At 58.4% G+C, this 115343-nt stretch carries 112 protein-coding genes, 2 pseudogenes and 2 riboswitches (2 of these 116 running past the window's edge); of the genes and pseudogenes, 24 read left to right on the top strand and 90 right to left on the bottom strand.

The features are described 5' to 3' along the window. From V9G17_17695 to V9G17_17680, 4 genes are all read right to left on the bottom strand, one after another. On the bottom strand, positions 1-226 hold the 5' end (the start) of the coding sequence (locus V9G17_17695; protein MEI2754429.1) for a hypothetical protein. Its footprint begins 578 nt before the window's first position; the window shows 226 of its 804 coding nt (coding positions 1-226); its start codon is at positions 224-226; the stop codon falls past the left edge of the window. 37 nt (positions 227-263) lie between these two features. Then, the gene (gene radA, locus V9G17_17690) at positions 264-1625 is read right to left on the bottom strand and encodes a DNA repair protein RadA (protein ID MEI2754428.1); all 1362 of its coding nucleotides are present in this window, start codon (positions 1623-1625) and stop codon (positions 264-266) included. Between the two features lie 1069 nt (positions 1626-2694). After that, positions 2695-3537 carry an RNA methyltransferase gene (locus V9G17_17685; protein MEI2754427.1) on the bottom strand — a complete coding sequence of 281 codons (843 nt, stop codon included), beginning with the start codon at positions 3535-3537 and terminating at the stop codon, positions 2695-2697. 45 nt (positions 3538-3582) lie between these two features. Then, positions 3583-3924 (bottom strand): hypothetical protein, encoded by a 342-nt coding sequence (locus tag V9G17_17680; protein ID MEI2754426.1) that lies wholly within the window; start codon positions 3922-3924, stop codon positions 3583-3585. 175 nt (positions 3925-4099) lie between these two features. Here V9G17_17680 and V9G17_17675 point away from each other — a divergent pair, with 175 nt between their 5' ends. Then, entirely contained in the window at positions 4100-4570 is a 471-nt protein-coding gene (locus V9G17_17675; GenBank protein ID MEI2754425.1) for a helix-turn-helix transcriptional regulator, read from the top strand. Positions 4571-4604: 34 nt separating this feature from the next. Here the strand turns inward: V9G17_17675 and V9G17_17670 are convergent, their stop codons facing one another. Continuing rightward, positions 4605-6614 (bottom strand): oligopeptide transporter, OPT family, encoded by a 2010-nt coding sequence (locus tag V9G17_17670; GenBank protein MEI2754424.1) that lies wholly within the window; start codon positions 6612-6614, stop codon positions 4605-4607. A gap of 4 nt (positions 6615-6618) precedes the next feature. After that, the gene (locus V9G17_17665; protein MEI2754423.1) at positions 6619-7815 is read right to left on the bottom strand and encodes a class I SAM-dependent rRNA methyltransferase; all 1197 of its coding nucleotides are present in this window, start codon (positions 7813-7815) and stop codon (positions 6619-6621) included. A gap of 223 nt (positions 7816-8038) precedes the next feature. Here V9G17_17665 and V9G17_17660 point away from each other — a divergent pair, with 223 nt between their 5' ends. From V9G17_17660 to V9G17_17640, 5 genes are all read left to right on the top strand, one after another. Next, positions 8039-9691, top strand: coding sequence for a thiamine pyrophosphate-binding protein (locus V9G17_17660; GenBank protein MEI2754422.1), 1653 nt, complete (start codon positions 8039-8041; stop codon positions 9689-9691). Positions 9692-9882: 191 nt separating this feature from the next. Beyond that, positions 9883-10845, top strand: coding sequence for a hypothetical protein (locus V9G17_17655; protein MEI2754421.1), 963 nt, complete (start codon positions 9883-9885; stop codon positions 10843-10845). Further along, positions 10802-12097, top strand: a complete 1296-nt coding sequence (locus tag V9G17_17650) for a hypothetical protein (protein ID MEI2754420.1) — start codon at positions 10802-10804, stop codon at positions 12095-12097. The genes V9G17_17655 and V9G17_17650 overlap by 44 nt, the downstream gene beginning before the upstream one ends. 127 nt (positions 12098-12224) lie before the next feature. Continuing rightward, on the top strand, positions 12225-13457 hold the full coding sequence (locus tag V9G17_17645) for a glycosyl transferase (protein MEI2754419.1): 1233 nt from the start codon (positions 12225-12227) through the stop codon (positions 13455-13457). 382 nt (positions 13458-13839) lie between these two features. Further along, positions 13840-14184 carry a hypothetical protein gene (locus V9G17_17640; GenBank protein MEI2754418.1) on the top strand — a complete coding sequence of 115 codons (345 nt, stop codon included), beginning with the start codon at positions 13840-13842 and terminating at the stop codon, positions 14182-14184. Between the two features lie 208 nt (positions 14185-14392). Here the strand turns inward: V9G17_17640 and V9G17_17635 are convergent, their stop codons facing one another. Both V9G17_17635 and V9G17_17630 read right to left on the bottom strand, forming a co-directional pair. Then, positions 14393-15217 carry an SDR family oxidoreductase gene (locus tag V9G17_17635; GenBank protein MEI2754417.1) on the bottom strand — a complete coding sequence of 275 codons (825 nt, stop codon included), beginning with the start codon at positions 15215-15217 and terminating at the stop codon, positions 14393-14395. Between the two features lie 29 nt (positions 15218-15246). Continuing rightward, positions 15247-15645, bottom strand: a complete 399-nt coding sequence (locus tag V9G17_17630; GenBank protein MEI2754416.1) for a cupin domain-containing protein — start codon at positions 15643-15645, stop codon at positions 15247-15249. 373 nt (positions 15646-16018) lie between these two features. Between V9G17_17630 and V9G17_17625 the strand changes: the two genes are divergently transcribed. Then, positions 16019-16507 (top strand): Rrf2 family transcriptional regulator, encoded by a 489-nt coding sequence (locus V9G17_17625; protein MEI2754415.1) that lies wholly within the window; start codon positions 16019-16021, stop codon positions 16505-16507. A 138-nt stretch (positions 16508-16645) separates the two neighbouring features. Here the strand turns inward: V9G17_17625 and V9G17_17620 are convergent. The 4 genes and pseudogenes from V9G17_17620 to proC form a co-directional block, all read right to left on the bottom strand. Beyond that, positions 16646-17091, bottom strand: a pseudogene (locus tag V9G17_17620) (IS3 family transposase). Positions 17092-17298: 207 nt separating this feature from the next. After that, positions 17299-18021 (bottom strand): outer membrane beta-barrel protein, encoded by a 723-nt coding sequence (locus V9G17_17615; GenBank protein MEI2754414.1) that lies wholly within the window; start codon positions 18019-18021, stop codon positions 17299-17301. Positions 18022-18924: 903 nt separating this feature from the next. Next, complete coding sequence (locus tag V9G17_17610; GenBank protein MEI2754413.1) at positions 18925-19119, bottom strand: hypothetical protein; 195 nt, start codon at positions 19117-19119, stop codon at positions 18925-18927. A gap of 15 nt (positions 19120-19134) precedes the next feature. After that, on the bottom strand, positions 19135-19965 hold the full coding sequence (proC, locus tag V9G17_17605; protein ID MEI2754412.1) for a pyrroline-5-carboxylate reductase: 831 nt from the start codon (positions 19963-19965) through the stop codon (positions 19135-19137). A 113-nt stretch (positions 19966-20078) separates the two neighbouring features. Here proC and V9G17_17600 point away from each other — a divergent pair, with 113 nt between their 5' ends. Both V9G17_17600 and V9G17_17595 read left to right on the top strand, forming a co-directional pair. Continuing rightward, positions 20079-21155: a HEAT repeat domain-containing protein gene (locus V9G17_17600; protein ID MEI2754411.1), complete on the top strand. Its 1077-nt coding sequence runs from the start codon at positions 20079-20081 to the stop codon at positions 21153-21155. Positions 21156-21193: 38 nt separating this feature from the next. Continuing rightward, positions 21194-21712: a hypothetical protein gene (locus V9G17_17595; protein MEI2754410.1), complete on the top strand. Its 519-nt coding sequence runs from the start codon at positions 21194-21196 to the stop codon at positions 21710-21712. Between the two features lie 261 nt (positions 21713-21973). Here V9G17_17595 and V9G17_17590 read toward each other — a convergent pair whose 3' ends face one another. From V9G17_17590 to V9G17_17565, 6 genes are all read right to left on the bottom strand, one after another. Beyond that, a complete protein-coding gene (locus V9G17_17590) occupies positions 21974-22417 on the bottom strand; it encodes a type II toxin-antitoxin system VapC family toxin (GenBank protein MEI2754409.1) in 444 nt (147 codons plus the stop codon). 1 nt (position 22418) lies between these two features. Next, positions 22419-22667, bottom strand: a complete 249-nt coding sequence (locus tag V9G17_17585; protein MEI2754408.1) for a hypothetical protein — start codon at positions 22665-22667, stop codon at positions 22419-22421. A gap of 34 nt (positions 22668-22701) precedes the next feature. Next, the gene (locus V9G17_17580; GenBank protein MEI2754407.1) at positions 22702-23820 is read right to left on the bottom strand and encodes an LPP20 family lipoprotein; all 1119 of its coding nucleotides are present in this window, start codon (positions 23818-23820) and stop codon (positions 22702-22704) included. An 8-nt stretch (positions 23821-23828) separates the two neighbouring features. After that, entirely contained in the window at positions 23829-25244 is a 1416-nt protein-coding gene (locus tag V9G17_17575; GenBank protein ID MEI2754406.1) for a hypothetical protein, read from the bottom strand. 95 nt (positions 25245-25339) lie between these two features. Continuing rightward, positions 25340-25969 carry a penicillin-binding protein activator LpoB gene (locus V9G17_17570; GenBank protein MEI2754405.1) on the bottom strand — a complete coding sequence of 210 codons (630 nt, stop codon included), beginning with the start codon at positions 25967-25969 and terminating at the stop codon, positions 25340-25342. Between the two features lie 40 nt (positions 25970-26009). Further along, on the bottom strand, positions 26010-26576 hold the full coding sequence (locus tag V9G17_17565; protein MEI2754404.1) for a hypothetical protein: 567 nt from the start codon (positions 26574-26576) through the stop codon (positions 26010-26012). 231 nt (positions 26577-26807) lie between these two features. On the opposite strand from V9G17_17565, the gene V9G17_17560 reads away from it, so the two are divergent. Continuing rightward, complete coding sequence (locus V9G17_17560; GenBank protein ID MEI2754403.1) at positions 26808-26978, top strand: hypothetical protein; 171 nt, start codon at positions 26808-26810, stop codon at positions 26976-26978. A gap of 151 nt (positions 26979-27129) precedes the next feature. On the opposite strand, the gene V9G17_17555 is transcribed toward V9G17_17560, so the two are convergent. After that, positions 27130-28515, bottom strand: coding sequence for a tetratricopeptide repeat protein (locus V9G17_17555; GenBank protein ID MEI2754402.1), 1386 nt, complete (start codon positions 28513-28515; stop codon positions 27130-27132). A 225-nt stretch (positions 28516-28740) separates the two neighbouring features. Between V9G17_17555 and acs the strand changes: the two genes are divergently transcribed. After that, positions 28741-30630 carry an acetate--CoA ligase gene (acs, locus tag V9G17_17550; GenBank protein MEI2754401.1) on the top strand — a complete coding sequence of 630 codons (1890 nt, stop codon included), beginning with the start codon at positions 28741-28743 and terminating at the stop codon, positions 30628-30630. 51 nt (positions 30631-30681) lie between these two features. After that, the gene (locus tag V9G17_17545; protein MEI2754400.1) at positions 30682-31194 is read left to right on the top strand and encodes an IPT/TIG domain-containing protein; all 513 of its coding nucleotides are present in this window, start codon (positions 30682-30684) and stop codon (positions 31192-31194) included. A 360-nt stretch (positions 31195-31554) separates the two neighbouring features. On the opposite strand, the pseudogene V9G17_17540 reads toward V9G17_17545, so the two are convergent. From V9G17_17540 to V9G17_17500, 9 genes and pseudogenes are all read right to left on the bottom strand, one after another. Next, positions 31555-31797, bottom strand: a pseudogene (locus tag V9G17_17540) (transposase). 234 nt (positions 31798-32031) lie between these two features. Further along, complete coding sequence (locus V9G17_17535) at positions 32032-33339, bottom strand: SGNH/GDSL hydrolase family protein (GenBank protein ID MEI2754399.1); 1308 nt, start codon at positions 33337-33339, stop codon at positions 32032-32034. A gap of 237 nt (positions 33340-33576) precedes the next feature. Continuing rightward, on the bottom strand, positions 33577-33756 hold the full coding sequence (locus V9G17_17530; protein ID MEI2754398.1) for a DUF5989 family protein: 180 nt from the start codon (positions 33754-33756) through the stop codon (positions 33577-33579). A gap of 56 nt (positions 33757-33812) precedes the next feature. Continuing rightward, positions 33813-35090, bottom strand: coding sequence for a 4Fe-4S dicluster domain-containing protein (locus V9G17_17525; protein ID MEI2754397.1), 1278 nt, complete (start codon positions 35088-35090; stop codon positions 33813-33815). 560 nt (positions 35091-35650) lie between these two features. Beyond that, complete coding sequence (locus V9G17_17520; protein MEI2754396.1) at positions 35651-36895, bottom strand: transaldolase family protein; 1245 nt, start codon at positions 36893-36895, stop codon at positions 35651-35653. Between the two features lie 223 nt (positions 36896-37118). Further along, on the bottom strand, positions 37119-37688 hold the full coding sequence (locus tag V9G17_17515) for a cobalamin B12-binding domain-containing protein (protein ID MEI2754395.1): 570 nt from the start codon (positions 37686-37688) through the stop codon (positions 37119-37121). Continuing rightward, positions 37685-37807: a hypothetical protein gene (locus V9G17_17510; protein ID MEI2754394.1), complete on the bottom strand. Its 123-nt coding sequence runs from the start codon at positions 37805-37807 to the stop codon at positions 37685-37687. The genes V9G17_17515 and V9G17_17510 overlap by 4 nt, the downstream gene beginning before the upstream one ends. A 909-nt stretch (positions 37808-38716) precedes the next feature. Continuing rightward, positions 38717-41266: an alpha-glucan family phosphorylase gene (gene glgP / locus V9G17_17505; GenBank protein MEI2754393.1), complete on the bottom strand. Its 2550-nt coding sequence runs from the start codon at positions 41264-41266 to the stop codon at positions 38717-38719. 639 nt (positions 41267-41905) lie between these two features. Further along, on the bottom strand, positions 41906-42157 hold the full coding sequence (locus tag V9G17_17500; protein MEI2754392.1) for a hypothetical protein: 252 nt from the start codon (positions 42155-42157) through the stop codon (positions 41906-41908). A gap of 199 nt (positions 42158-42356) precedes the next feature. On the opposite strand from V9G17_17500, the gene V9G17_17495 reads away from it, so the two are divergent. Further along, positions 42357-42566, top strand: a complete 210-nt coding sequence (locus V9G17_17495) for a hypothetical protein (protein ID MEI2754391.1) — start codon at positions 42357-42359, stop codon at positions 42564-42566. 234 nt (positions 42567-42800) lie between these two features. Here V9G17_17495 and V9G17_17490 read toward each other — a convergent pair whose 3' ends face one another. Further along, positions 42801-43235 (bottom strand): hypothetical protein, encoded by a 435-nt coding sequence (locus V9G17_17490; protein ID MEI2754390.1) that lies wholly within the window; start codon positions 43233-43235, stop codon positions 42801-42803. A 257-nt stretch (positions 43236-43492) separates the two neighbouring features. Here V9G17_17490 and V9G17_17485 point away from each other — a divergent pair, with 257 nt between their 5' ends. Beyond that, the gene (locus V9G17_17485) at positions 43493-43816 is read left to right on the top strand and encodes a hypothetical protein (GenBank protein ID MEI2754389.1); all 324 of its coding nucleotides are present in this window, start codon (positions 43493-43495) and stop codon (positions 43814-43816) included. Positions 43817-43868: 52 nt separating this feature from the next. Here the strand turns inward: V9G17_17485 and V9G17_17480 are convergent, their stop codons facing one another. From V9G17_17480 to V9G17_17405, 16 genes are all read right to left on the bottom strand, one after another. Next, a complete protein-coding gene (locus tag V9G17_17480) occupies positions 43869-44705 on the bottom strand; it encodes a transposase (GenBank protein MEI2754388.1) in 837 nt (278 codons plus the stop codon). 96 nt (positions 44706-44801) lie between these two features. After that, positions 44802-46193: a GTPase HflX gene (gene hflX / locus V9G17_17475; protein ID MEI2754387.1), complete on the bottom strand. Its 1392-nt coding sequence runs from the start codon at positions 46191-46193 to the stop codon at positions 44802-44804. Positions 46194-46287: 94 nt separating this feature from the next. Further along, positions 46288-46686: a YkvA family protein gene (locus tag V9G17_17470; protein ID MEI2754386.1), complete on the bottom strand. Its 399-nt coding sequence runs from the start codon at positions 46684-46686 to the stop codon at positions 46288-46290. Positions 46687-47115: 429 nt separating this feature from the next. Next, the gene (locus tag V9G17_17465; protein MEI2754385.1) at positions 47116-47328 is read right to left on the bottom strand and encodes a hypothetical protein; all 213 of its coding nucleotides are present in this window, start codon (positions 47326-47328) and stop codon (positions 47116-47118) included. Beyond that, positions 47313-47624: a DUF4258 domain-containing protein gene (locus V9G17_17460; protein ID MEI2754384.1), complete on the bottom strand. Its 312-nt coding sequence runs from the start codon at positions 47622-47624 to the stop codon at positions 47313-47315. Before V9G17_17460 ends, V9G17_17465 begins: the two co-directional genes overlap by 16 nt. Before the next feature lie 279 nt (positions 47625-47903). Then, the gene (locus V9G17_17455; protein MEI2754383.1) at positions 47904-48809 is read right to left on the bottom strand and encodes an HNH endonuclease; all 906 of its coding nucleotides are present in this window, start codon (positions 48807-48809) and stop codon (positions 47904-47906) included. Positions 48810-49779: 970 nt separating this feature from the next. Beyond that, the gene (locus V9G17_17450; protein MEI2754382.1) at positions 49780-49995 is read right to left on the bottom strand and encodes a hypothetical protein; all 216 of its coding nucleotides are present in this window, start codon (positions 49993-49995) and stop codon (positions 49780-49782) included. 183 nt (positions 49996-50178) lie between these two features. Continuing rightward, positions 50179-51234, bottom strand: coding sequence for a DUF4917 family protein (locus V9G17_17445; protein MEI2754381.1), 1056 nt, complete (start codon positions 51232-51234; stop codon positions 50179-50181). Positions 51235-51248: 14 nt separating this feature from the next. Next, positions 51249-52946, bottom strand: a complete 1698-nt coding sequence (locus V9G17_17440) for a restriction endonuclease subunit S (GenBank protein MEI2754380.1) — start codon at positions 52944-52946, stop codon at positions 51249-51251. Continuing rightward, the gene (locus V9G17_17435) at positions 52943-54391 is read right to left on the bottom strand and encodes a class I SAM-dependent DNA methyltransferase (protein ID MEI2754379.1); all 1449 of its coding nucleotides are present in this window, start codon (positions 54389-54391) and stop codon (positions 52943-52945) included. Before V9G17_17435 ends, V9G17_17440 begins: the two co-directional genes overlap by 4 nt. Before the next feature lie 3 nt (positions 54392-54394). Then, complete coding sequence (locus V9G17_17430) at positions 54395-56863, bottom strand: DEAD/DEAH box helicase family protein (GenBank protein MEI2754378.1); 2469 nt, start codon at positions 56861-56863, stop codon at positions 54395-54397. Positions 56864-57148: 285 nt separating this feature from the next. Further along, positions 57149-57529: a hypothetical protein gene (locus V9G17_17425; protein MEI2754377.1), complete on the bottom strand. Its 381-nt coding sequence runs from the start codon at positions 57527-57529 to the stop codon at positions 57149-57151. Between the two features lie 355 nt (positions 57530-57884). Then, on the bottom strand, positions 57885-58283 hold the full coding sequence (locus tag V9G17_17420; GenBank protein MEI2754376.1) for a HEPN domain-containing protein: 399 nt from the start codon (positions 58281-58283) through the stop codon (positions 57885-57887). After that, positions 58270-58590 (bottom strand): nucleotidyltransferase domain-containing protein, encoded by a 321-nt coding sequence (locus V9G17_17415; GenBank protein ID MEI2754375.1) that lies wholly within the window; start codon positions 58588-58590, stop codon positions 58270-58272. The genes V9G17_17420 and V9G17_17415 overlap by 14 nt, the downstream gene beginning before the upstream one ends. 299 nt (positions 58591-58889) lie before the next feature. Then, complete coding sequence (locus tag V9G17_17410) at positions 58890-59201, bottom strand: XRE family transcriptional regulator (GenBank protein MEI2754374.1); 312 nt, start codon at positions 59199-59201, stop codon at positions 58890-58892. Continuing rightward, positions 59188-59520, bottom strand: coding sequence for a type II toxin-antitoxin system RelE/ParE family toxin (locus tag V9G17_17405; protein MEI2754373.1), 333 nt, complete (start codon positions 59518-59520; stop codon positions 59188-59190). The genes V9G17_17410 and V9G17_17405 overlap by 14 nt, the downstream gene beginning before the upstream one ends. Positions 59521-59705: 185 nt before the next feature. Between V9G17_17405 and V9G17_17400 the strand changes: the two genes are divergently transcribed. Continuing rightward, positions 59706-59870 carry a hypothetical protein gene (locus V9G17_17400; protein ID MEI2754372.1) on the top strand — a complete coding sequence of 55 codons (165 nt, stop codon included), beginning with the start codon at positions 59706-59708 and terminating at the stop codon, positions 59868-59870. A 22-nt stretch (positions 59871-59892) separates the two neighbouring features. Here V9G17_17400 and V9G17_17395 read toward each other — a convergent pair whose 3' ends face one another. The 5 genes from V9G17_17395 to V9G17_17375 form a co-directional block, all read right to left on the bottom strand. Beyond that, a complete protein-coding gene (locus tag V9G17_17395; GenBank protein ID MEI2754371.1) occupies positions 59893-60174 on the bottom strand; it encodes a DUF2442 domain-containing protein in 282 nt (93 codons plus the stop codon). A 4-nt stretch (positions 60175-60178) separates the two neighbouring features. Then, positions 60179-60400: a DUF4160 domain-containing protein gene (locus V9G17_17390; GenBank protein MEI2754370.1), complete on the bottom strand. Its 222-nt coding sequence runs from the start codon at positions 60398-60400 to the stop codon at positions 60179-60181. A gap of 140 nt (positions 60401-60540) precedes the next feature. Beyond that, on the bottom strand, positions 60541-60801 hold the full coding sequence (locus V9G17_17385) for a BrnA antitoxin family protein (GenBank protein MEI2754369.1): 261 nt from the start codon (positions 60799-60801) through the stop codon (positions 60541-60543). Between the two features lie 195 nt (positions 60802-60996). Then, entirely contained in the window at positions 60997-61230 is a 234-nt protein-coding gene (locus V9G17_17380) for a hypothetical protein (protein ID MEI2754368.1), read from the bottom strand. A gap of 70 nt (positions 61231-61300) precedes the next feature. Then, positions 61301-62290, bottom strand: coding sequence for a transcriptional regulator (locus V9G17_17375; GenBank protein MEI2754367.1), 990 nt, complete (start codon positions 62288-62290; stop codon positions 61301-61303). Positions 62291-62597: 307 nt separating this feature from the next. On the opposite strand from V9G17_17375, the gene V9G17_17370 reads away from it, so the two are divergent. Beyond that, positions 62598-63599, top strand: a complete 1002-nt coding sequence (locus V9G17_17370) for a zinc-dependent peptidase (protein ID MEI2754366.1) — start codon at positions 62598-62600, stop codon at positions 63597-63599. Between the two features lie 81 nt (positions 63600-63680). On the opposite strand, the gene V9G17_17365 is transcribed toward V9G17_17370, so the two are convergent. The 3 genes from V9G17_17365 to V9G17_17355 form a co-directional block, all read right to left on the bottom strand. Continuing rightward, positions 63681-63959 carry a hypothetical protein gene (locus V9G17_17365; protein ID MEI2754365.1) on the bottom strand — a complete coding sequence of 93 codons (279 nt, stop codon included), beginning with the start codon at positions 63957-63959 and terminating at the stop codon, positions 63681-63683. Positions 63960-64066: 107 nt separating this feature from the next. Continuing rightward, positions 64067-64309 carry a hypothetical protein gene (locus V9G17_17360; protein MEI2754364.1) on the bottom strand — a complete coding sequence of 81 codons (243 nt, stop codon included), beginning with the start codon at positions 64307-64309 and terminating at the stop codon, positions 64067-64069. Continuing rightward, positions 64306-67146: an FAD-binding and (Fe-S)-binding domain-containing protein gene (locus tag V9G17_17355; GenBank protein MEI2754363.1), complete on the bottom strand. Its 2841-nt coding sequence runs from the start codon at positions 67144-67146 to the stop codon at positions 64306-64308. Before V9G17_17355 ends, V9G17_17360 begins: the two co-directional genes overlap by 4 nt. 107 nt (positions 67147-67253) lie before the next feature. Between V9G17_17355 and V9G17_17350 the strand changes: the two genes are divergently transcribed. Further along, positions 67254-68234 (top strand): D-glycerate dehydrogenase, encoded by a 981-nt coding sequence (locus tag V9G17_17350; protein MEI2754362.1) that lies wholly within the window; start codon positions 67254-67256, stop codon positions 68232-68234. A gap of 105 nt (positions 68235-68339) precedes the next feature. Here V9G17_17350 and V9G17_17345 read toward each other — a convergent pair whose 3' ends face one another. Continuing rightward, positions 68340-70256 (bottom strand): tetratricopeptide repeat protein, encoded by a 1917-nt coding sequence (locus tag V9G17_17345; GenBank protein ID MEI2754361.1) that lies wholly within the window; start codon positions 70254-70256, stop codon positions 68340-68342. Between the two features lie 176 nt (positions 70257-70432). Continuing rightward, complete coding sequence (locus V9G17_17340; protein MEI2754360.1) at positions 70433-70651, bottom strand: cold shock domain-containing protein; 219 nt, start codon at positions 70649-70651, stop codon at positions 70433-70435. Positions 70652-70961: 310 nt separating this feature from the next. Here V9G17_17340 and V9G17_17335 point away from each other — a divergent pair, with 310 nt between their 5' ends. The 5 genes from V9G17_17335 to lpxD all read left to right on the top strand — a co-directional run bounded on the left by V9G17_17335 (position 70962) and on the right by lpxD (position 76086). Continuing rightward, positions 70962-72047, top strand: a complete 1086-nt coding sequence (locus V9G17_17335) for an LptF/LptG family permease (GenBank protein MEI2754359.1) — start codon at positions 70962-70964, stop codon at positions 72045-72047. A gap of 4 nt (positions 72048-72051) precedes the next feature. Continuing rightward, positions 72052-73143, top strand: coding sequence for an LPS export ABC transporter permease LptG (gene lptG / locus V9G17_17330; GenBank protein MEI2754358.1), 1092 nt, complete (start codon positions 72052-72054; stop codon positions 73141-73143). Positions 73144-73337: 194 nt separating this feature from the next. Beyond that, positions 73338-74594 carry a beta-ketoacyl-ACP synthase II gene (gene fabF, locus V9G17_17325; protein MEI2754357.1) on the top strand — a complete coding sequence of 419 codons (1257 nt, stop codon included), beginning with the start codon at positions 73338-73340 and terminating at the stop codon, positions 74592-74594. 63 nt (positions 74595-74657) lie between these two features. Further along, complete coding sequence (locus V9G17_17320) at positions 74658-74999, top strand: phosphopantetheine-binding protein (GenBank protein ID MEI2754356.1); 342 nt, start codon at positions 74658-74660, stop codon at positions 74997-74999. A 4-nt stretch (positions 75000-75003) separates the two neighbouring features. Next, complete coding sequence (gene lpxD, locus V9G17_17315; protein MEI2754355.1) at positions 75004-76086, top strand: UDP-3-O-(3-hydroxymyristoyl)glucosamine N-acyltransferase; 1083 nt, start codon at positions 75004-75006, stop codon at positions 76084-76086. A 17-nt stretch (positions 76087-76103) separates the two neighbouring features. On the opposite strand, the gene V9G17_17310 is transcribed toward lpxD, so the two are convergent. From V9G17_17310 to V9G17_17180, 27 genes are all read right to left on the bottom strand, one after another. Continuing rightward, a complete protein-coding gene (locus V9G17_17310) occupies positions 76104-76628 on the bottom strand; it encodes a hypothetical protein (GenBank protein ID MEI2754354.1) in 525 nt (174 codons plus the stop codon). 472 nt (positions 76629-77100) lie between these two features. Beyond that, complete coding sequence (locus tag V9G17_17305; protein MEI2754353.1) at positions 77101-79170, bottom strand: HD domain-containing phosphohydrolase; 2070 nt, start codon at positions 79168-79170, stop codon at positions 77101-77103. A 200-nt stretch (positions 79171-79370) separates the two neighbouring features. Next, positions 79371-80312, bottom strand: coding sequence for a hypothetical protein (locus V9G17_17300; GenBank protein MEI2754352.1), 942 nt, complete (start codon positions 80310-80312; stop codon positions 79371-79373). A 60-nt stretch (positions 80313-80372) separates the two neighbouring features. Next, positions 80373-81839: a response regulator gene (locus tag V9G17_17295; protein MEI2754351.1), complete on the bottom strand. Its 1467-nt coding sequence runs from the start codon at positions 81837-81839 to the stop codon at positions 80373-80375. Between the two features lie 28 nt (positions 81840-81867). Beyond that, the gene (locus V9G17_17290) at positions 81868-82272 is read right to left on the bottom strand and encodes a chemotaxis protein CheW (GenBank protein MEI2754350.1); all 405 of its coding nucleotides are present in this window, start codon (positions 82270-82272) and stop codon (positions 81868-81870) included. 88 nt (positions 82273-82360) lie between these two features. Then, the gene (locus tag V9G17_17285) at positions 82361-82933 is read right to left on the bottom strand and encodes a hypothetical protein (GenBank protein ID MEI2754349.1); all 573 of its coding nucleotides are present in this window, start codon (positions 82931-82933) and stop codon (positions 82361-82363) included. Between the two features lie 46 nt (positions 82934-82979). Beyond that, complete coding sequence (locus V9G17_17280) at positions 82980-86363, bottom strand: Hpt domain-containing protein (protein MEI2754348.1); 3384 nt, start codon at positions 86361-86363, stop codon at positions 82980-82982. Between the two features lie 52 nt (positions 86364-86415). Next, a complete protein-coding gene (locus V9G17_17275; protein ID MEI2754347.1) occupies positions 86416-88290 on the bottom strand; it encodes a methyl-accepting chemotaxis protein in 1875 nt (624 codons plus the stop codon). Positions 88291-88387: 97 nt separating this feature from the next. Next, the gene (locus V9G17_17270) at positions 88388-88825 is read right to left on the bottom strand and encodes a chemotaxis protein CheW (protein ID MEI2754346.1); all 438 of its coding nucleotides are present in this window, start codon (positions 88823-88825) and stop codon (positions 88388-88390) included. A 111-nt stretch (positions 88826-88936) separates the two neighbouring features. After that, positions 88937-89299, bottom strand: coding sequence for a response regulator (locus tag V9G17_17265; protein ID MEI2754345.1), 363 nt, complete (start codon positions 89297-89299; stop codon positions 88937-88939). A 67-nt stretch (positions 89300-89366) separates the two neighbouring features. Next, positions 89367-90098 (bottom strand): DUF3365 domain-containing protein, encoded by a 732-nt coding sequence (locus V9G17_17260; protein ID MEI2754344.1) that lies wholly within the window; start codon positions 90096-90098, stop codon positions 89367-89369. A gap of 393 nt (positions 90099-90491) precedes the next feature. Next, positions 90492-92063: a cobyric acid synthase gene (locus tag V9G17_17255; protein ID MEI2754343.1), complete on the bottom strand. Its 1572-nt coding sequence runs from the start codon at positions 92061-92063 to the stop codon at positions 90492-90494. A gap of 16 nt (positions 92064-92079) precedes the next feature. Further along, positions 92080-92811, bottom strand: coding sequence for an adenosylcobinamide amidohydrolase (locus V9G17_17250; protein MEI2754342.1), 732 nt, complete (start codon positions 92809-92811; stop codon positions 92080-92082). Then, positions 92808-93917: a threonine-phosphate decarboxylase CobD gene (gene cobD / locus V9G17_17245; protein ID MEI2754341.1), complete on the bottom strand. Its 1110-nt coding sequence runs from the start codon at positions 93915-93917 to the stop codon at positions 92808-92810. Before cobD ends, V9G17_17250 begins: the two co-directional genes overlap by 4 nt. Then, positions 93914-94870 carry an adenosylcobinamide-phosphate synthase CbiB gene (cbiB, locus tag V9G17_17240; GenBank protein ID MEI2754340.1) on the bottom strand — a complete coding sequence of 319 codons (957 nt, stop codon included), beginning with the start codon at positions 94868-94870 and terminating at the stop codon, positions 93914-93916. Before cbiB ends, cobD begins: the two co-directional genes overlap by 4 nt. Continuing rightward, positions 94867-95640, bottom strand: coding sequence for an adenosylcobinamide-GDP ribazoletransferase (cobS, locus tag V9G17_17235; protein ID MEI2754339.1), 774 nt, complete (start codon positions 95638-95640; stop codon positions 94867-94869). The genes cbiB and cobS overlap by 4 nt, the downstream gene beginning before the upstream one ends. Further along, positions 95633-96685 carry a nicotinate-nucleotide--dimethylbenzimidazole phosphoribosyltransferase gene (cobT, locus tag V9G17_17230; GenBank protein ID MEI2754338.1) on the bottom strand — a complete coding sequence of 351 codons (1053 nt, stop codon included), beginning with the start codon at positions 96683-96685 and terminating at the stop codon, positions 95633-95635. Before cobT ends, cobS begins: the two co-directional genes overlap by 8 nt. A 16-nt stretch (positions 96686-96701) precedes the next feature. After that, positions 96702-97238, bottom strand: a complete 537-nt coding sequence (gene cobU, locus V9G17_17225) for a bifunctional adenosylcobinamide kinase/adenosylcobinamide-phosphate guanylyltransferase (protein ID MEI2754337.1) — start codon at positions 97236-97238, stop codon at positions 96702-96704. A 4-nt stretch (positions 97239-97242) separates the two neighbouring features. Continuing rightward, positions 97243-97839 (bottom strand): cob(I)yrinic acid a,c-diamide adenosyltransferase, encoded by a 597-nt coding sequence (locus tag V9G17_17220; GenBank protein MEI2754336.1) that lies wholly within the window; start codon positions 97837-97839, stop codon positions 97243-97245. After that, on the bottom strand, positions 97785-98561 hold the full coding sequence (bluB, locus tag V9G17_17215; GenBank protein MEI2754335.1) for a 5,6-dimethylbenzimidazole synthase: 777 nt from the start codon (positions 98559-98561) through the stop codon (positions 97785-97787). The genes V9G17_17220 and bluB overlap by 55 nt, the downstream gene beginning before the upstream one ends. A gap of 201 nt (positions 98562-98762) precedes the next feature. Continuing rightward, entirely contained in the window at positions 98763-99362 is a 600-nt protein-coding gene (gene cobO, locus V9G17_17210; GenBank protein MEI2754334.1) for a cob(I)yrinic acid a,c-diamide adenosyltransferase, read from the bottom strand. Between the two features lies 1 nt (position 99363). After that, complete coding sequence (locus V9G17_17205; GenBank protein MEI2754333.1) at positions 99364-100761, bottom strand: cobyrinate a,c-diamide synthase; 1398 nt, start codon at positions 100759-100761, stop codon at positions 99364-99366. Positions 100762-100785: 24 nt separating this feature from the next. Next, positions 100786-102717, bottom strand: a complete 1932-nt coding sequence (locus V9G17_17200; protein MEI2754332.1) for a TonB-dependent receptor — start codon at positions 102715-102717, stop codon at positions 100786-100788. 80 nt (positions 102718-102797) lie between these two features. Continuing rightward, positions 102798-103061, bottom strand: a riboswitch (cobalamin riboswitch). Positions 103062-103124: 63 nt separating this feature from the next. After that, complete coding sequence (locus V9G17_17195; GenBank protein MEI2754331.1) at positions 103125-104021, bottom strand: ABC transporter ATP-binding protein; 897 nt, start codon at positions 104019-104021, stop codon at positions 103125-103127. After that, a complete protein-coding gene (locus V9G17_17190) occupies positions 104018-105178 on the bottom strand; it encodes an iron ABC transporter permease (GenBank protein ID MEI2754330.1) in 1161 nt (386 codons plus the stop codon). The genes V9G17_17195 and V9G17_17190 overlap by 4 nt, the downstream gene beginning before the upstream one ends. Then, positions 105175-106317 (bottom strand): cobalamin-binding protein, encoded by a 1143-nt coding sequence (locus V9G17_17185; protein MEI2754329.1) that lies wholly within the window; start codon positions 106315-106317, stop codon positions 105175-105177. The genes V9G17_17190 and V9G17_17185 overlap by 4 nt, the downstream gene beginning before the upstream one ends. Further along, a riboswitch (cobalamin riboswitch) is annotated at positions 106281-106546 on the bottom strand. Its footprint overlaps the gene before it by 37 nt. A gap of 100 nt (positions 106547-106646) precedes the next feature. Continuing rightward, positions 106647-106904, bottom strand: coding sequence for a SemiSWEET transporter (locus V9G17_17180; GenBank protein ID MEI2754328.1), 258 nt, complete (start codon positions 106902-106904; stop codon positions 106647-106649). A gap of 158 nt (positions 106905-107062) precedes the next feature. Here V9G17_17180 and rpmB point away from each other — a divergent pair, with 158 nt between their 5' ends. Both rpmB and pyk read left to right on the top strand, forming a co-directional pair. Then, on the top strand, positions 107063-107254 hold the full coding sequence (gene rpmB, locus V9G17_17175; GenBank protein ID MEI2754327.1) for a 50S ribosomal protein L28: 192 nt from the start codon (positions 107063-107065) through the stop codon (positions 107252-107254). Between the two features lie 522 nt (positions 107255-107776). After that, positions 107777-109216, top strand: a complete 1440-nt coding sequence (gene pyk / locus V9G17_17170; protein ID MEI2754326.1) for a pyruvate kinase — start codon at positions 107777-107779, stop codon at positions 109214-109216. 282 nt (positions 109217-109498) lie between these two features. Here the strand turns inward: pyk and V9G17_17165 are convergent, their stop codons facing one another. The 8 genes from V9G17_17165 to V9G17_17130 form a co-directional block, all read right to left on the bottom strand. After that, entirely contained in the window at positions 109499-109957 is a 459-nt protein-coding gene (locus V9G17_17165; protein MEI2754325.1) for a HEAT repeat domain-containing protein, read from the bottom strand. 15 nt (positions 109958-109972) lie between these two features. Then, entirely contained in the window at positions 109973-110416 is a 444-nt protein-coding gene (locus tag V9G17_17160; protein ID MEI2754324.1) for a matrixin family metalloprotease, read from the bottom strand. A 1232-nt stretch (positions 110417-111648) separates the two neighbouring features. After that, entirely contained in the window at positions 111649-112728 is a 1080-nt protein-coding gene (locus V9G17_17155) for a radical SAM protein (protein MEI2754323.1), read from the bottom strand. Between the two features lie 157 nt (positions 112729-112885). After that, the gene (locus V9G17_17150; protein ID MEI2754322.1) at positions 112886-113119 is read right to left on the bottom strand and encodes a hypothetical protein; all 234 of its coding nucleotides are present in this window, start codon (positions 113117-113119) and stop codon (positions 112886-112888) included. 652 nt (positions 113120-113771) lie between these two features. Continuing rightward, the gene (locus tag V9G17_17145) at positions 113772-114326 is read right to left on the bottom strand and encodes a dihydrofolate reductase family protein (protein ID MEI2754321.1); all 555 of its coding nucleotides are present in this window, start codon (positions 114324-114326) and stop codon (positions 113772-113774) included. A 116-nt stretch (positions 114327-114442) separates the two neighbouring features. Further along, positions 114443-114691 (bottom strand): DUF1353 domain-containing protein, encoded by a 249-nt coding sequence (locus tag V9G17_17140; GenBank protein ID MEI2754320.1) that lies wholly within the window; start codon positions 114689-114691, stop codon positions 114443-114445. 29 nt (positions 114692-114720) lie between these two features. Beyond that, positions 114721-115098 (bottom strand): hypothetical protein, encoded by a 378-nt coding sequence (locus V9G17_17135; protein MEI2754319.1) that lies wholly within the window; start codon positions 115096-115098, stop codon positions 114721-114723. 230 nt (positions 115099-115328) lie between these two features. Then, on the bottom strand, positions 115329-115343 hold the 3' end of the coding sequence (locus V9G17_17130) for a DUF3365 domain-containing protein (protein ID MEI2754318.1). It continues 582 nt past the right edge of the window; 15 of the gene's 597 nt are visible here — the last part of the coding sequence; its start codon lies beyond the right edge, outside the window; its stop codon occupies positions 115329-115331.

Raw genomic sequence — 115343 nt, 5'->3', positions numbered from 1 at the left:
GCAGCCGGATGGCGTTGGGACGTTGGTAGAACACGGTGCCTTGGATGCGCTGGCCGATCGGCAGGATGCCGCCGGTGATCTTCGCGCTGAACAACCCCTTGATCGTGCGAACTTCTCCCGCCTGTTCCTGCAGACGCGCCGTCAGTTGCTCCGCCGTCGCCTGCAAAAGCGGCACGGTATCGGAGGGGCTGAACAGGGCGCAGCCGGGCACCATCGCACATGTCATGGCACAGAGAACCAGGGCACCCGCATCCCTGCGGACGTTACGCCAGGACCACATCCAACGCATCTCCCACTTCATGAATGCCGATCAATTCAATCCCGGCGATCGGTTCCAGTTTTGCAACGTTCCGTTCCGGCAACAGACAGCGTTTGAATCCCATTTTTGCAGCCTCGCGAATCCGTAGTTCGGCCTGGCTGATCGCCCGCACCTCACCGCCTAACCCGACTTCACCCATCACGAGCGTCGTAAAATCGATCGGACTCTCTCGCAAACTCGACGTGACCGCGGCCACAATACCCAGATCGATGGCCGGCTCGTCGATATGAATCCCGCCAACCACATTCACATACACATCCTGCCCTGAGAGGTGCATGCCTAGTCGTTTTTCCATCACGGCCAGCAGCAGCGACAAACGATTCGGCTCCACACCGTTCGCCATGCGTTTCGGCATGGGGTAGTTGGTGCTAGATACCAGCGCCTGCAGTTCTACGAGAATGGGCCGCGTGCCCTCCAGGCTGGACACCACCACCGAGCCGGTGGTGCGCTGCGGTCGCTCGGCGAGAAACAACTCGGAGGGGTTGCTGACTTCCTCCAAGCCACCGTCCTTCATCTCGAATACGCCGATTTCGTTCGTTGAGCCGAACCGATTTTTGACGGCCCGCAAAATCCTGAAACTGTGGCTCTTATCCCCTTCGAAATACAACACCGTATCGACGATGTGTTCCAACAAGCGCGGGCCGGCGATGGCGCCCTCCTTCGTGACATGCCCGATGATAAACACCGGCACATTGCTGCGCTTGGCGAACCACATGAGCTGCCCGGCGACTTCCTGCACCTGACTGATACTGCCCGGCGCCGAGGTGAGTTGTTCTGTATAGACGGTCTGAATCGAATCCACGACTACGGCCGCCGGCTGGATTTCCTGGATGGCTTTGAGAATCTGTTCGAGACTCGTTTCCCCGAGGATCAGCAGATGTTTCCCGTCGATGCCGAGACGCTGCCCCCGCATCTTGATCTGCCGGGGCGACTCTTCTCCTGACACGTACAGCACCTGCTCCCCCGGTGCCGCAAGCAGCGGCAAGGCTTGTAACAGCAGCGTGGTCTTGCCGATGCCGGGATCACCGCCGACCAACATCACAGAACCGGGCACTACCCCGCCGCCCAACACACGGTCAAACTCCCCCATCCCCGTGCTATGCCTGGGCTCACCCACGATTTCGATGTCGGAGATCGGCGTCGCCACCGCCATGGCTGTTTTAGGCATGCCTTGGCGACCTTTGGGAGCGGCCGGCAAGCGCTCTTCCTTGAGCGTGTTCCAGCCTCCACAATCAGGGCAACGCCCGAGCCATCGCAACGCTTGATGGCCGCACGCCTGGCAATGAAACGTCGTCTTCGCCTTCATCCGTCCTCGCCTCACATCGCAGCGAAATTTTCAGATGCATCGTAAAGGAAACAGGAGAGAAAAAGGAAGAAGGCGCAGGGTCGGGAAGGTCAGCCTAGCCCATCGCCGACGACGCGCATACTCGCACTCTCGGGAAGGGGTTCAGGATGCTATCAGCGCATGGCGGACGGCAGATGGGTCACAGTGATAGGCACTAGACAACTCAGGCTTGCCTGCCCCTGATCCCTTTCTTCGAAACGAGTACACCGTCAGGGATGGGCACAGGAAGGAAAACGAATAGCAGGCACCATGCTGGTATCTGGCTCACCCGGAAACACATGGGGGGCCGATGTGACGTCTACGTTCAATGACGCCAGCCGATCTGGTCTCTCACACCATCAATTGAGGCAAGAGGCGCATGCGCCTATTCTCTTCAGAGGATGAGTCCTAACATCCAACTCGTTTCCCGTGATTCAAACGCTCAGGAAAGAGGACGGCTGGTAGCGATAGCGTTTCCGGCCTACTACACAATTCTAATAGGCCTCCCTAACGTGTGACGTTCAGCATCCATTCCCGCATGAGTCGCAGAGGTGGCGACCTTTCGAATGCCCCAGCTCAGTGGCTCGGGATCAGGGTAGTGATCAACGCGAGGATAAGGGAGACGGCTGTGGTGTGCGGTGATATCTTGTACTACTTCGGAACGATCGGGGCCGTGATACCACTCCTTCTTTCCCACACGTATCGATGCGTGAACAAGATACCGGTCCGGCACTGTTGACCGCCTGCTCTGCCTCCCGAAGTGCACCCCGAACTCCACCCATCTGCCCAAGCGTACCCACATGAATTGATCCCTCTGGTTTGGTGCACGTCGCTGCTCATCATGCCCGACTTTAATCTTATTTTCAGATTCTGGATAGCCCCACGTACGATTGCGCAGGCACGCTCCGGTTCCGTGAGTCCTACGATATCGTGCAAGGACTCAACTGGAGACATTTATCGCTCACACAACAATCGCGCAAGACAAGCCCCCTGAGTCCAGACATGAGTTTTCAAGGAAGTCGCTGAGGTGCACGAAGCCGAAGAACCGACGTTACGCTGCCGGTGAGTCCACCGGCAATCCGGACAACTGGAACAGGGCGATGGAAGCGGCGGCGGCGGCATTGAGGGACTCGACACCCGGTTTCAGCGGGATAGTGAAACGGACTGTCGCCACGTCGAGAACCGGCTCTGAGAGGCCCCGACTTTCGCTGCCGATGGCCAACACCGTACGCGCGGGAATGCTCCGAATCGCCCGGATCGGTACGCACCCCTCACTGGTTCCGGCGTCAGCCGCAAAGATGGCGCAGTCCAAGTTCTGCAGTTCTTCGAGACTGGTCTGAGGAAAGATGGGCAACTGGAAGAGCGCGCCGGCGGTGGCCCGCACGACTTTCGGGTTGAACACATCGACGGAATGGGGCGCCAACCACAGAGCACTCACGTTGAGTCCAGCCGCCGTTCGAATAATCGTCCCCATATTCGTCGGGTCCTGCAGCATGTCCCCGTAGAGACCGAATATCTTCGGTTGCGCGAGGATCGCAGACTGGTTCCAACTGGGTTGATGGACGATGGCCAGTACCCCGGTCGATGTCTCGACATCGGACAATTGCGCCAGCGTATGCTCGGGACAACTGTGAACGGTACAGCCACTGTCCAACACCTGCTGGCTGACTTCCGGCGGTTGCCGGTCGAGAAAACTGGGGGTGACGATGAGGCAGACAATGCGCTGCGGCGCCGACTGCACTAATTCAAGAATGGGTTTTGTGCCTTCCAACACGAACACGCCCTCGCGGTCACGCGTACGCTTCGTCTTGACGACATCTCGTATGTGCGAGAGAAAGTTGCGGGAGACGGTGCGAGGTGAGAAGGTCAACAGATATCCAAGGGTCGGCAACACTTCAGGGAGGCCCTCCTGACTTAGCAGGGCCTCCCCAAGATATTCCTATTTGCGTTTCTTGCCGGAAGCCGCTTCGGCGGCGCGGATGCGTTGCGCCCGCACCTTGGCCCGCTTGAGAGCCGACAGCTTGCCGCGCGTGCGATCACGCTCGGCCTTCAATCGCTCCAGCTGGGCACGCAGGTGCACACGCTCTTCCTTGTAAATATTGGCACATTCAGCGGGTGACAGGTTCGTCCAGTCTCCCGTTCCACGCGCCCGCTTGATTCGCGCTTCCAGCGATTCACGCAGCAGCTTCTCGCGCATCGACATCAAAGACTGCAAGGCTTCCTGCCGCCGCTGGACTTCTTCCTCTTCGGCCATAATGCCGCGAATGTCGGTACCTAACATCGGCTGATCCTCCTCGCTCGAGACAACAATTAGAACGCCTCATTCTACCCGATTTGGCGGCCTTTGTTCTACCTAGGAGAATGGCTCATAACACATTGATGTTACAGGCAACTATTGAACGACCCCCGTAAACAGGACGTTGCAGGGCTCGAAAGAGATGCAGTATTATCGGGCCATGTCACACATCGGTTCATTGGTTCGTGCCTGGCGAGTCTCACAAAAATGTTCCGAGTCGGCGCTCGCCGAACGGGCCGGCATCGCAACGTCTCTGCTGGAAGCGCTCGAGGCGGAACAGGCCGATCCCAACGCCTCAACATTGGAAGCGCTGGCCGGCGCACTCAAGATTCCTCTCCCCTGGCTCTTTATCCACCCCACTGATTTGGACCTGCTGTGTAAAGACGATGACGATGAGCCGGCTCCCCTGTCCACTTTAACCGGGAGCGACCCCGTCCTTGAGAGAATTCTCGTGGCGGCCGGACATGACCGGTCGCTGTACGTCCTCCTGACGGCACTCATGCAAAGTGGCGAGCCCAAACTGCTGCGCGCCGCAGAGGTGAGCCTGCGAAGCCTCGTCAAACAATCCAAGCAGGCCACGGTCCCCTGGCAATCGCGCCCGCCGGGACATTTTGAGCCGCCCAGCGATTAGACGGCCTCTCCACTTCGCGCGACGTCTGACCTCGTCAGCATCGATCACTCGTCCTTCCAATCTCAACACCCGTCCCGTTCGATTGCCCCGCCCGCACAAGCAACAGACCCACGAGTGCTAACGCGACCAGCCCAGGCCAGCCGCCCAGCGGCGGATCGGCAAACAGCTGAAAGGGATCTCCCGATAAACCAGCCCAAATCGAACTGAGGGCAATGGGCAGCGCCAGCAAAATCCCAACCAATGCTTCACCGGTCACCAACCCGGCCGCACACAACAGCCCGTGATCTTCAGCCGGAACCTCTGCCGCGCCCCGGCTCCTGCGCACAGACTCAGCCAGCAGACCGCCGAACATGATCGTTGCTGAAAGTTTCAGCGGCAAGTACATGCCAAGCGCCACCGCCAGGACAGGGAAACGAAGGGCAGCACCGCGTCGTGCCTGCCGCCTGTCGAGATGAATCACGACGACACCCAGCACCATTCCGACTCCGACCAGATGCCAGGGTAAGGAGCCGCCGAAGACGCCGTTGGCAAGGTTGGCCATGAGCGTGGCCTGGGGAGCCGAGAGTGGATGAGGATGGGCAGCCGTCACCTCACCGATCCCATATTTCGCCTGTAGCAGAGACAGCACCGGGACAATCACGACCGCGCCCGTCGCCACGCCGATCACCTGCATCACCTGCTGCTTCCAGGGGGTCGCGCCGACCACATGCCCGGTTTTCAAATCCTGCAAATTGTCGCCGCCCATCGCCGCAGCGCAACACACGACCGCCCCCACCAATAGCGCCGCAGCCGGACCGGCCGGATTGCCCTTCCCCAAGATGCCCAGCAGCAACAGCGAGGCGAGCATGATAGTGGCGATGGTCACACCGGAAACCGGATTGCTCGAGCTGCCCACGAGGCCGGCCATATACCCCGCCACGGCAGAAAACAAAAACGCCGTCACGACCATGAGCAGGGTCAGGCCGACGCCACCGAGCAGGTTGTGCCCCAACAGATCTTGATACAAGAAAACCATCGGAACCAGCGCGGCCACCGTCAGTCCGATCAACCAAGCCACACCTGCATCGCGCTCCGTGCGCGGCAGTTTCGATTCCTCACCAGTGTGGTGACGATCGGCGTACAACGTCATGAGTTGACGTAGACTGTCGAAGATCGCGCCGCGCACTTGCACCAGGGTCCATACACCACCCACCAGCATCGCGCCGATGCCGATGTAGCGAATCTGCCCGCTCCAGGTCGCCTTTGCCGCCGCCACACCAGTCAACCCCTCCGGCGACGCAACGATCGCCTGATACAGCGGCAACAGGACCAGCCAGCCGATCGCTCCGCCGAAGAAGACAACGACCGCCGTGTTGAGCCCGATGATGTACCCGACTGCCACCAACGCCGGTGACAGGTTCAGCCCGCCATACAGCGTCGACCGCCCGAGCTGAAACGCCCCTTCCAGCGACTCGCTCCAGAGCTTCAATCCTCCCTCGGCAAACTTGAATCCACCACCCAGCGCCGCAGCGCCCAGCAAAAGACGAATCCTGCCGCCGGCACCGGCATCCGACGAAGCGCCGACCTTCAAGACTTCCGCCGTCGCGAGTCCTTCGGGAAAACGCAGTCGAGCGTGAATAATCAGAGCGCGACGCAGAGGAATAGTAAACAACACCCCGAGCACCCCACCGACCAGCGAGACCGTGAATGTTTGCCAGTAGTCGAAGGTGGTCCAATAGCCGATGAGGAGCAGCCCTGGAATGGTGAAGATCACGCCGGCCGCCAACGCCTCACCTGACGAGGCGGCGGTTTGGACGATATTGTTTTCGAGAATATTCGACTGACGGAAGAGACGCAGCACCGCCATCGAGACGACGGCGGCTGGAATGGAGGCAGACACCGTCATGCCGGCAAACAAACCCAGATAGGCGTTGGCTCCGGCTAGCACTGCAGCCAGCACAATCGACAAGACGACCGCTTTCAGCGTGATTTCCGGAAGCGTCACCGTGGCGGGAACAAGCGGCACATCCACCGGCTCCGTTGGCGCGTCCTGCTTGCGCATCATGCCCTCAGAGCACCTGCACGATATAACATTTCAGATACCGCGTTTCCGGCATGCCGGCGAGCACCGGATGGTCCGGGCCCTGTCCGCGTTGTTCAAGCAATCTGATCTGCCGGCGCGCATCCCGTGCCGCAGCCTGCAGCATCTTCCAGAAATCGTCGTCCGTGATCGGTTGCGAACAGGAACAGGTGACCAGCACGCCTCCAGGCTGAAGGAGTCGAAGTCCGCGCAAATTGACTTCCTTATACCCGGCAATGGCATGAGGCACGGCCTTCTTGCTGCGCGCGAACGCCGGTGGATCGAGAATGACGAGGTCGTACCGTTGATTGTTCCGCTCGAGCACACGCAACTCTTCAAACGCATCGGCCTGGCGATACTGACACCGAGCAGCCACCTGATTCTGCTCCGCATGCGCCTGAGCCAACGCCACGGCGGAGGCGCTCACATCCAACCCCTCCACCGATTGCGCGCCCGCCAGCGCGGCCTGGATCCCGAACCCGCCGGTGTGACAAAAGGCGTCCAACACTGTGTTCCCTTTTGCGAAGAGGGCCGCGGCGATCCGATTTTCGCGTTGATCGCAGAACCAGCCGGTCTTCTGCCCCTCAGCAATATCCACCGTAAACTGAGCCTTCCCCTCATGAATGTTCACGGTCGTGGCGCCATCACCACGCAGAAATCCTTTCACCAACGGCAGGCCCTCCAACGTGCGACTCTTGGCATCATTCCGCAAGTAGACCGTCTTGACCCCAGCTTCCTGCACCAACAGGTCGCCTAAGAGTTCTTTTCGCAGGTCCATGCCGTACCCCAGGGTCTGCATCACGGCCACATCGGCAAACCGGTCTACGACCAGCCCCGGCAAGAGATCACTCTCCCCATGCACAAGACGGCAAGCCGTGGCATGGGACGCCACCGTTCGACGGAGTGCCACGGCAGCCCGGAGACGCGCGGCAAAAAAATCGTCGTTGATCGGCTCGTCCTGAAACGTGAGCATGCGGATGCGGATCTTGGAATGGGGATTAAAGAGGCCGCGCCCGAAGAACCGTTTCTGGTGGGTGTAGACATCGACGAGGTCGCCGGGGGCCGGTGTGCCCAGCACCTCGGCCACGTTGCTATCAAAGACCCAGAGGTGGCCATAATACCGTGGGGTTTCGCGTTCAGGTGTCAGTCGGACTCTCGCCAGGGAACCAGTCGCAGGCTGTGTCATGGTTGTTCGTACGTCCAGTGTCAGGGTGATGCAGTCACTGTTGAAGGTGGTGCGGTAAATGGTTCACGAGGGTGCCTGAAATCATCCCACGAAGCAACCGGAGAGAATGCCGATGTGACGATCGTTCGTCTGCTTGACCTTCCCTACTACCTATGGTTTGCTGCAGGAAGACGGACGTACTCTCCGCCTACTTAACGACCTCTCACCCGACCGCCGAGGCACCATGACCACACCAACCATCGGAACGGCAGTCCTAGATCGGCTCTACCGGCTCGGGGTGCGTCACATGTTCGGCATTCCCGGCGATTACGTACTCGGCCTCTACAAATTGATGGAATCCTCGCCGATCCAGCACGTGGCCACCACGCGCGAAGATTGTGCGGGCTTTGCGGCCGACGCCTACGCACGCATCAACGGCATCGGCGCCCTCTGTGTCACCTATTGTGTCGGCGGATTGAATACCGTCAACGCCATCGCCTGTGCTTATGCGGAACGCTCGCCCGTCGTGTTGCTGACCGGCTCTCCCGGATTGTCCGAGCGCGCCCGCAACCCCTATCTCCACCACATGGTCCGCGAATTTTCCACCCAGCGGGAAGTGTTCGAAAAAATGACCGTGGCCGCCGTCAGCCTGGAAGATCCCGTGACGGCTGAGCGCGAAATGGATCGCGCCTTCGCGGCCTTGTTGCGCTACCGCCGACCGATCTATCTCGAAATCCCACGCGACATGGTGCATGTCCCGTTGGTCAACACCTCGCACATCAGCTACAGCCAGCCTGAACCAACCGACCGTGCCGCCTTGACCGAGGCCCTAGCCGAGGTGCGCATCATGTTGGAATCGGCCAAACGCCCGGTGATTCTCGCGGGTGCTGAAGTCGGCCGGTTCGGGCTCCATGACGAATTGACAAGCCTGGTGGAACGGCTGAACGTGCCGATTGCCTCGACGCTCCTCGGCAAGTCCATCATTCGTGAAGACCATCCCCTTTATATCGGCGTCTACAGCGGCCTGGTGGCTCGTGATGAGGTGAAGGACTTCGTCAACCAGACGGATTGCCTGCTCATCCTGGGTTCAATCTTGTCCGACGTGGAGGACTTGGATGCACATAGCGCCCTCTTTTCCGACGGCCACACCATCCATGCCACGGCGGATCGCGTGGCGATCAAGCATCATCGGTATGACTCCATTCTGTTCGAGGATTTCGTCAAGGGACTAGCCGGCGCGCCGCTCCCCTCTTTTCCCACGCCGCACCTGCCCACGCCGGTGAAACCCGACGATCCGATGCCCCCGGCAGAAGCCTCCGTCAGTCTTCAAGGAGTGTTCCGCCACCTCGATACGGTGCTCGCGGAGAAAACCCTGGTCATCGCCGATGTAGGCGAATCCCTCTTCGCCTCCGTGGATCTTCACGTGCACCGCCGCTTTGAATTTCTCTCACCCGCCTACTACACATCGATGGGATTCGCCGTACCAGCCGCCATCGGCGCCGGTTTTGCCGACCCGTCCCTGCGACCGATCGTGCTGGTGGGAGACGGGGCCTTTCAAATGACCGGATCGGAACTGTCGACCGCCGTGCGCTACAACCAAGCACCGGTCGTCATCGTCCTGAACAACCACGGCTATTCAACCGAGCGTGAGATTCTGGAAGGCCCCTTCAACGACATCCACGAGTGGCGGTACGAACGAATCTGTGACCTGATCGGCGGTGGACAGGGATTCCGGGTCGCCACGCATGGCGAGTTCGTCCAGACCCTGGCCAAAGCGCTCGCGGATCCCAGCCAGCCCTATGTCATTAATGTGCTGCTCGATCCGGCCGACCGCTCGCCGGCCATGATGCGCCTGGCAAAACGGCTGGCCAAACGACTCTCGACCGACCACCCGTAACCCCTCTACCTGCCACGACTTTTCGCGGCATGGCTCTCCGATGGGCGGCCCTATCGCGCCCCTCTCCGACACCTGCTCCATCCTGATACAGTGCGGAGTTACCGCCTTTCGTGCCATTGACCCTTCGTAGACAAATGTGGTCTTCTAGCAGCGGACTTGTCGAATTGTTATTTGACGGGGAATTGGCCACTATGTCGACTAAGCTGTCCGACGGAAAAACCATGCGAGATGGTCACATCTTCTCTGCACGATTGAACAATGTCGTTACCACAGAGCGAGAGTTCGACGAGCTGGTTGCGAAATCGTTGCCGGAATTGTTGGACCGCGCCACAGGTCAAACCAAGCGATTTCTTCGTGAAACCAATCAGTGGGGCGACGACATTACGCATGAAAAACTGGCGCTCCGCTGGGGGTATGAGTTGGTGGAGCGGTTCGTGGTCCTCGGTCGCACCGAAGTCCCCTGCCGCCCCTTCTTCCTGCTGGATAGCCTGATCGCGAAATCGTTCAGCCTGCCGGACCCGCTCTGTTATCACAAGGAGCTGTTGACGCCGGTCGGACGGTTTCTCGACGGGCTGGCCTCACGAGCCGTGGTCAGCCGCGACGCCCTGATCGCCCTGTTCTATCACTTCTATGGGTTCAGTCAGGCTCATGTGGTGAAGCTCTTAGGGTTCGGACAGGCCGAAAGCCAGCGAGTCTATAAAAACTTCGAGCGGTGGCGCCAAACAGGGTGGCAGCGCACGATGAACGAAACCGGATTAAGCGGGTCTGAAATCGAGGTGTTAGACCAGGAGTTACGCACCAGGCCCGACCATCTGAACCACGAAGTCGACCGGTTGATGCCGGTCTTGCAGTCACATTATCGAAAGAGCGAACCGGAACATTATCCCTGCCTGTCCGAACAGAAGTGGGGCCAACTATTTCACGATGACTACGGCCACGACTACCGCGTCTGGCACTTGGCCTTTTGCCGCGACTGCTTCTTGGAAGTCGCGGATCGCCGGCAAGCCGAGGTCAGCAACGGGTTCAAGCCGCAAGTCAATCTCCATATACATCCGCTGAAAAAGGGAGGCGTCTTGGCTCTCTTTGGAGGGGATCGGGGGGGACGGAACCATGGAAACACCAGAACTCAACGATTATCGCGCACATCTGCTTGACGCGCTGGACGATCAGCCGCGACGCGCGACTGAGGAACGTCCTGGATTTCTCCAAGTCTTCGTCAACCACGAGCGCGTCGGAACGTTGAATTGCGCCCACACGGACCCGACCTTCTCCTTCACGATCCACGAGCGGAGTGTGCAGCACCTCGAACTCCGAAATGAATCCGGTGTGCTGATCGGAGGGTGCGTCGCCCCTGAAGCCGGCCCCAAAACGGTTCGCCTCCCTGCCGGCAAAGGTCACCTCGTCATTCACGTTCAAAACCATTTCGACGGCGGTTCACTGCGCGTGCAGTACGAGGTCGCCCCTGCCTGGTGGTCCCACGTGGCGTCCACGATCGGACTGACGACCGGCGCACGGGTACCGGCGGCCGCCGGAACACCCGTCTGGACCATGACGATGGCCTTCGCCCAGATCGTACTGGCCGTGGGAGTCGTGGCGCTGCTGGCTGAACGCATTCCAAACTGGATCGGCGCGGAAGATCGAGCGCACCAGATGGAAGAAGAACTGGCGGCGCGGCAGTCCACCCAAGAACAGATCGATCGTGTGCATCAACAACTTGCACAACTCGTGGAGGCGCAGGCGTCAGCCGTCGCGGTGTCCCGATCCGAGCAGGACCGGATCGCGCAGCTGCATACCCTCATCGACACCGTCACCCATGCTCAACAGAAACTCAACACACAGGTCGTCACGGTGCAGGACGATCTCAAGACGGTCAAGGCCGATGTCGTACAGGAAGTGCAGACCGGCATGCGCGTCGCCGTCAACGCCGTGGAAGCCGATCGAGAATTGGTGCGCCAGGATCTGAAATCGATCAAGTCCGTGAACGAGACCCTGGTCAAGCAAGTCGCGCTGTTGGAAAGCCGCAATCGGGAATTACACGCCCGCCTGGCGCTCACGTCGCTGGAAGTGGCCAAAGCCAGCGCGGCACCCAAACCAGCCGTGGTCGCGAAGTCAGACATGCCGAAAGAAACGCCCATGGCCACCCCGGTGGCAGATGGACTTCGCGAAGTCGACCGTCAGGCCTTTATGTTCTGGGTCGCCTTCCAAGACGGCACGACCGAAAAAAGTATCGAGGATCTGGTCCAGGAAATTAACGGCATTAAGAAGGGGCCGATGAAGTCGGGTTGGTATTCCGTTGAAGTGAGCCTGCCGCATCCGGAACCTCCGGACCGCTTCCTGGAGTCTGTGAAGCGAGCCAAGATCGTGAAGTCGGTCGTGACCAGCAAGGCCATGCCTCCGGCGCAGTAGGAACGATCTCCCCTCAGCAGATACAGCCGCCCGGCATGGTCGGTATTCGCGTCTCCCAGAGAAGCGCCCCCGGCCGCAGCGGTCATTTGTTCTGATCATCCCTTGCGGACTCGGCACAGGAGGGCACATGTCGGATTTCCATCAGAACGGGCTCGTCACGGTTCTACACCGTCTCGGCGCATCGAACCTTGAGCAACTGGAAAAAGAGCTGGAACGCCATGCGGCGACCAACCCGATCGCCCTCGTCCTCCCCTCGCTGTATTCCGAGCTCGAGAACCCCGCACTAAAACACATCGTGCAGGTCTTGAAAGACATTCGCTATGTCAACGAGATCGTCATTTCCTTAGACCGCGCGTCGGCCTTGGAGTTCCGACTGGCCAAACAATTCTTCTCGGTACTGCCGCAGCGGGTCCGGATCGTCTGGAACGACGGAACCGGCATTCAGGATATCCTCAAGCTACTGGCCCACACTGAAATCGACACCGGACTACAGGGAAAGGGTCGAGGCTGTTGGATGGCCTTCGGCTACGTGTTGGCCCGTGGACAAAGCAATGTCATCGCCCTCCACGACTGCGACATTCTCAGCTACAATCGGGAATATCTCGCGAGACTCTGCTACCCGATCGTCAACACCAATTTAGGCTACGAATTTTGCAAGGGCTACTACAGCCGGGTCACCAATCGCCTGCATGGCCGCGTCACCCGCTTGTACCTCACGCCGTTGATCCGTAGCCTTCAGCAGGTGGCCGGGGCACATCCGCTGCTGACCTTTCTGGATAGCTTTCGTTACCCGCTGGCCGGTGAGTTCGCCATGGTGCGGGACCTGGCCTGGATCAACCGGGTGCCGGGCGACTGGGGTCTGGAAGTCGGAGTGCTCTCCGAAATCTATCGCAACTGCGCGCTCCGACGGATCTGCCAGGCCGATATTGCCGACGCCTACGAACACAAACACCAGGGTCTATCGGCCGATAACGCCGAACAAGGGCTGCAGAAAATGTGCGTGGATATCACGAAATCCCTCTTCAGAAACCTCGCGAGTGAAGGCGTGGTGCTCTCGCAGGCCATGCTCAAAACCCTGCGGGCCACATATCTACAGACCGCGCAGGAAGCGATCACCCGCTATCAAAATGACGCCGCCATCAACAGCCTGCAATTCGACCGGCATGAAGAACGGATGGCCGTGGAAGTGTTTCTCAAAGGTATGAAAATCGCGACAGAGGCGTTTCTGGAGGATCCGCTCGGCGTGCCGATGATTTCGAACTGGAGCCGCGTCACAGGCGCCATTCCGGATATCTTCGAGCGCTTGATCGGCGCGGTCGAACGCGACCACGAGTGGGATCCCGTCGGCGACCGAGTCTAGCGGGTGCCGGAAGGCACGAGGAGGTCTCCATGCGACTGACAGATGGATCCTGGATCTGCACCACGTGCAGAGTGCTGTGCTCGCTCAAAGGATATGAGCAAGGTCCCTTGGCATCAATGCGGGAGATCTGCAGCAATTGCAACGTGCGCACTGACGCAAGCTGGCTCACTGCGATCGGAGATAAACGACGACTGCCTCAAACATCCTAGAAGGACTCACCTGGCCACACACCTCGATAGCCTGTGTTCCTGGCACATCTACAAATCATCGCCTATGAGTGTCTTGCCGCCATCCCGCCGTTTGGCGTAGGATTCCGACACAGCTTGAATGACAGACCGTCGACGAAAGAAGCCTCGATGAGAAAAGAAAAGGACGAGCAACGATGACAGACGATTACGCGCGGAGGAAGGTGCAAGTCATCCGTGAATTCTTGGCGGCCGCATATCCTGCCCCCTATACCGTAGAGCCAGTGATCTCCAGACGCGATCCGTTGGCCGACACGAAGTTTAAGATCATCCTCAACAACCAGGTAGAACGCACCCTCGCGGTCTGCGCCGCCGTCGTGCTGGACAGCCTTCCCACTCCGGATCAACTCAAGCAACTGCTGATATCGCAGAGCATTTTAGAACAGGTCAAAGCAGCGACCGACTCCCGGATTTGCCATGAGGCCCTGGGCACCGACGAAGAATCGCACCTGCGACCGATGAGATCGGTGCGTGGGACCTAACACCACAGGGGCGTCGAAGCAGAAGTCGTGATCGGCATGTTTCACCGAAGTGATCCAACCTGGCGGTCCGCGATCTCCTTCCACTTCGGACCTCACACTTTCGGAGCGGAACTGGGGGAATAGGAGCAAGCAGAACTCATCCCCCCCATTCCAGTTCACAAGCATGGACTTTCTGCCGGATCTTCACGACCCATGCTCGCCATCCCTGCTAGGAACGTACCCCCACAACCGCTTCCGAAGCCCCTGCTTTGCTAGTCGACTGATTGACCCAGGATTGAAATCGGGTGGAACCCAGGAGTGCCTCGCCGGCAGGGACTAGACTTTTCTCATCTAACATTCCTCCGAAATAGCTCGCGCCGGGATCTTCAACCACCTGACGATGGTCCCCGTGAGCCGTGAGCACTTGCTTGATGATGGCTTCAAAGCGAAACGCCTCCGGCCCGGCGATGGCAATCGTACGATTGGTCGGCAGCGCCACTGCAATCTGAGCCAGGCCGAGCGCTACATCCGCCGCAGCAATGGGCTGAATCAAGGCTGGTGGCACGCGAACAACCGTGCCCTGTGTGGCGACATCCGCAATCGCTCCGAGAAATTCGAAGAACTGGGTGGCTTGAACGATGGTGTACGGAATTTTCGAGCCCTCGATCAGGACTTCCTGCGCGCGCTTCGCACGGAAGTATCCCGATGAAGGAACACGTTCAGTTCCTACGACCGACAGGGCGATATGGTGCCCAACCCCCGACTTGGCCTCCTCCGCGAGCACATTCTTGGTGGACGTCTCGAAAAAATTCAGGACGGCACGATCTTCGAACGACGGCGCATTCGTGACATCCACTACGACAGCAGCACCCGCGAGAGCATGGCCTAATCCCTCGCCGGTGAGGCTATTCACGCCCGTTGAGGGAGCGGCTGCGATTACTTCGTGCCCCTCCTGCTTGAGTTGCCGAACGAGCTGAGTGCCAATAAGTCCTGTTCCCCCAATAATGACAATTTTCATTTCATCCCACACTTTCTTGTCCTCTATGGACGCCACAACCACAGGCTCATATTGTTAAGGGAGCGTTACTTGACGGGAACCACCGCAGGGGCTCCGTCCGACTTCACCATGAACACCACGAATTTCGCAGGCAGGGTCGTACTGGCGTTGCGACTGACCAGGTGGATGTCGGCGGGAGCCTCATAGAACGTCTGCCCAGCCCTCAATGTCACCGGTGGCCCATCTTTCACCTGCATCTCCACAGCACCCTCCAGCACGTACACAAACACATGCGCATTGTGCCGATGGACAGGTGTTGCGCCACCGGGAGGATACGAGACGGTGAGCATCAATCCCTCTTTCCCGGGGAGGTCTGTGAGCGCCTGCGTAAGGAGGGTACTCACCTCCCCTGCATACGCGCGCCCCCCGCCACCAAATGTCACGATCTGCACAAGCAGTAACGAGAGCACCAAAATGTAGTTCATGATCGGCCTCCTTCTGTTGGGTTAATGAACATTTCCGAACCGTGCCATCTAGCTCCGCCGAAACGCTGAACGGCACCAATTATGGATATTATATATCCTTAAGGATGTTATATATCCTCAATTAAGGCTAGGTCAATCCCTCTTTTCGATTCTCCCCTCACGTAACCGATGGTCATCTAGGTAGACGGTGGAAGGGAGTCGCAGGCAGTACGCTTCTGCAAGACATGATTAAGTGAAGCCCACGAACGGCCCTACCTCAAACCTCTTCGCCTCATCCATTCTCACTCTTTAAGGATGTATGCTATCCTTAAACGCGAACGTGAGAAGCAGATGGACTCACGGCTCCTGAAAGATTCGACAATGGAGAATCGGGATGTATCTAAAGAACCAAGTTGAATGGGCGTTACATTGCTGTGCCATGCTTGCCGGGCTGCCACCAGAACGATATCTGGCAACAAAAGCCCTGGCTGAATTTCACAGCGTGCCCAAAGAGTACCTATCCAAGGCGTTGCAAAGTCTCTCTCAAGCATCGCTCGTTGAAAGTACCCTGGGACCTACAGGTGGGTATCGGCTGGCAAAACCTCCGGATCAGATCACCTTTCTTGATATTGTGGAGGCCGTTGAGGGCAAAACATCGACGTTTAATTGCACGGAAATACGCAGGAACAACCCCTGTCGACAAGGAGAGCCTCGACCGTCAAAGCCCTGTGCCATCGCGCGCATTATGTGGGAGGCAGACGAGGCGTGGAGAAACAAGTTGCAGAGCGTCAGGCTCTCGGACTTGATCACACTCTTGGGTGATGACGTTTCGCCCAAGCTATGGTCTAAAAGTTTTAAGTGGCTCTTGGCGAAGACATCTTAACCTGCAACAATGATCGCTGTTGCGGTTGCCTCCGTGTAAGCCTTCAACAGAGGCGGCCCCGGTTGGTTGGACAGCATGTTGGACACGCCGCCACGCCAACACCCGACGACTCGCCCAATCGAGCACCGCGAACAGCTAGACGAAGCCCCGCGCCATCGGAATGTAGGTGATATCGGCGGCCTACACGTGATGGGGGCGTGAGATCGTGAGGTCGCGCAGGAGAGAGGGGTAGACCTGATGGGCTGGATGCCGGTGGCTCAGGCGCGGCTTACAATACACCGCCTCAATACTCATGCGTCGCATAAGCGTGGCCACATGTCGTCTTCCAATGGCGTGGCCCTCTTGCTGCAAGAGATCGCGCAGCATGCGGGCGCCGTCTCTGATACCGACGTGTCGGCCGTTGGGTTGGTGCCGCCAAACACATCAGCGGCCCGCGCCAGCAATTGCTACTTCCATTCGGTGATCTGGGTGGGATGAACCCGGAACTGCTCGGCCAACTCCGCCAGCGTTTTATCGCCTTTGACCGCGGCCAAGGCCACCTGGGCCTTGAAGGTCGCTCCGTGATTGCGGTTCGTTCTCTTCATCGCCTCACTCCTCTGGTTCGCCATCAGCTGGTGGCATGAGTGAAGCAAGACGACCACTTAGCACATTGTCCGAATTTTCCTAGCCCCCTCTCAATGACGGAGCATCGTTCCCTCTCACCCGTAACGGATAGTGGGCGGTGACGGGGAGACCGTTATTGCAGCAGGGAGGACGTGAGGGAAAAGAAGCGAGAGGATGCGACCACACGACTACTTGAACTGATATCCAATGCCCACAAGAAGCATATGTGCCTGATAATGCACGTCGATGTTGCTGAAGCTCCGAACCTGATCGAAATTGGCCGTCGTCGACATATATTTCCACTCGCCAAATAACACGACGGAAGAGTCTGTGACATAGCGCAATCCGGCCTGGCTCGTCCAACCGAATGAGGTGCTGGAGGTATCGACCGAAGGGCCTGGACAGGTGTTATTGCACGACAACCCGGTACCGCTGGCATGCCCCCAGAAGATAGCAGGTCCAATCCCGGCATAAGGCTGCCAATGATCCCCAGGGTAGCGAGCCAACAGGCTAAAGGCCCAGGTGGTAAATCGGAGATGGACTCCGCTCTGCGCCTCCCGGAAGGTCCCAACCGTTGATGATTTGGTATCAATCGCGATCGTTCCCGACATCACATGCGGTGTAGTGGTAAACACATCTGTTTCAACTCCCAGCCACGGGAGCGAGCCAAAATAGTGCCCCAGCTTCACCCCATATGCCACAGACTCTTTGAGCCCGATGGTAGTATTCGATCCGCGAAATAACTGGCCCGAACCGGGCGGGTTCGGATAATTGATGTTCTCATCCGCCTCGACAGATGCAGGAAGCGCCAGGGTCCCGCCGATCGCACCGGCGATGTAAGTCTCAGCCCACGACTGAGACAGAACACCGAACGACATGAAGGCCACCGCGAGAAGAACACGCATGTTCATGACGTAGCTGAACCCTTCCTCATATTGAACTGCCCGATGGTGTGGGGACAGGCGCCGGGTGATTTGATACGGATGGTGCATCGCTCATGGATTGAACCAGAAGTAGTTCAGTCCAATAGTAGAGATGAAGCTGAACAATTCTTGGTATAACGCACTTGTCATGAACCGTCATGAAAAACGGGAGTTTCTACACTCATAACCACCTACTTCGAGAACTACTTATTTACTTACGTATACCAATTTAGGTTGTGCTTCCCATCTCAACGTGAGCCCTGCACACTCCACACAAAGCCAGACTTCGTACATCACGTCGTGGTCCGTATATCAGAGCCGCAGCCGCGCTCGTTCGATGTGATAGAACTCACAGAGTCGTTCCTTCGTATGCTCAGGACACAACCAGGCCTTCCGCGCTCGATCGCAGGTGGCCGCTTCCCTGCCGCAACAGGCCGGTTCAAGCAGACTTGGCAGCTTGAGGCCGCATCGATCCTGGACTTATTGGGTGATAAGGAGCACCGCCGTGGCAAGAAAAGATGGAAAGGATAGAGGGATGACCCAGCAGAAAGGCTGGGAATGACGGAATGGATCGAACTACCGGATCTGGAGGCGGCAGCCGCTGGGCAAGCTGCGTCTGAAATCCTCTTTCCTGGCAACCTTGGCGAAACCAGGCTGGAGCCCAGTTATATGGCCCCAAATTGGTTGCGGCACAAACTGCCGACTCATCGCGAGTGGCGAGAACTTAAAATACGTCCAAGAGCAACTGAGCCATGCGTCGATTACCAGCACCTGTGACACCTATGGGCATCCGATCCCAGGCGGGAATCCACAAGCGGTTGATACGCCGGATTCGTTTAAAATCAGTATTGGAACCGTGGCCAAAACCGTGACCAACGCTTCTGAAAATTCTTACGCCTTTGATTTATTGGCGAACACTGTCGCATCACAGGCGATGTACTTAATCTGTTTCATGGGAACGATGATCACTTCCTTCGCCGAATCGACTTCCAGCACCTCCATGTCTTCGCTGATCGTGTGACGAATCGCATCCTTCACCAGTAGTTCCTGATTGTCGGCAAACACGACTTTCACCCAATATTGCACAAGACACGCTCCTTGTTAGAGGTGATGGCCTTCTTCTTGCCCCAACTCTTGCGATCGCTGCGCCGCGGCTGTCACGGCCGACATCAAGGTCGCGCGCAGCCGCCCCTGCTCCAGACGGGACAGTCCCGCAATCGTGGTGCCGCCCGGCGAGGCTACGCGATCTTTCAACACAGCCGGATGTGTCCCTTGTTCGAGCACCATACGCGCCGCTCCGGCCAACGTCTGCGCCGCCAGAACTTGCGCAGTGGCCCGTGACAATCCCATCAAGACACCGCCGTCTGCCAACGCTTCGATCATGGCGAACACATAGGCCGGTCCGCTTCCGCTCAAGCCAGTCACGGCATCCATCAACCGCTCTTCCACCACGACGACTTTGCCGACCGATTCGAACAGGCATCGCGCCCGATCCTGATCCTGAGACGACAACCCCGGAACAAGGCTCAACGCCGTGACCCCTTCTCCGATAGTCGAGGGCGTGTTCGGCATAGCACGGACCAGTCTGGTTGCTGTCTTGAGCTGTTTTTGCAGGCGGGAAAGTGGGTATCCGGCAGCGACGGAAATGAGGAGGAGGTTGGACGTGAGAATCGACGACAGGTCGGCCAACACCGAATCGAGCACCTGCGGTTCGACGCAGAGCACGATGAGATCCGCCCCTTGCGCCGCTGCCCGGTTGTCGGCATGGACTGCAATTCCGAAGCGCCTCGCCAGCCACTCACGACGCTGGGAGTGCGGGTCGCTGACAGTGAGGCGCTCAGCTGAGGTCACGCCCTTCCGCAACAGACCAGCCAGCAGAGACTCGGCCATATTGCCGCCGCCGATGAACGCGATTCGTGTCCCCGTCAACATGCGCGATTATACGGACGGCTTTCCCAGAGGCGCAACTTGCAACAGCCGGAAGGGGTTGTATACAGTGACGACAGGGTTCGTGGTCATCGTCTTTTCAGCAAAATGGAGCAGACATGAGATGCATCCTTTCGCTCGTCACCCTGGGGACATTGTTACTCTTGGGCGACCACAGCTGGGCACGCCGTGACGCCTTAACCGCCGAGCAAAAGAGTCAACTGGAACGAATCGACCGCGTCTTCGTCGATGTCATTGCACTATCGGACAAGGGCAGTATCGATCCCACACCATTGGTCGAGGTAGTGGCCGGTCGCATGAAAGAGTTCGACTACACGACCGTGACCGATCCGGCCCAGCCGCACGATGTGGAACTGAGGATCAAGTGCGAGCAGCGAAAAACCTGGGAAGGCAGCACGACAATGGGCAGCGATGCCGACCTTCCCGATGCTCCATCACGAATCTGGAAAGGGCCGGCCTGCCAGCTCGGCTATCTCCTCAACGGAAAGAAAATGGCCTGGCGCAAAGAGGTCCGGACGGAGTTCGACGACGCCCAAGCTGCGGCGACAATCGCCAAGGCCGGCGATCCCACCGCGTTCGCGATGGCCAAATTACAAGCCCGCCTGGAAGAGTACGATTTTCCGGCGCTCATCACCGCTGAGTGGGGACAGGAAGCACGGTTGTTTCGCCTCTACGACGATCCAAAGACTCCGGTCGCACGTAAGGTGAAGCTGGTGGCCCTGTTCGGCGAGCTCTTCTCCGTGAAGGCGATTCCCCGCCTCCTGGATGGACTGAACGGTGCGGATCGCAGCATCGCCAAAGCCTCGGCGCTGGCACTGGGCAATATCGGACAGAAAGACACCATCCCGGTGCTGATCAAAACGATGAAGTCCGGCACCCCGGATTTGCGCGCGCCGGCCGCCAAAGCCCTGGGCATCGTCGGCGCCTTGCACGGAGACTTCACGATCGTGGATCCCCTGCTCGAGACGCTGAACACCGAGGATGTCGCCGTGAAAACCGAGGTCGCCTGGGCGCTCGGAAAGTTGCCGGACATGCGGGCGTATGAGCCGCTGTTCACGCTCCAAAAGTCTCTCTACCGCGTCCACGAGAACGACGCCGATCCCAACCTGGTCAAATTGAAGGAAGCCGTCAATTGGAGCATCAAACAGATCGACACCTGGGAACACGTCCAGTAACAAGCGCTGCCGTCCTTCTTCCCTTCGGCAGGTCGGTCATGGGGCGGGCGACTGTTGCATGGGCCATCCTGGCGGTGGTGCTCATCGTCTGCATCGCAGCCAACGGACAGGCTCAAGTAATGGGGGAAGAGGCGGAACTCGACCGCCTCCGGGCAAAGGCGGAAGATGCGATGGGCAATGACGATGCAGAAACTGCGGCGATGAGTATGGGCCGCGCAGCATTGATGGCCGCGCAACTAGCCAAACGGCAAACTGAGTCGGCCACACGACAGACCTTCAACGCGACAGAACACCTCTACCGGTCGCAAGAACATGGCTATCGGGCCGTCGCCCTGTTTCGTCGAGCCGGCGGGGAACTCCCCGCTTCAGCCGGCGTATGCGGGAGTCTCCAACTTGCACAACTCGAACTGCGCCATGCGCAGGAAGCTCTCAGCGGGCCGGATGTTAGAGAAGAGAAGGGCACCGCCTCCCCTCGAAGGAAGGCGGCGCAGCAGGGTATGGAAGACTGGTCTATCGTGCTGGATTCGATTCAGGGGGAATTTCGCTGTCCCGCCTAGCAGGCCGTTGAAAAAGCCCGCCAGCTTCGTTCTCGCATCGCTCCGAGGCTCAACGTACCGCACACGGGAAAAGAGCTTGTCTCGGCAAGCTCGGGTGGGCGGGTAAGAACCATATGGCTTCGTCTCCTCGCATTGCTGCGGCCTCGCTGAACGGCCTTTTTGAACGGCCTGCAGGAAGTACGCTCGGAACATACGATTGCAGCCGGCTCCGCATAACGCCGATGCTGACTCTCCGTCAGCAATCTGCATAGCTCTTACGCGCTAGTCGTCTTCCGGATTGATGATATGGAGTCCCGCCGGACGACAGGCCGCCAACAGCTGCTTGTCCGCGCTCACGACGGTCAGCCGAAGCGGCTTGAGTTCCAAGGCCAGCGCCAGGTGCAGCAGCTGCGGCGAGCGCAGTGCCGGATAGTCCAGGATCAGTTCCTTCGCCGCCAGGTACGTATCCATCGTCGGGGAGATGAACTGAAACAGTCCCTGCGAGGCCTCCATCTCAAACTTGTACAACACCGAGTAGCAGTCGTCCCGCGTGATCTCGCCCTGCTGGGATCGAATGGAGAGGGCCGAGTAAAAATCCGTGACGCTCCACATGGGCAGAATGGCGACCTTGCCACGTTTCACCATGAGCTTGTTCACCACCCGCGTGCCGCGTTCCATACTGTACCGTTTCACCAACGCCGTGGAGTCGAAATAGTAGTACGGCATCCTAGACCCTCCCCTTTAAGAGACTGTCCACCAACGGCGACTGGAGTTTGGAGAGGCGATCTTGCAATTCATCCAACGGCAATTCCTCGTAGTAGCCCTGCTTGCGAAAAATACTCACGATGTTGCTCTTCAACACCTGCTGCGTATCCGCCGCCAACCGTTCACGCAGCCGTTTCTTCATCGTCTGACTCGACAAACGACGCCCGCCGCTGTCTTGCTCACCCGCTTTCCGGGTCCCTATCTTACGCATCCCTGCTCCTCTCTCCTGTGGTTGACTCACCGCGTTAACGAGTGACCGGCGGTTGCGCCGCCTCTTTCAGACAACCGGACGGCGCGGCAGCCGATTCCGGCAAATCCATTTCCCCATACACATGCGCGGCCACGGATCTGGCCAGATCCGATGCAAACTCCTGCTGCATCACCCGCACCGCTTTAGCCGCGGCCTCACGCTCTGTGACATGCCCTTCTTTGCCGCCTTTCGACACGGCCCCGACCACGCGATGGGTCGCGACCTCCTCGATCACGGACTCCGCACACCAGCGCACATATCGAAAATGAGGATCGTTCACCTCGATCGGCCAGAGACGCACCGACCCCTTCATGAGCAGCTCCGGTGGCACGGTACTGGCCCCGGCGCCCCGTCCCACCACCGTGAACCCCTCCTGCGTAAGACCGTCCACGAGCGCCCGTTCTAACGGTTCGGCCTGATCGCCGGATAGATCAACCGCCATGACGAGGTTCTTCGAGAGATACTGTTCCAATTCAGCGATCAATTCAGCCACGCGATACGTCGAGGAGTTGCCCTGGCCGTTCGGGCGCACGACACGCAAGTCGGCGTTGTACGCCTCGCGCAGCACCAGATTCTTGGCTGCACGCTTAAGATTCCGCACATGGGAGAGTTTATCCTGCGTCTGATGGGCTTCAGTCACTTCTGTCTGGATCGTACGATCCAGTTCCGTGAGGCGTTCCACCATCGCCGATTCGGCTTGCGCTCGGTTCATGCCTGCCAGAGCATAGTACTGTCGCGTCGTTTGGTCAAACCAAGTATCCAACACGTGCACGTTTTCCAGCACCTTGTCGGTGGTCACGCGGGTCACAGTGTCGAGCGTGAGGCGACGTTCTGTGTGCGTTTGCCCGCGGGACTCTACCACCAAATACGATTCCCAATCTTTCGCCTGTGCCGTAATCTCGGCTTTGAAAATTCTCGAGACGGCGGCATACGCCTGCTCAGTCGCCTGCGGGCGCGAATCAGCCTGGCCCACTCCCGTCAAATACTGGGCGGAAGGAAACTGGGGACTGCCGCCATCGATCCAGGACGGACGAGTCGCCCCCCCAAACCATCCGCAGCCGGCGATGATCCCCAACATGAACGCCAAGAGGACGGCCTGTCTCCCGCGACCCATGACGATTCTCATAACACCACCCGTTCGATCAGGAAGACTGTTTGCCCGGCGCGAAGCACCAGCGGCCGGGACACACCGGCTTGCGGCGCTCCGCCGTTTCGGACGACCGGCTGAATGCGGCTCTCGTATTCGCCTGCCGGCACCCACAAACGGGAGATCTGAATTTCATCGGGCAAAGTGCGCCAGCTCCTTGTATCGGCGACTTCGGACGCCACCGCCAGGCCGTGGGCCAGCAGGCCCACCAACAACCCGACCCACTGCGCATCCCCCTTGTTGACGGCATGTTGGGTGCCACGCGTCGCCGCTTCGGCCGCAGCAAACTTCACGGCGGCCCGCGCCAGCGCCTTCGTCGTGATTCCGGGCATGCGGTCGGAAAGAGATTTCTCCGCCAATGCGGTGCCGTTATAGACCAGCTGCGATTGTCCGGTGATCGGCGTTCCCGTCCGAGGCACCAAGGTGACCGATTCGTACGAGACCTGTGTTTTTTGCGGCACCAATCGAGGCAAGGCCACCCGCACGACGCGGCCGTTCAGGCCATACAACACGCTGTCGGCCACACGCCGCTCCTGGCGGTTGGACGCGTGAATCACGCCTCGATTCAGCAGGACCAATTGCAGCGCGCTCAGACTGACCGGAAGGTCGAGATTCATCTCCTCCTTGCGCGGCGCGCGGCCATTATAACCGATCACTACCACCTGAGCGAGATCAGGATTCCCCTGCAGCGACACCCATGCCGTGTCAGGGAACTGCCGACGATACTCTTCAAACTCAGTCGTCATATGCAGCGCATCAGTGGTTCTGAGCAGGTCCGCGCGCAACATCGGCGGCATGGGCGTGCGGGCCCACCCGCGCGTCGATTCATAAATGTCATAGGCCTTGCGGTACGCGATGAAGGCATCGTTGAGCTCCCCCGTCGCCTCGTACAACACACCGCTCAGATAACGCGCAAAGGCATCTTCGCGATACCCGTCTTTTTCTTTGGTGCTGTCGGAGAGCACGTTTAATCGATGGTCGATCTGCCGCGCCTCCACCACCGCCTCCGTCAGTTGTCCCATGGCGGCATAATTGAGGGCCTTGATCACATTGATCATCACGTGTTCGTAGGGATCTCCCTCATAGGGCAACATGTTGTCGTTGGTGAGAAAGGCCGCCGTCTCGGTGCGGATCGTCCGGGTGTACAACCGGTCCACTTCGAGGGAGGCCTGTTCGAGGAGACTGTTGCTCTGAACGTAGTCGCCGGCGAGATGGAGTGTCATCCCGCGATCCATGCTGTACAGCAGGCGATTGCGCCCGCCGTATTCGGACTCGGCCTGCGCCATGATGGCATCCGCCCGCCGGGGGTCATTCGCCAGCAAACTCTGATCGATGAGGAGATAGTGATTGGTGGAGAGCCCGCACCCCGAGAGGGCCCATAACAGTGCCACGAAAACAACGGGCATCCAGGGGAGAGAAATGAAACGGCCTCCCCGAGGGGAGGCCGTGGTCGATGGGAAGTGGCGTTTCAACAGAATACGTCGGGCTAAAAAATCGTTCGTTTCTTTTCGACGACTTTCTTGATCTTCTTCTGCCCGAACCACGCCTTCACATTATTTTCCATATCCACCATTTCCAGATCGATCTGATAGAAGACTGCTTTGGCCCCATCCTGTTCATCTAAAATCGTGGAGATGCTGCCGCGCATCATGTAATCCGCACCGATTTCTTTGCCGGGCGCTTTCTGCGTGTCCTCACGGGCATGCACAGCCTGCTCGCGCCGCTCCTCCCGCACCTCTTCACGCTCGCCCTTGCCCGCGACGAAGGTCACTTTTTGCGAGTTCGTGAGCTCCCGCTCCAGATCATTCACAAACGTCTGCACATTGATATGTTCATGGCTCTTATTGAGGACGGTCCCGACGATGACGACCGGCTGACGAGTCTTGCCCTTGGTGAAATTACCGAGCCAGGGATTGGCCAAGGCTTCTTTCACCATGGCTTCGGCCACCATTTGTGAGTCCGTGTCGTTCCAACGCCCGCTGAGGTCCGTGACGACACCCGTGTCAACACGCGTGACCTTTGTTTCGTGGCCACATCCGCTGGCGATCGCCGCCGCCCCCACCAGCACCATCGTCGCGAAGGTTCGCCCGACTGAACAATCCCGCCACTCGATCATGCTCTCTCCTCCCGGCCGGCACACGCCGGCACGGCCGCAGTTATTTCGTGTCTCGCTTGTCTTCTTCTTTTTCCAGACGATCGAACAACCGGTCCGCATTCTTCCGCACAAAATCACGGACCTGACTATTCAGTTCCTTCGCCTGTTCCAGATTGTTCTTCATATCTTCGAGACTGAGCTTGGTCAACACGTAGTAGATGCCGGATTTTTCGTCTTTGTAGCGATCCATCGGCTTCACACCGTTCAACGTCACAGCAGAGAACGTCTTCACGGCCCGCTCGATGTTCTGTTCTTCACTGTTACGCGAAAAATCGCCGGCGGTCGTGGAAGCCGCATAGTCCCGCATAAGATAGGCGGTATAGGTTTCGAAGGTTTTGGCGATTTCCGCGCGGCTGCGGTTCTCCGCCGTGTCCCAGGCTAACGGTTCGTTGCGCACACCGACCACCGAGCCGACACCATAAAAGGACTTGTCGCTTTTCTCGTTGAATGCACCGGATCCTTTTTTGACCCAGTTCGGAGGCCCGCCGCAGGCAGTCAGCCCAATGAGGAGTACAAGCGCCAGTGCGCTCCCGGTGAACTTAGACAAAGCTCCCTCTACTCTGCTCATACGATTCCTCCTTGGTGTGACACAGATGACCGATGACGGCGTAGTTGTGCGCGGAAAGATGATGGGAGCGACACGTGTGTGGTTCACTGTCACCAGGCACAGTTGGGCGAAAAAAGCAGATTTTATGCTAACATGCACCCCTAACACTGTCAACGCGCAACGACTGTTCCGGTTGACGAGAGAGCCGATTCATCACCCCACGACACCGGTTGTTCATGAGGAGACACACACATGGCTGACGTTCAGATTGAAGACGGCATCATTAAAGTGGTGCAACTCGATATCCAGGATCCCAAGGCGGCCGCCGTATTGGCGGAGTATCCTCAGGTCCGTTGGCCGGAAATTACGCGTCGGGCGTTGAAGATTGGGCTGGGGTATCTGAAAGGCGGAGGAAAAGACTAGCAGGCTGCGTAAAAAGGCTGCCAGCAGCGTTCTCACATCACTCAGAGGCTCACCTTACGGCCCGAGTCCGATTCGCCTCTTCGCTCGCTGCGGCCTTGCTGGACAGCCTTTTTAAGCAGCCTGCGACCGACTCTGACATCGACACAGCCTGCTAGGGGGCAGGTTTATCAGCCGGAGAAGCGCTGGATTGGACGGCACGGATCGCCCGTTCACTCTGTCCGCCCAACTCCAAATACCGGCGAAACGCGTCGACGGACTTTTGCGGTTCGTTCAAATGGTCGGCATAGAGCGCGCCGAGCGAAAAATAGACATCCCCATAGGCCGGATTCACCACTAACGCCTGCTGCATGGCCTGCTCAGCGTCCTGGTACTGCCCATTTTTCTCCAGCGCGAGCGCCAGGGAGTAATGGGAGTCGGGATTCTGCGGCGCATGTTGTACGGCTGCGCGCGCGGCCAACAACGACTCCTCAAGGTTAGGCAATACTTCCAGACGAATATAACTCTTCAGCACATAGGCATCCCCGAAGGACGGATCGTAGCCGATCGCGCGGTTGAGCCGCTCCAAGGCCTCTTCGGCTGACTCCTGCCGCTGCAGCAATGTAAAGGCTTGTTCATATTGGATGCGGGCCTCCCTCATGCGGTCCGCCTCACTCGTCGGTTCCTTCCCGGCTTGGAAGGCGCCTTTTTGACCTTCAATGAGGATCACATCCCCGTCACCCTCCAACTGCACGAACTGCGGATGCTGCGCCCCCTTGGTCGCACCCTCCACATCCCGCTTGACCTGGGCGGCAAGTTCACTGGCCATGATCCACCCGTTCTTATTGAGATCGGCGGCACCGCTGAGACCCGCGACCAATGCCGTCACAAATGCACTCTGGCCCGGCACGTGGCCGACCGTCTCTTCTTTTTCAGCCGCGGTCAGGACTTGGATGGCTCGTTTCTCCATCTCATCCTCCTGCGACGAGCGACCTTCGAGCGACAACGGCTGCGGCGCGGTCACCTCCCATCCGTGGATGTTCGCGTCGAACAACATCAACATGTGTTTAGAGGCGGACCGCCGGCTGAATTCTTTGAGCTGATCGAACGTGATGGCTTTGGCCGAATTGTTCAGCTGCGCATCCCACGGCACCAGGTACCCCAGTTCCTTGGATTGCGCATCCTGGGTGATTCCCGCGTGCCCCGCAAAAAAGAACAGCACACGGTCCTGCCGCCCCACTTTGCGCGGCAAATAGTCGTTGAGGATCTGGAGCAGATGCCTGGAACTCGCCTCTTTGTCCTGGAGCTCGATCACTTCATCGAAGCCGAGCCCCCGTAGCGCCGTCGCCACCGCATGGGCACTCTCCACGGCACCGGGCACCTTCGGCGCCACGAGATAGTTCTCGATACCAACCACAACCGCCCACGACTTGTAATAGAGTCCCTCCGGCTTGCCGACCTGCGCGTGGACCATGGTGACACTGCCACAGGTGCCGGCCGCACACAATGCCACCAGACCGACAAACATTCGACGCACACGGGGATATATAGACGAGTTCATGTAGGGAGTAATCCAGTGAAATGCAACGGGATCAGCGTACCCTCGTCTCCTCCTGACTGTCAAGAAAGGTAGAGCCCTCCAGCCTTGCGCCACGCGGCCTTTGCTGCATCTGGAACAGGCTCACGGAGGCGTGGAGGGTTGCAGTTCTATGCCCCCGTCCGCATAATGCCAGGATGATTAAACCGCGCGCCGTATAGGCCCGCGATTTCTGGAGGCATGGTACCGATGGACGAGAAGATCGATACGCTCACGAAAGAAGGACGTGTCATTCAACCAACCGCCAAGACCAAGGCGGCCGCTCATATTCAGGATTACGACCAGGCGTACAAGGCGTCCATCGCCGATCCGGATGCGTTCTGGGGTGGTGTGGCCAAGGAGCTGGAGTGGTTTTCGCCCTGGAGCAAAGTGCTCGACTGGAACTACCCCTGGGCAAAATGGTTCGTCGGCGCGACCTGCAACATCGCCTACAACTGTTTGGATCGCCACGCGAACACCTGGCGGCGCAATAAAGTCGCCATCATCTGGGTCGGTGAGAACGGCGAAGAGCGCATCTTCACCTATGGAGAATTGCTACGCCAGGTTAACCGCTGTGCCAATGCCCTCAAAGCGCTTGGCCTGCAGCAGGGCGACCGCGTCACGATCTATCTTCCGAAAATTCCGGAGCAAGTCGTCGCGATGCTGGCCTGCGCCCGTATCGGCGTCATCCACAGCGTCGTGTATTCCGGCTTCAGCGCTCCGGCCTTGGCCAGTCGTATTCAGGATGCCGAAGCGCGCGTGGTCATTACGGCGGATGTCGGCTACGATCGCGGAAAATCCATCACTCTCAAAGGCGTCGTCGACGATGCCGTGAGAACCTGCCCGTCCGTCGAAAAGGTCGTGGTCGTGCGACGCGAATCCTCGCACGCTCCCCTTGCGGCGCCGAAAGAACTCGATTGGGTCGAGTGGCTGAAAGAACAGCCCGCTGTCTGCCGGGCGGAACCGCTCGATGCGGAAACTCCGCTCTACATTCTCTACACCTCGGGTACCACCGGCAAACCCAAAGGCGTCGTGCATGTGCACGGCGGCTATATGGTCGGCACCTACATCACCACGAAATATGTGTTCGACCTCAAGGAAGAAGACGTCTACTTCTGCGTGGCCGATCCGGGCTGGGTCACCGGCCACAGTTACATCGTCTATGGCCCGCTATTGAACGGCGCAACCATCCTCATGGCCGAAGGCAAACCCGACTACCCGAACCCCGGCCGCTGGTGGGATCTCATCGCCCACTACGGCGTCTCGATTTTCTATACCACACCCACGGCGGTCCGGCTCCTGATGAAATACGGCGAGGACTGGCCTAAGAAATACGACCTCTCCACGTTGCGAATCCTCGGCAGCGTCGGCGAGCCGATCAACCCGGAAGCCTGGGAATGGTTTTACCGCGTCACCGGCAGCGACAAACCCATCATGGATACCTGGTGGCAGACCGAAACCGGCTCCATCCTGGTGACCCCCCTGCCCTCCGTCCCACTGAAACCAGGGTCGGCCACCCGACCGTTCCTCGGCATCGAGGCCGACGTGGTCGACAAGGAAGGCAACAGCCTGCCGAACAATGCCGGCGGATTTGCCGTCATCAAGAAGCCTTGGCCGTCGATGATGCGGACGATCTACAAAGACCCCGATCGCTACAAGGTCTACTGGAATACGATCCCCAATTGTTATACGGCGGGCGACGTCTGCCGGAAAGACAACGACGGATACATGTGGTTTATGGGCCGCGCCGACGACGTCATTAAAGTCGCCGGCAACCGCATCGGCACGGCGGAAGTCGAAAGCGCCTTGGTGAGTCACGAAGCGGTGGCTGAAGCGGCGGTCATCGGCAAACCACATCGCACCGCGGGTGAAGCGATCAAGGCGTTTGTCATTTTGAAACAGGGCTACCAGGACTCGAAAGAGTTGGTGCAATCGCTCAAAGACCATGTGCTGAAGGAGTTGGGGAAAATCGCGGTACCGAAAGAAATCGATATCGTGCCGTCATTGCCGAAGACCAGGTCCGGAAAAATCATGCGGCGGGTGCTCAAGGCCAAGGAACTGGGACAAGACGTGGGCGATATTTCGACGATCGAAGACTGAGACGATTCGTCGTCAGCCCGCATCACCTTTTAGTGTACATGGAGGCCGGTCATGCCAAGCGAGAAACAGACAGTTGTGTGGTCGACGGTCATGGGATTCATGTTGTTGGGGGGAGTCATCCCCGTCACGGCGGCTGAAGACACCAAGAAGCCGACTGAACAGGCCGCACCGGCGGCCAAGAAGGCCCCTGAAAAAAAGGCCGCCGCGAAGAGCGGGGGCCAGAAGTCCACGCCGGCGCCGCTCGCCAAGGGCTCGGCGCCCAAGTATGCCTCGGCGGAAACAGCCGCCAAAGCACCCGCCTGTTTCGGGGAAGCACCCAAGATTCAATCCGTGCTTCCGGATGAAGCCAAAGCGGGTGAGAAGGTGACGATTTCCGGCAGAGGGTTCGGTCCCGTCGCTTGCTTACGCTCACTGTCCTTCGGTCCTGGGTATCCCGCCGCATTCACATTCGTCAGCGATACCAAGATCACCGCAACCGTGCCGACCGGCAGACGCAAAGGCATGGCCATGATGACCGTCACCACCGCGTCCGGTGAAGATTCGAAGGCGTTTCTGGTGAAGTGAGAAGGGACGGCTACCGCTCAACATTCAACGACACGATAGACTCATCGGTGTGCACGCTGAAGGCCAACGGGCCGGCCCGTGCTTGATACCGCACCATTCGGCAGCTGGAGATCATGGAGGGCTTTCCACGAATGGTTGACGTGAGACGAGTTTGATAGACTCTAACCCCTCTATCGGCTATTGCTTAGGCCCGTCAGAAGCGAGGTCGCAGCATCAACAGCCAGAGGCAGGCGTGGCTGTGTTCGTGAGATGTAGCCCTTAATCGGGGGCAGCAACTGTCTTGATAATCAAGCCAGCTGACTGAGCGCCATCCACCGCATTCGTTTCCCTTGGGCACTACCAGGTTTTTTCGTTGGCAGCCTTCAGCGCCTGAATGTCTCGTGATTGCTTCACCATCAGCTGTTTTAGCCGACGGTTTTCGCCTTCCAGATGGCGGAGCTTCTTCATCTCGTTGACATCGAGCCCGGCATATTTCGTTCGCCACTTATAAAAAGTGGCATCCGAGATGCCGTGTTTCCGGCAGAGCTCCTAAATTCCAATGCCCGCTTGGGCATCCTTCAGTACCGCTATCATCTCCTCCTCCGTGTAACGCTTCCGTGTCATGATCTCCTCCCGTGGGCCTCGTCTCAGCATAGTCGGACTTCCGAGCCAATGGTCTAGGGTTCAGGGGAAGGTCACCTACGATATCGGACACTTTACGGACAAGCTCTGTCACCTCACTATTCTGGGAAGGGCCGAATCACGCCTGTTCCTCGCCAAGAGACATACGTCCGCCACGAACACCTCTTTTTATGGAAGCGCCCCGCCGGCATCATGCATCGCGCCGATCGGCCTCTGTCACCGTACACTTCCTCCCATTGTAAGCAGGCTATAAGAATCACTATCCGGCGGTTGGCGTGGCATGCCCCACGCAACGTGCACTCGCTCAGCCATGCTGGCGGCAAGGAGACGATGCGCCAGTTCATTGGGGTGTGAATCGAGTCTATTCACGACGAGGTGTTCGTAGGCATGACCTGCAAAAACCTCCTGCCCGGCAGGCCAGATCGGCAACCCGTGTGTCACGGCTGCCTTTATAAAGCGATGATAGTGGCGGCTGGCGGCCGGACTTGCCGCCACTCCGATATTGAATGGAGCAATCGCCACCACGCGACTCGAGGTCGAGGCGAGCGACACGAAACGAGCCAAGTCACGAAAGTGTTCCTCCAACAGCACCTCGTTCTCATACGGATCATTCCCCTCGGACGAAGGGTTGTAGGTCACGAGCCTGAGACGAACATACAGTTCCTGAAATAAAAACGAGTTCAGAAATAGAATGCGAACGGGATTCATCCGCGCAAGAAGCGACCTTGCATGCTCGCTTTGGCCGTCACGAGGGGTCACTTGGGCGAGGTAGTCGATGTCATTAAATGCATACAGGAGAAGAGTAACTTCCGGCTGATATGCTTGCATGACCTTCAGAAACTCGATGTGGGTCAATGTGTGCGTGTCACCTCTGCTGGCATTCAGCACAGTCCAAGCAGTCCCCGTCCGGTTGGTCAATTGCCGGGCAAGCTGCTCTCCAAAGCGATCCTCCAATCGGTTCAGCCCCCACCCGAATGCCAGCGAGTCGCCCACGATCAACAGTGCCGGATTCTCACCCGCACGCGGACGGGAATGGTCCACATCGCGAAACCCTGCCTTACTTAAGGCCACGAACTTACGCGACCATAACGCCGTCTGGTAGGTGGGATACCCTTGTGATTCAGGCGCCACAATCGCGAAGACGCGAATGCCGCCTTCGATGACCAGCAGGACAATGGCTGTGACCCAGATCGCCAGAACGATCGCACCCACTCTCGAAGTACGCCCATGAGGCACCACCGTCCCGGCTAGGCCCAGTGTGGCCACCAACAACGCTCCCCATAACAACAGTGCCGCAAGGGGATTCGATGAGCCGACGAAGTTCAAGTCGGCTATCTGCCCCCAGTTCCGTGATGCATCCAGGCCATTGAGGAAGAATCCAGCCCCCCACATCAGCCACGCCACTTCCGAACACACAGTCGAAATAGACAGGTGATACGTATCGCGATCTACCTGCCGGAAACGAGTCCAGGCATGCGCAACAGCCGCCACAACCATGGTGCTCGCAACGACGACGATTGCCATATGAGGCCAGGACCATAGGCCGAGGACCTCTCGATTCTGAGAGCGATATGCCAGCGCGCTCAGGAGAAAGACTCCGAGGCCAAAGACTCTCCCCAGATGAACATGCATCAATACCTTCGGCTTCAAATCTTCGGACTCTCCTGACCGGGCCGCCTGAAGATATACATCCGGACCGCCGCACCCTGGTGCCATTTCAGGTCCGTTGTTCGTGGTGAATCATGCTCCTGCGCCACCGACCTAAAACACGGAGTAGATCGCAGGCGCGAGCACACTTCCCTCGAGGAAAAACGCCAGGGCGCTGAATGCCAACAGGACAAAAATAACGGGTGCCAGCCAATAGGATTTCTTCTCCCTCAGATACAACAACAATTCCGAGACCAGGGCATAATACTCGTGAACCTTCGTAAATGAATTCATTCGCTCCTCCTTGTGACCCGCGGGGGGCTATGACCTTGTTTCAGACGCACGATCGCCTACGGCTGAACGATGGAATGGGGCGCCTTCTCCTTACCTGTTGCCGACCATCTCTTCGCGTACAGGCAGCATTCTCGAAACACAATGAATGAGAGAATTGCCCCCGGGTAAAACCAAAATCCTCCGAAGCGAGACGTGATGCCGCCACATATCAACGCGACGATCATGGATGCGAAATCAGTCACCGGACCAAGTGGCTCGAACAGCTGCATGTGTTTCGCATTCGTCAGCAGACCATCTTTCCGAACCAGTTCCTGCTGCCAAGGGCGTTTCTCATAAGGCTTCAGCCTGTCTGTCTGGGGCACGCCTGGTGCTGCGGTGTCTTGCAGAACATGGTCGTCGCAGGCATCGATACACGCGTAGCATTTAATGCATTCGGTATTAATGACCTTTCCATTGAAATGGAAAATCTCTCGACTCACGTCGATGCCCTGTGGACAGGCATGACTGCAGTCGCGGCAACCGGTGCACTGCGCCACACGCGTGATTTTCTTCTGCACCGGCGAGATGTTCATGAGGGGGACCATCAGCGGCGCGTACGGACAGAGGATCCGGCAAAATGCGCCCTGCCCATAACGCAGGTTCAGCACGATGCTCATTGTGAATTGAATGAACAACGCCAAACCGAATGCCAGGAGGTAATCACTCCACGTCGGGTTGATGACCATATTGAAGAACGCGGTCTTCGCGAACGCCTTGCCCTCATAACCAGGCAAATCTGCAATCGGCACCGGGGCCATCACATTGACTTTGGGAACGAACCCGACGTTGTGAATGAGAATAATGACCGGCAACAGCAATACAAACAGCGCCCCTATCCTCAGGAGCCAGCGATGGGGCGTGTTGATGAGCACGTTTTTGTCACGCAATGTGACGTAGCGCCACACCTTGAGTTTCCGCAGGATCCAGTCGGCACATTCGATGGCTCCACGCATGTGACAGACCCAACCGCAGAACCCGCGACCCCAGATCAAGATCGATCCTAAAATAAGAATCACCATGATCGCCGCCGCGTTGACGGTCCCTTTGGCAAGAGAGGGCACTCCCATCATCGCCGTCTTGCCCCAGATCTCAATGCCGAAAACGTGCCAGGAAATCAGATGGACCGCGATATAGGCATGCACCGATGCCAAGACGATCATGCGATAGGTGTGGCGTGTTGTCGGAACCAGGTTGGCGGAGGGGTGAACCTTGCAGGAGCTGTGAGAATCGACCGGGCGACGATCGATCGTGATGAGCTGGAATTGCGGAGTCGGTGGAGCAGCGATAGGACTCATATATAGCTCCCTCCAGGTGGGAATGTATGTCCACCTGATCCTGATATGTACTGCGGAATATCCCTCGTGAGGAGTGGGAGGGATCGGCGGATGGCGCGATGCGTACACCGGCGAAGGAACGCAGGATACACATCTTGCCTCCTTGAATCGGCTACTACCGTTTCGTCCATCGAGAGGAAGTTGCGAATTGAGAACTGATGGAATCTATGTCGCCACATTCAGTCCGCATGGATCTCCATTGGACAGATCACGCGAGCCGAGAAAACTGCAAATCGTAGGCCATCTGCCAGGAACCAGACGCTCTTGTTCGATGCTCAATAGATGGGGTTCAAACGACGGTGGGAGGCGGTCTCGCTGGAGCTTCACGATTTCATTGCAGCGCATCCGAGCATTTCCGCACTGTGACACGTGCGCGGAAATGCTCAAAGAATTCGCACGCGTGAATTCCATTCTTAGGTACGAGTACGACGTCTTGCTGAAGCGATACTTGACGGCATGAGAGGCTAAGGACCTACGCGCTCCGGCAGGAACAGGTCTGGCCGTGGCGATGGTCGTCGGCTTCATCGGGCCACTTTCGAGGAAAAACAAGTCGCGGCCTTTTCTCTCTCGCGTACGAAGCGCGAGGAATAGCCCGGAAGTCCGTTCGGCTGAACAGGCTCGTCCACATTAGATTGACGCTCGACTGCGACCAAGAGTTGATCGAACGCCTTCTTGAGTCCCCGCAACTCCTCCTCCATCAATCGGTCGGTGATCTCCGAGAGCGACGCCCCGGTTTGGGCGAAGGCGCGCAAGACCACCTTCGCATGCTCGACAGCATCGCTGAGTTGGTGGGCAGGACGCTCGCGATCGCGAAACGCCTCGAAGATCGACGGAGGAACCGCAGTCACCGTGTCAGGGCCGATAAGGGCCTCCGCACATTTCATGTCACGATAGGTGAACTCTGTCGTGCCCGTACTGGCCCAGAGCACTCGCTGGCGCATCGCTCCACGTTGAACCAGTGCGTCCCAGCGTGGGCCGGAGAAGAGTGTCTGATACGTGTGATAGATCAACGTGGCGCTCGCGAGGGCGATGTTCCCTCGAAGACTCTTGAACAGGGCCCACTCCGCCGCCTGTATCGAGCTCGCAAGATAGACGGATATCGCCGTATCTGCCGCCGCATCGAGAGAGCTGACGAATACGCTGGCCACACTCGCCACGCTTTCTATGGTGCGCCCTCGTGCCGCCAGTTGCTCCAGCCCCAAAAGATAGGCTTCAGCCACACGGGCATAGGTCTCCTGCGAGAAGATCAGGGTCACGTTGACATTGATCCCCTTGCTGAGCAGGCGTGTAATCACCGGGATTCCTTCCGGCGTGGCCGGCACCGTAATCATGAGATTGTCCCGCCCGACGGCGTTCCAGAGATATCGCGCCTCATCGAACATGCCCCTGGTATCGTGCGCCAGGTCAGGCGGAACCTCGAAACTGACGTAGCCATCTCGCCGTTTCGTTCGCGCATAGACCGGCTGCAGGCAATCGGCCACGGTTTGAATATCCTCGATGACCAGTCGTTGGTAACGGGGCTTCGCGTCCAAGCCAGGCTTTTGCCCGAGTGCCGCCAGCGCCTCAGCGGAGTCCACACTGCTCGTGAGGGCTTTCGCAAGGATGGAATGCGTACACGTCACGCCACACAATCCCTCATCGAAAATCAACCGTCTGAGTGCACCACTGTGCAGGAAATCCCGCTCGATGGAATCCAGCCAGATGGCTTGGTCGAACAGACGACGCGCCGGGATCTGATTCATGGCCTGGTTGTACAAGACGCTCATGCAGTCACCTCCGTGAGAAAGATCCATATTTCCAGCAAGCGGGCCCGTTCGGCCTCGGCCTACACGGGCCCCTCTTGGAACGGCGTCCACAATGGGACTCGCCCCACGACCGGCCTCTTGCCAGATACTGCGCCATGCCCCGATACTCAGCGGCAATCGGGACAGGCTGCGCTTATTCTGAAACCTCTGCATTCTCCACACCGAGCTCAGCGAATCTCGCTCGTCACGCCATCCGTCCCATCCTTGTGTCGTCCACGAACCGTTCCGTCGCCTCATCAAGTCGGCGTCTTTGCCGGCCACGAGCCGGATGGATATACAACAGCGCCGGGCTGACGGGTTGCGTTCGGGCACGACAGGGATCCAACACCCCGATAAAATATTTGCGCCGATGCCGGAGCAGGTCGCGGGCAGGCCCCGGACCGTCCAGCGTCCCGACAAACTGTGGCGGCGGCCCTTCACCGGCTCGCGTCACACAACCCGGCAGAGTCGACACCGCGTGAGGGTCGTGCTCGAAGGCCTCCAGCAACCTGGCCACAATACCTTCACCCTCTCCTTTGACGACACAATCAATGGCCCCCTGACTGTGTTCAAGTATTTCGTGAGCCACGAATGAAGCACTGTGGCCTCCCACAAACACAGCGCTGTGAGGGAATCGCGCTTTCGTATGTTTGGCCAAGTCGATGACCTCTGGCACGTTGGGCAAGTAGTTGCAGAAGAAGCCAATCACATCAGGCCTCCACTCCTCGATCCGTCGCACATAATCCTGATGCGTCTCCGCCTGCAGATCGATCATCCGCACGTCATGCCGGCCGTGCGAATGGCCTGCGCGACCAGTTCCAGCCCCAATGGTTCAAGCCGCAAATAGATCTTGGTATACATCAGAGGACCCGGATGCACCGCCAGTACTTTCATGCGATCACACGTTCCTTTCCAGGCAACGTTCCGGCTGATCTCCGGAGCAGACCACTCCCTCTGCTGCCCTTATCTGATGACAGGCACAGGCCATCGTGCAGTCTCGTCGGACGTCGTCAGCTCACAGCACACCCCTGCCTCAGTCGGCGTCCTCCGTCGTGTCTCTGCCTACTGCGCCAGCTTCGCGTTTCTCGCAACTACGAATTCATGCACTAGATCGTCTCTAAGCAAACTAGATGCCAGTTAGGGTCACCACCCGCCGTCGACGAGAATGCGCGGGAATATCAAGAATTCTCGCCTGATGAGCAGCCGATTGGGGCGCGTAAGCCTGCCGTCAAGCCTCGCCGACCGTGACGGCGTCGCGAGAAATCGCGACGCCGTCGTCGCCTATCGTGACCAGCCGTAGAAGACCGACGCTGAGAAAAGGAGTGTCAATGGCGGGAGGGTACGATCCGGCTGGCCACACGTGAGCACCTCACTGAAAGTCGCCTGATCGATGGCGCAGGTCAACTCGGAAACCCCAATAGTTCATGTGTGTGGAACATCAAGAGCAGAGCCTGAGCTTCGCGTGGCGCTCGCCAATCACAGGACAGCGCATACGATTCTGCAACAGATTCTAGTCTGCGGTTGGTCGACTGCACGGCACAAGAAGGATCAGGACTACCCTACGTACTGAGTATCAAAGCCAGCATTGTTGCAGTCAGCGCTTACGCTTTCAGTGACACGCTTCGTTGATCATCCGGGGTTGAGGAAAGACGCCGCGTGTTCTTATCGATGTGTGGGAGCCGTGGCCTCAGATAGCGGCCCGGACAAATCTTTGCTGGTGACAGAGTTGCGGTGGCGTTCTCTATTTGAAGAGAAGCCCTTCAGAAACGTCCAAGCTGCACCCTTCTCCCGTTCGAGCTGGGTTCATCGCTGCCAGAGGATGAGATCAACTTCCAGGGGTATCGACACACCGGCATAGTGGGGAATGATGCGGGCGGTATAGTCCGTTGCGAAACGGGCGGCCGAGACCGATGCGCGATACATCGCCCCATGTGATTCGCCAGCCAGCCGACAAGTCCATGTCATCTCTTCCCGGATCGGAGGGCTATCATTGATCCCATCGGCATAGAGCTCGACTCGTACGGCGCTCGGATCGAGGTCATTGAAATACACTTCCACCTCGAAGATATGCTGGGCTGCACTTGTGTGTATCTTTACCTCTCCGAAGCGTAACGTGGCCCATTTCTCTCGTAATGTCCGTTCCCAATCGACGATATGTTTGCCCCTGGCGCCATTATCTGCCGTGCGTTCACGGAAAGCGGCTGCAATCGGAAGATACTGTTGATCGGTATATTCACGCACCACGCGGTTCGCAGAAAACCGGGGGGTCAACCGCGCCATGCTCTCTCGAATGCGTGTGATCCACGCGGTGGGAATGCCGTGTTCGTCGCGGCGATAAAATTCCGGGATCACTTCGCGCTCGAGCAAATCGTACAGCGCATCCGCTTCGATCGCATCCCATGCGGGATCGTCGCCATGGTCTCGGCCATCACCTAATGCCCAACCGACGTCGGGAGCATAGGCTTCGGCCCACCACCCATCCAATTCCGACAGATTAAGGCCACCATTGACCAGGACTTTCATGCCGCTCGTGCCACTGGCCTCCCACGGTCGCCGTGGCGTATTAATCCACACATCCACCCCTTGCACCAAGCGCTCGGCCAAGAGCATGTCGTAATCACCGAGAAAGATCACCTGTAGGCGCACGTCAGATTGCCGAATAAACTGTATCCATTCCTGAATCAACGCTTGCCCCGCCCGGTCTGCGGGATGGGCTTTGCCAGCGAGGATCAGCTGCACAGGGCGCTCCGAATGCGTCAACAAGCGGCGCAGCCGCTCCGGCTGGTGCAGCAAGAGGAGATTGGGACGCTTATAGGTCGCAAATCGACGAGCAAAGCCCAGCGTCAATGCGTGAGGGTCAAAAATCTGCTTGCTCTTCTCCAAGTCCTCAGGCGACGCTCCCGAGACCGCCAATTCACGATACAATCGTTCGCGGGCATACGCGACAAGCGCCGTGCGAACGGTGGTGCGAAATTGCCACAATTTGGCGTCCGAGATCTCTCGAATATTCCTCTCCAGGCATTCCGTCGCTCCCAACCAGCGGCTTTTTCCACAGGACTCCGTCCATAGATCATCGGCCTGGGCCGAATCCCAACTCGGCACATGAACTCCATTGGTCACATGTCGAACAGGCACGTCATCTTCAGGCCAGCGTTGAAACAGCGGCCGAAATAGCTGACGGCTCACCTGTCCATGCACACGACTCACGCCATTGACCGCCCCACTCCCTCTGAGCGCCAGATAGGCCATGTTGAAGTATTCTAACGAGTCGGTCGCATTCTTCCGGCCCAGTGCCAGCAAGTCGCGCAGGGAAATGGCGAGCTGATTCTTGGCATATCCCCCGAGGTATTGTTCGATGAGAGCCGGAGAGAACCGGTCAAAACCAGCGTCCACCGCCGTATGCGTCGTGAAGAGGGTTCCTGCTCGCGTGACGGCCAATGCCACATCGAAGGGTTGTCCGCTTGCCTCCATGAAGCTGCGTGCACGCTCCAACACGGCGAAGGCCGCATGCCCTTCATTCAGGTGACAGACTTCCGGTTGCATGCCAAGTGCACCAAACAGTCGCCATCCGCCGATCCCGAGAAGCAGTTCTTGTTTGAGTCGAAGTTCCGGCCCGCCGCCATACAGCTCGCTGGTAATTCCTCGATGCGTGGGAACATTCGCCGCGTCATTGCTGTCCAACAGGTACAGCTTCACTCGGCCGACCTGGACTTGCCACACACGCAACCAGACCGAGTAACCAGGCAAGGCGATCTTTAATCGCAACCATTCCCCGTTTGCATGACGCAACGGCGTGATCGGCAACTGCCCTGGGTCGTTATACGGGAAGAGAGCCTCTTGCGCACCGTCCTTGCCGATCACCTGGCGAAAGTAGCCTTGCTGGTACAGCAGTCCTACGGCGACCACGGGTACGCCCAGATCGCCGGCGGCTTTGAGTTGATCGCCGGCGACATTGCCCAACCCGCCCGAGTAGATAGGCAGGGCTTCGCTCAACATAAATTCCATGCTGAAATAGGCGACACAGGTCAACGGAGATTCCGGGTGGGTATCCTGAAACCACGCAGGCGCCTCAACCGCTTTCCGTCGAGTCTGCACCAAGCGATCGACAGTCTGGCGATACCCGGGATCGGCCAATACGCGCTCAATGTGGTCTCGCGGAGCCGTCTGCAGGACAACCCACGGATTGCGGGTGATGGCCCATAGCACCGGATCCAACTGCCGCCACACCTCGTCGGTCACATGATTCCACGACCAGCGCAGATCAAGAGCCAACTCGGCCAGGGCATCGAACCCTTCGACTTCCATGAATGGAAGGCCGTATGTCGGATGGCTGGCACGAGTGCGAGGGCTCATTGTTTCTCCTTCAATGTCGGTTCGGATCGATTCCCTGGCGCTGGGCGGGCGTTGTCAACGCATTGCCGACAATCCTCGGAGTCTTCTCCAGGACCCAGCGCACATGATCCGTTCCCAGACCAAGCGGACCCACGCCTACCCCGGCATTCACGCCGCGAATCGCCTCCCTATCCAGCACGCTGCAGAAAGCGCTGAGAGAAGCAGTGAGAACGTCATACCGGTAAATGATCGTACCGCGCAGAGCCTTCTCGGGAAACACTTTTCACACGTCCTGCATGTCTAGAATGGTGCTCTCATCCAACACCCTCGTCTTGACTTTGATCCCTCGCTATTTGTTATTTGAGGTCAGGTCTTACAATCAAACACGTACATCCTCCGCCCGCTTCAAACGGCAGCTCACCTCGGCGGCAAGTACCTCCAAATGGTCCGCAAGCTCGGCCAATCTCCGCACTGCCGATAGGCTTGAGGATCACCTGAGTCGGATCACTCGCCTGCTGAAACCGGCTTTGCCATCGACGGCCGCTGGGCCTGCGTCTGCCGGCGAGGAATATCGCGGATCACCCGATTCGGTTGATGCTGCGACACAAATTGCTCCGCCCCAGGTAGATCTGCCCGGTGAGGTGCGCCCACGGCACGGGGTCACCCCGCCTCTCCGCCACAACCGTGCGATAGCGCTCCTGCCCCGGGCCGACTCGTTGCCAGGACTGATGAATAATCGGGGTGCGGAACCATCTTCGCGCACACGGGCTTCAGCACCACATAACGACAGAGCTCGAGTAATTGGGCATCTTTCTCCACCAGGATGGCTTTAAACCGCCCCTGAAACAGATGCCCCACTCGCGCATGCCGTCGGTTGTTGTCCTGCGTATAGCGGCCGTTCAGCTGCCGCATGCCAAGCGAGAGATTCGCCTGCGGCGTTTCGACGAGGGGACGATCGTGCTTGTACCATCAGGCAGTAGGCACGGCACCGGGCACCTCAATGTGAAGTGAACGAGCCATGGGCGGGATGTAACTTGCGAGACTGTTCGATTACAGGACCTGCCCCTCCCGTGCAGACAGGTACAACTTCCTCACTCAGAGCCGGGCCGTCATGATTGAGGGCTTGTATCAACAGAGGACGACCACGCTGGGGCTGCTCCGCCGTCAGGCCGAGCAGCCCGGCCGCACCCACCTTGGTCTGCCGACCGATCTCCTCACCTCGAATGTCTACTCAGACGATCGTGGCCTGTTCCGGGAGGAAATGTTGATAGGGAAAGTCGGTGCGAGCGTCAATAGGGTCTCGCAACTCATCATGGCATAGTATCCGGCGATCAAACCGAGCAATCCGATCATGCCGACATCAAACCGATTGTCGTACTCGATGAATTCTTTGCCGCGCATCGCGTGAAGGATCAGCGCCTACAGCTGGCCCGCCAGTTCAATCAATTACGCCGCCGCGTCCAGGCGGCAGATGCGTGACATCTGCCGCCTCATGCACACGACATTCAGCCGCGTGCTCGACTCAATCTGACACTCGACCATGCGTGATCGCCGATCACACTTTCGTGTGAACAGTCCGGCTGACCGTGCCGCCGAATTTTCGAGCGGCGAACGGCTCGATGGATTCGCCGTTCAGTTCCGCACGTCGCGCCTGCAGCCAGGGCTCCGGCTCCCCGAAGCTCAGACGCTGGACCGCAACAGGCGACAATTTCAGATGCGGCTGCCCGCTGAACGGGTCCTTCGCATACCAGGTGTGCTGGTTGGCTGAATTGGACCGGTGGCTGTAATGGATTGGTTTGACTACAAGACGCGATCTTATTGTGCTGTCTGACACAGGCGGTCGATCAGCCGGATTGAGTGTCAAGACAGTTGCTGGGCTCCTTACACAACGCCGGATCACATCTGACGACGTGCTGAGCGGCCGGGTGATGATTGCAATAAAGGAGAGAGTGGCGTAGAGGAAGATGCAAAAAGGACTCTTCACGCGCATGTTGTCTCGCGCTCTTCGCAGGAGGACCTATCATGAACGTACGACTGCTGCTTGTATTGTTTCCGCTCTTGTGTGTTGGCCTCCCTCTCTACGCACAGAATCCCTGTTCAGATTGTTTCAATGCGACTGAGGGAGAGGCAAGAAAATGCCTCGAGAGTGTTATCGGGCCAAGCGAGAGAAATGCGTGCCTGGATAATCGGCACGAGCAGATGAAGGCATGTACCAAGAACGAATGCACGGTGCAAAGAGAGCAAAGTGTGACCACGGAGTCGCAGCCGACTCCCGGCCGCCCCGGCCTTGGGGCGTACACCCCGACGGAAATCGAGTGGCTGGCATTAGTCATGAGAGCGGGCCTCAGGCGTGAGGCCACAACCGACAGTCCCTATTCGCTCGACGTCGTCCTCGCCGCTCCTGACACGATCCAACTTCTCGTTCGATATCGACCACCCATGACCCGAGATAGTCTGAACAAAACCATCGACGCCGCCAGGGACGCCATCAAGAACCAGGCACGAAACTATGGGTGGGATAAATGGGTGAAAATTCGCGAGACGGTCGAGCTGTATCCTGTCCAGAAATGAGCCGATCAGAGCGGTCTGATGGGGTACGGTCTGGTGGGGTCAGGTCTTGCAATCAAACAGGTGCTTTCTCCGCCCGCTTCAAACGGCGGCTCACCGTGGCAGCATGTACCCCTAAATGGTCTGCAATCTCGGCTAACCGATACCCGTACTGCCGATAGGCCTGATGAATAATCCTCGTTGGATCCCCCTTCCGCTGAAACAGCGCACCTAACGATGGCCGCTGCGCCTGCGTCTGCCGGCGGGGAATATCGCGGATCACTCGATTCGGTTGGTGCTGCGTCACAAACTGCTCGGAGCCCAGGTAGATTTGTCCAGTGAGCTGCTCCCAAGGCGCTGGCCCACCCCGCCCTTCCGCAACAAAGGTGCGATAGCGCTCCTGCGCCGGACCCACTCGTTGGCCGAATTGATGCAGAATCCAGTCCGTCGTCAACCAGGCGGGCGACTTCGCCTCTCCCACCGTCGCCCGATAACTACTCCAGGCCCATTGTCGGGGGTGCGGAACGATCTTAGCCCGCACGGGGTTCAACACCACATAACGGCAGAGTTCGAGTAAATGGGCGTCCTTCTCCACAAGAATGGCTTTGAACCGCCCCTGAAACAGATGGCCCACTTGCGCATGCCGCCGGTTGTAGTCCTGCGTATAGCGGCCATTCAGCTGCCGCATGCCAAGCGAGAGATTCGGCTGCGGCGTCTCGACGAGGAGATGATAGTGATTGTCCATCAGGCAGTAGGCGTGGCAGATCCAGCCATAGCGATCCACGACATGAGCTAGAAACGTGAGCCACTGGGAGCGGTCGCGATCGTCGACCACGATGTCCTGCCGAGCATTGCCCCGGCTGGTGACATGGTAGACGGCACCAGGCACCTCAATACGGAGGGGACGAGCCATGGGCGGAAGTGTAGCCTGCGAGATTGTTCGATTACAAGACCTGACCCCCATTTGTGACATGACCCCATTTTGTGATGCATTTTGTGATGTTGCGCCTCAGCGCACGAGCTTCTTTTTGATGACCGCCAGGTTTTCGGAGGTCGATCGCACCCGTATCGTGAGGCCCTCGGCGTCATATTCTTCGGACAGGATACGCATCCGGGCGCGGATCTCCGCCACGACGCCTTGAGCCGTAAACGGAATACGCAATTCCTCGTCGATCATCTCACTCTCAAAGTACCCCATAATGCGCTCACGAAGCGCCTGCAGATCGTCCTTGCTTCTCGTGGACAGAAAGAACGCATCGGGATATTCCACCTTCAGAGCCGCGAGCTCGTCCGTTCCGAGGCGATCCCGTTTATTCAACACCAGCAGGCTGGGAACATCCGTGGCGCCGACTTCGGCTAACACCTGCCGCGTGACGTCGAGCTGGGATCGAAATGACGGATCTGAGGCATCGACGACAAACAGCAAGAGCGAGGCAGAGGCCGCTTCATCGAGTGTCGACTTGAACGACGCCACCAGGTCATGCGGGAGCTTTTTGATGAAGCCCACCGTATCGGACATCAGCACTTTGGGGCGCGTGTCAGGATACAAGGGCCGGATCGTGGTATCGAGCGTGGCGAACAACTTATCGGCCACAAGCACCTCGATGCCCGTCATCGCCCGCATCAGCGAGGATTTGCCGGCATTGGTGTACCCCACAAGCGCGACCGTCAATTCGTGTTCCCGTCTCGCGCGGCGCGTCTGATGCTCGTCTCCGATCGCCGCCAATTCGGTCCTGAGTTCTTTCATGCGATCGCGGATTCTGCGCTTATCGAGCTCCAGACTCGTCTCCCCGGCCCCTTTGCCGCCGACTCCCCCGCCTTGCCGCTCACTGCCGCCGCCGGTTTCTCGCAACCGTGGCGCCAGATAATTGAGCCTCGCGATCTCCACCTGCAGCCTGGCCGCTCTGGTTCGCGCGTGTCGGCTGAAAATCTCAATGATAACCCCGGTACGATCGAGCACCGGCACGCCGGCGGCACGTTCAAGATTTTTCAATTGTGACGGTGACAGATCACAGTCCACGATGGCGATCTGCGCCTGTTCGCGAGGGCCTGAGGAAGCTTCGATGGTGTCATCCGATTCGTCCTCGTCGTCTGACTCCTCCGTGATGTCCGAGTCCGCCGCCTCAAACTTCGAGGCCGCTTTGTGCTTCGGCCGTTCAAACGCCGATTCGATTTTCCCGGAACCCCCGGTCCATAGCGCCAACTCGGCGAGTTTGCCCTGCCCCAGGACAGCTGCATATTTATCGGAACTACGCTTTTGCGTCACACGGCCCACGACCGCGTACCCGAGGGTTTTCACCAGACGGGTGAGCTCTTGCAGCGAACTGTCCAGCTCATCCACAGTCACGCGAGGGGTGCGGATTGCTACAAGCACGGCATTCGATTGTGAGGGCTTCGACATTGCAGGCCTTTCCTTGATCACATGTTCGTGAGGGTGGCCATTGGAACAGGGAATGTCGTGTGAATGGCTACTCGCGTCGCAGGACCTCTCAGGGTCACGCCCCCTCTTCCCAACTCTTAAAGTCCTTCAGTTCTTCGGCAATGCTGTTCAGCACCCAGGCAATCACCGCCGCATCATCCGCATAGCCGACCACGGGGATGAAGTCCGGGATCACATCCAGCGGGCTGATGAGATACAGAATCGCCGCCACGATGGTCACGAGCTTGTGGACCGAGAGGCCTGTATAGGCCCCGCTCACGGACGCTTTCAGCAGCCGCACCAATAATTGAAGGTCCTTCAACAGCCTGCCACCTCGTCTCTGCGCAATCGAGACCGCCGCGGCCAACAGATACCGAAGCCGCTCTTTGTCCCTGAGATACTCCGTCGCCGTCTGTGTGAAGCCACGAAACATGGTCAACGCCTTGAGGACCATCGCTGGAGTCATCCGATTCATTCCGTCCTCCCTGAGGGGTGAGCATTGCCTCGACACCCAATCAAATTGAGGATATCAGGCAGTCTGCGAAGGATCAATTTAGTCCGATGGCAAAATACAGAACCGAACCATCAGCGGCGAGGTGGGGACGGAAAGTCAGAGGCCAGCGATGCGTGGGACGGCGTGACTGACGGTGAACAAGCCGAAGGCACCACGGCGTGGGGCTTATGGGATAGATAGACTCCCGCCAGACTAGAATGTGTGATTGCAAGACCGGAGCCCTGTCTTATTTCGTGTCTGTATTCCAGGGCACCTCAACCTGCCCCTGATAGGAGCAATGGCTGCGGACTCTCATGTTCGGACGATTCGATAGGCAGAGAAAGAATGGAGGATGACACTGGCGCAGAAAGCGAAAAATGTCGTGAAATTGATCGAGTCAGCTCTCAAGTCTTATGTGCCGGTCATGAGTTCGGCTTCGAGAGGATGGTCTTTTTTAAACCGGCTGACTCCGAGGACACTGAATCCCAACACATGCCCCTGCCCGTCCACCCGTTCCATGACGGCCTCGTAGGCCGTGGGACGCATGAACCCAGGCGCATCGCTGAACTGCACTTCCAGGAAATCGCCTTCAGGGTCGAACCAGACTTTTACTTTGTCGGCCATATCGTGTCTCCTGCCTTGAGTTGGTCAGTCAAGTAGGCCGTCACCACAAACCCGTCGTCGGGAGGATACTTTACCACGACACAGAGCCATTTCCCACCAACCTGCGTTTGCGCATAAAACTCATAAAATAGATGGACAGTGTGATCTGAGCGAGATACCCGCACTTCGGCCGGCGATTGGAGCACCCGTTCGATCTCTGCCTCCATACCAGCCATCTCTTCATGCCGGAGAATATGAGCCGCCCGCTCATCGGTCAGTCTGACGGATCGACCGAAACAATCACGGATGATGTTCATCTCTTACTCGGAATTCACGGTTTCAGGAAATCCACAATCATCTTCAAACAGACATTTTACAACAATTAAAGAGAGAGAAACGACTCGGGTACAGGATCAAACCATCAGCGGCGGGGTGGGGGGCAGAAAGTCAGAGGCGAGCGATGCGTGAGACGGCGTGAAAGCCTTTCTTAGGACCTCCACCATTGGCACCGGCGACGATGGAGCCAGACTCTCGGTGATTCATGTCGATTCAAGCACAAGAAACGACTCGCGCTCCCTTAACTTTCCGTAATTTCCTCATGGGCGGTGGATCATTCTTCGCAGCTTTGGCACATCTCCAGCCTCACCGTCTAGCCGGTGTAGCATCTGATGGCAGTTCGAACAGACAGTAATGAGGTCGTCAATCGAGGACTCCACCGTGTTAGACAGTTTACTGAGAGGGATGACATGGTGTGCTTCAGCAAAAGTCCGTCCTATATCTCCATACACTTCTCTGAATGTCATCTCGCACACTCGGCACCGATAGTTATCTCGCCGCTTGCAGCGTTCGGCGAGATCTCGCCTACGCTCTCGTGACAAGTGCAGCTTGACCACGCGCCGTTCTATGCCGGTATACACCTCTGATTCATCAGGTGGGCCAAGGTCGACTGCCGCCGGCGCAGCGCGAAGACCCGCAAGAACCTCGTCAAAAAATGACAGTGCGCGCACGGCGATAGCCGCCAGCGCGTTGCTGTTCTCCGACAAGGATGAATCGAACGTCCCATAATAAGCATACCGCTGCCCAGACTCTTGGTATTCTTCGTATATGGGATGGTTAAAATGTTCTTTTTCCAAAGGCCGCTTTAAAACATAGTCCTGACTCGAGCCAGTTGCTAGCCGCATATCCAAACCGGAAAGCTGTTTGACCGGCCGCAGGGACTCAGGCAGTACATCAATAAATGCTCGGAGGTTTTCGGCTTGTACGGCATACAACCCGTACCAGAACAACCGCCGACCCTGTTTGGGATACTCGCAGAACCAGACTTCCAATCTGAGGCTTCGATGTTTCAAAGATCCAAGCTCCACCCGCCACCCCTTGGTGTAGGACTCCTTCAGCTTGACCTCCGTGCGAACATTGGCAAGGCCTCTGAGTTTTACCGGCAATGGTCGCAAGATCTCTTGAGCGACCATCGTTAGCTTTTCTTTATCTTCTACATCTGACATCTGGAACTCCTAGTTACGACCGTCACAGTTGTTCGTCAATTGCTCGCATCGCGGTCATGGCACCGCTTGAACTTGCGCTTGATACAAGTACTTCTGAAATCCAGAGAACGCCTGGCCGATCTCTTCGAGCTTTCCCAGATCGGCTACGGCGTCAACGATGGAGTGAGCGTTCGGCGGGAAAACCCATACAACGACTCCCGGCTGGTCAGTGTCGGACACTAGATGGAGCCAGCTCTCATGCCTTCTGTGCCGGTCATGAGTTCAGCTTCCATCGAGAGGGTGAGTTTTTTTTAGTGCCCCCAAGCACCCTGAATCCCAACAGATGCCCCTGCCCGGCCACACGTTCCATGACGGCCTCGTAGGCCGTGGGACGCATGAACCCTGGGGCATCGCAGAACTGAACTTCCAGAAACTCGACTGCCGTGACCACGAAGCTCGTCGTCGGGAGGGTACCTTAACACGACACAGCGCCATTTCCCACCGACCAGCCTCTGCGCATAAACCTCATACAATACATAGAGAGTGTGATCGGAGCGAGACATTCCACCTCTGCCGGCAATTGAAGCACCCGTTCAATCGCCGCCTCTATGCCAGCACTTCTTGGTGTCGGAGTATATGAGCCGTCCGCGGAAGCGACCCAAAGCATCACGGATAATTGTTACTCCTCACTCTGGCTTCAAGGCTTCATGAAATCTGCAGACCGTGACTTCTAGAACGATGAAGGAGAGGAAGACGACTCCGCTATAAGCAGAGCGACCTCTTGAGGGCAACCATTAACGGGAGATGCAGGGGAGCCAGCCTGGTTGTTTGATTGCAAGACCTGACACTAATTTAGTGGCCGGTCTTGATGATCTGCTGTTCCGTCGTCATGGTCCTCACTCCTTCCGCGAACGTGAGGACTCCACCGAACTGTCAGATTAAGTTCTAGCTTTCACAGTTTAAGTAGCATGAGCATTTTCTTATTCAATTGTTATTTAAGTGTTAACGTTTGATTCCGTAGTTCTTGCCGAACGATACGAATTGCACCCTCCAGCACTTTCCAGTCAAATTCCCACATGAGCGGACGAAGAGGCTGGATCAACTTCTTCTTAAATGAATTCAATCCAAGAACCGCAGCTCTTGCCTTTTTGTTCAACACCACTTGTTGCTTCTTCCGGGTTGCATTCATGACATACTGTCTAGCCATATCAAAATCCTCCTATTTTACAGCAGTGTAACCTTTAATTCAGAGGGGCTCTCTAGGCTGCAGACAAGAATCGCGCAACCGTTGCACTAGGATCACTACATGCAGTCAGACCATGCGGGCTCCTTACACATACATTTTATTCAGATTTACGGCTACATCGTCTTCGCCAGACGCATACCTTGCTTATCCCCACACCTGCACTGAATCGCTTGAATAGAAGAAGGCTTGTAGAGGACGATACTTGCGTCTTTTAGAATATCTTGATCTTCTGATGATCATCTGTTGCGTAGCTGCTTTAATGGCAACATTCACGTCTGCTTCAGGATCTCCGTATAAACTCACGTACACTTCCGGTAGTTCGATGTTTGAAGCAATTGCGTCCACAATGTGTTCATCTGATGAACCGAGACTGTGACCGAAAATAACCAACGGTGACTGGATCGCCCGTAGCTTTTCCATGCAGTACCAGAGGTATCCGTTTGCCTGGATTTGTTGAAGCTTCTTGTCAGGACTTCCTTCTGCCACAAATAGTGGATATTGCCCCTCCTCTAGGCCTTCCCTTATTAGATCCGTTAGGCGGCGTCCTGTTCTTGTCCAACTATGTTTTCTTAACTCGCCTTCGGCAATAAAGAGGTGAAGACCGCCATGCAGGTATAGTAATCCTCTGCGATCTTTTAACCTTTGCGAGAAGACAAGGTAAGGGGCGCTCGGCTCAACCTGGTCTGCTCGAAAACAATCTTCGAGCGGAGGAGGATCACCCATCGCCATAACTACCCAATACGGCAATAGATCATAGTTGGTCGTGAATACAATGTGGTAGGGAGAAAAGAAGTCTGCTGCAGCGCGTTTACGCGACTCTTCGATATCCCCTGGCGTTTCGAGATGAGATGTAGCGACCGCCTCAACCAGTGTTTGTTTTATCACCTCTAGATCCCGGAGCATCTCAGACGTACCTTTTCGAACTAGGCCGTAAGTACGGGCGATCCAGTCAGCCTGATCCAGAAGCCTCATTACACCCTCAAAGTTATTTGTCCCGATTTTGTCAAACAATAGCTGGGCCCTTGGACTAAGGCCCGCCACAACAGCCGATTCATAAAGGCTACTATATTTAAACATCCTGCTGCAGGCGATGCTAAATCCATTTCCAAGTAGCAGATATGATCGTGTGTCACCAATACGTTCCCGCACTTCTGCATATGTTAAGCCCGAGGCTTGATCCTTCGTCTGTCTTCTTGGCATGAGAACCCTTTAAATCAAGCTGTCTGCTCTATCGCCTCATGTAACACAGCTTCGAGGAGGCGGTGGCTTTCGGTTTGGGTGGTGGTGAGCTGCGCTTCCAGCTTGTCGCAGAGGGCCATCAGTTCGTCCACTTTAGCAACGATGCGTTGTTGTTCGTCGAGTGGTGGCAGTGGGATCAGAACTGCATTCAGAATTTCCAGATTGATGTTCTTCTGCGCCGTGGCAGGTGCGAACGCAAGCAAGTCGGTTTTCGCAGTCCGAAGAAAATACTCAAAATATTTAGCACTTGGAAATTGAGAGGCAGGTATGAAGCCAACAACGCTATCTGGGAAGCAGGCGTCGAAGCTCAAGATGCCGCTATCAGCGATGTTCGCCGCTATGGTGATGCACAAAGTGCCTTGGGGCCACTTCATACTCTGTGCAAGTCCAATATCATTATATTTGCTCGTATAGGTTTCAATAACACCCTTAGATCGAGCAACATCGCCAGTTTGGATGAGCCTGTGAGTGCCGCCATCGAACAAGGTTCGGTCGTTGCGTGGACGGTGTTTCGATTTCCCTCTGCCAAAGACTCCAAGCTCTGGAAACCGTGTCCAGATCCAGGAAGGAGGCAGAGCAAAAGGTGCTTGCATATCATCTACCGGAGCAAGTTCAAGATCCCTTTTTCGCTTTCCCTCCTTCGCCAACTTCGTTTTCTCAGCCGAGATACGCTTCAGCAGTACAGATGCAGATTCATCGTGCGGGTCCTGGGGAACGAGTTTCCCGCGGACGGCGAGGTTGAGGATGGTTTGGCGGAGTTGCTGGATGTGTTGAGATTTCATAGTCAGGCACGGGAGGTGGTTAAAGTAGAAGCGGGCGTGCTTGCGGAAAGCGTCGGGATCTGCGCCATTGTTCAACCAATGCAGAGACGAAGCCACCAGCCGATCCCGGCGGCTCTCCCGCTCCGCCTGCGCTGTCTCCAACCGATCACAGAGCGCCATCAGTTCTTCCACCTTGGCGACGATGCGGTGCTGCTCAGCGAGGGGAGGAACCGAAATAGGACACTCGGCTAGTTTACCCAGGTATATACCTTTTTGGGCGGTACCCTTTCCATGTTCATCGAAGTACATCTTCACAGTCGGGCTTCTGAGTTGCAGGGAAAGAAAATCCGGAAGTAACTGGGTCCGAATTACTGCAACGCTTCGCTGTAGAGCAAACTTAGGAGCATGATGAGGAACCACTGCAGATCGTCCGATTGATCCAACGATCGTTAGAAGAACGTCTCCTGTAGTGATTCGGGTCCTTGCATCTTCTAATTTGAAATCAGCGTCTGAAAGATATCTTGATGGATTGTTAAAACTCACTGAGCCTTCAAGAACATTCTGACTGCTGAGCATCGGAAATCCCTTACCAGCATCATTGGGGGGATTATGTGAGCCATCTGTAAGTTTGTCAGCGATAGTCCCAAGTCTTGTCCATTCCCAACTGGCCGGAATACCAAACGGCGAGCTGCCTCCACTTGATTGCAGCTTCTTGGGCTGCCTACCAAAACCTGCAATAGCCTTATTACATTGAATCCGTTTGAGCAGTTCAGATGCCGGTTCCTCCTTTTGATCCTGCATAACTAGCTTTCCCAGAATGGCGAGGTCGAGGATAAAGCGACGCAGGCGCGGGATGGCATCGGGCGCTTCGCAGATGCGGTCAAAATGAGAAAGAAGTTGCATCGCATTCATCGCAGCAGGGCCTTTTCCAGAATGGCCTTGAGCTGGTCTCGAAGCAGACTGGTTTCCTTCTCTGCTTCATTGAGCTTCGCCAGCAGTTCTTCCGGATCGCCATGGTCGTCCGCGACGGTGTGCGGGTTTTTGAAATCTAGGTTATAGCTGCGGGCTTTGACTTCATCGGCGGTCACCTTCCAGGCTGCTTCCGTTTTTTTGCGGCCTTTCCGTTTCGCTCCCCCCCACCATTCGATACAGGGCTTCAGATGCTCGAAGCGGATCGGCTTCGTCATCGAATAGGCCTTCTGCCCGTCGGGAATGCGATGCTCGTAAAACCAGATCTCTTTGGTCGGCTCGCCCTTCTCGAAGAACAAGAGGTTCGTCCCGATGCTGGCGTAGGGTTTGAACACGCTGTTGGGGAGACGGACAATCGTGTGGAGGTTGCACTCCTCCATCAGATGTTCTTTGAGCCTGGTCTTCACCCCTTCGCCGAACAGCGAGCCGTCCGGCAGCACCACGGCAGCACGGCCACCCGCTTTGAGCAGCCGCACGATGAGGGCGAGAAACAAATCCGCTGTCTCGCGTGTCTGAAAGTGTTTGGGGAAGTTGCTTTCGATCCCGTCTTCTTCCTTGCCGCCGAAGGGCGGATTGGTCAGGACAATGTCCACGCGATCGGCTTGGCCGTAGCTGATGTAGGGCCTGGCGAGGGTGTTGTCGTGGCGCACGAAGGACGGGTCTTCGATGTTGTGCAACAGCATGTTGGTCACGCAGAGCATGTGCGGCAGCTGCTTTTTCTCGCAAGCCCGCAGGGCCTCCTGCATCTTCTTCTCGTCCGCCGGTTTCTTGACGTAGCGCTCGCGCATATGGCGGATGGCGCAGGTGAGGAAGCCGCCGGTCCCACAGGCCGGGTCGAGCAGAATCTCGCCCGGATGCGGGTCGATCCGGTCGGCCATGAAAGCGGTGACGGCGCGGGGCGTGTAGTACTCGCCCGCGTTGCCGGCGCTCTGGAGATCGGCCAGGATCTGCTCATAGATGTCGCCGAAGTGTTGGCGTTCGGTCAGGCTGTTGAAATCGATGGCGTTGATCTTGTTGAGCACCTGCCGCATGAGCTGGCCGGACTTCATATAGTTGTAGGCGTCTTCAAAGACATCCCGCACAACACGACGGCGACCGTCCTTACCGGTTAACTCTTTCAGCGAAGGAAACAGCTCATTGTTGACGAAGGCCATGAGCGGCTCGCCGGTGATGCCCTCGGGATTGGCCGCCCAGGTGCGCCACTGGAACTTCTTCGGAATCGGCGAACGGTAGTCCTTCTGCATCGCTTCGAGTTCGAGATCCTGGTCATCGATGATCTTCAGAAAAAACATCCAGCAAAGCTGAGAGATACGCTGCGCGTCGCCATCGACACCGCTGTCCTGGCGCATGATGTCTTGAATGGATTTAACGGTGTTGCGAACGGACATGAGTTAGGCAGCTCCCTGATAGAGTGCGGATTGTAGTTCATGGACCGCCTGTTCAAAGCCGGGCCGTCCGCCGAAAGTCTTGAGTAACTCAATCGGCGTACCCATGGCATCGAACGGCGAAATCTTGAGAATGTGCGGATCATCCAGGCTCGTGACGCCTTCGTCCTGGTATTTTTGAAGCAACGCTTCCAGCACGGCCCGGGCTTGCTTGCCGTACTTGGTAAAGATATCTCTCTTTCGGACGTTCTCTACTCGTTCACGTCTCGTCAGTGGCGGCTGGTCAAAGGCCACGTGGCAGATGAGATCGAAAGGATCGAGATCCTTTCCCACTTCATCGGCCAATGGTTCGAGCATCATGCCTTCTTGCTCCAATTCCTCGATGATGGCCTGCTTGCGCTCGGTGCTGTTCCACTGTTTGAGAAAGGCCGTGAGGCTGGCATAACGCTTCCTAAGGGTGTTCTTCGAGTAGTCGCGCAGGGTTTCAGTCACGAGCTTGCCCGATTCATCGAGATACTCGACCCGCTCCGCGATGACGCTGACCTCGTCGCCATGAATGTAGTACTTGCGTGGTTGAGTCCCGCCGGGCGGGATGGTGATGTCCGGCTTGGCGGGATCGACGACGACTCGTTCGTCCTCACCGGGATTCGGCGGGATCGGGTCTTCCGGATCAGTCGAAGGGAGCACATTGTCGGGTGGCGCGACCGGATCATTCTGCCCCGGTTCGTAGATCTGTACCGGCTCGCCGTCGAAGTCTGAGTCGGCAAAATGGTTCGTGGCCTTTCGAAAGTCGATCAGAGTGAAATAGTACTTCTTGGTGTCCTCATGCACGCGCGTCCCGCGCCCGACGATCTGCTTGAACTCGGTCATCGAGCCAACCTCACGGTCGAGCACGATCAAGCGGCACGTTTGGGCATCGACGCCGGTGGAAAGCAGCCGTGAGGTCGTTACGATCACCGGGTGCCTCGCCTCCGGATCAATGAAGTTGCCGAGCTGGGCGCAGCCTTCCGCGTCATCGCCTGTGATGCGCATGATGTAGCGCTCGTTCTGCTGCACAAGATCGGCGTTTTCATTGATGAGCGCCTGACGCATCCGCGCGGCGTGCTCCACGTCTACGCAGAAGACGATGGTTTTCTGAAACCGGTCGCCGCTTTCCTTTAAGAACTCGGTCACTTTGCGGGCTACACGTTTGGTCCGCTCGTCGATCACCAGGCTTCGATCGTAGTCCTTCTGGTTATAGATGCGATCTTCGATCTCCTGGCCGTATTTATCTGTCTCTCCCTTGGCCGGCCGGTAACCTTCCACGTCTACATCGAGGTGGACTTTCACCACTTTATAGGGAGCCAGGAAGCCGTCGCGGATGCCTTCCTTCAGCGAATAACTGTACACGGGCTTGCCGAAGTAGTGGATGTTGGAGACGTACTCGGTTTCCTTCGGCGTTGCGGTGAGACCGATCTGGGTGGCGCTGGAGAAGTGGTCAAGAATTTCCCGCCAGGCAGAGTCCGCCGCGGCGCTGCCGCGGTGGCATTCGTCGATCACGATGAGGTCGAAGAAATCCCTCGAGAGTTCCCGGAACAGTTTTTGGCTGTCCTCCGGCCCGGTGATGGCTTGATAGAGCCCGAGGTAGATCTCGTAGGAAGTGTCGATTCGCCGGTGCTTCTTGTCCACAGCAAGCGGTAGCTCAACGGTGTTGCCGTCCTCACGCTCAATAGTCTTGGAGCTGGTGCTGAGCTTGGCCATCGTTTTTCCGAAGGGGCGGAAGTCATTGACCATGGTCTGGTCGATCAGGACGTTACGATCCGCGAGGTAGAGGATGCGTTTCTTGCGCTTGGCTTTCCACAGACGCCAGATGATCTGAAAGGCCGTGTAGGTCTTGCCGGTTCCGGTGGCCATGACCAGGAGGAGGCGATTCCGACCTTTGGCAATGGCCTCGATAGTTTTGTTGATGGCGATGCGCTGGTAGTAGCGCGGTTCCTTGCCACTCGCATCGTCGTGGTAGTTCTGAAGGACGATCTCTTCCTGAGCCGGCACCAGGCCCTTCCAATCACGATACTTTTGCCAGAGGGCATCAGGTGTGGGAAAGGCATCCAACGAGAGTTCAACTTCTCGCTTCTCGCTCTGGCCTGTTCGGTCGTGAAAGACAAAGGCGTCACCGTTCGATGAAAAGACAAAGGGAATATCCAACGTCGCGGCATATTCCAGCCCCTGCTGCATACCACCGCCGACGGGATAGCTATTGTCTTTCGCCTCGATGAGGGCGATGGGGATATTCGGCTTGTAGTAGAGGATATAGTCGGCGCGCTTGGCTTTTCCGCGGGTAACGAGTTTGCCACGAACGATGATGCGGCCTTTAGTAAAGCCGACCTCTTCGCGAATCTGCGACAGCTCATCCCATCCAGCCTGCTTCACCGCCGGCGTGATGAACTTCGTACAAATGTCACGTTCGCTGAGAGATTTCTTATCGAGGGCTGCCATGCACGTAACTTCTGGCTCCTGGAGCTATTTCGGCGAAGAATACTCGTTTCTAATCCATTTATCACTCGCGTTTTTACCGGCAAAATCAGCTAGTGGCATACTTGGATGGGCGGAATGGGAGCAAATGGCCTATGGCTTATAGCAGGAAGGAAAAGAGCTCGTCGCAAAGGAGTTACAGCTCGACTTGACTGGCAAGCCTCTCCCGCCTGCCTATCCGCCATACGCTCTGTTTCCGTTCAGGCTATCTGCCATTCGCCATCGACTCTTCATTCTCCTCTCCCCGCATCACCGCCTCTTCCCCATCCCGCCTCCACCGCCCAACGGCGCAAACGGCACATTGGGATTAAACTCATTGATCGGGTTTAACGGATTCTCCGGCCGATAGCGATTCACGGGGTTAAAGGGATTATTGGGGTTGAATTGGTTGATCGGATTGGCGGGGTTGCCGGGATCGTACTGGTTGATTGGATTAAACGGGTTCGCCGGGTCGTAGGCATTGATGGGATTCAGCGGGTTGCCGGGCTGATACTGGTTGATGGGGTTGAAGATGTTAAAGTCGCGCTGGTACTTCTCGTCGAAGCCCGGCTCCGCTCCGCCATTCCCGATTGACGCCAGCCAGAGCAGTCCGCCGATGATCGCTGCCGTCTGCACCTGTGCCTGTCGCATGGTCGCCTCCTGTGTGTTTGTTTCAACCTGACAGGGAGCCTACACCACAACCGTGACATCCGGGGTCACGATGGGGAAAAGAGCCTATGGCTGATGGCTGGGCCACAAGAGCGTGTGGCTGATAGCAGGCCCCAGGAGTGAAGCGACGCTCGTTCGGAGACAAGAGCTGATAGCTTATGGCGTATGGCTGATAGCAGGACCACCTTTAGACCGGGGGCGGAGGGAACTGGAGTTATTAAGCCGTGACTCCGGAATTGAGGCAGACGAGAGTCGGGTACAAATTCTCAGTGACAGGCACTGACCTTCAGTTATCGGATGGGAACATAGGGAATAGGCTCGAAAACTTCACAGACATTCATCGGTTTCGCGGCAGGAGCAGGAGAATTTTTGTACGCACGCGATAGGCGGCGGCCACCACGTCACGACCATCCGCTTCTTCTGGCTCGAACAGGTCATCCGGATACCGTGCCGCGACACCGTACGAGGTCAATTTCCGGCAGTCAGACTCCAATACCGCTAGCCCTTCATCACACGCGACGCACTGAGCCAGCAGTGCAACCAAATCGTGAGTCTTCGAGAGATCGCGCCCATGATGGACCAGAAACGCCTTCAATACTTTCTCAGCTACTTGCTGTGCGTGAAAGCAGACCGTGTCCCAGGGAATGTCCTTGGCAACGAGGTTATTCTCGATGTTCAGCACATCATGTTCGGCCTTGCGAAGCCAGGCTTCGAAGTTGGACTCAGCCCTGCTCATACAGAACTTTGCCCTCCTTCTCAATGACCGACAGCAGCGTTCCCTTCACGTGGCGTAAGCGCCGCACTTCTTCCGGCGTATACACCACGATATCCATCGGCCATGCACGTAGCCCGAAGGCCTCGCTTACTTCGATCGCCCGGTCAGGAGGCCGGCGAGGCGTCTCCATCTCAATAAAGAGATCCAAGTCGCTTTCCGGGCCAGCCTCCCCTCGCGCATGGCTACCAAACACCATGATGCGCTTTGGATGAAAGCGATCGATGATCGTCTGAGTCACATGGGTCAATAATGATGACGGCTGTACCATAGAAGCAGTCTCCGTAAGGCGCTTGATGAGCTCGCCACACCACGGGCAATGCCGCCGCAGAATACTCGTTTCCCCTCAAGAAATCACCACCTGTGACGATTCTCACTCCCTGCCGGCAGCCTACTTCACGACCGTGACCTCCGGGGTCACGATGGGGAAAAGAGCCTATGGCGTATGGCTGGGCCACAAGAGCGTGTGGCTGATAGCAGGACCTCGGAATCTAGGGGACCGTATCTCGTCTCTCGTGAAGCGTCGCTCGTAAAGAGAACCGTGCTGGTTGACGGCAAACGGAAGAGGGGTTACGCTGCCGATTTCTTAACCCGGACCTCTGCCCGATGCCCGGTGGCCGCCAGAACGCGGATGAGCACGTCGGTCGACACTCCCTGAGTATTCCCATTTGCAATGGCCGTGACACGGGTCCGCGACGTCCCCGCGCGCTTTGCGATTTCCGCATGCGTGAGCGACCCGGCCTCGATAATTTTGACGAGGGAGACGGTGAGGTCGGATCGAAACTCCATCTCGGCCGTATCGGCCACTGAAAGGCCCAATACGCGGCCGAGCTCCTCTGCGGATCGAACTGTCACTCGCTTGCCTGTTTTAGCTGTCGCCATGTAGCACCTCTTTCAATCGCTGTCGCCCTGTGCTCAACTCGCGCTTGGGAGTCTTCTGCATCTTCTTCTGAAATGCATGAAACACCACGATTGCGTCAACCAGCTTGACGTAGTAGAACACTCGCACCGTAGTGGATGGTCCCGTCACTCGCAGTTCATGTGCTCCCGGCGCTACGACCTGCATCGGTCTACTCAGGGGCATGCCCAGCTGCAGCCCCTTTTGCAGGTCTCGGAGAGCTTCTCCGATCTCCCGCCGGATGGCAGGATCCTCATCACGGATATACTCCAACGCCTTCGGATGAAAGACGATCGACTTCACGCTCCCAGTATGTCCTAAATCCGAGACATTCGCAAGCAGCTTCCGGCGCAGCGATCAAGAGCGTGCGTAAGGACTCAGGCACAACACGAGACACCATGAGACGACGCTCGTCGTTCGTGAAGCCTATCTCCTTTGGAAACAAGAGCTGATAGCTGATGGCGTATGGCCGATAGCAGGACTTCGAAATGGGGGGATGGTCGTTCGTCTCTCGTGAAGCGTATCTCGTGGAAGAACAGAACGCCGTCGTTCGGGAGGCGTTGCTCGTGGGGTCGGAACTGCTGGTTGAGGCACGAGAGCCTATGGCTGAGAGAGAAAAAGAACTGGGCTCATGGCAGATACCTGATGGATGAAGAGTGGCGTGAAACGGCAGTCTTACCGGGTACCAGTCTTAATCTCATAGGTCGGGATCGAGGTGCCTGTCACTTGGGCGTACAGAACGGCCGGATCAAGATCGGCCCCATTCGGCCAGAAGATGGTCCCAAGCTCCGGATGTACGCGTAGCTCCCGGAAGCGATTGAGATCCTTCAGCGGAGCAAACACGCCCTCAAATTGTAAGATGGCTGAGAGATCAAGTTCACCCACCACGCCGTCTTCAAATCTGAGGCGGACTGAGTAACCATCCAACGCAGTGGCTTCGACAATATCCTTTAGCATGGCCTTACTCCAGCGGCTTAATTTTCTTAAGCCGTGCCCGCTGCTCTGCAAGTGTCCAGTCGTCGTTCAGCTCATCTCGATGAAGTGCGCCCCATTCGGCAACAAGTCCCAATGCACGCGGCGGCAAATATCCTTCTAAGAGCGCCAATGACTCAATGGCGATAATAGCCTTGTGCTCACCATAGCGCACATGAAAATGCGGTGGGGCATGGTCCTCATAGAACATGGGAGGGCCAGCTTCATGTCGATGAGCGCCGACTCTGCCTCGGACAGGCCCAGGAACTCTTTCACCGACCCAACGGCCCATCCGGCCGCTTCCAGTTTGGCTCGTTTGCTGTTCTTCATTTGAAGTACCCGCGGAAAGTTCTACGCAGCTGTTGCGGCCGCTTTCGCCAGGAGTTCATGAATCAAGGATTGATAGGGCTTCCCCTGCTTGGCGGCCATCTTGCGAAGCTGGCTCAGAAGTTTCGGAGACAGACGAATAGCGATCAACTGCTTGGCCATGCCGCTGGCCGGCCGGCCGACTCGACGCATACGTTTCAATTCTGCGTCCCTCACTTCCGGGATATCGGAGAAATCAAGAGCACCTTCACGCCGCTGCCGAAACTCAACACCCAGCCAACACATTTTCTATTGTCGGCAATACAACCCTGGGACCACCATCACACCGCACTCGACGGAACGCGCAGATTGACTACACCAATGCCACATCGCGCAACAACATGATCGCTCCCCTTCGTCGGGCGGTCCGTTCATACCGCGCATCCGCCGTGACCAAGACCGCATCTGATAGCGTCAGCGCCACTGACATACCCCATCATGTCACAGCCGACCTGACTCCCTAGCCCGACGGAGATCGCGCATCGACATCGGCAACCGGGATCGTCGACGGCCCAGCAATGCGTCGATCGCTTCACTCCTGCGCTTCTGCACCAGCTGTTCCTCAACGGCTTGCGACATGAGGTCGGCAATGACCCGGCTCTTATTCTTTCCTGCGAATGCCCGGTCGAATCTCTTCTTTACCGCTTCAGGAATGCTGAAACTTACCGTCGCCATTGTCGTCTCCCAGTTTCGAGAAATGAAGTAGATCAATCCTTCACCGTCAGCGTTCTCTTATGGCACCCCTTCACTCCCCTTGCGCCGCAATGCGTTGCGCTTCCTCTCGCACCGCTTCCCGCAGGCTGTCGGGCTTGAGGACCGTCACGCCGCTACCGAAACTCAACACCCAGCCGATTAGTTCTCGGGTATCGGCCACGGAGAGGGTCATGCGTAAACCGCCGCCTTTGGTCCGTTTAGTTTCCTGCGTGGCATGCCAGACTCGATCCTTCACCCAGGCGGCAGTGGCCTTGTTGAAATCCAACTCCACCTCGATACGCGGCCCGCGCATGACGGTCAGCGCGTCCTGCACGAAGGCATCGAGATCGAAATGCAGCGGCATCTGATAGGGATGGTCGGTCGGGGTCACGGACTTGATCCGTTCGACGGCGAACATGCGCGGCTCGCGCCGCAGGTGACAGTAGGCAATGAGGTAGAGGCCGCCGGTGGCGTACCAGAGGCGATAGGGATCCACTTCGCGCCTGGTCGTGCGGCCGCGCGAGGCGGAATCGTAACGGATCTGCACGGTGGTGGCGTCGGCGATGGCTCTGGTGAGGCGATCGATGGTTTCTCGATGCTGCCGATACCGTTTGTGCGGACCGAGGCCGACGCTGAAGGTGCCGTCGAGTTGTTGGACCAGGGCTACGCCCTGCGGCGGCAGCGCGGCGGCGGCCTTGCCCAACGCAGACTGCAAGGAGGTGTGGAGTTCGGTGCCTTCCAGCGGGGTGATGAGCCGTCGGCTGAAGGTCAACGCCATGAGTTCCGAGGGGAAGAAGCGCAACCCGGGGACGTTGCGAAATCCCTCCATAAGTCGCCAGCAGGTCTGGCCGTTGATGCGTTCGGTGACGAGGGGATAGCCGGCTTCTTCCAACGCGGCGAGATCGCGGCGGAGCGTGCGGGGATGCCGGGTGGATCCTGGCGCGAGCGACTCAGCCAGCTGCTCCAGCGTGAGGCCCTGCCGCGACGCCTCCAGCTGCTTCAACACCACCAACAGACGCACCGCTTGATCGTTGCGCGCCATCGTCTCTCCGCTCCCGCCCGGTCGATTGCGGCGCCCAGTCTACCAGGATGGGCTGAGGGGAGGAAGAGGAACCGTATCTCGTCGTCCGTGAAGCGTATCTCGTTCGGCAACAAGAGCTGATAGCTTATGGCGTATGGCCGATAGCAGGACTTCGGAATCTAGGGGATCGTCGATCGTCGCTCGTCTCTCGTGAAGCGTTAGACGTTGGGGATCTAAGCTGATAGTTGACAGCATGGGCCTGCTGGCAGAGCACAGATCACCAGCGTAGAATCTCCGTGGCATCCCTTTCACTGAGGACACTGCCACGATGCTTGTGACGCCTGAGACGAATCGACGAAACCAGCGGCAGGCGCTCGCCGCCGCTGGCCTGGTAGCCATGGGCACAGGAGTGTGGGGATGGATCGCCGCGCCGCTGTGGCTCCTGCTGGCACTGAGTCCATTCACCTATTGGCTGCTACGACGCCGGACACTCCGGCGGCTCGCAGTCATGCAGCAGCCGTTTCCCGATGCCTGGGAACAGATACTCAGCGCGCATGTGGCATTCTTCGTGGCCATGGATGCGGGAGGCAAGGCGCGTTTTCGGCAGGTCGTGCAGATCTTTCTCGATGAGGTTCGAATCACGGGTATTCGCACCGAGCTCGACGAGACGGTTCGGGTGCTGGTCGCGGCAAGCGCGGTGATCCCCATCTTTGGTTTCCACGACTGGGACTACCATCGGCTGCGCGAAGTGCTGATCTATCCGGATGCGTTCGATGACGACTACCAGAGCGCCAAGGGATCGGATGTGGCCATGCTCGGGATGGTGGGCCTGCACCATTTGAGCGGAGTCATGATTCTCTCGAAGCCGGCGCTCCTGGCAGGGTTTGCCCATCCGTCAGGCAAGCAGAATGTGGGGGTCCATGAATTCGCACATCTGGTTGAACGCGAGGCGGACGACTATGGCCTCCCGCCGGAGGTGCCGTGGATGGTGGTCCGGCTATGGGTACGGTATGTGGCCCGGGAACTGGCTCGCCCGCCGGAGCATCACGCTCACATCAATCGCTATGCCTATACGAATTCACACGAGTTTTTTGCGGTGCTGGCTGAGTATTTTTTCACGTCGCCCGATATCCTGAAACACAAAGATCCCGCGTTGTACGACATGCTGCGGAACATGTTCCACCAAGACCCCGGCGCGCTGCTCTCCGCGCTGCCCGCGCGTGGCCAGGGTCTAGACCGCACTGCCCCCTGCCCCTGCGGGAGCGGCACACGATACGCACAGTGCTGTCGTTCAAAAACCAGCCCCTCGGCGTCCGGGGCTGCCCCCTGACGATAGCCGTGCTCTGACCATCCAGCGAGAGCGAGAGCCCGTCTACGCGTTGCGGGCGACGCCCCCGTGACCGTCGCCTGCTCAGGTGGGAATATCGGTGGTGCCGTCGTAGGAGGCGCGCGATTGGTGGGAGATTTTCAACACGTCGCCGTCTTTCACCACGGAATCGAGTGAGCCGACCTTGCGGTTCACGGTCACCAGCAGTTCGCCACGCACCACGAACGGCGCCAAGGCATCCATGAGGTCGGCATTCCCTTCGATGAGGAGCTTGACGGGCACCGACCCTTCCACGTCCACATCAAGTTCAGGCTCCGTAACCCGCTGTAATAACGTCGGCCCGAGAATCAACACTTTTACCATGGTCTACAGATCCTTCATGAGATTAGTAATAGGAGCGTATGGCTTATAGCATATGACAAGAAGTCAGCGACGGAGTATCCGATACGAGAGACGAACGACGGCTCCCCTCACCCCTGCCCCCGCGCATGGCAGTGCAGGCAGTCCTGCCGCTTGGGATGCTCCACCGGCAAGGGACGAACGCCTGCCGGCACATGGCAGGCCAGGCACTCTTTCTCGACCGTCACGGCCTGATGCGCACCGTTGGCCGGCACCTTCGGGTTGCGGTCACGCGGCGACGGCAACAGGGCCACGCCTCCCACCACGAGCAGCGCCAGCGCCACAAAAATCAGATCTACTTTGCGAAAGGTCATTGGCCGGCTCCTGGTCCTCTCTCGGTTGCTGCGCCCGCCTCATAGGCGTCGTTAAGTAATTGCGCCACATGTTTCACCGCCACGCGGCCACGCATACCATTGCTGAGCTGAATCATGCAGGCCGGGCAACTGGTAGCCACCGTCTCCGCCCCGCTCTGCTCGATATTCCGCCGCTTCCGGTCGAAGACCTTCTGCGACGTGTCGTAGTCTTTCACGATATAGGTCCCGGCCCCGCCCGCGCAGCGATCGGCATCGGTCATCTCCACATAGTCCGATCCCGGCAGCTGTTTCAGCAACTGCCGTGGCTCCTTGGTCACTCCGGCGGCTCGCAGGTGACAGGAGGAATGGTAGGTCACCTTCCCGGTCTGGCCTTGCGGCGTCCCCATCGGCGGATGCTGGTCGGATCGCGCCACGAATTCCGTGATGTGGACCACTTTCTTCGCCAACGCATCTGCCGCCTGCTGCTCCGGGCCACGCTCGAAAAACTTCTTGTATTCCTTGAGCATCAGCGTGCAGGAAGCGCAGCCGGTGACGACCTGATCATAGCCCGCCAAAGACTGCAGATTGAAGCGGGCATTCTCCTTCACCAGATCCACATGCCCGTAGGTTTCGATGGGCGTCCCCGAACAACGCTGCGGAGGAAGTTCCGGCTCGACGTGATGCTTCCGCAACACGGCAATCACCGCATCCCCTACCCCGTCGTCGAAATAGTTCGCCGCGCAGCCATGAAAATAGGCCACGCGAGGGCCGGCCTTGGACTTCAACGATTGCGTGAGCTCTGGATAACGATTGCGCAAATGGGTCGTGGCGAGTGTGGGCAGGACCATCTCCGCCGGCAGTCTCGCCGTGGAGGCGATGCGCTTCATCACCGGCGCGGCCAGGCGTTCGAGCAGCGCGCGCGGAACCGGCCGATCCCACAGTGACTGCGTCCTCGCCAGAAGTTTAAGTATCGCTTCAAATACCGGCAGTTTCGCCTGCAGCGCAAAGAGCCAGCGCGAGCCCTGGTTGGGATGCTCAGCACGCCGCTGGAGGATCAACTCGGACACATCCACCCCGGCCGGACAGATCGTGCGGCAGGATTTGCAATTCAAGCAGGCCTCCACCACCCGCTTCGAGTCGAGGTAGCTATAGTCCTTCGCCGTGACGATTTCGAACCAGCCGCGCGAGCTCATATCTTCCGACTGAAACACGTCGTAGACCGGACAGACGGAGTTGCACTTCGCGCAGGTCGCACAGGATTTCGAGAGCCGCTGGTAGTCGATGTGTTCCGTAAACGGCGTTTCGCTGATCTTGATGCCGGGGTTCATTACATTCGCAGGATCGATCGTCTGCTTCACCTGCACGAAGAGTTGATACAACTCGTCGCCAAACATCTTCCGCACATACTCCGCCCGCACCCGGCCATCGCCATGCTCGCCGCAAATGGAGCCGTCGAACCGGGACAATACCGCTCCGTGAATCTCATGGTAGGCCTGCACCATCTTGTCGAAATCCTGCCGGTCGTTCACGTCGAGCAAAGGCGTGATGTGGGCGTTCCCGTTGCCGATGTGACCGAAGATCGCCACGGGCACCTGTTGTCCTTCGAAGAAGGTTTCCAGGTACCGAATCAATTCACTGATCCGTGTGGCGGGCACCACCACATCGTCCACGAAGTTGATCGGCTTCTTGCGCGGATCGAACCGGTAGAGCGTGGGATACAGGGCCTTGCGGGCTTTCCAGAGCTGGTCGCGCTGCTCCTTGTCATAGGCGATGGTCAGGTCGCCGCACAGTTGATACCGCCCGCAGATGGCAGCCATCTGATCGGCCCGTTCGCGCAGATCGCCTTCGCCGTCGCTGCTATCGAGTTCAGCCAGCAGGGTGGCTGCCGCATCAGCGGGAATGCCATGCGACGACCGCCCGATCAGGTTCAGCGTGTTGGCATCCATGACTTCCAGTGCGCTCGGTCGGAGGCTCAAGAGATGCGGCACCGCCTCTCCGACTTCTTCGAGACGGCGAAAGTGGATCAGCGCCGTCAATGTGCCCTGTGGTTTCGGCACGAGCCGAAGCGTCGCTTCGCTCACCACACCCAACGTGCCCTCGCTGCCGACGAACAGTTTGGGGAGATCAAAGACACCGCGACTCAACCCGTCGGCCAGGCCGAACAGGTTGTACCCGCAGCTATTCTTGCTCACCGTCGGCTTCTTGCTGTCGATCAGGCCTCGCTGCCGCTGAACGAGGTCGAGGATCGGCTTGAGCGACGGATGGGCCGCGAGGGTCTGATCCAACCCCGGATCGTTGAGGTTCATCGAGGACGCGGAGAGCCAGGAGCCGGACGGCAGGCAGACGCGCATGGCCTGAACGTTGTCTTTCACGGAACCATAGATGAGGGTGTGCGGTCCGGCCGAATTGTTGGCGAGCATGCCCCCGAGTTTGCACATGTCGCCGCTGGAGGGATCGGGACCGAAGAGGAGATTGCGTCGCCCGAGCTGCTTGTTCAACTCCGCCAGGACGATCCCCGGCTGCACGCGGGCCCAGCGTCCTTCCTCATTCACTTCGAGAATCCGGTTCAGCTTGGAAATATCCAGAATAATGCCGGAGCCGATCGCAGAGCCGGTGAGATTGGTGCCGGCGGCGCGCGGCGTGAGGGGGATGCCTCGCTCCACCGCAAATCGCACGACGGTCTCGATGTCGCCTTCATGTTCCGCGAGCACGACGGCTTGTGGCTGCATCCGGTAAATGCTGGCATCGACGGCATAGGCGGTCAGTGTGGGCACGTCGTTCCAGACCTTCGCCTGTCCGAGGAGTTGCCGAAGGCCGCTGACGACGACGGATGAGGTGTTGGGAAGGATGAGGGTCATGCTTGTGATTACGTTGCGTTATTGTAGTCGCTCGGCAGAGAGCAGGACAAGTGAGTTGTTGCGTCGGGGGCGATTCGCTAAAATACGTGCCATTCCAACGAGGCGCCATGTCACGTCCCACGCTCTATATCTCCCGGCTGCTGCCCGATCCGGTCATGGCGGCCGCCCGCCAGCAGTTCCAGCTCTTGAACGAGCCACGCGACATCGCGCCGTCGTGGGAGGCCTTCAACGCAGGATTCCACGACGCGGACGCGGCCATCTGCACCCTGACCGATCGCATCGATGCGACCCTGCTGGCCGCCGCAACCAGACTGAAGATCCTCGCCAACTATGCCGTGGGGTACAACAACATCGACCTCGCCGCCGCGACAGCCAAGGGCATTGTAGTCACGAATACTCCGGACGTGTTGACCGACTCGACCGCCGATCTCACCTGGGCACTGATCCTGGCGGTGGCACGGCGCGTAGCGGAAGGCGACGCCTATGTGCGAGCGGGGGCCTGGCCCGGTTGGGCGCCGACTCAGATGCTGGGGACCGATGTGTCGGGCAAGATGCTGGGGATCGTCGGCATGGGGCGGATCGGGCAGGCGGTGGCACAGCGGGCCGCCGGCTTCAGCATGCGCGTCTGTTACAGCGCACGCACCCTGCATGGGCCGGGACAGGTGTCCTCTCACTGGGAACAGCGCGCCCTGCCTGACCTGCTGAGGGCCGCGGATTTTGTGAGCCTGCATGTGCCGCTCACCCCAGCAACTCACCACTTGATCGGTCCACGGCAGCTGGCACTCATGAAGCCCACAGCGTTTCTGATCAATACTTCACGAGGACCGGTGGTGGACGAAGGCGCATTGGTCGATGCGCTCCTGCAACGTCGGCTGGCCGGCGCAGGACTGGACGTCTTTGAACAGGAACCGGTCTTTCACCCCAGCCTGCGCGAACTCCGGCAGGTGGTGGTTCTCCCGCACCTCGGCTCCGCCACCCTTGCGACGCGTGTACGCATGGGGATGATCTGTCTGGAGAATATTGAAGCGGTGCTTGCCGGAAGGTCGGCGCCGAATCAGGTGAATCGCACAGAAGCTCCTCACGTGTAAGGCCGATGCAGGCGCACTGGCAGTCCGTCGAGGAGGCCGAACGAGGCAATCTTCGACTACCCGATCGGATCGGACAAGGAAGCAGATTTGGATGAAGAGTCCGGACTAGTGGCCGGCGAGTGGCAGATGATTGCTCTGACTAGGAACTGACACGTCCGGATAGGTGGCCCCGTTGGCGCCCAGCAGACGAAGCGCTTCCACTCGGCGGGACACGTCGTGGAACGAGGGAATGGATTGATACATGGCCAGCGCTCGCTCGCGGGCACCGGATTGTTCATAGAGCACCGCCAGTTCATACCGTACGAGTTGGGCATTGCCCCCCCGGCAACGCGAATCGGCGATGAGCTTCTCCAACAATTGAATGGCCTGGTCAGCCCGGCTCTGTTCCTTGAGACACAGTCCCATCATCAGGCAGGAATCGACAAAAAACCCTGAGTCCTTCATCGAGCAGACGAACTCTTCTTTGGCTTCCTCTAAGAGGCCCATATCTTTGTAGGCCATGCCCAACGCATAACTCGTTTCCGCATCCACCTGAACGGCAGCCGATGTGGCAGGAACGGGAGCGGGAGGCGGCGGCTCAGGCTCAGCCCGAGAGACAGGCGCAACCGGAGCCAGCTTAGGCGGAGGCGGTGTGCTGACCTGTGCTGCCACAGGAGCCGGTGCGGGGGGCGGCGTGGCGGGAGGCAGCGCAGCCGGCGCTGGCGCAGCGCCCTGCAAACGGAAGGGCATGTCTGCCGCAGGCGCGGCGACGACCGGAGCGGGAATCGGCGCCGGTTGTGGTTCTGCTTCGACCTGGATTGCGACAGGCTCTGCGGCAACCTCAGGTTCGACGACGGGCGATGCATTGGGATCGAACGCCGGCGCAAGCTTGCGAGCGATGGCACTCCCCGGGGCCAGCGCCTGAACCTTCTCGAACAGCTCCGCCGGAAGCGTGGGCATCCCCGGTTCGGGATGCTCCAGCAAAATCTCCACGGCCCGGCCGAAATGCTGCGCCGCTGCCGCGGCATCCCCTTTTTCCTGATAGAGCTCTCCCAGTAATTCCAACATCGGCACGGAGGCCGGTTCGACCTTGAGATAATCGTTAATCAGCGATTCGGCCATGCCATGGTCTTGCGCGCGCAGGGCGGCGCCGGCCAGGAAGCGATACTCCCCCAATGCCACCTGTAGATTCCCCTGCAATAAATGCAGCCGTGCGAGGAGCTGGCAGATTTCAGGGTTGCCGGGCTCGCGGCTCAAAAGCTGGGTCAGCATGGCTTCGGCGCCGGCATACTGTCCTTCTTCAATCCGACGCGTCGCTTCCGCCAGAAGATCGCTGCCTTCACCCGGCTTCGCGGCCGCCGCAGCCGATTTGGCCGCGCGGACCACATTCAAGGGCGCGCTGCCGCCCGCTTTGATCATGGTGATAATTTCTTTGGCTTCGGCGTTCTCCGGATCCAGGCGCAAGACCGCCGCATACATGGCATTGGCCTGATCATACTGCTGCGCGGCCGAGCGCTCCCGCCCGAGTTGCACATAGACCCGCACCGCTTCGTCGAGCAATTTTTCCTGTTCACAGAGTTCCGCGACGCGCAGCTGCGCATCAAGATTCGACGGATCCTGCACCACGATCTTGCGATAAATCTCCAGCGCTTCTTTATTGCGACCGTCTTTGAAGTAGTGTTTCGCCAGGGTCAAATAATCCTGGACGGCGCTGCTCAACAGCCCTCGTTCCGCGTTTAAATCGCCGAGGTGCCGGTAGATGTCGATTCGAGTGGGATCAACCTTGAGAATCTTTTTATACGCGGCAATGGCCTTGAGGACGGAGCCTTCTGAACGGAAGGCCCCGGCGGCCTGCAGAAAGGCGGTAACGGCGTCGGTGTTGGCGTTGCGTTTGAGCTGGAGGTCGCCGATGGTGTTGAGGACGGTCCCGTCGGCTGGGGTATCGATGCTGAGTTTTCGCCACTCAGCGATGGCCGCTTCGTACTGCCCTTTAGAAGCAAAGAGCTGCGCGTTTTGGAGAACTGTTCGGCGATCGACAGCCAAGAAGACTCCTCACCCGACGTTGAGAGTCAACGCTAACAGTCCGCCTTTTCTTTGTCAAACAAATGGATAAAAGAGCAACCGCGCGAATGCGGGGTCTAGAGCGGAGCAGCGCACGCGAGGAAAACCGGCGGCCCCTCCCCTACACGGAGGGGCCGCGGATGACAGAACCCCGGCCGTTAGGACGCCGGTGCGAGATCCTTCAACACGTTCGCCGCTTGCGGCCCCTTGGCTCCCTGGACGATGTCGAACTCGACGTTCTCCCCCTCTTTCAACGTCTTGAATCCATCGCCCTGCAGCGCGGAATAATGCACGAAGACATCGTCTCCGCCATCGAGCCGGATAAACCCGAACCCCTTCCGATCGTTGAACCACTTCACTGTTCCCTTGGTCTTCATACGGTCCTCCCTTCCTCAACGCACAGACATAATGAGCGCATCAGCTCGCCGGCTGAGTCGCATGGCATGGTAATGATGACGATATAAGGAGAAATAATAGCGACGAGCGAGAAAGCTCTTGCGGGGCGTTGAGACAATATACAAGCCGAACCATCGTGACCTGCTGAAAAGTGCGGAGCGATGTACCATGGGGTGAAAATCTTGTCAAGCGGATAGTTCTGGAAACGGACCTTCAATCTGTTTACAAGCTCCGCAGACTCTTCTATAGTGCGGCCATTCATGTCTCCGATGTAGGATTGTTACCGCCCTCGTGCTGCACACCATCCTCGATCGTTACATTTTCCGCGAGCTCCTCTCTCCGTTTTGCATCAGCTTGGCGGCGCTCTGTTTCGTGATGCTCACGAAAGAGTTGCTGCGACTGGTGGAACTGTTGGTGACGAAGGGGATCGGGTTTCTCTCCGTCCTCAAAGTATTCGCGCACTTACTGCCGTCGTTTCTGGTACTCACGCTGCCCATCGCGGGCATCATCGCCACCATCACGGCGTTCGGCCGCCTCTCGCTCGACAAAGAACTCGTGGCGATGCGCGCCGCCGGCTTCAGCCTCCTGCGGCTCTCCCAATCCGTCTTTATCTTTGCCGGGCTGGTCTGCGGCCTGACCTTGGTCATGGCCCAATACGGGCAGCCCTGGAGCAACGTCAATATGAAGAAGGTGGCGCTCAACCTGTTGCGCGACGAACTTGTGCTGGAACTCGATCGCGGCGTGTTTAATGAAGCCATTCCCAAGATGACGATCTACGTACCGGATGCCCAACAGGGGCAGGACAATCGAGGCATCTTCGTGGCCGATGAGCGAAACCCGGCCGATCCCCGCATCATCGTGGCGCAGCAGTACCGGGTGATGACCGATCCGGCGAGCAATCAGGTCGCACTGCGACTGATGAATGGGGTCATCCACAGTCGCCCCCAAAACCCGGAGGAGTATCAGAAGATTTCGTTTACCTCGTATGACCTGAAGATGAGCCTGGGCGCGAAACTCTATGGTGCCGAAGAACGCACCCCGATGGAGGTCATTCGCGCCAAGTTGGAGAGTACCGGCTGGACGGATACCAATGCCCTCCGGCGCTTGATGGAATATTATAAGGATCTGGCCTTCCCGGCGGCGTCACTGGTGTTTTGTATCCTGGGGGTGCCGGTCGGCATCGTCTCCAAACGTTCCGGCAGCATCGGCGGATTTGCAGTCGGCGTGCTGGTGGTCATCGCCTACTATGTCATCAATGTGGCCTGCGAGTTTTTGGTCACCACCCTCTGGATCTCGCCGTTCGCCGGCGCCTGGTTGCCCAACGTGATCTTCACCCTCGTCACGATTCTATGGTTCTATCGAGTGAGCCGGCAGTAACACGATGAACATCCTCTTCCGCTATATGCTGCGTGAATACGTGAAGATCTTCGGCATGTGCTTTGCCGGGTTGATGACCATTTATCTCGTCATCGACTTCTTCGAGAAGGTGCGCCGGTTCCTGCGATACGACGCCCATGCGCTCGATGTGCTGACGTACTTCGTCCTCAAGATGCCGGCCATTTCGTACCAGATCGCACCGCTGGCGGTGTTGATGGCGACCTTGCTCACGATCGGCCTGCTGTCGCGCAGCCATGAAATCACCGCGATGCGCAGCTGCGGGATCAGTCTCTATTGGATCACCTCTCCGTTCTTATTTCTGGGAACGGTCTTGGCCCTGGTGCTGTTTGCCTTCAGCTCGACCGTCATTCCCCTCGCCCTCGCCAAGGCCGAACAGATTAAAACAACCCGGATCGAAAAACGAGAGTTGCCGGTCTCGGTGAAAGCGGCACAGCCCTGGGTCAGCCTGGGCGGCCAAACATTGATGAACATCGACACCATCGACCCAGGCGGAGCCGTGTTGCGAAAGATCCGCCTCTATCGCTTGAGCCCGACGTTCGAGCTGGAACAGATCGCAGAAGCACAGCGGGCGGTCTATTCACCGCAGGGCTGGGTCCTGGAAGACGGCATTCGACGTTCGTTCCGGCAGGATGGCACGGTGTCGGTGAACAGCTTTCAGACGGAACCCTTGCCGCTCGCGCAAATTCCGGACGACTTTACCACCTGGCTGGAACTGGACTCGGAAACGATGACGTTGCAGGAGATTCGGGCTTATGTCGATCGGCTTAAATTAGGAGGCACCATCCTGCCGCGCCTGCTGACGGACTATTATGGTCGGATCGCCTTCCCCTGTGTGACGTTTATTATGGTGGTCGTCGGCATTGCCCTGAGCCTCCGCCGCACCGGGGTGCGCGGCAGCGGCATGGCCATGGGAATCGGGCAGGCCATGGCCGTGGGATTCTTCTACTGGTCGACCCACTCCGTGGCGATTGCGTTGGGCCGCGGCGGCGCCCTCTCGCCGATGCTGGCGGGCTGGATGGCCAATCTGGTATTTCTGACGTTCGGCTTTTATTTGCTCCTGAAAGTGCGTTACTAGGAGCTTGCTGGGTGGGCCATTTGAGCATCCTCTGAAGTGTGCCCCTCATGACCCAGGTGTCTAGGAATCGACTTCTTGCGTGCAAGCTTCAGGGATACTGAACACCTGACCGCCTCTAGCATTGACTGTGGCGCCACCGTACGGTAAGTAGACAGGCCGCACAAGGCATCACCGGCAAGTAGTGAAAGGGTTCTATGTCGACGAGAGTCGTCATCACAGGTCTGGGGGTCGTCTCCCCCATCGGTATCGGGGTGCCGCAGTTCTGGAAAGCGGCGCTGGAAGGTCGATCTGGAATCTCGGCCATTTCCTCCTTCGACCCGTTCCCGCTGGAAGGGTACCGGTCGCGCGTGGCTGGACGCATTCTCGGATTCTCCCCCGAGCAGTATCTCCCCGCAGGCCAAGGCGACCGGGTGGATCGTTATGCCCAGTTCGCCCTCGTGGCCGCCAAGGAAGCGCTGGCGGATGCCGACTTCCACATGGAGCGGGAGGAGCCGCACCGGGTCGGGGTCATCGTCGGCGCCGGCATGGGCGGCATGGTGATGGGCGAACGAGAAATTACCCAACTGTATGAACAGAAACGCCCGCACCGGGTGCATCCGAATTTTATTCCGGTCATTACACTGAATTCTGCTTCCGGCATCGTGGCCATGGCCTATGGCGCCAAAGGACCGAACCTGACAATTTCAACCGCCTGCTCATCGAGTGCCCATGCGCTTGGCCAGGCGATGCATGCCATTCGTGCCGGGACGGCAGATGCCGTGATCGTCGTCGGCGCCGATGCCAGTATCACGCCGCTGGTCTTTGCCGGATTTTGCTCGCTTCGCGCGCTTTCAACGAAGTATAACGATGCGCCGGAACGAGCCTCGCGCCCATTCGATCGCGGGCGAGACGGGTTCGTCATGGGTGAAGGCGCCGGCGCGCTGATTCTCGAATCACTGGCCCACGCGAAGAAACGCAAGGCCCGAATGTACGCGGAAGTGGCGGGCTACGCCGCCACCAGTGAAGCTCATCACATGGTGATTCCACGCGAAGACGGTGAAGAGGTGGCGATCACGATGCGCCTGGCGTTAAAGGATGCGGGCATCACGCCGGCACAGGTCGATTACATCAATGCCCATGCGACCTCAACGACAGTGGGTGATGCCGTCGAGGTGAAGGCCATTCGCCTGTTGTTCAAATCGCGGGCGGACAAGCTGGCCGTGAGCGCAACCAAGTCACTCGTGGGTCACACGCTAGGCGCGGCGGGATCGCTGGCCGGAATTGTCTCGGCTCTGACTCTCACCAGCGGGCAGATCCACCCGACGCTCAACCTTGACGATCCGGACCCGGCCTGCGCCCTCGCGGGACTGTCTGCGGAACCGCAAAGCCGCAAAACGAAGGTCGCCCTGATCAACGCGTTCGGATTCGGCAGCAACAATGCCGCCGTCGTCTTAAAATCTCTGTCGACCTGACCCGGGTCGGGTACCGACATTCATGCACGTGCGGTGTGCCGGCAAGGAACGAAGGAACCGGTTATGGCGAAGACTTCAGACGTTTCTGACAAGATCATTCAGGCGCTGGCGGACTACCTCAAGCGGGATGCGGCGTCGATTCAGACGACCCATCACCTGCGCGACGACCTGGGGTTGGATTCCATGGCGGTCATCGAAATGCTGTACCGCATCGAGGAGGTCTTTAATCTCCAGATCCCCGACCAGGATCTCGCTGGCCTGACCACCGTCGGCCAGGTGATTGGCTACGTGCAGGGCCGCGTGGCACCTCCGAAGGCTCTCGCGAAGGCGGCCGAGAAAACTCCGGCGAAAGCCGTATCGAAGAAGCCCGCAGCCAAACGAGCGACTAAAGGCAAGAAGGCGTAGCCGTATGACGACTGCACCGAGACGCACACCGCTCACGCTCCGCGAACTCCACAGTTATGTCGGAGGAGAACTGGTCGGTTCGCCGGATGCGACCGTCATCGGGGTGGCAAGCCTGGAAGAGGCCGGACCAGGCGATCTCGCGTTCCTCACCTCCGAACGCAACTTAAAATCCCCGCAGACCGCCGCCATCGGGGCCCTACTCGTAGGACGTCGCCTGCCGGAGTGTCCGTCACCGCAACTCGTGGTGGACAATCCCGCCTACGCCTTTGCGCGAGCCGCCCAACAGTTTTTCACACAACCGACCCGCGTGCGCGGCATTGCCCAGGGCATCACCCGTGGCGAGAACGTGACGATCGGCGCGGATGTGTCGATCTGGCCCGGCGTGACCCTCGGAGACCGCGTCTCCATCGGGGCGCGAGTGACCCTCTATCCGGGAGTCTTTGTCGGCGACGATAGCGTCATCGGTGAGGATGCCCTGCTCTACCCCAATGTGGTGGTCCGCGAAGGGTGCCGCCTGGGAGCCCGCGTGATCGTACACAGCGGCACCGTGATCGGCAGCGACGGATTCGGGTACGTCCCGTACCAGGGACGTCACCAGAAAATTCCGCAGCTAGGCGGCGTGCTCATCGAAGATGACGTGGAGTTAGGCTCTAATGTGAGCGTGGATCGCGCGACGTTCGGCAACACCGTTATCAAGCGCGGGACAAAGATCGATAATCTCGTACAAATCGCCCACAACGTGGTGGTCGGTGAGCACAACATCCTCGTCGCGCAAGTCGGTATTGCCGGGAGTACGACGCTGGGGAAGTATGTGATGGTGGGTGGACAGGCCGGCCTCGCCGACCATTTGCACATCGGCGATCAGGTGATGATTGCGGCCAAATCCGGCGTCACGCGAAGCTTGGAACCCAATCAAATCGTCTCCGGTGCGCCGGTGATGCCCCATGCCACATTTCTGAAGGCCCAGGCGGTGATTCCGCAGTTGCCGGAGTTACGGCAACGCGTCCGCGAGTTGGAAGAGCGACTGGCAAAACTGGAACAGGCCCATCAGACTCCCGCCAAACCCCGCACACCTCGTCGCAAATAGCCGGTGCCACCGGCTCGTTAGTTCGTCAACACCGACTTCCAGAAGAAGAGTTTGGCCCAGAAAAATCCTGCCCAAGGCAGGAAACAGGCCGCGATCGGATGGACCGCGCCATACAGCACGCTGAGCATTGATCCAGCGAGCAGGATTGCCAGGCCGACCATATACCCCCCTGGTGCCCATGGCGACCCGCTGGCTTGCGCCTGACTCGCCGCACTTTCTCGTTTGGGACGGCCGCTCTTATTCACCGCGGGCTGCCGCATCCGCGACGCAAACACCTCCGGACGGTTGCTCAGGATCCACCGGTGGTAAGTCGTCTGCACCCATCCAAGCACCCCGCCCAGCAGCAACAGCCCAGAACTTTGGAGAAAGGTGCTCCAGGTATAGGTGTCGGTGGCGATGAGCTGATACCCGAGCCCGCCGACCCCACCGATCATAGAGATCAAGCCGAGGATGCCGGCTGGAAATAACATGTAGGCTTTGATGTAGGCCGTCGCTTTTGCGTCGTGGCCTTCCTGCTGCTTGAGAGAGATAAGTTTTGCCATGGGCGTGATGGTCGTACAATCCCAACCCCAACCGCAAGAGAAAATGTGCCAGGACAGGACAATTTTCATTGGTCGAAGGAGGCAAGATTGTGCGTTGGCCCATGACTGTCTTCTCACTTGTCTGATTGCAAGCCAGGTCCGCGTGCATCGCCCTGTCTCACACCCGACACGCCACAATATCGATCTGAGAACTACTTTGAGCAGACGATCGAGCGGATCCTCCAGCATCGGCAAAGGAACGCAACGCACAGGCTGAACTGGCATCATTTCGCTCTGTCCACAAGAACTGTGGACGGGTTGTGCGCAACCATGTGGATAGAAGCTCGCGCCTTCGGCTGGGAAGGAACGCGCGCAATGTGCTCAAGAATTGGGCGATGCTACGCGAGGATTCTCAGCGGGATCGGAACGTGTTCAACTTTGTGCAGGTGAGAAAATCGTGGGAGTTATCCGACAGGAAAAAGTTCAACGGCCATTAGGCCATGGGCAGAATATCAAAGATTGCCGCCCGCTCTACTCGACCGACATCCACCCACTGCTGGGCCAGCGGAATCAGGGACGCCAATCGCTCTTCCACGACCGCCAGTCGTTCACGGATGACGGTCGGCTTATGCTGGGCTGTGACTCGTAGGAATGTGCGCAGGCCATGCAGGAAGAGACTGATGTTGGCGGCAGACACCCGTTCGGCGGCAGCGGAGAGCGCATCAATTTCTTCGAAGATGGGTTCCAGCGCCTGAGGCGAAAAGACACGCGCTTCACTGCTCTGCGCAACATGTGTGAGTGTGCCCATGACCGTCGGCACATGCGTTTGCATGTGCGCGAGAAACTGCTCGTCCAACTCATCCAGTTCCTGCAACATGCGCCCGATGGCACGGGCATCGACCATTCCGCCCTCTCGTTCCACCTCTCGTTCGGCGCGCTGAATCACGGTATCCAGCACATCCCGCAGCGGCTGCAGCGATCGCCCTCGAGCCAGATGTAACTGCCGCAGGGCCTCAAGTATCGAGGGGGTCGGCGGCGCGGTTGAAACACTCTCACCCAAAGACAGTGGTTCCTCAGGTACCGGCGGCTCCTGGACCATCAGCTCAGGCAAGTCAGTCACGGGTGGCTCGACCACATTGCCCCCTTCGAGATGATCGTGGGGCAGACGTTCGACCGCCTGAATGTCCTGCACCATTTTGCTGATCTCAAGCAGCCCCTCTCGCAGCGATGCAACATGATGCGCCGCCACCGCGCGCTCATGTTTTGCCGTAGCCTGGAGCAGCGGCAGCAACCGGGTCGCCATGTCTTCCACCGCCGTGAGACCAACGGTCGCGGCGGATCGCGCGAGGCTGTTGACGCTCTGCCATAAGATCGTAGAGAGTTTTGTGCGGCGCGTTTGTTCACTCGTCGTATCCAGCCGCTCCAAGGCCGTCTGGATCTGGTTCAGCCATTCACGAGCCTCCAACACAAACAGACCAACAATCTCCCGCCGAACGTGTGGCGTCTGATCCATAACCTCCGTCGTCGACGGAGATTGAATTGAGGGAGCGGAGGCCTTCGGCTGGGCGACAGCTGCCTGAATGACACCGGCAATCGCATCCAGACTCTCGAGAAGCGCCGCGAACTGATCCGAAGCGGTGGTTGTCGCTGCCGAAGACTCAGCAGGCGTCGGCGCCGAGGCGAAGGTGACGCGTTCCAAGGCCGGGGAATCGATGGTCTCCGCAACCGACACGTGCGGCAACACACTCAAATCCAGATACCGCGGCGACTCAGATCCGAACCTCTCCTGCGAATCCGTGACACGGAGAACCGGGCGCGATGGATACTGAGGGGTGATCCGCACCACCACACCTTCTTCCCCGCTGCTCAGGCGTACCGTGGTGCCCAAGGGATAGACGGAAAGTTGCTCCACGAGAGCCTTCATGATTTCACGAGGAAATGCCGTACGTTCTGTATTCAACAACTCGCGTATGGCTTCGTGCGGAAGGAGGCGTCGACGGTACGGACGTGGACTGACCAGCGCATCGAAGATATCGACGAGCCCGATAATCTGCGCCAACTCATGGATTTCCTGATCTTTCAGGCGATTCGGGTACCCTTGCCCTCTCCCGCGCTCATGCGCCTGCAACACCACTTCGGCCAGCCAGGCATACTCCGCACCGAGCTGCTCAATCACACGGCATCCCAAACGAGGATGTTGTTCAACCAGCGCCCGTTCATCGGCGGTCAGACGACCGGTCTTCGTGAGTAGTTGCTGCGGAACAGCGAAGATACCGATGTCGTGTAGAAGTCCGGCCAATGCGAGTCGCCGCAACTCCGCACCATAGTAGCCAAGACCGACACCGACTTTTGTGGCCAGAATACTGACATTGACGAGATTGGTGACCAGCGGAGGCCCCACAGGGCTGGACAACGCCTCGACGACCAATTGATCGTTCGCCTGGATTGATTCGACGATCTCGCCGGCAAGCTGGCTCAGCACCGTCACATTGACCGGCTCTTGCCGTTGTACCGCGGCGGCAATCTGCATGACCGCGTCCTCAGCCTGCCGATAGTGACTCACTTCTATTCCCTCTCATCCTCCAGCTACCGCACGTGCCCGCGCGATGACCGTCGGTTCTCACAAGAAGTCTGTGTACGCTCCACACGCCACATCCCAACGATACGGTCTGAAAGCAATTCCACCGCAGGATGGCTCCCCGGCTCGCTGACACGCCGAAAGAAGGTCTTCGTCTGGCTGGTCTTAAACAGACCGGAGGCTCCTCAGGCGACCAGCGGCAGCCGGCTCATCACATCCCGCTCCTGCTGTCCGACGCTGATCCACTCCTCGATCATCGTCGCCACGGCAAAAATGCGAGCCTCCACGGCTTGCACGCGCTGAGATGCAATCACAATGCGACGTTGACCGATCAAGGAGAGGAAGCTTTGAAGGCCGGTAAGAAAGGTGACGAGCGGGGTCGCATTCGCCTGCTTCGCAACCCCCTGAAGCTGTTCGACCTGTTGCATGCAGGTACTGAGCACCTGGCTGGACTGCGATGCCCCCTCGCCTTCTACACGAAACTGGTTCAGGCTTTGAGCGATATCGGGCAACGCCTGTCGTAACGAATCAAGGCACTGTGCATCCGCGCTCTGCAGTTCACACAACAGCTGCTGAAACACCGCCACTTGCATCTGGCTGACCCCTTGCTTCGCCTCGTGTTCCAGGCGATGCATGACCTGAGGAATGAGGCTGCGAGAAGGGCTCCCTGTGATGCTCTGTTCATCCTGAAGCCGACGTAGCGCGTTAAGCAGGGTCAGGAAGTCGACGGCCGGTTCCGGAGGCGCCGTTTGCGCCGGACCGAGATCCAGAGAAAGTCCGGTGGCTATCGTGACGGAAGTGACGACCAGACGAAATTGTTCACGGACGGTGCGGAAATCCTGACTGGTGACCGTCGTGCGATCTTTTACGGTATCGATGAAGGGAAGAAGCGCGAAGGTGGCGCGTTCGACATCGGGAAGATTTACCGTGGCGGCGGACCCCCCGAGACTGGTGATGCCACGCACCACAGCATCCACCAGTTGCCTGTGTCGGTCCGTATCCGGTTGGCCTTCGAGCTCGGCCAGGGCCGAATGGATCTGGCCCAGCCACTCTTGGGCCTCTTGTCCGAATAGATCGATCAGTTCTTTCTGAAAATCGTCTTCAGTTTGTTCTGGTTCGGTGGACACAGTGACATCCTGCCTATGACACGTCGGCTCATTTGAAACAGCGAACGAGCGACGGCCTTCCTAGCGTTTTCCATTCCCGAGTTGCGAGGCCAGCCCCGCGATTTCACCCAACTTTCTTGCCATATCTTCGAACCGGCGAGTGGACTGCTGAGCCATATGCTCTGCCTCCTCCGCACGTTTCGTCAGTTGCATCGAACGCTCTTGTTCTGCGGCCAGTGCGAGGTCCAATTCACGGGCCCGCTCGGCAGCCACTTCTAACTGTTTTACCTGCATCAATAGCGCCGAGGCAGCGTCTCTCTCAGCCGACAGGGCCGACTCCCCCTCAAGCAGTTCGGCACGAGCCTTTGCACAGGCCTCCTCTAGTGCCGGCACCATGCTCGCGATGGTCTCCAGCTCGGCACGTTCGTGGCGTTGGATCTGCGCGGTCTCACGCTCAGCCGCCAAGGTCGTTTCAAGTTCGTGCATACGCTGTTCGGCTTGCTCAAGGCTGGTGATTTGTTGCACCAATTGCGTCGCGGCTTCCCGTTCAGCCGCCAGATGCGCTTCCAGTTCCGCAATTCGAGCGGCTCGACGCGCCCCTTCAGCAACCTCTTGAGACAGCTGCTCCGCGCGCCCCTGCGCTTCAGCCAGGGCCGCTTCCATGTCTCCGATCCGGTGTACCTGCCTCGAGACTTCTTCCAGTTGCTCCGATAACGTGGCGCACTGTGCCCGTTCAGCCGCCAGGGTTTGATCCAGGACCTGCGCTTGTGACGAAAGGGCTGCAACTTGCTCGCGCTGCTCATCCAACAGACGTTGCATCTGTTCCTGATTCCGTCGACGTTCATCATCCAGCTGTGCTTCGAGGGCCAAGATTCGAGCATCACGCTCGGCCAGGATTGCCTGCTGTTGCTTGTGGGCCTGTGCGGACACATCCGGTTGAGTGGCGTGGACTGCAGGAGCTGGCCTCAATACCGCTTCGCTCGTCATCAGTATTGGCTCGGGCTCTTCCGCACGCACCGCGAGCGGCTCGGGGATCGGCTGATGTCTGCCGTCTTCGACCGAGGTCGGCTTCGTGTCCTTCGGCACAAGAACGATCGGTGCGGCAGCAACGGTCTCGGTGATCGACGGCTCGACTGCGGGTTGACGTTGTGGCTGTTCCAACTCAGGCACAGATTTCTTCGGGCGCTTACTGAGTAGGTCCAACACGCGATCCTTCAGGGACGATCCCTGAAACGGTTTCTTCAGGACACCATCCGCTTTACAGGATTCCGCTTGCCTCGCCACCTCATCGTTCACAATCCCGCTGATCAGCAACACCGGAAGATCGGCCAGATTGCTCTGTGCTCGAATATACGCACACACCTCATACCCACTCTTGTCCGGCATGATCACATCGGAGACAATCAAGTCCGGGCGATCCTTACTTAAGAGCGCAAGGGCTTCCGATCCATTCGCCGCAAGTGTGACACCCATCCCAGCCTCGGTCAGGAGTCGCTCGGCTACCTTACGCACTGCGATACTGTCATCGGCAATCAGAATCTTTGGCATGTTGTTCCTCTACCCGCTGCAAGGCTCATCACGCAGAACGGTTCGATGAGACCCCTAAGGTTGTCAGGTTGATGATCGGAAGTTCTTCATCTCCAGCGATACAGCTTCCGGCCATGTCTGGATCATTGCCGGCACGATACTGCACAGCCGACCGCGCAATTGTGTGTAAGGAAGGAACATGGGAATCGATGCAGATGGCGAGGGGACCGTCCACATGTTTGACCACCAAACACAGACAGTCGCGCTCCTCGACAAGACGATTCAACTTTGCCGCAAGGTCAAACACCGGCAGACAGCCTCTTTCTTGCCTGACCAGACCGACCACAAACGGCGTCTCGCTCGGGACAACTATCGTCCCGGGCCACGGCATGACCCCGCCGATCTCATCGGTTCTGGCGGCCAGACGTTGGCCTCCGACCGAGAAGACGACCATACTCTGCATCCGCGCCTCAGGGGCCCCCTTCGAGCCTGCAGGTATCTGTCTGTGTCGCTGCGCACGTAACATCGTTGATCCTCTGTGTCTACGTAGCCGATCCTGTTGAGACCGGGTGGAGGTCTTCCAAGACCGCCGAAGCCAGCTTGAGTCTGGAATCGAATTCGCCTGGCCGACCATTCGAGACCTGCAGGGCAAACACCTCCAGGATATTGTTCCGAGAGGGAAGCTCGAGCACCCAAAATGGATTCACAATGAGGGCGACATACGAGGCTTCGACGAAAAAGCCTAGCAATCGCTCCCGCTCCTTTCCTCGAAACTGCGCCGGAAGGGGCTGAATCAGATCTCGCTCAACGTCGATGAGACCGAGCACCTTCTCCACCGCAAAACATCGCGCGCATCCCTCGTTGGCATAGAGAACGAGCCTGGTCTCAGCCGTCAGACCCGTGGTTCGGATGGAGAACCGATCGGCAAGATCGGTACGATCGTACACCGCGTGGCCCCACGTGACCGCCCCTCCCCCGCTCGCCTCACCAGGTGTGACAATGCCGCGAACCCAATGGGAGGGAAAGGCCACATGCGTCGACCCGATCAGAGAGACAAGAAACCGGATCACCTGCCCGCGTGACTCCCTCAATGCGTTATGCCCTCGAAGCCCCATGGTTGCCCTTCATTCGCCCGCAATGGCGCACTTCGACCACACGCGGTTACTTCTTGACGGCGGATTCACGCCCTGCCCACTTACGGACTTCTTGAATCAAGGCCCGTTCCTCAACTGGTTTGGCAATGTATCCTGACGCGCCCACACTGGCAGCCATCTGACGATGTTTTTCTCCGGCTCGCGTGGTCATGACAAGGATCGGCGTCGCCTGGGTTTGAGGTCTGGCACGAAGAGCTTGAATCACTTCGAACCCGTTCAACTTCGGCATCTCGAGATCTGTGATAATGACCTGGTAGTTCTGGACTAAGGCTTTGCGACACCCTTCCTCACCATCGGTCGCGGTCTCGACGGTATACCCGGCGGATTCCAACATGCGGCCAACAAACTTTCTGATACTCAGCGAGTCGTCGATCAGCAACAGTGGGAGTTGCTTGTCCGAACTCTGCGTCGAGGACGTCTGAGCCGGCTCGTCGAGCATCGGCGAGGAGACAGGGCTCTGAAGAACCGCCAGGGACTCGTGATACTCCCGAGTGGTCAGACGGCTGACATCCAGCACCAGGACTACGCGTCCTTCCGGATCGATGGTCGCACCCCCGAATACGGATCGATCGTAGGGTTTGAGCGCCCCCAGGGATTTAATGACGATTTCCTGGCGACCCAACAATTCATCGACCGCGCAACCGAGCACACCAGTCGATGTCCGAACCACGACCACCGGAGTGGCTTCTTCAATCATGCCGGCCTCCCGGCGAATCAGGCTTCCGAGCGGATGCACCTCAATGGCTTCGTCGCCGATCTGCAAGACGGAACGGTCCCCCATACGCTGGATGGTCGTCGCCGTCGACATGGTCACCTCCCGCACACTCGGAAGAGGAATCGCATACCGTTCTTTTCCAACTCGGACGAGCAGGGCAGTCGCGATCAACAATGTGAGCGGCAAATGCATCGTAAACTTGGTGCCCTGCCCGTAGACTGACTCCACTTCAATGTGGCCGTTCATCGTCTCGATGACTCGCTTGACCACATCCATCCCGACACCACGGCCAGCTTGGCCTCCGACGGCTTCGGCAGTAGAGAATCCGGGCAGGAAGATAAACTTGATGACTTCACTTTCCGGCAAGGATGCAACAACATCCGCTCGTACGAGCCCCAACTTCACCGCCTTGGCTCTAATTTTTGCGATGTCGAGGCCTGCGCCATCGTCCTCGACTTCAATGAGCACCGAGTTCCCGCGATGAGCCGCATGGAGATAGATGGTGCCGACCGCCGGTTTCCCTTGGCTACGACGAATTCCCGCCGGTTCAATGCCGTGGTAGACCGCATTCCTCACCAGATGCACCAGCGGATCGACGAGCCGCTCGACGACACCGGTGTCGATTTCAGTATGCTCTCCGGACGTAACCAGATTGACTTCTTTCCCGGTGGCGCGAGCCATTTCTCGGGCCGCGCGCCGGAACCGCGTAAAGGGCGTCCCGATCGGGACCATCCGGGCGCGAGCGATTTCATCGCGCATGCCCAGCGTCAACTGCTGCAATGACCCCATATCATCCTGGGCACGATGGATCGACCCGCTCAGCTGCGCCATCGACTCGGTAATGTCGGCCGTGACCTCACTGATGCGCCGGGCCAAAATATTGAAGTCGTCATACTTATCGAACTCCAAACTTCCGAAATCACTCACCCCCGGGAAGCCTTGTGGCGGCACATCGCCGGGTGTCGTGGGAGACGGTTGAAAGGAAAAGGTATGCTTGTCCTCGAACGTCCGTACGGCTTCGATCAATCTTGATTTATTCGACAACACTTGCGTGGCCAATTGATCCAGCGTGCGTAGCCGCTGCTCGAGACGGCCGCGATCGATGACCAATTCACCGACGAGGTTCAGGAGACGTTCCAAACGTTCCCGGCTGACACGGATCACTTCCCGCTCTTCACCGGCTTTTCCGTCTGCGCCCTTGGCCGACTCCGTGCCATCGGACTCGCGCATCTCTTCGACTGGAAGACTTTCGGCGGCCGAGGACACGACCTGTTGCCCGTCATCGGCTGTCGCCTGGACTTGTCCCAGCAGCTGTAACTCTTGTAACGACGCTGCAAATCGTTGCCTGGTGCGCCCCACCATGCCGGCGTCGCGCCGCATGAGAGCCCGGACGACGTCGATCGCACGCAACAACACGTCCGTATGGCCGGGAAGCAGTTCGAGCGTCCCTTCGCGAACGGCGCCCATAAAGTCTTCAATATGGTGCGTCAGATCGCCGATGGATTGGAAACCCACCGTGTACGCGGAGCCCTTCAGCGTATGCGCCGTACGAAAGAGTTGATGGATCGTCTCAGGGTTCTCCGCGTCCTTATCCACCCGTAGCAAGTCGGCTTCGAGACTCTCCAGATATTCCTGCGCTTCCGGCGCAAAATAGGACATCACCTCAGCATCAAGGACCGGGATCAAATACTCTTCCGTGAGCTCCTGCGTGCGGGTCGGAATGATGGCTTGAGCCGATAGTTCTGGACTGGGCAAGGTAACGGGCACGGGATTCTCAACCGCTATTCCATCAATACGACTGTGCGGACCCACCGCCGCCTCAGCCTGACTGACACCTTGCTCCATTGCGTGAAGCTGCGTCACGATCGCAGGCACATCCTGGCGCAGGCGTGGCAACAACTGCGCATCACGCGCCATCAGATTTCGAATCACGTCCACCGCTTGGCGGAGAATGGCGATCCAATGCGGGGCGATCGTGACAGCCCTCTCGCGGACTGCACTCATGCACGTTTCAATCGGATGGGCCACATCGCCCACGACGTCAAATCCGACGGTGTAGGCCGAGCCTTTCAACGTATGCGCGACCCGATACAATTGATAAATCGTATCAGCATCGACCAAGTTGCCTTCCAGGCGCTGGAGGAGAGTCTGAATCGTGCTGAGATACTCCTCGGCTTCCGGCGAGAAGTACGACAAGACTTCACCATCAATGGCCGGAATGAGGTATTCATCCGCCGGCTCGACGGACAACTGTGCCGCCTCCGCCGACGACTCCATCGAGAGAACCGGCATCAGTTCGGAACATCGCCGCACAAATCCCTCCACCACAGAAGGATCTTCCCCACCTCCGCGCCCGATGTCCTCTACCTGAACTCGATAGGAGGCAGCGATCTCCCGCATCAATTGCAGGACTGCGGGCCATTGAGCAGAGGATATTTCCTGAACATGTTCGAGCGCATCTTCGAGCAACGCACCGAGTCGGCCAAGGGCAGGAAATCCGTACAACAGCGCCGCACCCTTCAGCTTGTGACCGACCGCATGGAAGTCGGCCACATCGCTCGGTTCAGGCTGCGCCTTCCCCTCGGGATGTAACGCGTTCCAAAAGCAACGCATATCGTCACCGGCCTCGGCAACGAATATGCCCAGCAACTGGTCGCGATCAAAATCTGCGCTCATTGACCCACTCAGCATCCGAGCGGAACCACATCACCGCTCTTCTAGACGTCCCCTACGCGAGCTTGAACTGGGCGACTGAGGAATTGAGGCCTTCGGCTAATTTCGCCATATCCTCGATCGTGAGACGCGTGGAATCCGTCTGCTTTTGCGTCGCCACGGCGCCACCGGTGAACTCCTTAATGGCACGACCGACTTTTTCCGTCGATGCGGTCTGTTCCGATGCCGCGCTTGCGATGTTCTCAGCCAGCTCGGAAGAGCGTTTGGCAATGCCTGAAATTTCGGCGAACACGTCACCGGTTCGAAGAGCGGAAGCGGATCCGGCTTCCACGGCCTGCGTTTCGTGTTCCATCGCCACAACCGCATCCTGTGTTTCTGTCTGAATGACTTTCACCAGATCAGCAATTTCACGGGTGGCCTGCGTCGAGCTTTCCGCCAACTTTCTGACCTGATCGGCAACCACTGCGAATCGTGCACCGGCCTCACCGGCGCCGGCCGCTTCGATCGCGGCGTTGAGCGCCAGCAAGTTTGTTTGATTCGCGATATCACGGATCGTCGACACGATCTGGGAAATTTCGAGAGACCGATCGCCAAGGCCCTTCACCTGCTTCGACATACGTTGCACCGCGGAACGAATGCTCTGCATATCGCGCACCGTCTCTTGCACCGCGACGTTCCCGCGCTCGGTGGCTGACAGCACCTGCTTCGCAGAATCGGACGACGCGCCGGCCGTGGTGGCCACCTGACGCATACCGGCCGCAAGCTGTTCAACCGCACCCAGTGTACGTACGGACTCTTCCGCCTGCGACTTGGCGGTTCCGGACATGTGACCGGCTGAATCACGCAAGGTACCGGCCGATTTATTGACTCGATCGGCCGCCTCACGCACCTGTTTCAACAATTGTCCGAATCGCGCGATCATGAGGTTGAAACCGTCCGCGAGGTTTCCGAACATATCGGCCGTCACCTCACCTCGTTTGGTCAAGTCTCCTTTACCGACTTCGGATACCAACACGAGGAATTGCATGAGGCGTTTCTGCATGAGGTCGCGTTCTTCCTCCGTCGACACCAAGGCCGTAATACGATCGAGCATGGAATTGAACGCCGTGGCCATCTGACCCAGCTCATCATGCGATTGGACTTTCGCGCGAGCCTGCAGATTACCGCCGGCGGCTTGTGTCGCGACACCGGCGATGTGCGTGATACCGCGCGACAGGAACGTTGCCAAGAGGTATCCGACGAAACTACCCAGCGCCACGGCGACCAGACCGCCGACGATCAGAATGACCGTTCCGTTACTGGCTAGGGATTGCGCGTCGTCGTTGAGATCCTTGGCCACCGCTTCAATCGAGGAAACCTGCTCATTGTGACGCTTGACCGCGTTTTCGAACGATGGTGTCAGGTTGACCGTCAACGCCAAGACGCCGAGGGCGCGCATCTGATCGGCCTGTCCGGACGAGAGCATCGTTTTATCGAAACTGTCCACCATCGCGCTGAGCGCACCGTCGGCGTCCTGGAAGTATTTTTTCAGCGCCGGCTCAAATAACGACAAATCCTTTGTTTCATCGCGTCCCGAGCGCGACAGGCGCAGGGTCGTGCTCTTGTAGTTCGAGACCGCTTTATCGACTTCGGCTTTCAAGGGAGCCAGCTTAGTCACTTCCTGGGCAAAGTCGGCCTGCTTGGTCGCCGTCGCAACGTCCAGGAGTACCTGGTGATGCTTGGTCAACGCGGTACCCATCTTGGCGAATTCGGCCAACGGCTGCGTGTAGTCCGTATACACCATCTGCGACTGACTACTGAGCTGGCGCAGGGTAAATACACCGACGCTGGCCATGACCAGGATAATGGCGCTGACAAGACCGAAACTGACCAGCAGCTTCGTCTTTGTTTTCATGTCCTGAAATTTGTTCTTGAAGCCTTGCCCGATCATGGTGCGCTCCTCCTTGTTCTGCTGTCCCTCAAAATCCGGTGGCCGGCCGCATACGTGTGCGGTGTCACAAGCCTACGTCGTGTCAAGTTCCTACGGGTTACGCGTTCGCAACTGCCGTGCTGCCTCCGTCAACCTGCGCAAAAAGCTGCGGGATCTCCAACACCCCTCCCAGCCGCTCGTCCAGGCGAAGCACGGCCGATACGCACGGGCGCGCCCCTGCCGGTCCGGCTTGCATCGCCGGCAACAGATGCTCGGGACTGATGGTGTGGATCTCAGGAACGTGATCGACGAGCACACCGATTTGACGACTACCCTGGCGAATGACCACCGCAAACGGCAGTGCGGTTTCCGTCACGGACAGGCCAAGACTTCCCCGTAAATCAATCAGCGTAATGACCGTACCTCGGAGATTGGTCACGCCGGTCAACAGGCTCGGCGCAGCAGGCACGACGGTCACAGATTCCACCTCAAACACTTCACTCACATGCCGGAGATCGACGGCAAACAGTTCGCCGCCTAGCGTCAAGACGCACATACGCAAGGGACCGTCGAGCTTCGCGGCAGAAGACCTCGATGAGCTGGAGGATCCGTGAGCCGGGGATGAAGCTGACGATTGAGGGTAGATCGTTGGAACGTTGTCCATAGATTAGTTCAGCGCCCGCTTGACGGCGGCGACCAAATCTTCGGCCTTGAACGGCTTCACCACATACCCGTTAGCGCCCTGTTGCTGGCCCCAAAACTTGTCGCTCTCCTGCCCCTTGGAGGTGCAGAGCACGATCGGAATCCCTTTGAAGCGGTCATCGCTTTTCAAGTCGCGGCAGGCTTGAAAGCCGTTCCGCCCCGGCATCACCACATCCAAGACGATCAGGTCCGGCTTATCGACCGCCAACTTGTCTTCGAGTTTGTCGGAATTCGGATACGACACGACCGTATGATTCGCCGCTTTGAGATAGCCTTCGATCAACTGCAGCTCGGCGTACGAATCATCGACAACAACGATCTTGCTCATGAGTACATCCCCCCTTCAAACCTGCTAAATGTGTGCGAATGACTTCCTGTTGATCCGACCACTCCGGTTACCGCATGGGAATCACGATGCTGATCGCACCGGCCAGATCGCCTTCATGCCACCCTTCCTTCTTGGCGCCGGTAATATCGCGTTCCCCTTTGGGATTGCCATGACACCCCAGGCACGTGCTTGCGGCATACTCCGGATCCATCATGCGGAGCACCGGCTTGCCGTCCAACATCGTAGCCTTGCTGTACGGCTGGCCCTTGGGGTGGCGCGTGTCGGAAAAAATCCTCAGCACTTCCGATTCGAAGTCATCCGGACGATTCCCGGGATAGCGATAGTCGATACCCGTCAACTTGATACGGATCCCGGTTTTTCGATAAAAGCGCTCACCGGACTTTCTGGCGAACACGGCAGGAATAATGCCTTTGAAACCAACGCCTTGCTTGTTGATCACCGGCTGGGCTTCATCGATGACCTCCTTCTCGGATTCCACCATGGCGAGAAAAAGCGGAGCTTGCGGCACGGTGCTGGGCCGACTCAGGTCGATCTTAGTGGCCTTGCGAAATCGCTCGACGACCTGGGCCGTCAAAAAGTCGCCGGTAAAGCCCTTGTCGCCCTTGCTGGCGTCATTGATCGTGGCTTGATGCTCGGAAATCACACCGCGCCCCACCTGCAATAACTTAATGAGCAACTCGGCTGTTTCCACCTCGGTATTGGCCGCTGCCGGAACAGCCACGCCCATGCAAGCCATGGTCAATGCCGCCGCAATTGTGTTGAAGAAATGAGTCGCCATGCCCCCTCCTCCCGCCGGTCGCAAATCGCCTAACCAAATCACACGCTTAAGTGAGTCTGTCTCTCACCAAAGATAGCGCAAAATTCTCCGTTGACAATTTCATGAATCGATGGAGTCGCGCGAAACCTATGCGCCCCCGGTGAGGTCAGTGCACGATTGGTGCCAAACAAAACAATTAGTTAGGATCTTCGCGGGAAGCTTGGCCGGATCAAGGAACTCGGCGATTTTGCGGATGAATATGTAAGGACGGGCAACTATATGCACTATGATCAGCGAGACTGACCTAGGCGACTAGTTGTTCAAGAATTTGGAGGGAGTGCCAAAGTTTCGTCGCTTTTCCTACGAAACGTCAAAGTCGCTTGGAAACGGTCGCAGGTACGATGCGCCCAGAGATCAGGCGGTTCTTCCGTGACGGAGGAGTTCCCAGATCGAGGTGAGATCAAGATGTTGTTGCACGTGGTCGGCCCATCGATCCAGCGCATCCACTCGTTGTTGATTCACCTGTTGGGAAGCAGCAAGGTCGGCAACGGGAAGACCCTTTCTCGTGCGTAATCGGTTCAGCCACGTGCGACGGCAGAGGGGCTCGTCGAACAGCCCATGAATATAGGTGCCCCACACCAACCCGTCGTCACTCACCGCGCCGTCGAAAGAAACAGGCTTCCGTTCGGTTGCCTCGGCGCGTCCGTCGAAACTATTCACTGTTCCCTGAACCTCAAAACACGGTCGATGTGCATGACGATCCGTCCGCCCCATGTGAATGAAATACCCGCGCACCGGTACCGTCGCTGATCCATCAAGATGTATCGCACGCCCCTCAACCTGCTCCGTAATTTTCTCCCGCATCAAGACCGTCGTGACCTGAAGAAAACCAAAGCCCTCGCCGATCCCGCCTGATTCGACCGCATCAGGATCGGCAATCTGTCGCCCGAGCATTTGATAACCGCCGCAGACCCCGACCAATTCTCCACCACGCTGAACATGCACACGCAGCAAGGCTTCAAATCCTTTGCTACGTAGATAGGCCAGATCCGCCAACGTGGTCTTGGAACCGGGGAGCACAATCACATCAGCGCCTACGGCAGCTTCTGGAGCAGATACGTATCGCAGCGACACATCCGGTTCGTCAGCCAACGCGTTGAAGTCGGTGAAGTTGCTCATGTGGGGCAGGAGCACGACCGCAATGTTGATACGATCCGGCTGAAACGCGACCTGCCGTTGGCGATCGACATCGAGACTGTCTTCCTGATCGAGTGCCAGGTCGCGGAGGAACGGCAAGACGCCCAGGACAGGAATGCCAGTCCGCTCCGTCAGAAAACGAACGCCGTCGGCAAACAGCGCCGCGTCTCCCCGGAACTTATTGATGACGATCCCGCAGACCCGGTCACGCTCCTCCGGCGTGATGAGATCAAGCGTACCGATGATCTGCGCGAACACACCGCCGCGATCGATATCCCCGACCAACAGCACCTTCGCATCGGCCATCTCGACGACCGGCCAGTTCACCAGATCACGATCCCGCAAATTTACCTCCGCGGCGCTGCCGGCTCCTTCGATGACCATGACCTCATACTGCGAGGCGAGGCGGTGATAACTGCGTTCCACCGCCTGAAACAATTCGGAATCCCGACCACGCGCAAAATAGGCCCTGGCCTCCCTCGTAGCAAATACTTTCCCCTGCACGATGATCTGAGACCGGGAATCGGATTCCGGCTTCAGCAGAATGGGATTCATATCCACATGGGGAGGAATCCCGCAGGCTTCGGCTTGCAGAGCCTGCGCGCGCCCGATCTCGCCGCCGGCCGGCGTGACAAAGGAGTTCAGCGACATATTCTGCGCCTTGAAGGGCGCGACACGGATACCCGCACGAGACAATAACCGGCAGAGCCCGGACGTGATCATGCTTTTCCCGACATCTGAGCCGGTACCCAAAATCGCAATGGCTGTGGCACGTGGAGATTGGGACATAAAACCTATCGACCGTTTAGCCGCGATGTGTCGCCGCCCACGCTGTCGCGCGCGCCAACCCTTGCGTAAGGCAGTCGGCGACGACCTTTCCGATCAAGGATCCGATCATGGTATGAGTTCCGGCATAATCCGACCGGGGGCCGTCCCCTCGCAAGGCACAGGCGACAACCACCGCATCCGTCCCCGTGCCGGTCGCACCGGGACGACCGGTCCAGCTGGGCACGGCATGGTCACGCAACACTCCGGTCTTACTCTCCGTCACTACCTGCACGGCACACACCATGGCCGACGCGGCGAGACAGGCATTCGTTGCCACCATGAGATTGATCGTCCCCGCTCGGTTGACTGTGCAGTCCCCCTCTTCCCGCACCGGCACCTCACCTGCCCGCACCGCGTTTGTCACACCAACCGTGGCAAAACACTCGACCCAGATTCCATCCTGTTCATCACGGCAGGTCACAACCTGCTTCATGGGAACCGCTGTCATCAGCCCGACACAATCCGGATCTACGCCCAGGCCTAACGCGATTCGTTTGAGGTACCGTGCAGGATGTTCCCACTTCGAATGAGATCCTTGCAGCGGAGGATTGGCCGGCACCTGATGATTCATAATGTAGCGCGTGGTTCGAAGCCCACCCCCTCTCGGAGCAGACGACAGCACCCGCCTACGAGTCCCGAGATCGACAATGAGCGTGTCTTGAGCAATTCGATAGTGCGTGGTGAAACCCTTCGGGCGCATCATCGTCATGCGCCACCCTTGCGAAGCAGAGCCGACAGGGCCCGCAGGAGGCGATCATTGTCGGCCCGCGAGCGAACCGCGACGCGCACCGAACGACCATTCAATCCAGGCACCTGCGAACAATCCCGAATCAGGAGTCCCTGCCGGCGAAGCGCAGATACCACCGCCACCGTTTTTCTCCCGACCGGCAATTCCATCAGCAGAAAATTGGCGGCGGAAGGAACGACCGTGCACCCGGGCAACTCGGACAATGCCTTCTGAAAACGGGCTCGCTCCCGTTCCATGAATCGAAGGCTTCTCTCGGTGTGACGCACATCCTGCAAGGCGGCGAGCGCGGTTCGCTGCGCCAACATGTTCACCGACCAGGGCGGCTGTTGCCCCGCCATGCGTGCAATCACGCGCGGCTTGGCCACCGCATATCCCACACGGAGTCCCGGCAATCCATAAAACTTGGTAAAGCTTCGCAACACGATGGTCCGTGCAGGAAGCGGCTCCGGCAAGATCGACGCATGATTCGCATATTCGGCGAAGGTTTCGTCCACGATACACCACAGCCCCTGGCGAGCAGCCAGACGTGCAAGCCTCCTGACAGCAGCAGCTTCGCAGGCCTGACCGGTGGGACTATTGGGATTACAGAGGAGCACCGCATCAATGGGATCGACACCGCCCGCAGGCAGCCGACGCGTCCGCAACGCCGTGAGAACCAGTTCCAGTGGAGGACGATACCCGTCGGCTCTCTCCGCCATCAGCATGGTGACCTGTCCCCCGGAACCTGTCATCGCCTCGGCATATTCGGAGAAGGTCGGGCCAATCAGCAACAGATGCCGGATCTCCAGCGCCCTAGGAAGGAGATGGATCAACTCGGTCGACCCGTTGCCGATCAGAAACTGCTCATCCGGACGATGCCAATATCCAGCAAGTCCTTGCCGTAGTTCCCAACAGGCCGGGTCTGGATAATGAGCGAGTAACGCTTCTGCTGCTCGCAGGATCCGCACTGCGGCGGGAGACGGCCCCAAGGGATTGATGCTGGCGCTAAAATCCAGCAGTCGATGGAGATCTCGCCGTAACTCACGGGCTGCCGCATACACATTCCCGCCATGACCGATGCGCGTCATGATACCCACAAGGAGAGCAGCGCAAAGAACAGACCGAGTCCGGCCGCGACCACCATGATGCGCGTAGCCTGGTCAACGTGAGCGATTGTCAGTGCCGTGGTGTCATCACCGATCAATTCGCCGTCGTGAGCCACGCCGTCATAGTAGTTCAGCCCGCCGAGTTGCACGCCCAAGGCGCCGGCCATGGCCGCTTCCGGTATGCCGCTGTTCGGACTGAGATGTTTGCCGCCGTCCCGATCCAGGATGGACCAACTGTCGTGAACACGATGCCACTCGGCGGTCGCCAAACCAGAAGCCAGTGCGATGAAACCGCCCGTCAATCTGGCCGGCACCCAATTCATCACATCGTCTAATCTGGCAGACGCCCAGCCAAAATGCTCATACCGCTCATCGTGATGTCCCACCATCGAGTCCAGCGTATTCACCGCCTTGTAGGCCAGGGCGAGCGGCGCGCCGCCGAGGGAGAGATACACCAGCGGCGCAATAATGCCATCGGCAGTGCTCTCGGCGATGGTCTCCACGGTGGCGCGGACGACTTCAGGTTCCGTCAACGTCGCGCTGTCCCGGCCGACAATCCTGGCCACGGCCTCGCGCGCTCCGGCCAGGTTTCCCTGCTGCAACTGACGGCTGACCGCCTGGACATGATCGAAGAGATCCCGACCCGCCAGTGTGGTATACGCCAAGCCGATACTGACCAGTTGTCCAAGTAGCGGTGACACCATGGCCGCCTGCGCAATCAGACACGTGGCCGCCGCATAGATCGCCACCGGTAACCCCAGTGCGAGACAGGCCCCGGCGATTTGCAAAGATTGATCACTGCGGCAGACGGTTCTGACCTGATTATCGAACCAGGAAATAACCACGCCCATGCCCCGCACAGGATGAGGCATCCAACGGGGATCTCCCGCGACGACATCCAATACCGCTGCCAGCACCAACTCACCACCGGTCATCGCGCCATCACCAGCAGCGGGATCATGACCAGGAACAGCAGTTCGACCAATTCATTCGTGGCGCCGAGCAAGTCTCCCGTCACTCCACCGAACCATACTCGACAACCCCGCCGCACAATCATCACCACGAGTGCTCCCATCCCCATCGTCGCAACCGCCGCCATCACCCCTAATCCAGCCGTCAGCGCGCAGACCAACACAAGACTCGAGAGCAAGACATGCTGCCAGGACAGATGAGTCAGAAACGCCGCGGCCAACCCCCCTTCGCTCCTGGCATAGGGAGAACCCCAGGCGACTGAGACCATTGCCCAACGCCCCAATGCCGGCATACAGAGCAACACGGGAAGGCGAACCGGTTGAGGTAGGGCAAGCAACCCGGCATAACGCAACAGCAGAGAGAGGAAAAGACCGGTCGCGCCCAATGCCCCGACGCTCGGATCACGCATGATGCGCAGCCGATCGGCCGCCGTGCGCCCGCCGGCCAACCCATCGATGGTGTCTGCCAGGCCGTCTTGATGCAGTCCGCGCGTCATGAGCACCAGCAGGACGATCAGCAGGACATTCACCACCTCAGCCGTCAGCAACAGGCTCAAGCCGAAGTCTGCTGTCGCGAGTAATCCGCCGATCAGAAGCCCGACCGTGGAGTACCAGGCCATCGACGTCGCCAACTCGGCAGACGACGGCTCATGGTGGCGCCGACTGATCGGAATCGCGGTGAGAAAATGCCAGGCAAAGACAAAGGGTCTCGTCATGGCGACAATCTCAGTCACGTTGCGACACCCCGGCTTCTTCGAACGTCGCCATCTCGGTGAGAATCTTAATTGAGGCCTGCACCAGGCTCATACCCAGGCAGGCGCCAGTCCCTTCGCCTAACCGCAGGTCGAGATCGAGCAACGGCTTCAGCCCCAGATGGTCAAGGATCGCCTGATGCCCTCGTTCCACCGAACGATGCGACGCAATCAGGTAGTCACGACAGAGCGGCTGCAACCCCATCGCAATCAACGCCGCAGCACCGGCAATAAACCCATCCAACACCACAGGCACCCGTGCGGCTGACGCCCCCAGGATCAGCCCGGCCAGGCCGGCTATTTCGAGGCCGCCCACCTTCGCGAGCACATCGATGGCATCGGCTCGGTTCGGACGATGCCGATCGAGCGCCTGCTCAATCACGGCGACTTTTCGGGCATGGCCCGCTGCGTCGATGCCGGTCCCTCGACCCGTCACCTCAGCAACCACCACGCCGGTCATCACCGAGGTAATCGCTGCGCTCGGCGTCGTGTTGCCGATGCCCATTTCGCCGGTCCCGATCAGGCCGACTCCTTCACGCCCGGATTCCATGGCCAACCCGATCCCGACCTCCACCGCTTGCACGGCCTGGTCACGACTCATGGCCGACTCTACCAGCAGATTGTTCGTACCCGGCATCACCTTCTTGTGAATGAGCCCCGGCACCGAACCGAAGTCATACGCCACGCCGATATCCACCACCCGCACCTCGACTCCGGCGTGACGCGCGAGCACATTCACCCCGGCGCCGCCACGCAGGAAGTTCAGCACCATTTGCGGCGTGACTTCACGCGGGTAGGCGCTCACACCTTCAGTCGCTACGCCGTGATCAGCCGCAAACGTAAATACGACCCCGCGCGGCACAGCCGGCTTCACCTCGCCGGTAATCGTGGCATACCGCACCGCGGTGTCTTCCAGCCGCCCCAGGCTACCCAAGGGTTTCGTCAACCGGTCGAGGCGGGATTGCGTCCGCGCGGCAATCGCCTGATCCACAGGTTGAATTCGTCCCAACACCTCCTGAAGCGTCATCGAGTTTTCTTCCCTCTCATTTAAGCCTAAGCGTCTGGCCGCTGATGACAAAGTAGACTTCGTCGGCCGCTGCCGCGATCTGTTGGTTGACCCGACCGGCGACATCGCGAAACGCCCGCGCACTGCGACTCGTGGGCACCAGCCCGAAGCCCAACTCGTTGCTCACCAGCACTACCCGCGCCTTCGTAGCACGGATGGCCTGAAGCAATTCCTCCACGCGTGGGACCATCTCCGCCCCGGCGATCCGACGCCCACACACATTACTTAACCAAAGTGTCAGACAATCCACCACGACGGTGCGATAGGCCTGTCCGTCCGCTCGAAACCAGGCAGCCAGGTCACGCGGCACCTCGGCGGTGATCCAGTCGGCAGGACGAGTCTCGCGATGCCGCGCAATACGCGCTTTCATTTCACCGTCCAGCGCCTGCCCTGTCGCAACAAAGGCTTTGGGCGCTCGGCGGCCCGCCCGATCGAGCGCCGCCTGACTTTTTCCCGACGCCGCTCCGCCCAGCACCAGAATAAGACGCGATGCGGTGGCCGAATACTTCTTCATCGGCTTACTCGGCGCTCGCGCCGGATTCACGTTGCCACAGGAACTCCGGCTCTCCCTGGGTCTTTGACACCCAGCGCGCGAGGACAAACAGCGCATCACTCAACCGGTTCAGGTACTTATTCAGCTCGACCGCCACCGGTTCCTCACGGCTCAACCGGATGCAGATGCGTTCCGCGCGGCGACAGATCGTTCGTGCCTGGTGGAGCGTCGCCGAGACCGTTCCGCCACCGGGCAGAATAAACTCCTTGAGCGGGGCCAACTCCTCCTGACATCGATCGATGATCTGCTCGAGTTTCGTCACATCCTTCGCCGTCACCTCCGGCATATTGGGAAACGTCTGGCCCGGCGCGGTGGCCAGAATGCTTCCGATATCGAAGAGCTTGTTCTGCACCCAGCGCAGATCCGACTCCAGTTGTGTCGCAGCGGCAGACTCGCTCCCGGCTTCGACGTTCATCGCCCGCACCAGCCCCACAGAGGCATTCAACTCATCGACCGTACCGTAGGCTTCGACCCGCAGGCAGTCCTTCCAAACCTGTTGGCCACCGGCTAATCTCGTTTGGCCCGCGTCGCCGGTTCTCGTATAGACTTTGGTGATCCGCATCTCCGGTTTCCCCCTTCTCGCCGCACTCTATTGCCCCATAACTCGTAGTGCACCAATTCCTGCACCGGAAGTCTGGCCCGCCAGCCCGCAGTTTCGAGGTCGGGCTTGGGCGCAAACTCTGATACGTAGCCGAGGCAAAGGTAGGCCAACACCTTGACCGGTCTCGGGATACCGAGCACCTGCTTTAATGCGGTATGACTCAAGATGCTCACCCATCCAACCCCAATGCCTTCAGCCCGTGCCGCCAACCACAGATTCTGAATGGCGCAACAGGTACTATACAGATCCGTATCCCGCACGGTCGATCGTCCGAGAACCTGAGGCCCGCCCCGTTGCCGACTGCACGTCACGCAGAGATTCACCGCTGACTCCTCGATCCCCTCGAGCTTCAGGGTTCGATACAAATCCGCGCGAGGTTTCTTATAACGCAGCGCCGCAGCCTCATTCGTCTTCACAAAGAGCTGCTTCACCGCCCGCTTCGTCTCAGGGGCCCGCACAATGACAAAATCCCAGGGCTGCATGAAGCCCACCGATCCGGCATGATGGGCCGCGTTCAACAAACGGGCGAGGACCGCATCGGGGATCGGCTTCGGCAGGAAATTCCGGCGAACGTCTCGGCGCTCAAAAATAGCCCGATACACCGCTTCACGCTCGGCGGGGGAAAAGGGCTCCTGCGACTCCAAGCCCACCGGAGCCACCACGCCTCGTGTATTAGTCGCCATGGGGCTCGTTCTGCGACGGTGTCGGCCCCAACACACCGCTCGCCACGTGCTGCAGGCAGGTGGGACACAGGCAATCCTTGAACCGGGCCGCGATCCAATCCATCTGCGCTTCAGTAATGCCGATCTTCCCGCACCAGCACTGATACCCGCCACATTCGAATGGCGTCCGGCAATGCTCACACGTTTTGGTGACCGGCCCCCTCAAAACTCCACCCCCGCCTGTGCCTTGACGCCTGTGCGGAACGGATGCTTGACCTGCTTCATCTCCGTCACCAAATCCGCCGCGTCGATCAATTCATCCGGAGCTCCTCTGCCGGTGATGACCACATGTTGCATCACCGGCCGCTCCTGCAGACGCGGCAGCACGTCAGCCACCGCCACATAACCATGCCGGAGCGCAATGTTGAACTCATCCAGAATCACCATCGCATAAGAGGGATCACGCATGAACTCGCAGGCCTTGGCCCAGGCCGCTTGCGCATGGCTCGTATCCCGCTCCCGATCCTGTGTCTCCCAGGTATAACCTTCGCCCATACGGAGGAACGTCACCCGCTCGCCGAACGATCTCAGGATGCGCTCCTCCGCCGTGTCGATTGCGCCCTTGATGAATTGCACGACGGCCACCTTCATCCCATGGCCAAGACAACGCAGCGCCATGCCGAGCGCGGCGGTCGTTTTTCCCTTTCCCGCGCCGGTGTACACGATCAGTAGCCCCTTCTCGTCCTGCGCGGCTTCGATCCGACGATCGACGGAGGCCTTCAAACGTTGCATCTTTGCTGTATGCTCGTCTTGTTCCGTCATTTTATCCTTTCGTTGCAGAGGCCTGCACTCCGCGCAGGCGGCGGGCAGTTCCCAGCAGATCGGCCACGACGGCCGGCTGACTGCCGAAGTGCAGGTGACTGTACAACGCAAGAGTATTCCCCATCGTCAAGCCGTCATGCCCGGCAGGTTTTCCCGCTGCATCCGACAGGATACAGGCATGATGGAGCTCCCCGGTTGGTTCGAGTCTCGAATAATGAAACTCATGCCCGCGCACCACGGTCCCGGCTCCACCCAGGATGCAGGATTGAGCGACCTCCACGGTTCGATAGCCTAGCGTCATCCCGTCTTTCCGCATGACTGCATCCGCCGGAAACAGCCCGACCATGGCATGTCGCCGACCTTCACCATCACGAATGGCCTCCGTCAAATACATCAGCCCGCCACATTCGGCGTACACCGCCCCGCCGCGCCGGGCAAAGGTCTGCACCGCCCCGCGCATGGAGACGTTGGCCGCCAAGGTCTCGCCGTACAGTTCGGGGTAACCGCCTCCAAAATACAGCAGATCAACGACCGGCAATTCGGCGTCGCGGAGCGGTGAAAACATGACGAGCTCCGCCCCTGCGGCTTCCAGCAAGTCCAAGTTATCCTGATAATAAAAACAAAAGGCGGCATCATACGCCACGCCGACTCGAACCGGTTGTTCCTTTGCTATCGGTCTCGTGATCGGGAGATCTTCTCCCGGCAATGCACCGGCGGAGCGAGCCAAAGCCTCCACCCGATCCAAGTCGATTGTGGCTACGGCAGATCGAGCCAGTCGGTCATACAAGTCACCCTGCCCTTGCTCAATGGCAGTTCTCAGGCCGAGATGGCGATCCTGAATCGTCACCGAGGCATCAGGCTGCAGATATCCCACAACGGTCAGGTCCGTTTCTGCCTCCACCGCCTCCCGCAGCAACCGATAGTGGCCCTCACTCCGCACGCGATTGAACAGGACTCCGCGAACCTGTACAGCCGGGTCGAATTTCGCGTACCCGGACACCATGGCTGCGGCCGATCTCGCCATCGCGCTCCCATCGATCACCAATAGGACCGGTGCGTTCAGCTGTTTCGCCAGTTCCGCCGTGCTGCCCTGTTCATGCACCGGGGAGCTGCCGTCGAACAGCCCCATCATGCCTTCAATGACCGACAGGTCCGCATCCGCAGAGGCACGCGCAAAGATGGCGCGGTTGGCGGCGTCCCCTAACATCCAGCCATCCAGATTTCGCGAAGGCCGCCCGGTCACCGCCTGGTGATGGCCGGGATCGATAAAGTCCGGGCCGCCTTTGAACGGCTGCACCACCAGCCCTCGAGCTTTTAATGCAGCCATGAGGGCCAGGCTGACCGTGGTTTTGCCGACACCACTCTGGGTGCCGGCAATGACCAGACGCGGACATGGCATCAGACGACTACCCACCGCTCGCCATCATGTTTTCCCGCCAAACGTGACCCGTACACCGCCGAAGATCGAGCGGATGGGCACACCGGCGCTGGCCACTTCTTCGTATTTCTCATTGAACAAGTTTTCAGCCCGAAGATACGCTTGTAGCTGCTTCGTCACATCATAGGTCACAGCCAACGACCAGACGTCGAACGCCGACAACGGCTGCCGATCGCCGGTGGTATTGAAGCGCGAGCCCACGTACCTGCCGATCAGCGTAATCCAGAGCGGATCGATGGGCTGATACGCGACGGATGCGCTCCACTGGTCGGTCGCCCAACGAGGAAGGCGGGCATGGCTAACCAAATCTCGGGTGAGGGTGTTGGTGTAGTTCGCCTGCACCACGACGCCCTTCAGGAATGGACGATCGCTGGAATAGGTATAGGAGACCCCGGCTTCCCACCCTTTCGTGGAGGCTTCACCGATCTGCTGCGGGCAGAACCCAAACGTACTGAACGGCGCGCAAAATGCCGGATCGAACGTGGTCGTGATCAAATTCCGATAGCGATTCCAGAAAAACCCTCCCGTAAACTTGAGCTGCTTGGAGAAGAAATATTGATCGATCCCCACGTCCATACTTTGGCTCTTTTCCGTTCCCAATCGGGAATTACCGAAATTGGGAAAATACAATTCATTCATCGTAGGAGCCCGGAACCCCGTGGAGTAGCTGCCTCGAATTTTCGTGTCGGTTTCTTTGTGGTAATACCCACCGGTCAGTCGATAGGTCGTCGCATCGCCGAAGACGTTGTAACTGTCATGGCGGAGGCCCGCGGTGGCGAATACACGGTCCCACAAATTGAATTGGGCTTGCGCGAATCCGGCATTGGAACTCAGAATCCGATTGGTGAGCCCTGTATCATTCTCGCCCTGTTGTTCGCGAAATTGATACCCCGCACTCAATAACAACAACTTCGTGATTTGGAAATTGTGCTGCCACTCCAACCGATTCGAGAGCACACGAATTTCGTTATTGGAGTTGAAGGGCGTACTGAATGCCCCTGTGATCAGACTGCGCTGCAACGTGCCTGATAAAAACTGCGAGGCCTCCTGCGCACGTGCAAGGGTGAGCTTCTGGGACCACCAGGTCGTGATCGGCTGCTCATAACTGCCGCTAAACACATATTCCTGGCTCCGATTTTTTGAGCCATAGACGTCGTTTGGAGAGGTCGCGGAGATATTGTCGAGCTGGACATCGGAGTTCATCCAGCGCATCGTGAAATCGAATCGCCCATCGTGCGGAAGATTCACCCCAATCCGGCCCGAGCCCTGCCAGTTGCGATATGAATCCCGCTCGGTGGCGCCACGCCGATAGTTGACGGCCGAGAAACTGGAGGTATCCCATCGGGACAGGGAGAGGCTGTAATCAATGATGCCCTGCTTCCCGGACACCGTGCCCCCTTCACGAAGGGAGGCGAAGGACCCGTATTCCATGAAGCCGGTGGCCGAGAGCGGCCCCTGGCCCTTCTTCGTGACGATGTTGATGACGCCGCCCATGGCGTCGGACCCCCACAACATACTTTGCGCGCCGCGGAGAATTTCCACGCGCTCGATATTATCGGTCGTCAGGTTGGCAAAATTGTAACTGCCGACCGTACCGCTGTTCACAATGGCACCATCGATCAACACCAGGGTTTGGTTTGCACTGCCGCCCCGGATTTTGGCCGTCACTTCGGTGCCGGGCCCGCCGCTTGAAAAGACCGCCACGCCTTGGGCTAACCGCAGAGCATCCACCACGCTCCGGATGTTTTGTTTTTTCATGTCCTCCGCCGTGATGACTTCCACCGCGCTGGTGACATGACTCACCGGGACCGGGGTTTTCGTTGCCGAGACGACGACTTCCTCGGCGAACACGATCGGCTCGGGCTCCACAGGCTCTTCAGCAGAGGCCACCGCCAGCCAAACAGGAGGGACACTCATGGCACAGCACAATATGAAATAGACAGACCAGTTCCTAACCATCACCGACATACTGACACTCCCTTTCGCTCGAAGGGCTCAGTCGTAACAGCCGTCCAGTTGGGTCTCCTGACTTGCGGATCACCGTTTCTCTGCGCCTTCCCAACCGGAGCGTCAATCGTCTCTCGTGAAACGTCTCTCGCACGCTCTCAGAGGCCTGCGAGTCACGCTTCACCAGCGACGCTTCACGAACCAAGTCAGTGGCTCAATACAGAGTCACTCCCCGCTTACAGTGGCGGCACCGTGATGGATTTGCACCATCTTCCCCGACGCTGACGGCGTCTTCCTGACACTCCGTTCTCCAATGATTACGCGCCCCATCTCGTCACACGGGTGGGCCGGGCGCGAACCCATCCCGCAACAACCGATCACACTCTCAGCGGCACAACCTGTCTCGGCAGCGTAATCCTCGGAAGACCCGATTCCGGATGCGGATCGATCAACACCTCACAGCCATAAACCGTCCGTAACGCATCCACCGACAACACGTCCGACGGCATTCCCATCGCATACACCGACCCTGCGCTCAACATCACGATCCGATCGCAATACTGGCTGGCCAGGTTCAAATCATGGGACACAATGACGACCGTCAGGCCCTGCTCGTCGGTAAGACGACGCAGCACCGAACAAATCTCGAGTTGATGCTGAAGATCGAGAAAGGCGGTCGGCTCATCGAGCAAGAGGACTCGCGGGGTTTGGGCCAAGGCGCACGCAATCATCACGCGTTGACGTTCGCCGCCCGACAAGTTGGTCACCGCGCGCGAAGCGAGATGACCGATGTCCATCGTCGCCATCGCCTGAGCGGCCGCCGCACAATCCTCCCGATCTTCCCAACCGAACCCGAGACTCCATCTGCTCTGTCTGCGATGGGGATACCGCCCCATCAACACCGTTTCCGCCACCGTAAAGGGAAAGGCCGGCGCACTCTCCTGCGGGACAAAGGCTACGGTCCGCGCCGTCTCCTCTCGCGAAAGATCGGCCAGATTTCGCCCGAAGAGCGAGAGGGTTCCCCGCTGAGGCATCGCGAGTTTGGCCAGGAGTTTCACAAGAGACGTTTTGCCCGACCCGTTGGGTCCGACGATGCCGAGAATTTCGCCTGACTCGACGTGCAGGCTCACATCGCTGAGGACCCATCGACCTTCCCGCCCAGGCGCCCTGCCATAACAGAACGAGGCCCCCTGCACATCGTAGGCATGGTGTTCGTCCGGGTAGGCACCCACCGCTGCATCAGCCTCACCCATCGGGTCGACAGGAATCCTCATGCGAGCCGATCCTTTCGCCACACCAGCAAGTAGACAAAAAACGGGCCGCCCGCGAGGGCCGTAATGATTCCGACCGGGACTTCCGACGGCACAAAGAGGGTCCGGGCCATGGTATCGGCCACCATCAAAAAGATGCCGCCCACGAGCGCCGAGGCCGGCAGGAGCAACCGATGATCGGCCCCGATCACCAGGCGCACCGCGTGAGGAATGACCATCCCGATAAATCCGATCATGCCGCTGACAGACACGACCGCGCCGGTCAACAGCGCCGACACGAGAAAGATGACTCGCTTCGCACGTTCGGTATCGATTCCCAAGGACCGTGCCGGCTCTTCACCTAACGCCAGAATGTTCAGCACCCGCACCTGCTTGAAGAGCAGAAAGAGACCGATCATCAGATACACCGACAGCGCAGCCAACGCAGGATAGGCCGGTGCCGTAAGCGATCCCATGAGCCAGGCCATCATGCCGAAGGAACGATTCGGTTCCATAATCGAGGTGATGAACATGATGAGTGCCGAGAAAATCGCATTCAGGATCACGCCGGCCAGCAGCACGGAGTGGATCGGGAGCCGGTCGTAGGTCGCCGCCATGCGATAGACCACCAGCAAGGCCACCAGTCCGCCCAAAAACCCACAGACCGGCAGGAGGGAGAAGGCAAGCACCGTCGTTCCAATTCCGAACAACACCGCGACGGCCACACCCAACGCGGCCCCGCTGGACACCCCGAGCACATAGGGATCGGCCAGGGGATTTCGCAGCAGGGCTTGCAGCGCCACCCCGACCGACGCCAAGCAGACTCCCACTAAAAATCCAAGAAAGACTCGCGGGAGGCGCACCTGCAGCAAAATAACACTGGTCGTCTTGAGCGCGTCGTTGTCCGTTGGGTGGTCGAACAACGCGGCCGATAACAGGCCGATGATTTTCCCGAATCCGATGTACTGTGTTCCGAGTTGTAGGCAAACCACCGCCAGAATCATTGCGACGACCGACAAACTACCCATGATCAGGAACCAGCGCGCCGGAGTCAGAATGGCCCCCTGGAACAGCCGTTCATGTCCGGTCGTGAGAGCGGAAGGGTGACGGTTCGCGGAAGACAACGGCGGCGAGACCACTGCGGACGCAGGTGACGTAGGGTGGCCGGTTGACGGTATCATGGCTGCACAGGCACGGCTTGGGAAGAGAACGCTTCGGGGTGAATCACCCTGACCAGTTCTTCCAGCCCATCCATGACGCGCGGGCCGGGTCGATTCAACGCATTGGCCGACACTTCGCGCAACCGGTTCTGCTGCACGGCCGTCAGAGTCGTCCAACGCCGCCATTCCTCCTGTTCGCGTCGTGGCACCGTTTCAACCGACCCCATCGGGAAGATCAGCACTTCGGGATCTTCCTTCAACACCGTTTCCATGGTCAGGCGTGGATAGGGTGCGGTCGCGCCGGATGCGATATTGATTCCCCCGGCCAGGCCGATCATCTGGTGGATGTAACTGCCGGGTCCGACCGTGATCAGGGGCCGGCTGTTGATCACATAGAGCACCCGGGTGCGCGGCAAGTGTTCGGTCCGACTGATGATCTCGGCCATCCGGCTTCGCATGGCCGCCGTCATCGCATGAGCTTCCGTCGAACGGTCGAAAATGCGTCCCAGCGTGTGAATGTGCGAGAAAATATTCTCCACGGAGTTGGCTTCGAGCAGGAGCACCGGAATCTTCAGTTCCTCCAGCTTGGCCAACACATTCGCGCGGTGAAATTCGCGCGGCGCAACGATCAATTCCGGCCGGAGGGCGACGAGGGATTCGAGATTCGGGTTGGTGTACCCGACTTTGGATTTGTCCTTGGCGGCCACCGGGAAATCGCAAAACTCCGTCACCCCGACAATCTGCTCGTCCAGCCCCAGCGCAAACAACATCTCCGTGATGCTCGGCGCCAACGACACCACTCGTGTGGGCGCCTTGGCCACATAGAGTTTTCGGCCCGCATCGTCGATGAACGTGCGCGGAGTGATATTGGCCATAAACGGCATGCCCGTCAGGATGCCCTGTTGGCGACGTTTCATCACGGTCTGATCTTCCTGAGAATGTCCAAGCGCAACGGCCACGCAGGCCAACAGCGCATACGCAACGAGTCCGACGAATGCGGCTACGATCCGGCTATGGAGGATGGTTCGACCGGCACGCAAATAAAAAAATCCCCAGGGCCAACGTGGAACCCTGAGGATTGCACCCGCAACATCATCCTCGCCTATTCCCCAGCCCACGAGGGAATAAAGGGTCTCCCTCGGGCAGGTCTTCTGGCTCATGGTTCATCCTACTCCCCGCGCCTTCCCAGCTAGCTCGTGACACGTACCCCGTGAATCGCATGTCGCGTCAAGAACCAGACGCATCATACTTCACGAACAACGCTTCACGGCCACGCGAGTGGCATCGGCGGGTTTCGTCCCCATTTACAGCGGCGGGACCGCGAGGGTTTCTCACCCTCTTCCCTTGACCCGAGGTGTCTTGAAAAGAGCCAAACTCTAGGAGCGCGTACCCAATCTTGTCAAGCTGAAACTTGACGGATCGGGATCTGGTGACCTATCCCGACGCGGGTACATGCGAGATCGTCCGCACCGGCACATTCGGAGACGCGTTATGAGCGATACCGGAGCTTCAAGATGAGGATCGCCAGGGTCAGCACCAGGGTCACCAGATTCGCCAGAATGATGGGCAAGGCACCCAGCATAATCCCATAGATCAACCAGAGAAATACCCCGGTCACGAAGGTGAGGAGCATCCCCAGTGACACATCCTGGGCTGAACGCGTACGCCAAGTCTGTTGCAGTTGAGGAATGAACGCAATGGTGGTAAGGGTACCTGCTAGCAATCCGATGAGCGTAACCTGATCCATATCGACGACCTCACTTGAGTGAACAGTATGAGCGGGCGAGGGCACCCTGGTAGGGAGAATTCACCTCAGCAGCTTGTCATGGCCGGTGACGCTATGGTAGCATCCCCTCCCATCTAAGGACTAGTCGTTGAAAGACGCCGCAACAAAGGAGTAGGGCCGTGGCATTTGCCTGTGATCTCTGTGGAAAGAAGCATCAAACCGGAAATAACGTCAGCCACGCAAACAACAAGACGAAGCGCGTCTTTAATCCCAACCTGCAGCGCGTGAAGGCACTCGTGAACGGGTCGGCCTTGCGCATTCGGGTATGCACGCGTTGCCTGCGGTCCGGCCTGGTCAAAAAAGCCGTCTGATTGCTCCGCTTTTCTCCCCTATCTCGTCAGTTCATCATCTGATCTCACACCCGAGCTTCGCCTCCTCTTCATCTTAGCCACATGGCTCTAGATACCCCTCGCCTCGAAACCGCAATAGGATAGAGAACCATACGTCAAGCCTCCTCAGCCTCCCCCACCCCCCGCTGCCCAAAAACCTCGCACGCCGAAACCAATGCTCGCTTCAACAACGTCACCCTAAGAAGCGCTCCACTCGTTGCCCAGGGCCAGGAGCGAAGGCAGCGCCGGAAGCGGTGCGGTAGACCTGTTCCAGGCGGGGCCTACGATCATGCTCGATAGGGTGTCGTCTGCGACGGCGCGCCGAGGCACCTCACGCCTCATGCTCCACGATCAACTCTCCGGCCCCACCACCACAATAGACGACACCGAAGATTCCACGTAGAATAGCCCGGCGCGCTCTGTCTCTCCACGCACGCCATCGTTTTCCACCTGATCGATCGAGCCGCGCTGAGCAGCGATTCGTGAGCGGCCCAAGGAACCTACATGCAAAAGACTCGCATCATCTGCACGATCGGCCCCGCGACGGAATCCTACGAGATGCTGCACAAGCTCTACGAGGCCGGCATGAGTATCGCTCGGCTCAACATGTCCCACGGCGACCACGAGTCTCACGCCAAGGTCATCCAGCACATCAAGTCACTCAACCGGAAGCTGAAGTTTCCTATCCCCATCCTCCTGGACACGCAAGGTCCGGAAATCCGCACCGGTGATCTCTCCAACGAACTCGACTTGCGGCAGGGCGACATCGTGTCGGTCACGACACGCGGGCCGATGAGCGTCGAGGAAAGCTCGATCCACATCAACTATGCGGACTTGCTTGAGGCGGTCAACGTCGGGGACCGGATCACCGTGGACAACGGGCTGATCAATTTCGAGGTACTGGAGAAGCACGAACGCCACATGCGATGCCGCGTCTTGGACGGTGGGCTCCTGAAGAGCAAACGCCACGTGAACCTCCCCGGTGTCCGCGTCAATCTCCCGTCGATCACGCAAAAGGATATCAAGGATATCCTGTTCGGTTTGGAGCGGGAGGTGGACTTCATCGCCCTGTCGTTCGTGCGCGAGGCCGGGGATATTCAGCAGCTCAAATCGTTAATGGGCGACAAGGTCGGGCGGGTGAAGATCATTGCAAAGATCGAGGACCAGGAAGGGGTCCGGAACCTCGAAGCCATCATCAAGGAATCGGACGGCATTATGGTCGCGCGCGGGGATCTCGGGGTGGAGATCAACCTGGAAGACCTCCCGAATGTCCAGCGCACCATCGTGCGGCTGTGCGCCGAATATGGAAAACGCGTCATTGTGGCAACCCACCTTCTCGAATCGATGATCCACAATCCCTATCCCACCCGGGCTGAGGTCACGGATGTCGCGAATGCGATCTACGAAGAAGCCGATGCCGTCATGCTGTCCGGGGAAACCACGGTGGGTAAGTATCCGGTGAAATGCGTCGAATTCCTCCGCAGGATTGCGCTGAAATCTGAAACGATCCCCGGCTTGCAGTTTGCGAAACACCTGCGCAACGCGGAGAACAAACAACAACTCGCGGCGGCGGCCGTCCAGCTCGCCGAAGGCGTGAAGGCCAAAGGCATCGTCGTGATCACCAGACGAGGACTCATGGCCGATCTCGTCGCCAACTGCCGCCCGTTTGCCACCAATATCTACGCCTTTACCAACATGAGCCAGCCGCGACGGACCATGATGCTCAACCGCGGTGTCCTTCCCTTCAAGATCGATTTCAGTTCGGACCCCGAAAAGACCTTGCAAACCGCGTTCCGGATTCTGAAGGACCGCGAGGGCTTCAAGGCCGGTGACAAGGTCGTGATCATCTCGGACGTCCTCGCCCAACAACGGGTCGATTCGATTCAGATTCGCGACGTTCCCTCCGACGACATTCCGCCCAACATATCCGCAGTGAGTCATTGAGCGAACCACCCCCGCGGGACGTGGTGAATGAGCGGCGCAGCATGATCCTGCACTCATGGCGTGCAGGAAGCGGCGCCGGGCATCGAGCCCACGCTGCGAGCCTTTGCCTCACAGCTCACTGCCTGGCAACCGCCGCCGGCACTCCCTTAACCCACTCCACGGTGAGTTCAACGGCGCACAATAGCGGGACAGCGGCGCCTCCCGCCAAAGGTCCTGCCGGGGTGCGCGTGGTTTTCTCTCCCTCGCCCCGCATCACGCAGGGCGGAGGAGAGGATGATCTACCTACCGAACTTCAAACTTCTTTGCCGCGACCGACGCAGCCTTTCGCAGATGCTCTTCAGGGTCGCCCTGCGCGATGGCCGTAACCCGCTGCTTGAAATCAGCGCGATTCAACTTTCCTGCCGTCATCAGCGCCAGCTTCCGGACACCGGAGTCATGGTCATTCAGTGATTTCATGACCATATCGGTGGGAGCGGCCGCGGCCAGATTCTGCAGTCCCTGAGCGACCGCAATACGAACCTGCGGATCGTGGTGATCGGCGGCCTTTCGTAAAACCTCAACCGCGCCTGCGCCCCCGATCAAGCTCGCAGCGTAGACGGCCTTGGACGATTTCAACGGATCGTTGGCCTCGGCAATCAGTTGTAAGTGCGGCAGCGCCTCCTGCCCCAGCAGAGCCAGCGCGTCGTAACTGGGCTCGTCTTTGTCGATTTCAGCTAGTACCTGCTGCATTGTGATTGGCATGTTCTTGTCTCCCGGCTAATTCGTAAAGGCGCTCGCCAGCATCGTCGTCTTCTCTGAAGCGATAATGTCCGGCGGAGGGTTAGTAATATTGTCGGTTCCCAGTCCGGTCATCAGCCGGTTGTTATCACTGATATGCGATAGCCCCAGGACGTGGCCGATTTCATGCGCCAAGGTCCATGCGCTGGCCCCGCTTGCGACCACTGCTCCGGGCTGGTTGGCCGGATGGCTGGCACAGCCGTTGTAGGGCGGCTGCGTGCTACGCACGAAGTAGGCCACCACATCGTTCGCCGATGCGTTATTCCGGTTGGCAAATAGCTGTGTCTGCTCCGCGGTCACCGTCCCCATCGTACAGGCGCCGACATCGATATCGTTCAGAGCCGTCAGGTTCAGGACCTCAAACGACACATATTTGACACCGACTTGCGCGGTCGCATAGGTCAGCCGCATATTGGAAATCATCTGGTTAATCGTGAATCGCGTGGGCGCCGTGAGACACTTGACGTGCAACCGCACCGTTTCACGGCAGGCCAGCGCCCCTGTCCCCGGGCTCCAGTAGATAATCCGTGCTGGAATTCGCTATATGCGGTATATCCGTGCTCAATCATCGCTGGTCGGGTATCAGAAAACTCGCTCCATCATGGTCGATAGAGGAATGGGGTGCTGTGGGGGTGGGCGCAAAGACGAGCTGAAATGAGTGGCCACGGGGGCTCATCCGTCAACGGATGGAATTTCCTCGTTGCCAGCCCAACTAAATGGTTATGAGAAAGTAAATGTCAGATGATGGTGTTGGGGGAATGACATTTTACAGCGATCGTGAGTTGGAGACTTATGGTGCTTTCATTTTTCCCAGCACTCCCTGCCACGTGCTGCCGATTAATTAATATTTTATTATTAACGGATACCGAGAATAGGACATGACGTTTTAAGCTGAACAATTCAGCGTCGTACCGGTGTCCGGCAGCGCGTGCGGAACCTCACTCTTCCGCTGGCGTTGTATGAAAGAGATTCAGACATGTATGACAGGTTCATAATCGGCTGAGAAAGAAGAGTGAGGAAAAAAATAGGTGGGAAATCACAGGACGGGGGGGAGAGGATTGGAAGGGGAGAAAAGGAGGGGAAATGAAGGGAGAGAGATGGGGAAGGCACTACGACACAGATAGACTTAGGCAGTCAGAGGGTGATTGTTATCCTTTCAACAGCCAGGACTGGTCTATAAAAAACGGCGCTGCTGTAAAAGTGAGAGAACTGCTCGGATCTGTCAAGGTCTGAGTACTCTCGAGGCTCACCCCCACTCTGCCGAAAACCGGCGCAGATTTCTTCCACCACTGCGACAATATGTTGTTGCTGAATTTGGTCAAACCACTCAGTGCAATTTTGTATGCGCAACCGGTCAGATTGGCACGACAGCCTCCATCGCGAGGGCCTGGTCGTGCATGATTGATCACGCACCACCGCATTCCCCTCCCTGGGTTGGAACCTTTCTCCGACTGTTCGTCCTATTGCCTATAAAGCGCGATGATGAGACTCATAGTCTGGGTTACACCGTCGCCGTTGACCGCCCCTGGGCCATCACGTCTCCTTAATGGGCGTGCCGTCATAGGGCAACATCTTGCAGAGACCGCCGCGACCTCCCGTCGTCGACATCCGGCGCAGAACCTCACATTCGTCTATCGATTCGCGTGCTGGATGGATCACAGCATGAACCCGAATTCCCACATGAGGCCCAGCGACTTCAACGTCTCCACGGCCCGCAGATTTTCCGCCACGGTGATTTCCTTGTGAAGCACGTCGAGTCCATCGTCCGATCCCGATTCCAAACCCATGTACACCAGATACAACCCGGCATCCCGCAAGGTCGCAAACAGCTCAGGCTCAACCGCATCTGCCCGACAACTGATTTTCCAGATGACTTTTCCGACCAGGTCCCGGCGATGCAGTTCATCGACCAGACCGAGGGCCCACCGACGCCACGACGGGCCAAAGAGGGGGAAATCATCATCCTGGAACAGGAACAGGGTAATGCCACGGTTCTGATAGAGGTCCTTCATTTCGCGGACCACTTCGGCAACTTTCCGAATCCTAACCACTCGTCCCGGAGCGGCCCGGTAAAACATATGAATAGAGCAAAAGGAACAGGTCCGGGAACAGCCGCGTGACGCCAGGATGGGCATCGTGCGCTGACCGAGGATCGCCGTCGGCTCGTACTGCCGATAGGGAAAGGGCAACACATCGAGGTCGTCCAGAAGATGCCGAAGAGGATTGCAGACGAATCGCCCGTCTCGGCGATACGCGAGGCCATCGATCATGTGCCAGTCCTGGTCCTGAATGAGTGCCTCCACGAGCTCGAGCAGGGTCACTTCCCCTTCGAATCGAACCACACTATCTACCTCTGGAATCAACTCAAGCGTTCGCTCGTGACTTAGGCTTGGAAAGTGCCCGCCGATTGTAAAATGACACCGGACGCCATGGTCCCGCAGGTATTGCATCAATGTACGGAAGCGAGGCAAGTAAAATTGAAAGATGAGCGAAAACCCGACCACCACCGGGGCTTCAGCTTCCACCGTCGCCAAGATCTGCTCCGCCGCATCTTCGAAATCGAGCACCTTCACGCGATGCCCTCGTCGCATCAGCGTTGCGGCCAGATATCCGATGCCAAGGTTGCCTTGCTTCTGAAATCCGATCAAGACCACCGGTCTGGTCGCTTCCTGTTGGCTCAAAGCCTGAAGACGGGGCATGTCCGCTCTCTGTTCCAGCACAGTGAGTGATCTCATAGCCTCCTCCCAAGGAACGGCCGCACCGACGCGTGGAAACACCCGACACGATCATCTCGTGTCGAACCCGCTTCCTGCACCACGGAATCCTCTGAAAAGGAGCGGCCTCGGGCCGTGGGGAGCGGCCACTCCCTTCCATTGAGGATCTGGCACTCAGCTATTTTCCGCCGAACTTCTTAACCATTTCCATCGACTGCTCAATCGCTTTCATGTTTTGTTGCATGATCGCCCGCTGATTCTCCAACTGAATCAATGCCAGCTGACTCAGCGCTTCCTTCGGAAGGTTTGCACGCTCGAAGAACCACCAAGGCACAGGATCCCAATTGATCGGCACTCGCCACTTGAATACTTCCGGCAATGGCAGTTCCGGATTCATGCTGGGCTTTTCCATTCGGTCCTCCTTTGGTGAGTAGGCTCATGATTGCGATCGTCGCGATCGCGGGGTTCCCCCGGCCACGCAGCGCACAGAAAGTGACGACATGTGCAGTCACCCGTAAAGGAGCAAGCAAAATATCGGCCAGTTTTCGGCTGTCATGTCATTTACCTACTAACAATGATTTGGATGGTCTTTAGTTATGAAAGGATCTCGCCTTCCTGTATACAATGCGATACTCACGTATCCAAATTGATACGTATACGCATCGCTAAAATGGTTGTTTAACAGAAAGCCAAATGACGGAGCGTCAAAGCGACAACTTCACCAGAGATGTTCGGGAATCGCCGACGAGGTGCCTCGCACAAGCCGTCAATGTGGTTCCCGCGAATTAATGCTTGTGTGGGCTTCAAATCGGTGGAGTGGACAGATCCCAATCAGTCGGTTTGACCGCCCCGGGATCAGCAGATTATAAAGCGCAGGCAGGTGTAACGGAGCGCGCCCGTCACGTCATCATCTGTCGATGGGACACACGTCGTGCAGCGTTGCACTACAGCAACGTGTCCTCAAACCATTGCAGGGTGATCAACTGACACACTGCATCGAACATGGAATCGCAACTGGTCAACCTCGAAAGACAGGCCGCCTGCATTCGAACCACTACGAAATCTTACCCACGCGGCACACGGTATCGCAGTTCTGCGAAGCCGGGCCCGATCGCACGGGCCGACTCCAGGATGAGGGAGGGCGAGGTGATCCGGCGAGGCAGGAGCGGCTTGCCTGATCCGAGGGTGACCGACCCAACCTGCACGATCAGTTCGTCAAGGAGTCCGGCGTCATAGAACTGCCCGACCAAGTCACCTCCCCCGACCAACCAGACGTTCCGGCCACGCGCCGCTTTCTTCATGTCAGCATGAACCGGGCGAACGTCCCCGCGTACAAATCGGACGTCCGCACCTTCCACGTTGGGAAGGCGACGACTTGAGAACACCCAGGTGGGCTGAGAATAGGGCCAGGCGACCTGTTCTCGCCCGTCCGGACGGATGACGTGGCGCAGCATCCATTCATAAGTGGCAGACCCCATCGCCAGGGCGCCGACCTCCTTGATGAACGACGGATACCCTGTCTCGTTGATATCACCAAGGGGGAAGAGCCAGTCCAGAGAATCGTCGAGGGTCGCGATGAATCCATCGAGACTTGAGGCCGTGTAGTACTGGGTGGTCATAGGCGATACCTCTCCTTGCAGGCACGCACCGATTCAGCTTGTTCGGCAACACGAGGCAGCGGGAAGGCTGAAGAATTCGTCTGACGGCGCACCTTGCGATCGCACGATTCGCGCGCTCACCCTTGCCGCCAAAACGATCCGCCGAACGCGCGGACGGCCAGATAGGCCACGTTGCACTTCCGGTATGCAATCTTACTCTGCGCCATCAATTCCAGAAAGAGCTTATCGGCCTCCCGTCGATCAAAGCGCTTGTCGACCGGCATGACTTCGCCATCAGGCAAGGCCACGGTCCGACGAAGCCATAAATCAAATCGTATACGATCGGCGCAACCAGCGAGAGTTCGAATGAGGCGATGAAGTTCCATACCACACATGGACTACTCGCCAAGTCGGCCTAGAAACCACGCTTGGCCGTCACAATGAACCTCTCCAATGCCGCATACCGACAATCGTCGAGCAAGCCCCATTCGGCGTTGTTGTACGTCAGTGCCGGTTCGGGCGACTCCATCGTCCGGCGCAGACTCACCCGGGAGTCGACTGCCGGTGCCGACGCAGGCGTCTTTGCGAGACGTGATTGAATCTTGCGGGTGGAAATTTTCCGGTTCGCCTCGCCGACGTCGAAGCTGAACGATTTGGTGAGACCCGCCACGAGACTATTGTTGTCGGCCAACGCCGGAGGCTTGCCCGTCGCGGGCCGCTGAGGTGGAGAGGCACGCTCCACGACCTTGTCACGACTGACCGTGAGGGAGATCGATCGGTCGCCGTCGCTCATGTTGAGGGGGACCGTTCCCCCATGCTCGATTGGGTGGTCGATCCGGGGTCATTGCTCAATAAGCTGCGTGAGGTCTGCGTTCGTGTGCGTCAACTGCGCGGGGACGATGACGGCATAGAGTCTCTGCGTAAAATGTCCCCAGCAGGCTACAGGCTGATTGCGACGCATTGCCAGCTCACTCTTCCCCCCTGCACCTCAACCGGAGAGACCGTCCGTCCAGGATGCACTGTTTACTGAGGAAGCGG

Origin of the sequence: Nitrospira sp., assembly GCA_037045225.1 — a bacterium.
GTDB lineage: Bacteria > Nitrospirota > Nitrospiria > Nitrospirales > Nitrospiraceae > Nitrospira_A.
This window is presented reverse-complemented; position numbering and strand designations above follow the sequence as displayed.

Excerpts from the sequence above, each read along its gene's own strand:
- radA (MEI2754428.1), bottom strand. The coding sequence starts at position 1,625 with ATGAAGGCGAAGACGACGTTTCATTGCCAGGCGTGCGGCCATCAAGCG.
- V9G17_17680 (MEI2754426.1), bottom strand. The coding sequence starts at position 3,924 with ATGTTAGGTACCGACATTCGCGGCATTATGGCCGAAGAGGAAGAAGTC.
- V9G17_17675 (MEI2754425.1), top strand. The coding sequence starts at position 4,100 with ATGTCACACATCGGTTCATTGGTTCGTGCCTGGCGAGTCTCACAAAAA.
- V9G17_17670 (MEI2754424.1), bottom strand. The coding sequence starts at position 6,614 with ATGATGCGCAAGCAGGACGCGCCAACGGAGCCGGTGGATGTGCCGCTT.
- V9G17_17665 (MEI2754423.1), bottom strand. The coding sequence starts at position 7,815 with ATGACACAGCCTGCGACTGGTTCCCTGGCGAGAGTCCGACTGACACCT.
- V9G17_17660 (MEI2754422.1), top strand. The coding sequence starts at position 8,039 with ATGACCACACCAACCATCGGAACGGCAGTCCTAGATCGGCTCTACCGG.
- V9G17_17655 (MEI2754421.1), top strand. The coding sequence starts at position 9,883 with ATGTCGACTAAGCTGTCCGACGGAAAAACCATGCGAGATGGTCACATC.
- V9G17_17650 (MEI2754420.1), top strand. The coding sequence starts at position 10,802 with ATGGAAACACCAGAACTCAACGATTATCGCGCACATCTGCTTGACGCG.
- V9G17_17645 (MEI2754419.1), top strand. The coding sequence starts at position 12,225 with ATGTCGGATTTCCATCAGAACGGGCTCGTCACGGTTCTACACCGTCTC.
- V9G17_17640 (MEI2754418.1), top strand. The coding sequence starts at position 13,840 with ATGACAGACGATTACGCGCGGAGGAAGGTGCAAGTCATCCGTGAATTC.
- V9G17_17630 (MEI2754416.1), bottom strand. The coding sequence starts at position 15,645 with ATGAACTACATTTTGGTGCTCTCGTTACTGCTTGTGCAGATCGTGACA.
- V9G17_17625 (MEI2754415.1), top strand. The coding sequence starts at position 16,019 with ATGTATCTAAAGAACCAAGTTGAATGGGCGTTACATTGCTGTGCCATG.
- V9G17_17615 (MEI2754414.1), bottom strand. The coding sequence starts at position 18,021 with ATGAACATGCGTGTTCTTCTCGCGGTGGCCTTCATGTCGTTCGGTGTT.
- proC (MEI2754412.1), bottom strand. The coding sequence starts at position 19,965 with ATGTTGACGGGGACACGAATCGCGTTCATCGGCGGCGGCAATATGGCC.
- V9G17_17600 (MEI2754411.1), top strand. The coding sequence starts at position 20,079 with ATGAGATGCATCCTTTCGCTCGTCACCCTGGGGACATTGTTACTCTTG.
- V9G17_17595 (MEI2754410.1), top strand. The coding sequence starts at position 21,194 with ATGGGGCGGGCGACTGTTGCATGGGCCATCCTGGCGGTGGTGCTCATC.
- V9G17_17590 (MEI2754409.1), bottom strand. The coding sequence starts at position 22,417 with ATGCCGTACTACTATTTCGACTCCACGGCGTTGGTGAAACGGTACAGT.
- V9G17_17585 (MEI2754408.1), bottom strand. The coding sequence starts at position 22,667 with ATGCGTAAGATAGGGACCCGGAAAGCGGGTGAGCAAGACAGCGGCGGG.
- V9G17_17580 (MEI2754407.1), bottom strand. The coding sequence starts at position 23,820 with ATGGGTCGCGGGAGACAGGCCGTCCTCTTGGCGTTCATGTTGGGGATC.
- V9G17_17570 (MEI2754405.1), bottom strand. The coding sequence starts at position 25,969 with ATGATCGAGTGGCGGGATTGTTCAGTCGGGCGAACCTTCGCGACGATG.
- V9G17_17565 (MEI2754404.1), bottom strand. The coding sequence starts at position 26,576 with ATGAGCAGAGTAGAGGGAGCTTTGTCTAAGTTCACCGGGAGCGCACTG.
- V9G17_17560 (MEI2754403.1), top strand. The coding sequence starts at position 26,808 with ATGGCTGACGTTCAGATTGAAGACGGCATCATTAAAGTGGTGCAACTC.
- V9G17_17555 (MEI2754402.1), bottom strand. The coding sequence starts at position 28,515 with ATGAACTCGTCTATATATCCCCGTGTGCGTCGAATGTTTGTCGGTCTG.
- acs (MEI2754401.1), top strand. The coding sequence starts at position 28,741 with ATGGACGAGAAGATCGATACGCTCACGAAAGAAGGACGTGTCATTCAA.
- V9G17_17545 (MEI2754400.1), top strand. The coding sequence starts at position 30,682 with ATGCCAAGCGAGAAACAGACAGTTGTGTGGTCGACGGTCATGGGATTC.
- V9G17_17535 (MEI2754399.1), bottom strand. The coding sequence starts at position 33,339 with ATGGCAATCGTCGTCGTTGCGAGCACCATGGTTGTGGCGGCTGTTGCG.
- V9G17_17530 (MEI2754398.1), bottom strand. The coding sequence starts at position 33,756 with ATGAATTCATTTACGAAGGTTCACGAGTATTATGCCCTGGTCTCGGAA.
- V9G17_17525 (MEI2754397.1), bottom strand. The coding sequence starts at position 35,090 with ATGAGTCCTATCGCTGCTCCACCGACTCCGCAATTCCAGCTCATCACG.
- V9G17_17520 (MEI2754396.1), bottom strand. The coding sequence starts at position 36,895 with ATGAGCGTCTTGTACAACCAGGCCATGAATCAGATCCCGGCGCGTCGT.
- V9G17_17515 (MEI2754395.1), bottom strand. The coding sequence starts at position 37,688 with ATGATCGATCTGCAGGCGGAGACGCATCAGGATTATGTGCGACGGATC.
- V9G17_17510 (MEI2754394.1), bottom strand. The coding sequence starts at position 37,807 with ATGAAAGTACTGGCGGTGCATCCGGGTCCTCTGATGTATACCAAGATC.
- glgP (MEI2754393.1), bottom strand. The coding sequence starts at position 41,266 with ATGAGCCCTCGCACTCGTGCCAGCCATCCGACATACGGCCTTCCATTC.
- V9G17_17500 (MEI2754392.1), bottom strand. The coding sequence starts at position 42,157 with ATGCGGCAGCTGAACGGCCGCTATACGCAGGACAACAACCGACGGCAT.
- V9G17_17495 (MEI2754391.1), top strand. The coding sequence starts at position 42,357 with ATGATTGAGGGCTTGTATCAACAGAGGACGACCACGCTGGGGCTGCTC.
- V9G17_17490 (MEI2754390.1), bottom strand. The coding sequence starts at position 43,235 with ATGCGCGTGAAGAGTCCTTTTTGCATCTTCCTCTACGCCACTCTCTCC.
- V9G17_17480 (MEI2754388.1), bottom strand. The coding sequence starts at position 44,705 with ATGGCTCGTCCCCTCCGTATTGAGGTGCCTGGTGCCGTCTACCATGTC.
- hflX (MEI2754387.1), bottom strand. The coding sequence starts at position 46,193 with ATGTCGAAGCCCTCACAATCGAATGCCGTGCTTGTAGCAATCCGCACC.
- V9G17_17470 (MEI2754386.1), bottom strand. The coding sequence starts at position 46,686 with ATGAATCGGATGACTCCAGCGATGGTCCTCAAGGCGTTGACCATGTTT.
- V9G17_17465 (MEI2754385.1), bottom strand. The coding sequence starts at position 47,328 with ATGGCCGACAAAGTAAAAGTCTGGTTCGACCCTGAAGGCGATTTCCTG.
- V9G17_17460 (MEI2754384.1), bottom strand. The coding sequence starts at position 47,624 with ATGAACATCATCCGTGATTGTTTCGGTCGATCCGTCAGACTGACCGAT.
- V9G17_17455 (MEI2754383.1), bottom strand. The coding sequence starts at position 48,809 with ATGTCAGATGTAGAAGATAAAGAAAAGCTAACGATGGTCGCTCAAGAG.
- V9G17_17450 (MEI2754382.1), bottom strand. The coding sequence starts at position 49,995 with ATGGCTAGACAGTATGTCATGAATGCAACCCGGAAGAAGCAACAAGTG.
- V9G17_17445 (MEI2754381.1), bottom strand. The coding sequence starts at position 51,234 with ATGCCAAGAAGACAGACGAAGGATCAAGCCTCGGGCTTAACATATGCA.
- V9G17_17440 (MEI2754380.1), bottom strand. The coding sequence starts at position 52,946 with ATGAATGCGATGCAACTTCTTTCTCATTTTGACCGCATCTGCGAAGCG.
- V9G17_17435 (MEI2754379.1), bottom strand. The coding sequence starts at position 54,391 with ATGTCCGTTCGCAACACCGTTAAATCCATTCAAGACATCATGCGCCAG.
- V9G17_17430 (MEI2754378.1), bottom strand. The coding sequence starts at position 56,863 with ATGGCAGCCCTCGATAAGAAATCTCTCAGCGAACGTGACATTTGTACG.
- V9G17_17425 (MEI2754377.1), bottom strand. The coding sequence starts at position 57,529 with ATGCGACAGGCACAGGTGCAGACGGCAGCGATCATCGGCGGACTGCTC.
- V9G17_17420 (MEI2754376.1), bottom strand. The coding sequence starts at position 58,283 with ATGAGCAGGGCTGAGTCCAACTTCGAAGCCTGGCTTCGCAAGGCCGAA.
- V9G17_17415 (MEI2754375.1), bottom strand. The coding sequence starts at position 58,590 with ATGGTACAGCCGTCATCATTATTGACCCATGTGACTCAGACGATCATC.
- V9G17_17410 (MEI2754374.1), bottom strand. The coding sequence starts at position 59,201 with ATGGCGACAGCTAAAACAGGCAAGCGAGTGACAGTTCGATCCGCAGAG.
- V9G17_17400 (MEI2754372.1), top strand. The coding sequence starts at position 59,706 with ATGGGGGGATGGTCGTTCGTCTCTCGTGAAGCGTATCTCGTGGAAGAA.
- V9G17_17395 (MEI2754371.1), bottom strand. The coding sequence starts at position 60,174 with ATGCTAAAGGATATTGTCGAAGCCACTGCGTTGGATGGTTACTCAGTC.
- V9G17_17390 (MEI2754370.1), bottom strand. The coding sequence starts at position 60,400 with ATGTTCTATGAGGACCATGCCCCACCGCATTTTCATGTGCGCTATGGT.
- V9G17_17385 (MEI2754369.1), bottom strand. The coding sequence starts at position 60,801 with ATGTGTTGGCTGGGTGTTGAGTTTCGGCAGCGGCGTGAAGGTGCTCTT.
- V9G17_17380 (MEI2754368.1), bottom strand. The coding sequence starts at position 61,230 with ATGGCGACGGTAAGTTTCAGCATTCCTGAAGCGGTAAAGAAGAGATTC.
- V9G17_17375 (MEI2754367.1), bottom strand. The coding sequence starts at position 62,290 with ATGGCGCGCAACGATCAAGCGGTGCGTCTGTTGGTGGTGTTGAAGCAG.
- V9G17_17370 (MEI2754366.1), top strand. The coding sequence starts at position 62,598 with ATGCTTGTGACGCCTGAGACGAATCGACGAAACCAGCGGCAGGCGCTC.
- V9G17_17365 (MEI2754365.1), bottom strand. The coding sequence starts at position 63,959 with ATGGTAAAAGTGTTGATTCTCGGGCCGACGTTATTACAGCGGGTTACG.
- V9G17_17360 (MEI2754364.1), bottom strand. The coding sequence starts at position 64,309 with ATGACCTTTCGCAAAGTAGATCTGATTTTTGTGGCGCTGGCGCTGCTC.
- V9G17_17355 (MEI2754363.1), bottom strand. The coding sequence starts at position 67,146 with ATGACCCTCATCCTTCCCAACACCTCATCCGTCGTCGTCAGCGGCCTT.
- V9G17_17350 (MEI2754362.1), top strand. The coding sequence starts at position 67,254 with ATGTCACGTCCCACGCTCTATATCTCCCGGCTGCTGCCCGATCCGGTC.
- V9G17_17340 (MEI2754360.1), bottom strand. The coding sequence starts at position 70,651 with ATGAAGACCAAGGGAACAGTGAAGTGGTTCAACGATCGGAAGGGGTTC.
- lptG (MEI2754358.1), top strand. The coding sequence starts at position 72,052 with ATGAACATCCTCTTCCGCTATATGCTGCGTGAATACGTGAAGATCTTC.
- fabF (MEI2754357.1), top strand. The coding sequence starts at position 73,338 with ATGTCGACGAGAGTCGTCATCACAGGTCTGGGGGTCGTCTCCCCCATC.
- V9G17_17320 (MEI2754356.1), top strand. The coding sequence starts at position 74,658 with ATGGCGAAGACTTCAGACGTTTCTGACAAGATCATTCAGGCGCTGGCG.
- lpxD (MEI2754355.1), top strand. The coding sequence starts at position 75,004 with ATGACGACTGCACCGAGACGCACACCGCTCACGCTCCGCGAACTCCAC.
- V9G17_17310 (MEI2754354.1), bottom strand. The coding sequence starts at position 76,628 with ATGGCAAAACTTATCTCTCTCAAGCAGCAGGAAGGCCACGACGCAAAA.
- V9G17_17295 (MEI2754351.1), bottom strand. The coding sequence starts at position 81,839 with ATGCCAAAGATTCTGATTGCCGATGACAGTATCGCAGTGCGTAAGGTA.
- V9G17_17290 (MEI2754350.1), bottom strand. The coding sequence starts at position 82,272 with ATGGTCGTCTTCTCGGTCGGAGGCCAACGTCTGGCCGCCAGAACCGAT.
- V9G17_17285 (MEI2754349.1), bottom strand. The coding sequence starts at position 82,933 with ATGGGGCTTCGAGGGCATAACGCATTGAGGGAGTCACGCGGGCAGGTG.
- V9G17_17280 (MEI2754348.1), bottom strand. The coding sequence starts at position 86,363 with ATGAGCGCAGATTTTGATCGCGACCAGTTGCTGGGCATATTCGTTGCC.
- V9G17_17275 (MEI2754347.1), bottom strand. The coding sequence starts at position 88,290 with ATGATCGGGCAAGGCTTCAAGAACAAATTTCAGGACATGAAAACAAAG.
- V9G17_17270 (MEI2754346.1), bottom strand. The coding sequence starts at position 88,825 with ATGTGCGTCTTGACGCTAGGCGGCGAACTGTTTGCCGTCGATCTCCGG.
- V9G17_17265 (MEI2754345.1), bottom strand. The coding sequence starts at position 89,299 with ATGAGCAAGATCGTTGTTGTCGATGATTCGTACGCCGAGCTGCAGTTG.
- V9G17_17260 (MEI2754344.1), bottom strand. The coding sequence starts at position 90,098 with ATGGCGACTCATTTCTTCAACACAATTGCGGCGGCATTGACCATGGCT.
- V9G17_17255 (MEI2754343.1), bottom strand. The coding sequence starts at position 92,063 with ATGTCCCAATCTCCACGTGCCACAGCCATTGCGATTTTGGGTACCGGC.
- V9G17_17250 (MEI2754342.1), bottom strand. The coding sequence starts at position 92,811 with ATGACGATGATGCGCCCGAAGGGTTTCACCACGCACTATCGAATTGCT.
- cobD (MEI2754341.1), bottom strand. The coding sequence starts at position 93,917 with ATGACGCGCATCGGTCATGGCGGGAATGTGTATGCGGCAGCCCGTGAG.
- cbiB (MEI2754340.1), bottom strand. The coding sequence starts at position 94,870 with ATGACCGGTGGTGAGTTGGTGCTGGCAGCGGTATTGGATGTCGTCGCG.
- cobT (MEI2754338.1), bottom strand. The coding sequence starts at position 96,685 with ATGACGCTTCAGGAGGTGTTGGGACGAATTCAACCTGTGGATCAGGCG.
- cobU (MEI2754337.1), bottom strand. The coding sequence starts at position 97,238 with ATGAAGAAGTATTCGGCCACCGCATCGCGTCTTATTCTGGTGCTGGGC.
- V9G17_17220 (MEI2754336.1), bottom strand. The coding sequence starts at position 97,839 with ATGCGGATCACCAAAGTCTATACGAGAACCGGCGACGCGGGCCAAACG.
- bluB (MEI2754335.1), bottom strand. The coding sequence starts at position 98,561 with ATGGCGACTAATACACGAGGCGTGGTGGCTCCGGTGGGCTTGGAGTCG.
- cobO (MEI2754334.1), bottom strand. The coding sequence starts at position 99,362 with ATGACGGAACAAGACGAGCATACAGCAAAGATGCAACGTTTGAAGGCC.
- V9G17_17205 (MEI2754333.1), bottom strand. The coding sequence starts at position 100,761 with ATGCCATGTCCGCGTCTGGTCATTGCCGGCACCCAGAGTGGTGTCGGC.
- V9G17_17200 (MEI2754332.1), bottom strand. The coding sequence starts at position 102,717 with ATGAGTGTCCCTCCTGTTTGGCTGGCGGTGGCCTCTGCTGAAGAGCCT.
- V9G17_17195 (MEI2754331.1), bottom strand. The coding sequence starts at position 104,021 with ATGAGGATTCCTGTCGACCCGATGGGTGAGGCTGATGCAGCGGTGGGT.
- V9G17_17190 (MEI2754330.1), bottom strand. The coding sequence starts at position 105,178 with ATGATACCGTCAACCGGCCACCCTACGTCACCTGCGTCCGCAGTGGTC.
- V9G17_17185 (MEI2754329.1), bottom strand. The coding sequence starts at position 106,317 with ATGAGCCAGAAGACCTGCCCGAGGGAGACCCTTTATTCCCTCGTGGGC.
- V9G17_17180 (MEI2754328.1), bottom strand. The coding sequence starts at position 106,904 with ATGGATCAGGTTACGCTCATCGGATTGCTAGCAGGTACCCTTACCACC.
- pyk (MEI2754326.1), top strand. The coding sequence starts at position 107,777 with ATGCAAAAGACTCGCATCATCTGCACGATCGGCCCCGCGACGGAATCC.
- V9G17_17165 (MEI2754325.1), bottom strand. The coding sequence starts at position 109,957 with ATGCCAATCACAATGCAGCAGGTACTAGCTGAAATCGACAAAGACGAG.
- V9G17_17160 (MEI2754324.1), bottom strand. The coding sequence starts at position 110,416 with ATGATTTCCAATATGCGGCTGACCTATGCGACCGCGCAAGTCGGTGTC.
- V9G17_17155 (MEI2754323.1), bottom strand. The coding sequence starts at position 112,728 with ATGAGATCACTCACTGTGCTGGAACAGAGAGCGGACATGCCCCGTCTT.
- V9G17_17150 (MEI2754322.1), bottom strand. The coding sequence starts at position 113,119 with ATGGAAAAGCCCAGCATGAATCCGGAACTGCCATTGCCGGAAGTATTC.
- V9G17_17145 (MEI2754321.1), bottom strand. The coding sequence starts at position 114,326 with ATGACCACCCAGTACTACACGGCCTCAAGTCTCGATGGATTCATCGCG.
- V9G17_17140 (MEI2754320.1), bottom strand. The coding sequence starts at position 114,691 with ATGGAACTTCATCGCCTCATTCGAACTCTCGCTGGTTGCGCCGATCGT.
- V9G17_17135 (MEI2754319.1), bottom strand. The coding sequence starts at position 115,098 with ATGAGCGACGGCGACCGATCGATCTCCCTCACGGTCAGTCGTGACAAG.